Source organism: Pantoea alhagi, from assembly GCF_002101395.1.
Classification (GTDB): domain Bacteria; phylum Pseudomonadota; class Gammaproteobacteria; order Enterobacterales; family Enterobacteriaceae; genus Mixta; species Mixta alhagi.
The window spans coordinates 286,602-399,792 of record NZ_CP019706.1; the positions used below are offsets into that span (position 1 = coordinate 286,602).

113 protein-coding genes, 2 tRNA genes, 1 other RNA gene, 1 pseudogene and 1 other annotated feature (2 of these 118 only partly in view) are annotated in these 113,191 nt (G+C 52.9%); of the genes and pseudogenes, 68 read left to right on the forward strand and 49 right to left on the reverse strand.

From position 1 onward, the window contains the following. From B1H58_RS01330 to B1H58_RS01365, 8 genes are all read left to right on the forward strand, one after another. Nucleotides 1–213, forward strand: partial view of a PhoH family protein gene (locus B1H58_RS01330; protein WP_085067618.1) — the 3' portion only. 840 nt of this gene lie to the left of the window's left edge; 213 of the gene's 1,053 nt are visible here — the last part of the coding sequence; its start codon lies beyond the left edge, outside the window; its stop codon occupies nt 211–213. Then, nucleotides 210–683: an rRNA maturation RNase YbeY gene (ybeY, locus tag B1H58_RS01335; protein ID WP_085067619.1), complete on the forward strand. Its 474-nt coding sequence runs from the start codon at nt 210–212 to the stop codon at nt 681–683. The genes B1H58_RS01330 and ybeY overlap by 4 nt, the downstream gene beginning before the upstream one ends. Before the next feature lie 77 nt (nt 684–760). Further along, complete coding sequence (gene corC, locus B1H58_RS01340; RefSeq protein ID WP_085067620.1) at nt 761–1,639, forward strand: CNNM family magnesium/cobalt transport protein CorC; 879 nt, start codon at nt 761–763, stop codon at nt 1,637–1,639. 44 nt (nt 1,640–1,683) lie between these two features. Then, the gene (gene lnt, locus B1H58_RS01345; protein ID WP_085067621.1) at nt 1,684–3,216 is read left to right on the forward strand and encodes an apolipoprotein N-acyltransferase; all 1,533 of its coding nucleotides are present in this window, start codon (nt 1,684–1,686) and stop codon (nt 3,214–3,216) included. A 384-nt stretch (nt 3,217–3,600) separates the two neighbouring features. Continuing rightward, complete coding sequence (locus tag B1H58_RS01350; protein WP_085067622.1) at nt 3,601–4,497, forward strand: glutamate/aspartate ABC transporter substrate-binding protein; 897 nt, start codon at nt 3,601–3,603, stop codon at nt 4,495–4,497. A gap of 154 nt (nt 4,498–4,651) precedes the next feature. Further along, entirely contained in the window at nt 4,652–5,392 is a 741-nt protein-coding gene (locus tag B1H58_RS01355) for an amino acid ABC transporter permease (RefSeq protein ID WP_085067623.1), read from the forward strand. Then, a complete protein-coding gene (gene gltK, locus B1H58_RS01360) occupies nt 5,392–6,069 on the forward strand; it encodes a glutamate/aspartate ABC transporter permease GltK (protein ID WP_085067624.1) in 678 nt (225 codons plus the stop codon). Before B1H58_RS01355 ends, gltK begins: the two co-directional genes overlap by 1 nt. Next, a complete protein-coding gene (locus B1H58_RS01365; protein ID WP_085067625.1) occupies nt 6,070–6,795 on the forward strand; it encodes an amino acid ABC transporter ATP-binding protein in 726 nt (241 codons plus the stop codon). Nucleotides 6,796–6,842: 47 nt separating this feature from the next. Here the strand turns inward: B1H58_RS01365 and B1H58_RS01370 are convergent, their stop codons facing one another. Continuing rightward, entirely contained in the window at nt 6,843–7,325 is a 483-nt protein-coding gene (locus B1H58_RS01370; protein ID WP_085067626.1) for a zinc ribbon-containing protein, read from the reverse strand. A gap of 288 nt (nt 7,326–7,613) precedes the next feature. On the opposite strand from B1H58_RS01370, the gene leuS reads away from it, so the two are divergent. From leuS to lipA, 13 genes are all read left to right on the forward strand, one after another. Beyond that, entirely contained in the window at nt 7,614–10,196 is a 2,583-nt protein-coding gene (leuS, locus tag B1H58_RS01375) for a leucine--tRNA ligase (protein ID WP_085067627.1), read from the forward strand. A 14-nt stretch (nt 10,197–10,210) separates the two neighbouring features. Beyond that, a complete protein-coding gene (lptE, locus tag B1H58_RS01380; RefSeq protein WP_085067628.1) occupies nt 10,211–10,813 on the forward strand; it encodes an LPS assembly lipoprotein LptE in 603 nt (200 codons plus the stop codon). Further along, complete coding sequence (holA, locus tag B1H58_RS01385) at nt 10,810–11,841, forward strand: DNA polymerase III subunit delta (RefSeq protein ID WP_085067629.1); 1,032 nt, start codon at nt 10,810–10,812, stop codon at nt 11,839–11,841. The genes lptE and holA overlap by 4 nt, the downstream gene beginning before the upstream one ends. Beyond that, nucleotides 11,842–12,486, forward strand: a complete 645-nt coding sequence (gene nadD / locus B1H58_RS01390; protein WP_085067630.1) for a nicotinate-nucleotide adenylyltransferase — start codon at nt 11,842–11,844, stop codon at nt 12,484–12,486. It begins immediately after the preceding gene. A 213-nt stretch (nt 12,487–12,699) separates the two neighbouring features. Then, on the forward strand, nt 12,700–13,017 hold the full coding sequence (gene rsfS, locus B1H58_RS01395) for a ribosome silencing factor (RefSeq protein ID WP_085067631.1): 318 nt from the start codon (nt 12,700–12,702) through the stop codon (nt 13,015–13,017). 3 nt (nt 13,018–13,020) lie between these two features. After that, complete coding sequence (gene rlmH, locus B1H58_RS01400) at nt 13,021–13,491, forward strand: 23S rRNA (pseudouridine(1915)-N(3))-methyltransferase RlmH (RefSeq protein ID WP_085067632.1); 471 nt, start codon at nt 13,021–13,023, stop codon at nt 13,489–13,491. A 34-nt stretch (nt 13,492–13,525) separates the two neighbouring features. Then, nucleotides 13,526–15,430 (forward strand): peptidoglycan DD-transpeptidase MrdA, encoded by a 1,905-nt coding sequence (mrdA, locus tag B1H58_RS01405; RefSeq protein WP_085067633.1) that lies wholly within the window; start codon nt 13,526–13,528, stop codon nt 15,428–15,430. 8 nt (nt 15,431–15,438) lie between these two features. Next, nucleotides 15,439–16,551 carry a peptidoglycan glycosyltransferase MrdB gene (gene mrdB / locus B1H58_RS01410; protein WP_085072206.1) on the forward strand — a complete coding sequence of 371 codons (1,113 nt, stop codon included), beginning with the start codon at nt 15,439–15,441 and terminating at the stop codon, nt 16,549–16,551. 10 nt (nt 16,552–16,561) lie between these two features. Next, nucleotides 16,562–17,656: an endolytic peptidoglycan transglycosylase RlpA gene (gene rlpA, locus B1H58_RS01415; RefSeq protein ID WP_085067634.1), complete on the forward strand. Its 1,095-nt coding sequence runs from the start codon at nt 16,562–16,564 to the stop codon at nt 17,654–17,656. Between the two features lie 148 nt (nt 17,657–17,804). Beyond that, on the forward strand, nt 17,805–19,016 hold the full coding sequence (gene dacA / locus B1H58_RS01420; protein ID WP_085067635.1) for a D-alanyl-D-alanine carboxypeptidase DacA: 1,212 nt from the start codon (nt 17,805–17,807) through the stop codon (nt 19,014–19,016). Between the two features lie 99 nt (nt 19,017–19,115). Further along, the gene (gene ybeD, locus B1H58_RS01425; protein ID WP_085067636.1) at nt 19,116–19,379 is read left to right on the forward strand and encodes a DUF493 family protein YbeD; all 264 of its coding nucleotides are present in this window, start codon (nt 19,116–19,118) and stop codon (nt 19,377–19,379) included. Nucleotides 19,380–19,463: 84 nt separating this feature from the next. Further along, nucleotides 19,464–20,123, forward strand: coding sequence for a lipoyl(octanoyl) transferase LipB (gene lipB, locus B1H58_RS01430; RefSeq protein WP_085067637.1), 660 nt, complete (start codon nt 19,464–19,466; stop codon nt 20,121–20,123). Between the two features lie 172 nt (nt 20,124–20,295). Further along, entirely contained in the window at nt 20,296–21,261 is a 966-nt protein-coding gene (gene lipA, locus B1H58_RS01435; RefSeq protein WP_085067638.1) for a lipoyl synthase, read from the forward strand. Nucleotides 21,262–21,350: 89 nt separating this feature from the next. Here lipA and tatE read toward each other — a convergent pair whose 3' ends face one another. From tatE to B1H58_RS21355, 5 genes are all read right to left on the reverse strand, one after another. Continuing rightward, nucleotides 21,351–21,551, reverse strand: coding sequence for a twin-arginine translocase subunit TatE (gene tatE, locus B1H58_RS01440; RefSeq protein WP_085067639.1), 201 nt, complete (start codon nt 21,549–21,551; stop codon nt 21,351–21,353). Nucleotides 21,552–21,712: 161 nt separating this feature from the next. Continuing rightward, complete coding sequence (locus B1H58_RS01445; RefSeq protein ID WP_085067640.1) at nt 21,713–22,504, reverse strand: deaminated glutathione amidase; 792 nt, start codon at nt 22,502–22,504, stop codon at nt 21,713–21,715. Between the two features lie 45 nt (nt 22,505–22,549). Further along, on the reverse strand, nt 22,550–22,975 hold the full coding sequence (locus B1H58_RS01450) for a GNAT family N-acetyltransferase (RefSeq protein ID WP_085067641.1): 426 nt from the start codon (nt 22,973–22,975) through the stop codon (nt 22,550–22,552). Between the two features lie 340 nt (nt 22,976–23,315). Continuing rightward, nucleotides 23,316–23,525, reverse strand: coding sequence for a transcription antiterminator/RNA stability regulator CspE (gene cspE / locus B1H58_RS01455; RefSeq protein WP_038627478.1), 210 nt, complete (start codon nt 23,523–23,525; stop codon nt 23,316–23,318). A 959-nt stretch (nt 23,526–24,484) separates the two neighbouring features. After that, nucleotides 24,485–24,568 carry a small membrane protein YohP gene (locus B1H58_RS21355; protein ID WP_442897173.1) on the reverse strand — a complete coding sequence of 28 codons (84 nt, stop codon included), beginning with the start codon at nt 24,566–24,568 and terminating at the stop codon, nt 24,485–24,487. Nucleotides 24,569–24,848: 280 nt separating this feature from the next. Here B1H58_RS21355 and B1H58_RS01465 point away from each other — a divergent pair, with 280 nt between their 5' ends. After that, the gene (locus tag B1H58_RS01465) at nt 24,849–25,094 is read left to right on the forward strand and encodes a hypothetical protein (protein ID WP_085067643.1); all 246 of its coding nucleotides are present in this window, start codon (nt 24,849–24,851) and stop codon (nt 25,092–25,094) included. Between the two features lie 85 nt (nt 25,095–25,179). Here B1H58_RS01465 and gntT read toward each other — a convergent pair whose 3' ends face one another. Further along, the gene (gene gntT / locus B1H58_RS01470; RefSeq protein ID WP_085067644.1) at nt 25,180–26,496 is read right to left on the reverse strand and encodes a gluconate transporter; all 1,317 of its coding nucleotides are present in this window, start codon (nt 26,494–26,496) and stop codon (nt 25,180–25,182) included. A gap of 243 nt (nt 26,497–26,739) precedes the next feature. Here gntT and B1H58_RS01475 point away from each other — a divergent pair, with 243 nt between their 5' ends. Further along, nucleotides 26,740–27,930 carry an iron-containing alcohol dehydrogenase gene (locus tag B1H58_RS01475; RefSeq protein WP_418304134.1) on the forward strand — a complete coding sequence of 397 codons (1,191 nt, stop codon included), beginning with the start codon at nt 26,740–26,742 and terminating at the stop codon, nt 27,928–27,930. Here the strand turns inward: B1H58_RS01475 and B1H58_RS01480 are convergent. The 3 genes and pseudogenes from B1H58_RS01480 to B1H58_RS01490 all read right to left on the reverse strand — a co-directional run bounded on the left by B1H58_RS01480 (nt 27,927) and on the right by B1H58_RS01490 (nt 29,431). Continuing rightward, on the reverse strand, nt 27,927–28,748 hold the full coding sequence (locus B1H58_RS01480; protein WP_085067645.1) for a Cof-type HAD-IIB family hydrolase: 822 nt from the start codon (nt 28,746–28,748) through the stop codon (nt 27,927–27,929). The two genes, B1H58_RS01475 and B1H58_RS01480, sit on opposite strands and share 4 nt — an antisense overlap. 112 nt (nt 28,749–28,860) lie before the next feature. Next, nucleotides 28,861–29,004: pseudogene (locus B1H58_RS01485) on the reverse strand (hypothetical protein); the annotation flags it as partial. A 235-nt stretch (nt 29,005–29,239) separates the two neighbouring features. Next, the gene (locus B1H58_RS01490; RefSeq protein ID WP_085067647.1) at nt 29,240–29,431 is read right to left on the reverse strand and encodes a hypothetical protein; all 192 of its coding nucleotides are present in this window, start codon (nt 29,429–29,431) and stop codon (nt 29,240–29,242) included. Nucleotides 29,432–30,128: 697 nt separating this feature from the next. Here B1H58_RS01490 and B1H58_RS01495 point away from each other — a divergent pair. Both B1H58_RS01495 and B1H58_RS01505 read left to right on the forward strand, forming a co-directional pair. Then, complete coding sequence (locus tag B1H58_RS01495) at nt 30,129–31,133, forward strand: hypothetical protein (protein WP_085067648.1); 1,005 nt, start codon at nt 30,129–30,131, stop codon at nt 31,131–31,133. A 629-nt stretch (nt 31,134–31,762) separates the two neighbouring features. Continuing rightward, entirely contained in the window at nt 31,763–32,266 is a 504-nt protein-coding gene (locus B1H58_RS01505; RefSeq protein WP_335671925.1) for a DUF4225 domain-containing protein, read from the forward strand. Here B1H58_RS01505 and B1H58_RS01510 read toward each other — a convergent pair. Both B1H58_RS01510 and B1H58_RS20535 read right to left on the reverse strand, forming a co-directional pair. After that, a complete protein-coding gene (locus B1H58_RS01510) occupies nt 32,263–32,583 on the reverse strand; it encodes a hypothetical protein (protein WP_085067651.1) in 321 nt (106 codons plus the stop codon). The two genes, B1H58_RS01505 and B1H58_RS01510, sit on opposite strands and share 4 nt — an antisense overlap. A gap of 158 nt (nt 32,584–32,741) precedes the next feature. Beyond that, nucleotides 32,742–32,821 (reverse strand) — tRNA-OTHER (locus tag B1H58_RS20535). A gap of 342 nt (nt 32,822–33,163) precedes the next feature. Here B1H58_RS20535 and B1H58_RS01515 point away from each other — a divergent pair. From B1H58_RS01515 to B1H58_RS01525, 3 genes are read left to right on the forward strand one after another with little or no spacing between them, the layout of a single operon-like run. Continuing rightward, on the forward strand, nt 33,164–34,117 hold the full coding sequence (locus B1H58_RS01515) for a glycosyltransferase family 2 protein (protein WP_085067652.1): 954 nt from the start codon (nt 33,164–33,166) through the stop codon (nt 34,115–34,117). Beyond that, a complete protein-coding gene (locus B1H58_RS01520) occupies nt 34,114–34,458 on the forward strand; it encodes an EamA family transporter (protein ID WP_085067653.1) in 345 nt (114 codons plus the stop codon). The genes B1H58_RS01515 and B1H58_RS01520 overlap by 4 nt, the downstream gene beginning before the upstream one ends. Then, complete coding sequence (locus B1H58_RS01525) at nt 34,455–36,281, forward strand: hypothetical protein (RefSeq protein WP_085067654.1); 1,827 nt, start codon at nt 34,455–34,457, stop codon at nt 36,279–36,281. Before B1H58_RS01520 ends, B1H58_RS01525 begins: the two co-directional genes overlap by 4 nt. Before the next feature lie 37 nt (nt 36,282–36,318). On the opposite strand, the gene B1H58_RS01530 is transcribed toward B1H58_RS01525, so the two are convergent. After that, on the reverse strand, nt 36,319–36,990 hold the full coding sequence (locus B1H58_RS01530) for a hypothetical protein (RefSeq protein ID WP_157130131.1): 672 nt from the start codon (nt 36,988–36,990) through the stop codon (nt 36,319–36,321). A 173-nt stretch (nt 36,991–37,163) separates the two neighbouring features. Between B1H58_RS01530 and B1H58_RS01540 the strand changes: the two genes are divergently transcribed. Beyond that, a protein-coding gene (locus B1H58_RS01540) for an IS3 family transposase (RefSeq protein WP_157130132.1) occupies nt 37,164–38,332 on the forward strand; the annotation gives its coding sequence in 2 pieces (ribosomal slippage) (nt 37,164–37,413 and nt 37,413–38,332; 1,170 coding nt in all). A gap of 57 nt (nt 38,333–38,389) precedes the next feature. Then, complete coding sequence (locus B1H58_RS01545; protein WP_085067656.1) at nt 38,390–39,553, forward strand: tyrosine-type recombinase/integrase; 1,164 nt, start codon at nt 38,390–38,392, stop codon at nt 39,551–39,553. A gap of 15 nt (nt 39,554–39,568) precedes the next feature. Here B1H58_RS01545 and B1H58_RS01550 read toward each other — a convergent pair. After that, nucleotides 39,569–39,645: transfer RNA gene (locus B1H58_RS01550), tRNA-Arg, on the reverse strand. Between the two features lie 181 nt (nt 39,646–39,826). On the opposite strand from B1H58_RS01550, the gene folD reads away from it, so the two are divergent. Both folD and ybcJ read left to right on the forward strand, forming a co-directional pair. Beyond that, the gene (folD, locus tag B1H58_RS01555; RefSeq protein WP_085067657.1) at nt 39,827–40,693 is read left to right on the forward strand and encodes a bifunctional methylenetetrahydrofolate dehydrogenase/methenyltetrahydrofolate cyclohydrolase FolD; all 867 of its coding nucleotides are present in this window, start codon (nt 39,827–39,829) and stop codon (nt 40,691–40,693) included. Continuing rightward, on the forward strand, nt 40,693–40,905 hold the full coding sequence (ybcJ, locus tag B1H58_RS01560; RefSeq protein WP_085067658.1) for a ribosome-associated protein YbcJ: 213 nt from the start codon (nt 40,693–40,695) through the stop codon (nt 40,903–40,905). Before folD ends, ybcJ begins: the two co-directional genes overlap by 1 nt. 78 nt (nt 40,906–40,983) lie before the next feature. On the opposite strand, the gene B1H58_RS01565 is transcribed toward ybcJ, so the two are convergent. From B1H58_RS01565 to cysS, 3 genes are all read right to left on the reverse strand, one after another. After that, nucleotides 40,984–42,075 (reverse strand): oxidoreductase, encoded by a 1,092-nt coding sequence (locus B1H58_RS01565; RefSeq protein WP_085067659.1) that lies wholly within the window; start codon nt 42,073–42,075, stop codon nt 40,984–40,986. Next, a complete protein-coding gene (locus tag B1H58_RS01570) occupies nt 42,068–42,826 on the reverse strand; it encodes a DeoR/GlpR family DNA-binding transcription regulator (RefSeq protein WP_085067660.1) in 759 nt (252 codons plus the stop codon). Before B1H58_RS01570 ends, B1H58_RS01565 begins: the two co-directional genes overlap by 8 nt. A gap of 161 nt (nt 42,827–42,987) precedes the next feature. Beyond that, nucleotides 42,988–44,367 (reverse strand): cysteine--tRNA ligase, encoded by a 1,380-nt coding sequence (gene cysS, locus B1H58_RS01575; protein ID WP_085067661.1) that lies wholly within the window; start codon nt 44,365–44,367, stop codon nt 42,988–42,990. 245 nt (nt 44,368–44,612) lie between these two features. Here cysS and ppiB point away from each other — a divergent pair, with 245 nt between their 5' ends. The 4 genes from ppiB to purK all read left to right on the forward strand — a co-directional run bounded on the left by ppiB (nt 44,613) and on the right by purK (nt 47,542). Beyond that, on the forward strand, nt 44,613–45,107 hold the full coding sequence (gene ppiB / locus B1H58_RS01580; protein WP_085067662.1) for a peptidylprolyl isomerase B: 495 nt from the start codon (nt 44,613–44,615) through the stop codon (nt 45,105–45,107). Then, entirely contained in the window at nt 45,107–45,823 is a 717-nt protein-coding gene (gene lpxH / locus B1H58_RS01585; RefSeq protein WP_085067663.1) for a UDP-2,3-diacylglucosamine diphosphatase, read from the forward strand. Before ppiB ends, lpxH begins: the two co-directional genes overlap by 1 nt. Before the next feature lie 145 nt (nt 45,824–45,968). Beyond that, nucleotides 45,969–46,478 carry a 5-(carboxyamino)imidazole ribonucleotide mutase gene (purE, locus tag B1H58_RS01590; protein WP_085067664.1) on the forward strand — a complete coding sequence of 170 codons (510 nt, stop codon included), beginning with the start codon at nt 45,969–45,971 and terminating at the stop codon, nt 46,476–46,478. Continuing rightward, nucleotides 46,475–47,542, forward strand: coding sequence for a 5-(carboxyamino)imidazole ribonucleotide synthase (purK, locus tag B1H58_RS01595; protein ID WP_085067665.1), 1,068 nt, complete (start codon nt 46,475–46,477; stop codon nt 47,540–47,542). The genes purE and purK overlap by 4 nt, the downstream gene beginning before the upstream one ends. Before the next feature lie 36 nt (nt 47,543–47,578). Here the strand turns inward: purK and ybbP are convergent, their stop codons facing one another. Next, nucleotides 47,579–49,987 (reverse strand): putative ABC transporter permease subunit YbbP, encoded by a 2,409-nt coding sequence (gene ybbP / locus B1H58_RS01600; protein WP_085067666.1) that lies wholly within the window; start codon nt 49,985–49,987, stop codon nt 47,579–47,581. After that, nucleotides 49,984–50,670: a putative ABC transporter ATP-binding protein YbbA gene (gene ybbA / locus B1H58_RS01605; protein WP_085067667.1), complete on the reverse strand. Its 687-nt coding sequence runs from the start codon at nt 50,668–50,670 to the stop codon at nt 49,984–49,986. The genes ybbP and ybbA overlap by 4 nt, the downstream gene beginning before the upstream one ends. Here ybbA and tesA point away from each other — a divergent pair. From tesA to B1H58_RS01630, 5 genes are all read left to right on the forward strand, one after another. After that, nucleotides 50,638–51,261, forward strand: a complete 624-nt coding sequence (tesA, locus tag B1H58_RS01610) for a multifunctional acyl-CoA thioesterase I/protease I/lysophospholipase L1 (protein WP_237172441.1) — start codon at nt 50,638–50,640, stop codon at nt 51,259–51,261. The genes ybbA and tesA overlap by 33 nt on opposite strands. Nucleotides 51,262–51,292: 31 nt before the next feature. Beyond that, complete coding sequence (locus tag B1H58_RS01615; RefSeq protein WP_085067668.1) at nt 51,293–52,066, forward strand: SDR family oxidoreductase; 774 nt, start codon at nt 51,293–51,295, stop codon at nt 52,064–52,066. A gap of 80 nt (nt 52,067–52,146) precedes the next feature. Further along, complete coding sequence (locus B1H58_RS01620) at nt 52,147–53,004, forward strand: thioredoxin family protein (protein WP_085067669.1); 858 nt, start codon at nt 52,147–52,149, stop codon at nt 53,002–53,004. 55 nt (nt 53,005–53,059) lie between these two features. Next, complete coding sequence (locus tag B1H58_RS01625) at nt 53,060–53,977, forward strand: SPFH domain-containing protein (protein WP_085067670.1); 918 nt, start codon at nt 53,060–53,062, stop codon at nt 53,975–53,977. Next, nucleotides 53,977–54,441 carry an NfeD family protein gene (locus B1H58_RS01630; RefSeq protein WP_085067671.1) on the forward strand — a complete coding sequence of 155 codons (465 nt, stop codon included), beginning with the start codon at nt 53,977–53,979 and terminating at the stop codon, nt 54,439–54,441. Before B1H58_RS01625 ends, B1H58_RS01630 begins: the two co-directional genes overlap by 1 nt. Before the next feature lie 35 nt (nt 54,442–54,476). Here B1H58_RS01630 and cueR read toward each other — a convergent pair whose 3' ends face one another. Continuing rightward, nucleotides 54,477–54,884 (reverse strand): Cu(I)-responsive transcriptional regulator, encoded by a 408-nt coding sequence (cueR, locus tag B1H58_RS01635; RefSeq protein WP_085067672.1) that lies wholly within the window; start codon nt 54,882–54,884, stop codon nt 54,477–54,479. 174 nt (nt 54,885–55,058) lie between these two features. Between cueR and copA the strand changes: the two genes are divergently transcribed. The 3 genes from copA to ybaK all read left to right on the forward strand — a co-directional run bounded on the left by copA (nt 55,059) and on the right by ybaK (nt 59,211). Further along, nucleotides 55,059–57,644 (forward strand): copper-exporting P-type ATPase CopA, encoded by a 2,586-nt coding sequence (gene copA, locus B1H58_RS01640; protein WP_085067673.1) that lies wholly within the window; start codon nt 55,059–55,061, stop codon nt 57,642–57,644. Nucleotides 57,645–57,760: 116 nt separating this feature from the next. Next, nucleotides 57,761–58,564, forward strand: coding sequence for a TraB/GumN family protein (locus B1H58_RS01645; protein WP_085067674.1), 804 nt, complete (start codon nt 57,761–57,763; stop codon nt 58,562–58,564). 167 nt (nt 58,565–58,731) lie between these two features. Further along, nucleotides 58,732–59,211 (forward strand): Cys-tRNA(Pro)/Cys-tRNA(Cys) deacylase YbaK, encoded by a 480-nt coding sequence (gene ybaK / locus B1H58_RS01650; protein WP_085067675.1) that lies wholly within the window; start codon nt 58,732–58,734, stop codon nt 59,209–59,211. On the opposite strand, the gene B1H58_RS01655 is transcribed toward ybaK, so the two are convergent. Next, nucleotides 59,208–60,074, reverse strand: coding sequence for a LysR family transcriptional regulator (locus B1H58_RS01655; RefSeq protein ID WP_085067676.1), 867 nt, complete (start codon nt 60,072–60,074; stop codon nt 59,208–59,210). The genes ybaK and B1H58_RS01655 overlap by 4 nt on opposite strands. Nucleotides 60,075–60,196: 122 nt before the next feature. Here B1H58_RS01655 and B1H58_RS01660 point away from each other — a divergent pair, with 122 nt between their 5' ends. Beyond that, nucleotides 60,197–60,622 carry a multidrug/biocide efflux PACE transporter gene (locus B1H58_RS01660; RefSeq protein WP_085067677.1) on the forward strand — a complete coding sequence of 142 codons (426 nt, stop codon included), beginning with the start codon at nt 60,197–60,199 and terminating at the stop codon, nt 60,620–60,622. 45 nt (nt 60,623–60,667) lie between these two features. Here the strand turns inward: B1H58_RS01660 and ushA are convergent, their stop codons facing one another. Further along, nucleotides 60,668–62,380, reverse strand: coding sequence for a bifunctional UDP-sugar hydrolase/5'-nucleotidase UshA (ushA, locus tag B1H58_RS01665; protein WP_085072209.1), 1,713 nt, complete (start codon nt 62,378–62,380; stop codon nt 60,668–60,670). A gap of 503 nt (nt 62,381–62,883) precedes the next feature. Between ushA and ybaL the strand changes: the two genes are divergently transcribed. After that, nucleotides 62,884–64,575, forward strand: coding sequence for a YbaL family putative K(+) efflux transporter (ybaL, locus tag B1H58_RS01670; RefSeq protein ID WP_085067678.1), 1,692 nt, complete (start codon nt 62,884–62,886; stop codon nt 64,573–64,575). A 35-nt stretch (nt 64,576–64,610) separates the two neighbouring features. On the opposite strand, the gene B1H58_RS01675 is transcribed toward ybaL, so the two are convergent. The 9 genes from B1H58_RS01675 to B1H58_RS01715 form a co-directional block, all read right to left on the reverse strand. Continuing rightward, nucleotides 64,611–65,915 (reverse strand): inosine/guanosine kinase, encoded by a 1,305-nt coding sequence (locus B1H58_RS01675; RefSeq protein ID WP_085067679.1) that lies wholly within the window; start codon nt 65,913–65,915, stop codon nt 64,611–64,613. Nucleotides 65,916–65,972: 57 nt separating this feature from the next. After that, nucleotides 65,973–66,932 (reverse strand): ferrochelatase, encoded by a 960-nt coding sequence (hemH, locus tag B1H58_RS01680; RefSeq protein WP_085067680.1) that lies wholly within the window; start codon nt 66,930–66,932, stop codon nt 65,973–65,975. Nucleotides 66,933–67,163: 231 nt separating this feature from the next. Further along, complete coding sequence (gene adk / locus B1H58_RS01685; protein WP_085067681.1) at nt 67,164–67,808, reverse strand: adenylate kinase; 645 nt, start codon at nt 67,806–67,808, stop codon at nt 67,164–67,166. A 249-nt stretch (nt 67,809–68,057) separates the two neighbouring features. Further along, nucleotides 68,058–69,926 (reverse strand): molecular chaperone HtpG, encoded by a 1,869-nt coding sequence (htpG, locus tag B1H58_RS01690; protein WP_085067682.1) that lies wholly within the window; start codon nt 69,924–69,926, stop codon nt 68,058–68,060. Nucleotides 69,927–70,029: 103 nt separating this feature from the next. Further along, the gene (gene recR / locus B1H58_RS01695; RefSeq protein WP_085067683.1) at nt 70,030–70,635 is read right to left on the reverse strand and encodes a recombination mediator RecR; all 606 of its coding nucleotides are present in this window, start codon (nt 70,633–70,635) and stop codon (nt 70,030–70,032) included. Beyond that, on the reverse strand, nt 70,635–70,964 hold the full coding sequence (locus B1H58_RS01700; RefSeq protein ID WP_085067684.1) for a YbaB/EbfC family nucleoid-associated protein: 330 nt from the start codon (nt 70,962–70,964) through the stop codon (nt 70,635–70,637). The genes recR and B1H58_RS01700 overlap by 1 nt, the downstream gene beginning before the upstream one ends. 54 nt (nt 70,965–71,018) lie before the next feature. After that, complete coding sequence (gene dnaX, locus B1H58_RS01705; RefSeq protein WP_085067685.1) at nt 71,019–72,962, reverse strand: DNA polymerase III subunit gamma/tau; 1,944 nt, start codon at nt 72,960–72,962, stop codon at nt 71,019–71,021. Continuing rightward, nucleotides 71,616–71,677, reverse strand: a sequence feature (DnaX frameshifting element). (Overlaps the previous gene by 62 nt.) A gap of 79 nt (nt 72,963–73,041) precedes the next feature. Further along, nucleotides 73,042–73,593, reverse strand: coding sequence for an adenine phosphoribosyltransferase (apt, locus tag B1H58_RS01710; protein ID WP_085067686.1), 552 nt, complete (start codon nt 73,591–73,593; stop codon nt 73,042–73,044). Nucleotides 73,594–73,801: 208 nt separating this feature from the next. After that, nucleotides 73,802–74,179: a DUF454 family protein gene (locus tag B1H58_RS01715; RefSeq protein WP_085067687.1), complete on the reverse strand. Its 378-nt coding sequence runs from the start codon at nt 74,177–74,179 to the stop codon at nt 73,802–73,804. Nucleotides 74,180–74,308: 129 nt separating this feature from the next. On the opposite strand from B1H58_RS01715, the gene B1H58_RS01720 reads away from it, so the two are divergent. Together B1H58_RS01720 and rsmS are read left to right on the forward strand one after the other, a co-directional pair. Then, a complete protein-coding gene (locus B1H58_RS01720; protein WP_085067688.1) occupies nt 74,309–74,551 on the forward strand; it encodes a GlsB/YeaQ/YmgE family stress response membrane protein in 243 nt (80 codons plus the stop codon). 10 nt (nt 74,552–74,561) lie between these two features. Next, on the forward strand, nt 74,562–74,717 hold the full coding sequence (rsmS, locus tag B1H58_RS01725; protein ID WP_085067689.1) for a pleiotropic regulatory protein RsmS: 156 nt from the start codon (nt 74,562–74,564) through the stop codon (nt 74,715–74,717). On the opposite strand, the gene acrR is transcribed toward rsmS, so the two are convergent. Beyond that, the gene (gene acrR / locus B1H58_RS01730) at nt 74,704–75,354 is read right to left on the reverse strand and encodes a multidrug efflux transporter transcriptional repressor AcrR (protein WP_085067690.1); all 651 of its coding nucleotides are present in this window, start codon (nt 75,352–75,354) and stop codon (nt 74,704–74,706) included. The genes rsmS and acrR overlap by 14 nt on opposite strands. A 140-nt stretch (nt 75,355–75,494) precedes the next feature. Between acrR and B1H58_RS01735 the strand changes: the two genes are divergently transcribed. The 7 genes from B1H58_RS01735 to B1H58_RS01765 all read left to right on the forward strand — a co-directional run bounded on the left by B1H58_RS01735 (nt 75,495) and on the right by B1H58_RS01765 (nt 81,929). Beyond that, nucleotides 75,495–76,691 carry an efflux RND transporter periplasmic adaptor subunit gene (locus B1H58_RS01735; protein WP_085067691.1) on the forward strand — a complete coding sequence of 399 codons (1,197 nt, stop codon included), beginning with the start codon at nt 75,495–75,497 and terminating at the stop codon, nt 76,689–76,691. Nucleotides 76,692–76,708: 17 nt separating this feature from the next. Beyond that, on the forward strand, nt 76,709–79,858 hold the full coding sequence (locus B1H58_RS01740) for a multidrug efflux RND transporter permease subunit AcrB (protein WP_085067692.1): 3,150 nt from the start codon (nt 76,709–76,711) through the stop codon (nt 79,856–79,858). A 185-nt stretch (nt 79,859–80,043) separates the two neighbouring features. After that, a complete protein-coding gene (locus B1H58_RS01745; protein WP_085067693.1) occupies nt 80,044–80,301 on the forward strand; it encodes a type B 50S ribosomal protein L31 in 258 nt (85 codons plus the stop codon). Nucleotides 80,302–80,316: 15 nt separating this feature from the next. After that, a complete protein-coding gene (ykgO, locus tag B1H58_RS01750) occupies nt 80,317–80,457 on the forward strand; it encodes a type B 50S ribosomal protein L36 (protein ID WP_085067694.1) in 141 nt (46 codons plus the stop codon). Nucleotides 80,458–80,809: 352 nt separating this feature from the next. Then, nucleotides 80,810–81,154: a hypothetical protein gene (locus B1H58_RS01755; protein ID WP_085067695.1), complete on the forward strand. Its 345-nt coding sequence runs from the start codon at nt 80,810–80,812 to the stop codon at nt 81,152–81,154. A gap of 148 nt (nt 81,155–81,302) precedes the next feature. Further along, nucleotides 81,303–81,683, forward strand: a complete 381-nt coding sequence (tomB, locus tag B1H58_RS01760) for an Hha toxicity modulator TomB (protein ID WP_085067696.1) — start codon at nt 81,303–81,305, stop codon at nt 81,681–81,683. A 27-nt stretch (nt 81,684–81,710) separates the two neighbouring features. Beyond that, nucleotides 81,711–81,929, forward strand: coding sequence for an HHA domain-containing protein (locus B1H58_RS01765; protein WP_071883698.1), 219 nt, complete (start codon nt 81,711–81,713; stop codon nt 81,927–81,929). A gap of 39 nt (nt 81,930–81,968) precedes the next feature. Here the strand turns inward: B1H58_RS01765 and ffs are convergent. Next, nucleotides 81,969–82,065, reverse strand: an RNA gene (gene ffs, locus B1H58_RS01770) — signal recognition particle sRNA small type. A 210-nt stretch (nt 82,066–82,275) separates the two neighbouring features. On the opposite strand from ffs, the gene B1H58_RS01775 reads away from it, so the two are divergent. After that, entirely contained in the window at nt 82,276–82,584 is a 309-nt protein-coding gene (locus B1H58_RS01775) for an MGMT family protein (protein ID WP_085067697.1), read from the forward strand. A 31-nt stretch (nt 82,585–82,615) separates the two neighbouring features. Here the strand turns inward: B1H58_RS01775 and B1H58_RS01780 are convergent, their stop codons facing one another. Further along, complete coding sequence (locus B1H58_RS01780; RefSeq protein WP_085067698.1) at nt 82,616–83,170, reverse strand: YbaY family lipoprotein; 555 nt, start codon at nt 83,168–83,170, stop codon at nt 82,616–82,618. Between the two features lie 214 nt (nt 83,171–83,384). Between B1H58_RS01780 and tesB the strand changes: the two genes are divergently transcribed. Next, nucleotides 83,385–84,245 carry an acyl-CoA thioesterase II gene (gene tesB / locus B1H58_RS01785; protein WP_085067699.1) on the forward strand — a complete coding sequence of 287 codons (861 nt, stop codon included), beginning with the start codon at nt 83,385–83,387 and terminating at the stop codon, nt 84,243–84,245. A 54-nt stretch (nt 84,246–84,299) separates the two neighbouring features. Here tesB and amtB read toward each other — a convergent pair whose 3' ends face one another. From amtB to B1H58_RS01810, 5 genes are all read right to left on the reverse strand, one after another. Beyond that, nucleotides 84,300–85,583, reverse strand: coding sequence for an ammonium transporter AmtB (gene amtB, locus B1H58_RS01790; protein ID WP_085067700.1), 1,284 nt, complete (start codon nt 85,581–85,583; stop codon nt 84,300–84,302). A gap of 35 nt (nt 85,584–85,618) precedes the next feature. Continuing rightward, nucleotides 85,619–85,957 carry a P-II family nitrogen regulator gene (glnK, locus tag B1H58_RS01795; protein ID WP_007886947.1) on the reverse strand — a complete coding sequence of 113 codons (339 nt, stop codon included), beginning with the start codon at nt 85,955–85,957 and terminating at the stop codon, nt 85,619–85,621. Between the two features lie 249 nt (nt 85,958–86,206). Continuing rightward, entirely contained in the window at nt 86,207–87,976 is a 1,770-nt protein-coding gene (locus B1H58_RS01800; protein ID WP_085067701.1) for a SmdB family multidrug efflux ABC transporter permease/ATP-binding protein, read from the reverse strand. Next, nucleotides 87,969–89,747: a SmdA family multidrug ABC transporter permease/ATP-binding protein gene (locus B1H58_RS01805; RefSeq protein WP_085067702.1), complete on the reverse strand. Its 1,779-nt coding sequence runs from the start codon at nt 89,745–89,747 to the stop codon at nt 87,969–87,971. The genes B1H58_RS01800 and B1H58_RS01805 overlap by 8 nt, the downstream gene beginning before the upstream one ends. A 51-nt stretch (nt 89,748–89,798) precedes the next feature. Next, nucleotides 89,799–90,260: an Lrp/AsnC family transcriptional regulator gene (locus B1H58_RS01810; protein ID WP_085067703.1), complete on the reverse strand. Its 462-nt coding sequence runs from the start codon at nt 90,258–90,260 to the stop codon at nt 89,799–89,801. A gap of 116 nt (nt 90,261–90,376) precedes the next feature. Here B1H58_RS01810 and B1H58_RS01815 point away from each other — a divergent pair, with 116 nt between their 5' ends. Continuing rightward, nucleotides 90,377–91,414 carry a PLP-dependent cysteine synthase family protein gene (locus tag B1H58_RS01815; protein WP_085067704.1) on the forward strand — a complete coding sequence of 346 codons (1,038 nt, stop codon included), beginning with the start codon at nt 90,377–90,379 and terminating at the stop codon, nt 91,412–91,414. Between the two features lie 115 nt (nt 91,415–91,529). Next, nucleotides 91,530–92,225 (forward strand): 7-cyano-7-deazaguanine synthase QueC, encoded by a 696-nt coding sequence (gene queC / locus B1H58_RS01820; RefSeq protein WP_085067705.1) that lies wholly within the window; start codon nt 91,530–91,532, stop codon nt 92,223–92,225. Between the two features lie 43 nt (nt 92,226–92,268). Here queC and B1H58_RS01825 read toward each other — a convergent pair whose 3' ends face one another. The 9 genes from B1H58_RS01825 to bolA form a co-directional block, all read right to left on the reverse strand. Beyond that, nucleotides 92,269–92,667: a YbgC/FadM family acyl-CoA thioesterase gene (locus B1H58_RS01825; protein ID WP_085067706.1), complete on the reverse strand. Its 399-nt coding sequence runs from the start codon at nt 92,665–92,667 to the stop codon at nt 92,269–92,271. A gap of 108 nt (nt 92,668–92,775) precedes the next feature. After that, the gene (locus B1H58_RS01830; RefSeq protein ID WP_085067707.1) at nt 92,776–93,147 is read right to left on the reverse strand and encodes a ComEA family DNA-binding protein; all 372 of its coding nucleotides are present in this window, start codon (nt 93,145–93,147) and stop codon (nt 92,776–92,778) included. Nucleotides 93,148–93,286: 139 nt separating this feature from the next. Continuing rightward, nucleotides 93,287–95,155, reverse strand: a complete 1,869-nt coding sequence (gene ppiD, locus B1H58_RS01835; RefSeq protein WP_085067708.1) for a peptidylprolyl isomerase — start codon at nt 95,153–95,155, stop codon at nt 93,287–93,289. A gap of 246 nt (nt 95,156–95,401) precedes the next feature. Beyond that, nucleotides 95,402–95,674 carry a nucleoid-associated protein HU-beta gene (gene hupB, locus B1H58_RS01840; RefSeq protein ID WP_038627591.1) on the reverse strand — a complete coding sequence of 91 codons (273 nt, stop codon included), beginning with the start codon at nt 95,672–95,674 and terminating at the stop codon, nt 95,402–95,404. A 213-nt stretch (nt 95,675–95,887) separates the two neighbouring features. Next, nucleotides 95,888–98,242 carry an endopeptidase La gene (gene lon, locus B1H58_RS01845; protein WP_085067709.1) on the reverse strand — a complete coding sequence of 785 codons (2,355 nt, stop codon included), beginning with the start codon at nt 98,240–98,242 and terminating at the stop codon, nt 95,888–95,890. A gap of 188 nt (nt 98,243–98,430) precedes the next feature. Beyond that, complete coding sequence (gene clpX, locus B1H58_RS01850; protein ID WP_085067710.1) at nt 98,431–99,705, reverse strand: ATP-dependent protease ATP-binding subunit ClpX; 1,275 nt, start codon at nt 99,703–99,705, stop codon at nt 98,431–98,433. 129 nt (nt 99,706–99,834) lie between these two features. After that, on the reverse strand, nt 99,835–100,458 hold the full coding sequence (gene clpP, locus B1H58_RS01855; protein WP_085067711.1) for an ATP-dependent Clp endopeptidase proteolytic subunit ClpP: 624 nt from the start codon (nt 100,456–100,458) through the stop codon (nt 99,835–99,837). 340 nt (nt 100,459–100,798) lie between these two features. Next, a complete protein-coding gene (tig, locus tag B1H58_RS01860; protein WP_085067712.1) occupies nt 100,799–102,103 on the reverse strand; it encodes a trigger factor in 1,305 nt (434 codons plus the stop codon). Nucleotides 102,104–102,412: 309 nt separating this feature from the next. Then, complete coding sequence (gene bolA, locus B1H58_RS01865; protein ID WP_085067713.1) at nt 102,413–102,727, reverse strand: transcriptional regulator BolA; 315 nt, start codon at nt 102,725–102,727, stop codon at nt 102,413–102,415. 267 nt (nt 102,728–102,994) lie between these two features. Between bolA and B1H58_RS01870 the strand changes: the two genes are divergently transcribed. The 8 genes from B1H58_RS01870 (at nt 102,995) to B1H58_RS01905 (ending at nt 111,793) form a co-directional block, all read left to right on the forward strand. Continuing rightward, on the forward strand, nt 102,995–103,573 hold the full coding sequence (locus tag B1H58_RS01870) for a lipoprotein (RefSeq protein WP_085067714.1): 579 nt from the start codon (nt 102,995–102,997) through the stop codon (nt 103,571–103,573). 54 nt (nt 103,574–103,627) lie between these two features. Beyond that, nucleotides 103,628–105,103, forward strand: coding sequence for a muropeptide MFS transporter AmpG (gene ampG / locus B1H58_RS01875; RefSeq protein WP_085067715.1), 1,476 nt, complete (start codon nt 103,628–103,630; stop codon nt 105,101–105,103). Nucleotides 105,104–105,544: 441 nt separating this feature from the next. After that, on the forward strand, nt 105,545–106,471 hold the full coding sequence (gene cyoA, locus B1H58_RS01880) for a cytochrome o ubiquinol oxidase subunit II (RefSeq protein WP_085067716.1): 927 nt from the start codon (nt 105,545–105,547) through the stop codon (nt 106,469–106,471). Between the two features lie 4 nt (nt 106,472–106,475). Continuing rightward, nucleotides 106,476–108,458, forward strand: coding sequence for a cytochrome o ubiquinol oxidase subunit I (gene cyoB / locus B1H58_RS01885; protein WP_085067717.1), 1,983 nt, complete (start codon nt 106,476–106,478; stop codon nt 108,456–108,458). After that, nucleotides 108,458–109,069, forward strand: a complete 612-nt coding sequence (locus tag B1H58_RS01890) for a cytochrome o ubiquinol oxidase subunit III (protein ID WP_085067718.1) — start codon at nt 108,458–108,460, stop codon at nt 109,067–109,069. Before cyoB ends, B1H58_RS01890 begins: the two co-directional genes overlap by 1 nt. Beyond that, nucleotides 109,069–109,401: a cytochrome o ubiquinol oxidase subunit IV gene (locus B1H58_RS01895; protein ID WP_085067719.1), complete on the forward strand. Its 333-nt coding sequence runs from the start codon at nt 109,069–109,071 to the stop codon at nt 109,399–109,401. Before B1H58_RS01890 ends, B1H58_RS01895 begins: the two co-directional genes overlap by 1 nt. A gap of 13 nt (nt 109,402–109,414) precedes the next feature. Continuing rightward, nucleotides 109,415–110,302 (forward strand): heme o synthase, encoded by an 888-nt coding sequence (gene cyoE, locus B1H58_RS01900; RefSeq protein WP_085067720.1) that lies wholly within the window; start codon nt 109,415–109,417, stop codon nt 110,300–110,302. A 126-nt stretch (nt 110,303–110,428) separates the two neighbouring features. Then, a complete protein-coding gene (locus B1H58_RS01905) occupies nt 110,429–111,793 on the forward strand; it encodes an MFS transporter (RefSeq protein ID WP_085067721.1) in 1,365 nt (454 codons plus the stop codon). A 301-nt stretch (nt 111,794–112,094) separates the two neighbouring features. Here B1H58_RS01905 and B1H58_RS01910 read toward each other — a convergent pair whose 3' ends face one another. Continuing rightward, entirely contained in the window at nt 112,095–112,586 is a 492-nt protein-coding gene (locus tag B1H58_RS01910; protein WP_085067722.1) for a YajQ family cyclic di-GMP-binding protein, read from the reverse strand. Nucleotides 112,587–112,718: 132 nt separating this feature from the next. Between B1H58_RS01910 and panE the strand changes: the two genes are divergently transcribed. Continuing rightward, nucleotides 112,719–113,191, forward strand: the 5' portion of a protein-coding gene (gene panE / locus B1H58_RS01915) for a 2-dehydropantoate 2-reductase (RefSeq protein ID WP_085067723.1). 448 nt of this gene lie beyond the right edge of the window; 473 of the gene's 921 nt are visible here — the first part of the coding sequence; it begins with the start codon at nt 112,719–112,721; its stop codon lies off the right edge, out of view.

Below are 113,191 nucleotides of genomic sequence, written 5' to 3' on the forward strand. Positions count from 1 at the left end.
AAATCAGGCCTGCGCCATGCGATCGAGGTGCTGTCAAACGTTGAAGAGATCAGCTTTAACTTCTTCCACAGCGAAGACGTGGTACGCCATCCGGTTGTCGCCCGTATCGTAACGGCCTATGAGGCCTGGGAAGAGGCCGATCAGAAGCGTCGTGATAAACTGGCCGAAGAACGTAAGCGCGAAGCGCAGGCAGCAGCACAGGAACAGAAATGAGTCAGGTTATTCTCGATTTACAGCTGGCTTGCGAACAGGCCAGCGGCCTGCCGGGCGAAACGGATTTCCGTCGCTGGCTGGAAGCGGTGCTGCTGCAGTTTCAGCCCGAAAGCGAAGTCACCATTCGTGTGGTGGACGAAGCGGAAAGCCACGATCTTAACCTGACCTGGCGCGGTAAGGATAAGCCGACTAACGTGCTCTCTTTCCCTTTTGAAGCGCCACCCGGTATAGAGTTGCCGCTGCTGGGCGATCTGGTGATTTGCCGTCAGGTTGTCGAGCAGGAAGCCGCCGAGCAAGAGAAAGCGCTGGAGGCGCACTGGGCGCACATGGTTATTCATGGCACCCTGCACTTGCTGGGTTACGATCATATCGAAGATGATGAAGCCGAAGAGATGGAATCGCTGGAGACTGAGATAATGCTTGCTCTTGGTTATCCCGATCCGTACATTTCGGAGAAAGAGGCACCGTAAAGGGTGCCTGTTGTTAAATCCTGCCGGCAAAGGCTGGCAGGCCGATCCTCATAAAGAGAGACCCATACCAGAACGCCATGAGCGACGACCATTCACAAAACAGCGACAGTCCCAGTAGTAAAAAGGGCTTTTTTTCCCTCATTCTCAACCAGCTTTTTCATGGTGAGCCTAAAAACCGTGAAGAACTGTTGGAACTCATTCGTGATTCCGAACAGAACGAACTGATCGATCAGGATACGCGTGACATGCTGGAAGGCGTCATGGATATCGCTGAGCAGCGCGTCCGCGATATCATGATCCCCCGCTCGCAAATGATTACGCTGAAGCGCAATCAAAGCCTGGAAGAGTGTCTGCAGGTCATCGTTGAGTCTGCCCATTCCCGCTTCCCGGTGATTAGCGAAGATAAAGATCATGTCGAAGGGATCCTGATGGCAAAAGATTTACTGCCGTTTATGAGCAGTGGATCAGAGCCGTTCAGCATGGAAAAGGTGCTGCGTCCAGCCGTTGTCGTGCCGGAAAGTAAGCGCGTGGACCGCATGCTGAAAGAGTTTCGTTCTCAGCGCTATCATATGGCGATCGTGATCGATGAGTTTGGCGGTGTTTCCGGCCTGGTGACCATTGAAGATATTCTTGAGCTGATCGTGGGTGAAATTGAAGATGAATATGATGATGAAGAAGATCGTGATATTCGTCAGCTTAGTCGTCACGCCTATACCATTCGTGCGCTGACGCCGATTGAAGACTTCAATGAAGCCTTTGCCACGCAGTTTAGCGATGAAGAGGTCGATACTATTGGCGGTCTGGTGATGCAGGCGTTTGGCCATCTGCCGGCGCGTGGTGAAAGCATCGACATTGAAGGCTATCAGTTTAAAGTCGCGATGGCAGACAGCCGTCGTATCATTCAGGTGCATGTAAGGATACCGGAAAACGCTCCGCTGCCTGTGCTGGATGAATAACGCTTTGTAGGGCTATTGCCTGATTCCGGATGAATAACACATTTATGGCTATTGCCTCTGTTTACGCCCGTCAGCAGGTTCGCCTGCTGCTGGCTTTAGGTGCCGGTGCCGTCGGCACCCTGGCTTTTTCCCCGTATGATTTCTGGCCTGCCGCGCTGCTTTCGCTGATCGGCTTACAGGCGCTGACCTTACAACGTACCACGCCGCAGGCTGCCGCTATCGGCTTCGCCTGGGGCTTTGGCCTGTTCGGCAGCGGCATAAACTGGGTATACGTCAGCATCGCAACTTTTGGCGGCATGCCTGGCCCGGTCAATGTTCTGTTGGTTATTCTGCTGGCTGCTTATCTGGCGCTCTATCCGCTGCTGTTTGCCGCAGTGGTAAATCGTCTTAGTCCACAAGCGAGCCTGTTAAGGCTGGTATTGCTGGCACCGGTTGCCTGGCAGGTCAGTGAGTTCTTGCGCGGCTGGATCCTGACCGGTTTTCCGTGGCTACAGTTCGGCTACAGTCAAATTGACGGTCCGCTAAAAGGGCTGGCTCCGCTGGCGGGCGTAGAAGGCGTCACCTTCCTGCTGATGATTATCGCCGGGCTGGCAGTTTACGCATTAATGCAGCGACGTCTGTGGCCAGCGCTGGCGGCGTTGGCACTGCTGCTGCTGCCCTGGCCGTTGCGTTATATTAGCTGGTACCAGGCGCAGCCAGCGCGAGCGGTAAACGTTGCGCTGGTGCAGGGAAACATACCGCAGTCGCTGAAATGGGATCCGGAACAGCTGCGTAATACGCTGCGCATTTACAGCGACAGCGTGCGTCACTATATGGGCAAAGCGCCGATTATCATCTGGCCGGAATCCGCCGTTTCCGATCTGGAAGTTAACCAGCAACCCTTTTTACACCAGCTTGATGATGCCCTGCAGGCGGGTGGCAGTACGCTGATTACCGGTATTGTGGATTCACGCCTGGAAGGCAACCGCTATCACGATTATAACTCGGTGATCGTGCTGGGCGGGAAAGAGCCCTACAACTATTACGGCGGCAATCGCTACCAGAAAAATCATCTGGTGCCTTTTGGTGAATTTGTGCCGCTGGAGTCGTTGCTGCGTCCGCTGGCTCCCTTCTTTGATTTGCCAATGTCCTCTTTCAGCCGTGGCGACTATCTACAGCCTCAGCTACAGGCGGCGGGCTATAACCTGACCACCGCTATCTGCTATGAAATTGTGCTGGGCCAGCAGGTCAGGGATAACTTCACTGCGCAAACCGATTTTCTGCTAACGGTCTCGAATGATGCCTGGTTTGGTCATTCTATCGGCCCGTGGCAACACTTCCAGATGGCGCGCATGCGCGCGCTGGAGCTTGGTCGTCCGCTATTACGCAGCACCAATAACGGTGTAACTGCCGTTGTCGGCGCTGATGGCGAAGTGCAGCACATTATTCCACAGTTTACTCGCCAGGTTCTGGAAGCGAAGGTCACGCCGACAACCGGTCTGACGCCTTACGCACGCACCGGCAATCTTACCGTCTGGTTGATAACGCTGCTGTTTACTCTGGCTGCAATTTTTACGGCGCGCCGCTCTCGCCGCTAACTTTCCAGGCGAAGCCCATGCTTCGCCTGTTTTCCCCTCTGCTCTTCTTTCATCAAAACGACATCTATTTTTCCTACCCTCACTGGCACAGGCTTTGCATTAGTTTGATAGCGAAATCGTGCTTTCTGCTCTCACGCCTACGGGCCGTCAGCTTTTGCACCATGCAGGGTCAGCCAGCGCTCCCCTTTGGCGCAGAGAAGCAGAAATGCATTAATTTGGTGCGGCGGACTTCGCAAAAAACAAACTTTTCTGTTTCATTACGTTAACATTCCGCTATGTTAAGAATTATTCAGAACCCGTTCTGGAACCAAAAGAAAAGCGGCAGGCATTAATAACCTATCTCGGTCCCTGAATTAGGTGCCAAAAACATGAAGGAGTTGGAACATGCAGATGCGCAAAGTGGCACTGTCTCTCCTGTTGCTCAGTGCAGCAGCAGGCGCAGCCCAGGCCGAAGAACTCACCGGCACGCTGAAAAAAATTAATGATAACGGCGTGATTGTTGTCGGGCATCGTGAGTCTTCCGTTCCCTTTTCATATTACGATAACCAACAGAAAGTGGTTGGTTACTCTCAGGCTTATTCTAACGCCATCGTCGATGCCATTAAGACCAAACTGAATAAGCCCGATCTGCAGGTCAAAATGTTGCCGGTGACGTCGCAAAACCGTATTCCTCTGCTGCAAAACGGCACCTACGATTTCGAGTGCGGCTCCACCACTAATAACCTGGAGCGCCAGAAACAGGCCGCCTTCTCCAATACGGTCTTTATTATCGGTACGCGCCTGCTGGTTAAAAAAGGCAGCCCGATTAAAGATTTCACCGATCTGAAAGGCAAAACCGTGGTTGTGACATCGGGCACCACTTCAGAGGTGTTGCTGCATAAGCTCAACGATGAGAAAAAACTGGAGATGCGCATTATTAGCGCCAAAGATCACGGTGACTCCTTCCGCACGCTGGAAACCGGCCGCGCCGTGGCCTTTATGATGGATGACGCACTGCTGGCGGGTGAACGCGCCAAAGCCAAAAAGCCGGATAACTGGGAAATTGTCGGCACGCCGCAGTCGAAAGAGGCTTACGGCTGTATGCTGCGCAAAGACGATCCGGCGTTTAAAGCGCTGGTCGATGAAACCATTGCGAAGGCGCAAACCTCCGGTCAGGCGGAAAAGTGGTTTGATACCTGGTTTAAACAGCCTATCCCACCGAAAAATCTCAATATGAACTTTGCGCTTTCTGAAGATATGAAAACGCTGTTTAAAACGCCAAACGACAAGGCGTTGAATTAATTACAATGAAAACAGGGTGATGCGTCGCCCATTCGATTGCTGAAAACAGGCTCGGACAGACAGCGTGAATCGGTCGTTCCCCGGCTCACGTTCCACAGAAGCCTCTCATCAATCTTCAGGGTAGCTTAGCTACCCTTTTTTACCGGAGTTTGTTATGGGTATTGACTGGAACTGGGGCATTTTCTTTGAACAGGCCCCGTTTGGAAACACCACCTATCTCGGCTGGCTGTGGTCAGGATTGCAAACCACGGTCACCGTTTCGTTATGCGCCTGGATTATCGCCTTTTTCGTTGGCTCTTTTTTTGGCATTTTGCGTACGGCCCCCAACCGTCTGCTGTCAGCAATTGGCACCTGCTATGTTGAGCTGTTCCGTAATATTCCTTTAATCGTTCAGTTCTTTTTTTGGTATCTAGTGGCACCGGAACTGGTGGGTGAAGATTTAGGGATGTGGTTTAAGGCCGAACTCGATCCTAACCTGCAGTTTTTTCTCTCCTCAACGATTTGTCTTGGGCTTTTTACTGCCGCACGCGTTTGTGAACAGGTGCGCGCAGCGATTCAGTCGCTGCCGCGTGGGCAACAGAGCGCTGGCCTGGCGATGGGATTAACGCTGCCGCAAACCTATCGTTATGTGCTGCTGCCTAACGCTTATCGCGTGATCGTACCGCCGATGACCTCTGAAATGCTGAACCTGGTAAAAAACTCCGCTATCGCCTCCACTATTGGCCTGGTGGACATGGCAGCGCAGGCGGGCAAGCTGCTGGACTATTCCGCCCACGCCTATGAATCTTTTACCGCCATCACGCTCGCCTACATCGGCATTAATCTGGTGATCATGCTGTTAATGGGCCTTGTAGAGCGCAAGGTGCGTTTGCCCGGCAATATGGGGAGTAAATGATGTACGAATTTGACTGGGCTTCGATTATCCCCAGCCTGCCTTACCTGATTAACGGCCTGGTCATTACCCTGAAAATCACCGTGACGGCAGTGGTATTTGGCATTCTCTGGGGCACTCTGCTGGCGGTAATGCGCCTCTCTACTTTTAAACCGATCAGCTGGTTTGCCAACCTGTATGTGAACCTGTTCCGCTCCGTGCCGCTGGTAATGGTACTGCTGTGGTTTTATCTGGTGGTGCCCAGCTTTTTACAGCAGGTCCTGGGGCTCTCGCCCAAAACCGATATTCGCCTGATTTCAGCTATGGTGGCCTTTTCGCTGTTTGAAGCGGCCTACTATTCAGAAATCATCCGCGCCGGTATTCAAAGTATTTCTCGCGGTCAGTCCAGCGCAGGGCTGGCGCTCGGCATGACGCCGCTTCAGACCATGCGGCTAATTATTCTGCCGCAGGCGTTTCGCGCCATGGTGCCACTGCTGCTGACGCAGGGCATTGTACTGTTTCAGGACACCTCGCTGGTTTATGTGTTAAGTCTGGCTGACTTTTTCCGCACCGCCACGTCGATTGGCGAGCGTGACGGTACTCAGGTAGAGATGATCCTGTTTGCCGGTCTGGTTTATTTCGTTATCAGTATTAGCGCGTCAATGCTGGTCAGCTATCTAAAAAGAAAAAGGACGGTTTAAATGATTACCCTGAAAAACGTTTCGAAGTGGTATGGTCACTTTCAGGTGCTGACCGATTGTTCAACCCAGGTTAATAAAGGCGAAGTGGTGGTAGTGTGCGGCCCTTCCGGCTCCGGCAAATCGACGCTGATCAAAACCGTAAACGGGCTGGAACCCATTCAGCAGGGCACCATTGAGGTCAATGGCATCCAGCTGAACAATAAAAAAACCAATCTGGCCCAGCTGCGTTCTAAAGTCGGGATGGTATTCCAGCACTTTGAGCTCTTTCCTCATCTCAGCATTCTGGAAAACCTGACGCTGGCGCAGATTAAAGTACTAAAGCGCAACAAAGAAGAGGCGCGCGACAAAGGCCAGAAACTGCTGGCGCGCGTAGGGCTCTCCGCGCATGCCAATAAATTCCCTGCTCAGCTCTCCGGCGGGCAGCAGCAGCGCGTAGCCATTGCGCGCGCGCTCTGTATGGATCCGGTCGCCATGCTGTTTGACGAGCCCACCTCGGCGCTCGATCCTGAAATGATTAACGAAGTGCTGGATGTGATGGTGGAGCTGGCCCATGAAGGCATGACGATGATGGTGGTGACCCATGAAATGGGCTTCGCCCGTAAAGTGGCGCACCGGGTCATCTTTATGGATGAGGGCAAAATTATTGAGGATACTCAGAAAGAGGCCTTTTTTGCCGATCCGCGCTCCGATCGCGCTAAAGACTTTCTGGCAAAAATCCTGCATTGATCTTCAGGGCAGCCTGCTGGCTACCCTGCTGCGCAAAAGCATCAGGTTCAGGGCGTAAAAGGCTGGCGCTGGAAATGGTCATGCCCGCACTCAGGGCAAAGCGTCAGCGTCTCTGGCGTATAGATCGCCCGGGTAAAGTGGCACTTTTCACAAACCAGATTACCCAGCCCCACTACTTCGCCGCTCTGATAAACGCCATGGTGATTCAAATCCTGGAAAATCTCACGCCACTCCAGCTGGCTTTTATCGGTGATATCAGCCAGCTCTTTCCATACGCTTTCACGAATGACACGCATAAAAACGCTGTCTGTCGGGTCACTTTCATTTTCATGATAGCTGCGGGCAAACTCCTCCAGGTCTCGCCGTACCGCTCGCGTGACTTCGTTTACCTCGTTACGTGACAGATCGCTGTTCATCATAAGCTGCTGCCTGGCACGCTCTACCATTCCATCGATATCGCGTTCCCCCTGGGTTAAACGTTCGCTGAGCGAAGAGATCAATTGCTGATAATGCTGCGCCACCTTATTCATATATTCTCCTGTTATCGCGATTGATGACTACGAGCCTGCGCCCTCCGCGCATTGGGTTGGTCAGCACTCTGTGTAGCGGGGTTGTCATTAATTCTAGCGCTTATCGCGGATTTACTCCGCCTGTGCCGCGATTCGCAGCAAATTCTGCAGGCATGCTTCCAGCTTGTAGAGAAATGGCCTGCCGGTTGCCGTCAGGTGTTGTTGCAGCAAAGCCTTATCGGCTATGCTATGCGGATCTTATCTACACAGTTCAGGCTTCGCGCTATTCATAAAGGACCACAGGCTGCCATGCAAGAGCAATACCGCCCGGAAGAGATCGAATCCCATGTTCAACAACACTGGGATCAACAACAGACCTTCAAAGTGACCGAAGAAGAAGGCAAAGAGAAATATTACTGCCTCTCAATGCTGCCCTATCCTTCTGGTCGCCTTCATATGGGCCATGTGCGCAACTACACCATTGGCGATGTGATTGCCCGTTACCAGCGTATGCTGGGTAAAAACGTACTGCAGCCGATCGGCTGGGATGCTTTCGGTCTGCCTGCGGAAGGCGCCGCGGTAAAAAACAAAACCGCGCCGGCGCCCTGGACCTATTCCAATATCGAATATATGAAAAACCAGCTGAAACTGCTGGGCTTTGGCTATGACTGGAGCCGTGAACTGGCTACCTGTCAGCCAGAATATTATCGCTGGGAACAGTGGTTTTTCACCAGGCTGTATGAAAAAGGCCTGGTTTATAAAAAAACTTCAGCGGTTAACTGGTGCCCCAACGACCAAACCGTGCTGGCAAATGAGCAGGTTATTGATGGCTGCTGCTGGCGCTGCGATACCAAAGTTGAGCGTAAAGAGATCCCACAGTGGTTTATTAAAATCACTGACTATGCCGACGAGTTGCTGAACGACCTGGACAAGCTGGAAGACTGGCCGGAACAGGTTAAAACCATGCAGCGTAACTGGATCGGGCGTTCTGAAGGAGTGGAAATCACCTTCGATGTGGACGGCAGCGAAGAGAAAGTCACCGTGTATACCACGCGTCCCGATACCTTTATGGGCGCAACCTATGTGGCGGTAGCCGCAGGTCATCCACTGGCCACTCAGGCGGCGGTGAATAATCCGGCGCTGGCTGATTTCATTGCCGAGTGCCGTAATACCAAGGTAGCGGAAGCTGAAATGGCTACCATGGAGAAAAAAGGCATGGCGACCGGCCTGTTCGCGATTCATCCGCTGAGCGGTGAAAAAGTGCCGGTTTGGGTCGCTAACTTCGTACTGATGGAGTATGGCACCGGTGCGGTAATGGCTGTTCCCGCTCACGATCAGCGCGACTGGGAATTCGCCACAAAATATGACCTGCCGATTAAACCGGTGGTGCTGAATCTCGACGGCAGCGAGCCAGACGTCAGTGCAGCCGCCATGACCGACAAAGGCACGCTGTTTAATTCGGCTGAGTTTGACGGTCTTAGCCATGAAGCGGGATTCAACGCCATCGCTGACCGCCTCGCAGAAAAAGGCGTGGGCGTACGTAAAGTTAACTATCGTCTGCGCGACTGGGGCGTTTCTCGTCAACGTTACTGGGGCGCGCCGATCCCGATGGTCACCCTAGAAGATGGCACGGTAATGCCAACGCCAGAAGATCAGCTGCCGGTTATCCTGCCGGAAGATGTGGTTATGGATGGCATTACCAGCCCGATTAAGGCAGACCCGGAGTGGGCAAAAACCACCGTTAACGGCCAGCCAGCGCTGCGTGAAACTGACACCTTCGATACCTTTATGGAATCTTCCTGGTATTACGCGCGTTACACCTGTCCCGACTACGATCAGGGCATGCTCGATCCTGCTGCGGCTAACTACTGGCTGCCGGTGGATCAATATATCGGCGGCATTGAACACGCAATCATGCATCTGATGTATTTCCGCTTCTTCCATAAGCTGCTGCGTGATGCGGGCATGGTCACCTCTGACGAACCGGCCAAACGCCTGCTGTGCCAGGGCATGGTGTTAGCGGACGCCTTCTATTATCTGGGCGAAAACGGCGAGCGTAACTGGGTTTCTCCGGTAGAGGTCACCGTTGAACGCGATGAGAAAGGGCGTATTGTTAAGGCGACCGACGCCTCAGGCCGCGAAGTGATCTACGCGGGCATGAGCAAAATGTCAAAATCGAAAAATAACGGTATTGACCCGCAGCTGATGGTAGAACGTTACGGCGCTGATACTGTTCGCCTGTTTATGATGTTCGCTTCACCGGCAGAGATGACACTGGAGTGGCAGGAATCAGGCGTTGAAGGCGCTAACCGTTTCCTGAAACGCGTATGGAAGCTGGCTTACGAACACAGCCAGAAAGGGGCTACCGTAGCGCTGGATATCAACAGCCTTAACGATGACCAGAAAGCGCTGCGTCGCGATCTGCATAAAACCATCGCTAAAGTTTCTGATGATATTGGCCGCCGTCAGACCTTCAACACCGCCATTGCGGCGATTATGGAACTGATGAACAAACTGGCGCGCGCACCGCAGGAAAGCGATCAGGATCGCGCCCTGCTGCAGGAAGCGCTGCTGGCCGTAGTGCGTATGCTCTATCCTTTCACTCCGCACGCCAGCTTCACACTGTGGCAGGCGCTGGGTGGCGAAGGCGAAATTGACAATGCGCCGTGGCCGGTAGCCGATGAAGCCGCTATGGTGGAAGATTCAGTGCTGGTAGTGGTACAGGTTAATGGCAAAGTGCGCGGTAAAATTACCGTGCCGGCGGATGCGACTCAGGAGCAGGTTCAGGCGCTGGCTGCGCAGGAGCATCTGGTAGCGAAATACCTGGACGGCGTCACCATTCGTAAAGTGATTTACGTCCCGGGCAAACTGCTTAACCTGGTGGTAGGTTAAGTTCAGGAGGAACTGTGCGACATCCGATTTTTACCTTTTTACTTGGCCTGGCGGTACTGGTTACCGCCGGCTGCGGCTTCCATCTGCGCAGCACTACTCAGGTGCCGCATGAGCTGCGTACCCTGGTATTGCAAAGCAGCGATCCCTATGGTCCGTTAGCGCGCACGGTGCGTCAGCAGCTACGCCTGAATAACATTACGATTGTAGAAGCAGAGAACGCGGGCACCCGCACCGATCTGCCTACCCTGCGCCTGGCAGCAGAACGTCAGGGTCAGGATACGGCATCGGTGTTCCAGAACGGCGTCACGGCGGAGTATTCCATGGTAATGACCGTCAGCGCTCAGGTGGTTATTCCTGGCAAGGGGATCTACCCGATCAGCGCAACGACTTATCGCTCATTCGTGGATAACCCGCTGGCAGCGCTGGCGAAAGATGCCGAGCAAATCATCATCCGTGATGAGATGCGTCAGCGTGTCGCGGAGCAACTGGTCCGTAAGCTGCTGACAGTACACACTGCCCAGCTAAATGATAAAGAGACGCTGCCGTCACCCGATGTGCTGGCACCGGGTGAAGATTCACCGGAAGTCTCCTCCTCTTCGGCTACCAGCCTGCAATGATCAGGATTTACCCTGAGCAACTCCGCACGCAGCTCCATGAGGGGCTGCGTGCCTGTTATCTGCTAATGGGCAATGAACCGCTGCTGCTGCAGGAGAGCCATGATGTCATCAAGGCCAGTGCGCAGCAGCAGGGGTTTATTGAACATTTCAGCGTGGTGCTGGATAACCAGACCGACTGGGACAGCGTATTTAGCAACTGTCAGGCGATGAGCCTGTTTGCCAGTCGCCAGACGCTGACCTTAACGCTGCCGGAAAATGGTCCCAACGCAGCGATGGCCAGCCAGCTGGAAAAGTTAAGTACGCTGCTGCATGACGATATTCTGCCCATTATTATCGGCAACAGGCTGACCAAAGCGCAGGAAAACAGCGCCTGGTTTAAATCACTCAGCGCCCAGGCGGTGCTGGTGCCCTGCGCAACGCCTGAGCATGCCCAGCTTCCGCGCTGGGTTGCCGCGCGTGCCAAAAGCATGCAGCTGGATTTGGATGAAGCTGCCTGTCAGCTGCTGTGCTACTGCTATGAAGGGAATCTGCTGGCGCTGGCGCAGGCTCTGGAACGTTTATCACTGCTCTGGCCGGACGGCAAACTCACGCTGCCGCGTGTGGAGCAGGCGGTCAGCGATGCGGCGCACTTTACGCCTTTTCACTGGGTTGATGCATTGCTGGCGGGGAAAAGTAAACGCGCCCTGCATATTCTTCGGCAGCTTGCCGCCGAAGAAAGTGAACCGGTGATTTTAATTCGTACCTTGCAGCGTGAATTGCTGCTGCTGTTGACGCTACAGCGCCAGCAGAGCAATGTTCCGCTGCGAACCCTGTTCGATCAGCATCGCGTATGGCAAAATCGTCGCGCTCTGTTCAGCGAAGCGCTGCAACGCCTGACGTTAGTGCAGATCCGTCAGGCTATTCAGCTGTTAACGCGCCTGGAAATCACTCTTAAACAGGATTACGGCCAGCGGCTGTGGCCGGAGATAGAAACCCTCTCGCTGCTGCTGTGTAATAAAGCCCTTCCTGCGGAATTAGGCGAATTTTAAATGGCTTCTCTGCATGCGCTCTTTGGCGGCACCTTTGATCCAATCCATTACGGCCATCTGAAAACCGTTCAGGCACTGGCGCAGGAGGTCAGTTTACATCAGGTTACGCTGCTGCCGAATAATGTCCCGCCGCATCGCCCTCAGCCTGAAGCCAGCGCCGCGCAACGCGTTGCAATGGTCAGGCTGGCGATTGCCGATCGTCCGTTGTTTAACCTTGATACGCGCGAGCTGGAACGTCAGACCCCTTCCTATACGGTGGAAACGCTGGAGCAGCTACGCGCTGAACGCGGGACGCATCAGCCGCTGGCCTTTATCATTGGTCAGGACTCACTGCTTAGCCTGCATAAATGGCATCGCTGGCAACAGCTAATGGATCTTTGTCATCTGCTGGTTTGCCAGCGCCCAGGCTACGCTCGCGCGATGCCGACGCCAGCGCTTCAGGAGTGGCTTGAGCAGCATCAGACAGCAGACGCCTCAGCTTTACATCAGCAGCCTGCCGGCCTGATTTGGCTGGCGGATACGCCGCTGGTGCCGGTTTCCGCTACCGATATTCGTCGCCGTCGTCATCAGGGGCTCTCCTGTGAAGATTTGCTTCCGCCCGCGGTTATCGACTATATCAATCATCAGGGCTTATACACTAAATAATTCGAGTTGCAGGAAGGCAGCGACGCAGGAAGCCCCCGGGAGCTTACACCAGTAAGTGACTGGGGTGAGCGAGTCATGCCAACGCGCATGCAACTTGAAGTATGACGAGTATATATCGCCCTTGATAAGCGCATGTTATACTGCGCCGCTCAATTTTTCAGGCGCCGCAAAGCGCGTTTGACAGACAACAGAAACGCTTAAAAGGTGAACCTTTTGCAAGGTAAAGAACTCCAAGATTTCGTTATTGATAAGATTGATGATCTGAAAGGTCAGGACATTATTGCTATCAACGTGCAGGGCAAATCCAGCATTACCGATTGTATGATCATCTGTACCGGCACCTCTTCCCGTCACGTGATGTCTATTGCCGATCACGTTATGGAAGAGTCCCGCGCTGCGGGCCTGATCCCGCTTGGCGTGGAAGGGAAAAACGTTGCCGACTGGGTGGTAGTCGACCTCGGTGAAATTATTGTTCACGTCATGCAGGAAGAGAGTCGTCACCTGTATGAGCTGGAAAAGCTCTGGAGTTAAGTCGTGAAGTTGCAGCTTGTTGCCGTAGGCACCAAAATGCCGGACTGGGTTCAAACCGGCTTTATGGAATACCTGCGTCGCTTTCCAAAAGATATGCCGCTGGAGTTGACCGAAGTCACTGCCGGCAAGCGCGGTAAAAACGCGGATATCAAACGCATTCTTGAAAAAGAAGGGGAAGCGATGCTGGCTGCCGTCGGCAAGGGTAACCGTATTGTGACGCTGGATATTCCCGGACAGCCCTGGGAAACGCCACAGCTTGCCCAACAGCTGGAGCGCTGGAAGCAGGATGGCCGCGATGTCAGCCTGCTGATTGGCGGCCCGGAAGGGTTGTCGCCAGCCTGCAAAGCTGCAGCGGAACAGAGCTGGTCTCTTTCAGCGCTTACGCTGCCTCATCCGCTGGTACGCGTGTTGGTTGCAGAAAGCCTGTATCGTGCATGGAGCATTACTGCGAATCATCCTTATCATCGTGAATAATCCGATAAGGCCAAACGGACATCTCAAACAGCGGATGAAATCTCAACGTAACGCTTTTCGTGACTATACTGCCGAGCAAACCCTGTTTGTACGGCGGGCGCTGCTGGCGTTCGTCGGCATTTTATTGCTCTCAGGTATTCTGGTCTTCAACCTGTATCATCTGCAGATCTTACGCTTCGAAGATTACAGCACCCGTTCTAACCAAAACCGCATCAAGCTGGTGCCAGTTGCGCCCAGCCGCGGCATTATCTATGACCGCAACGGCACGCCGCTGGCGCTGAACCGCACCATTTATCAGGCGGAGCTGGTGCCGGAAAAAGTCGATAACCTCAAGGAGACGCTACAGGCACTGCGGCCGGTACTCGATCTCACCGATGATGATATTGAAAATTTTGAGAAAGAGCGTAAGCGGTCGCGTCGCTTTACCTCAATCCCCTTAAAAACTGCGCTGAATGATGTGCAGGTCGCCCGTTTCGCCGTGAACCAGTATCGCTTTCCCGGCGTTGAGGTAAAAGGTTACCAGCGGCGCTACTACCCTTACGGTCAAACGCTGACCCATGTGGTGGGCTACGTCTCTAAAATTAACGATCGTGACGTGGCGCGCCTGGATAAAGAGGGTAAATGGCCTAACTATGCGGCAACGCACGATATCGGCAAGCTGGGCATCGAGAACTATTACGAAGATGTGCTGCACGGCAAAACCGGCTATGAAGAAGTTGAGGTCAACAACCGTGGCCGTGTGATCCGTCAGCTGCATGAGCAGTCGCCGCAGGCCGGGCGTGATATCTGGCTGACCATCGATCTTAAGCTGCAACAATATATTGAGACGCTGCTGGTCGGCAGCCGTGCGGCGGTGGTAGTGAGCGATCCGCGTACCGGCGAGATTCTGGCGATGGTTTCCACGCCAAGCTACGATCCGAACCTGTTTGTTGATGGCATTTCCAGCAAGGATTATAAGGCGCTGCTGCAGGATGAAAACCGCCCGCTTTATAACCGCGCTATTCAGGCCGCGTATCCGCCGGCATCAACAGTGAAGCCCTATGTCGCCGTTTCCGCGCTAAGCGCCGGGGTTATCAATCGTAACACCAGCCTGTTCGACCCTGGCTGGTGGCAGCTGCCTGGCTCTGAAAAACGTTACCGTGACTGGAAAAAGTGGGGACACGGTCGGCTGAATGTGACCAAATCCCTTGAAGAGTCAGCGGATACCTTCTTCTATCAGGTTGCCTATGATATGGGTATCGATCGCCTGTCAGAGTGGATGAATAAATTTGGCTACGGCCAGCGCACCGGTATCGATTTGCCGCAGGAAAATCCCGGCAATATGCCGACGCGCGAATGGAAAATGAAGCGCTTTAAAAAGCCGTGGTATCAGGGCGATACCATTCCGGTGGGCATCGGTCAGGGCTACTGGACGGCAACGCCGCTGCAGATGAACAAAGCGTTGATGATTTTAATCAACGACGGCGTAATCAAAACGCCGCATTTGCTGCGCGCTACGCGGGAAAACAATGTGCTGGTGCCTTATCGTCAGCCGCCGTCTGCCCCGATTGGCGATATTCACTCCGGCTATTGGGAGATTGCCAAAGATGGCATGTACGGCGTAGCTAACCGGCCTAATGGCACCGCGCATAAAAGTTTTGATAACGCACCCTATAAAATTGCCGCAAAATCCGGTACGGCACAGGTGTTCGGCCTGAAAGAGAATGAAACCTATAATGCGCACAAAATTGCCGAGCGGCTGCGCGACCATAAGTTAATGACTGCGTTTGCACCTTACGATAAGCCGCGCGTCGCGGTAACCATCATCCTGGAGAATGGCGGTGCAGGTCCGGCTGTGGGCACGGTGATGCGCCAGATCCTCGACCACATTATGTTAGGCGATAATAATACGGTGCTGCCGGATGCCGCACCGACCCCGCCCGGTTATGAAGGTGAATAACAATGTCCATGAACGATAATCCGCAAAAAAAATCGATCTGGACCAAGATTCATATCGATCCCCTGTTCCTGATTATTATCTCCTGCCTGCTGATCTACAGCGCCTTTGTTATGTGGAGCGCCAGCGGCCAGGATCCCGGTATGATGGAGCGTAAAATCGGCCAGATTTTTATGGGCCTGGCGGTAATGGTGGCGATGGCGCAGGTGCCGCCACGCGTCTATGAAGGCTGGGCGCCCTACCTCTACCTGGTTTGCGTGGTGCTGTTGATTGCGGTAGATGCCTTCGGGCATATCAGTAAAGGCGCGCAGCGCTGGCTGGATCTTGGCATAGTTCGCTTTCAGCCTTCGGAGATTGCAAAAATCGCCGTCCCGCTGATGGTGGCACGTTTTATTAACCGCGATATTTGCCCGCCGACGTTAAAGAATACTGGTATTGCGCTGGTGCTGATTTTTGTGCCCACGCTGTTGGTAGCCGCTCAGCCCGATCTCGGCACATCGATTCTGGTTGCCACTTCTGGCCTGTTCGTGCTGTTTTTAGCCGGTATGAACTGGAAACTGATCGGCGTAGCCGTCCTGCTGGTTGCCGCCTTTATTCCGATACTGTGGTTTTTCCTGATGCACGATTATCAGCGTGACCGCGTGATGATGCTGCTGGATCCGGAAAGCGATCCGCTGGGTGCCGGCTATCATATTATTCAGTCTAAGATCGCTATCGGCTCTGGTGGCCTGCGCGGTAAAGGCTGGCTGCATGGCACCCAGTCACAGCTGGAGTTTCTGCCGGAGCGTCATACCGACTTTATCTTTGCAGTGCTGGCTGAAGAGCTGGGGCTGGTAGGCGTCCTGATCCTGCTGGCCCTTTATCTGATGCTGATCATGCGCGGCCTGGTTATCGCTGCGCGCGCTCAAACCACTTTTGGCCGGGTAATGGCAGGCAGCCTGATGCTGATTTTGTTTGTCTACGTTTTCGTTAATATTGGCATGGTTAGTGGTATCTTACCGGTGGTTGGCGTTCCTTTGCCGCTGGTAAGCTATGGTGGCTCAGCGCTGATTGTACTGATGGCTGGATTTGGCATCGTTATGTCAATTCACACACACCGAAAATTATTGTCTAAAAGCGTTTAAGAGGCTCTCGATGCGTAAGGACTGGCTTTGGGTGGGTGCAGCTTCGCTGCTGCTCGCCGCCTGTACGACTCCCACAGAACAGCAGGCGCCCGCTCCGCAGCAGCCTGTTTATAACGGCCCGGTTGTCGAGATCGGCGGCGTCGAGCCGCGCTATGAGCCGATAAATCCGGCTACCAGCCAGGACTACAGTGTCAATGGCAAAACCTGGCGGATTATTAAAGATCCCTCTAACTATAGCGAAACCGGACTGGCCAGCTGGTATAGCGAGCAGGCTAACGGTACGCGTACCGCTACCGGTGAAACCTTTGATCAGGAAGGGTTAACCGCAGCTCACCCTACCCTGCCCCTGCCCAGCTATGTGCGGGTAACCAACCTTGCCAACGGCAGGCAACTGGTGGTGCGCGTTAACGATCGCGGCCCTTACACGCCAGGCCGCATTATTGACCTTTCGCGCGCGGCCGGGGATCGACTGAACATATCCAATAACACGCGCGTACGTGTTGATTACATCAAGGTTGCGCCGGACGGCTCGCTTTCCGGTCCCGGCACCATTGGCACCGTGGTCGCCAAACAGAGCTACGCCTTACCGTCGCCTCCCGATATCGGTGGCGGAACGATGATGATGGGCGGCTCCGCTGCGGCGGCACAGCCAGCAGCGACTGAACAGCCGCAAAATATACATCCGGTGGATAACAGTACGCTTACCAGCGATAGCTCAATGGGCGCACCGGTACGCAGCAGCGGCTTCCTTGGTGCGCCAACGCCGCTCCATGCGGGCGTACTGGAAGGCAGCGAACCAGAAACGCCAGCGGCCTCGCCATCACCTGCGGCAGGCAGCGTGCCTGCGGCGGCGGCACCCTCTGCGGCAGCGGGAAATTATGTCGTCCAGGTTGGTGCGCTCAGCGATGCCGATCGGGCGCAACAGTGGGCGGAGAAGCTGAAATCGCAGTTTGGCGTTCCCGGTACGGTAGCCAGCAGCGGTAAACTTTATCGCGTACAGCTGGGGCCGTTTGCTTCCCGTCAACAGGCGGCGGCGCTGCAGCAGCGGCTGATTAGTGAAGCCAGTCAGCAATCCTTTATTACCGTGATTCAAAGCGGCATGTAAAAACCAACGGCAGCCACTTTGCGTTAAGACAACAAAAAACAGGCTGGCTGTTTATTTTGTCAACGCAAAGTTGGATGCCTGTAAAAACGCCTTTTGCTATAGTAAGGCACTTTTTTCACTAACCTCCACGGATGATGTTGTCCTTAACATGAATACGCTGAAAACCTGTCACTATTTTAAGCGCCTGGCGGCGGGCACCGTGATTGCCCTGAGCCTGAGCCAGGCCGCGCTGGCTGAAGATATTAATCTTAAAACCATGATCCCTGGCGTACCGGATATTGACGCAGAAGCGTATATCCTGATCGACTATAACTCCGGGAAAGTCCTTGCTGAAAAGAATGCCGACGCACGTCGCGACCCGGCCAGCCTGACCAAAATGATGACCAGTTATGTTATTGGTCAGGCGGTGAAGGCAGGCAAAATTCATCAGGATGATATGGTTACCGTGGGCCAGGATGCCTGGGCGACCGGAAATCCGGTGTTCCGTGGCTCTTCGCTGATGTTCCTGAAGCCGGGCGATCGCGTGCCGGTTTCCCAGCTAACGCGCGGTATTGTGCTGCAGTCCGGCAATGACGCCTGCGTCGCTATGGCGGACTATGTGGCAGGCAGTCAGGATGCGTTTGTCGGTCTGATGAACAACTATGTCAAAGCGCTGGGCTTGCAAAACACTCACTTCCAGACGGTGCATGGTCTGGATGCGGATGGCCAGTATAGTTCCGCGCGCGATATGGCGCTGATTGGTCAGGCGCTGATCCGTGATGTGCCGGAAGAGTATGCGGTTTATAAAGAGAAAGAGTTCACTTTCAACAATATTCGTCAGATGAACCGTAACGGCCTGCTGTGGGATACCAGCCTGAACGTTGACGGCATCAAAACGGGCCATACCTCCGCAGCCGGTTATAACCTGGTCGCTTCTGCGACTGAAGGCCAGATGCGTCTGATCTCGGCGGTACTGGGCGGCCATACTTATAAAGGCCGCGAAGTTGAAAGTAAAAAGCTGTTGACCTGGGGCTTCCGTTTCTTTGAAACCGTTGCGCCGCTGAAGGCTGGAAAAGAGTTCGCCTCTGAACCAGTATGGTTTGGCAACAGCGATCGCGTTCAGCTTGGTGTCAGTAAGGATATGTATCTGACCATTCCACGCGGACGGATGAAAGATCTGAAAGCCAGCTACGTGCTGAGCAATACCGAACTGCATGCGCCGCTGCAGAAAAATCAGGTGGTCGGTACCATCAACTTCCAGCTGGATGGCAAAACGATTGAGCAGCGCCCGTTAGTGGTACTGAATGAAGTGCCGGAAGGGGGTTTCTTTAGCCGCATCGTGGATTATATTAAGCTGATGTTTCACCACTGGTTCGGTTAAGGCGCGAGGCGGTTGATATTCGCCCTGTTCGCCCTTATATCCTGATTATGTGTAAGCTCCCGCTGCGGCGGGAGTCTTTTTTTTAGCACCGGAGTCTCTATGAAAACCAAACTGAACGAACTGCTCGAATTTCCCTGTTCTTTTACCTATAAAGTCATGGGACTGGCACAGCCGGAGCTGGTTGATCACGTGGTGGAAGTGGTGCAGCGTCATGCGCCAGGCGATTATACGCCAGATGTAAAACCCAGCAGCAAAGGCAACTATCACTCCGTCTCGATTACCATCACCGCGACGCATATTGAGCAGGTTGAAACGCTGTATGAAGAGCTGGGCAAAATCGAAATTGTGCGTATGGTGCTGTAATTCCATGCGCGTTAGCCTGGGCGGGTAGAGCTCGTCCAGGAGCAGCGTTATACTTCCCTCTTTATCTGGAACGGAAAGCACGTTTTGCAGCAGCCTCCTCTTATTGTTCGCCCGTTGGGTCTGCGCCCCTGGGAATCTGTCTCTCTTGCCATGCATCAGTTTACTGATAGCCGTACTGCCGATACGCCGGATGAGCTGTGGCTGGTAGAGCATCCTCCGGTTTTTACACAGGGTCAGGCGGGTAAGGCAGAACATGTGCTGATGCCCGGCGATATTCCCGTGGTGCAAAGCGATCGCGGCGGCCAGGTAACCTATCACGGCCCGGGACAGCAGGTAATGTACGTATTAATCGATCTGAAACGCCGCAAGCTGGGTGTACGTCAGTTGGTTACCGCTATCGAACAAACGGTGGTTGAGACGCTGGCGCATTATGATGTGGCAGCCTGTGCGCGCCCCGATGCTCCCGGCGTCTATGTGGATGGTAAAAAAATCTGTTCGCTCGGGCTACGTATTCGTCAGGGCTGCTCTTTTCATGGGCTGGCGTTGAATATCGCTATGGACCTTGCGCCTTTTCAGCGCATTAATCCCTGCGGCTACGCCGGACTGGAGATGACGCAGCTAAGTGCGTTTCGTGCCGGTATTACGCCGCAAGACGTGCAGCCCGTGCTGATTGAAAAGTTTTTGCAGCAGGTGGCGATCCCATCGGCCAGCTGGCAGCCAGCGGAGCGCTCTGCTTTTTTGTAAAGGTGCAGGCTGCTTTACAAATTTGCAACTTTTTAGCACGCCGTCAGGCTGTTTGTCAGGCGCTGAAATGATATAATTTTTGCACTTTTTTCAAATAAAGTTGAAAAAGCAGCCGGCTCGTTGAGTTACCGCCTCTTTTCAAACTGCAATCCAACCTGGAAACTGCAAGCTTATGAGTAAACCGATTCAGATGGAACGCGGCGTCAAATATCGCGACGCAGACAAAATGGCGTTAATCCCGGTGAAAACCGTGGTAACCGAGCGCCAGGAATTGTTGCGCAAGCCGGAATGGATGAAGATCAAACTGCCCGCCGACTCCAGCCGTATTCAGGGCATTAAAGCGGCGATGCGTAAAAACGGTCTGCACTCTGTCTGTGAAGAGGCCTCCTGCCCTAACCTTGCAGAATGTTTTAATCACGGTACGGCCACCTTTATGATCCTGGGTGCCATCTGTACTCGTCGCTGCCCATTCTGCGACGTAGCGCATGGTCGCCCGCTTACGCCAGACAGCAACGAACCAGCCAAACTGGCACAAACTATTGCTGATATGGGCCTGCGCTATGTGGTCGTGACCTCAGTGGATCGCGACGATCTGCGTGACGGCGGCGCACAGCATTTTGCTGATTGCATCACCGCAATTCGTGAAAAAAATCCAACGATTAAAATCGAAACGCTGGTACCAGATTTCCGTGGCCGTATGGATCGTGCGCTGGAGATCCTGACCGCAACGCCGCCGGATGTGTTTAACCACAACCTGGAAAACGTGCCGCGTATCTATCGTCAGGTGCGTCCCGGCGCTAACTATGAGTGGTCGCTAAAGCTGCTGGAACGTTTCAAAGAAGCACATCCGGATATCCCGACCAAATCGGGCCTGATGGTGGGTCTGGGTGAAACCAATGCGGAAATTATCGAAGTGATGCGCGATCTGCGTCGTCATGGCGTAACCATGCTTACGCTGGGTCAGTACCTGCAGCCAAGCCGTCATCACCTGCCGGTTCAGCGCTATGTCAGCCCGGCAGAATTTGATGAAATGAAAGAGGAAGCGTTGGCGATGGGCTTTACTCACGCCGCCTGCGGTCCTTTTGTACGCTCTTCCTATCACGCCGATCTGCAGGCGAAAGGGCTGGAAGTTAAATAAGCGCTTTATTGCAAAAAAACGCAGCCATGAGCTGCGTTTTTTATTACCGCTGCGAAGTTACAATTTGTAACTTAACGCTGCCGCAGGGTTTACTCTTTATGGGTAACGCGCTCAGCAGGCATTTCTTCTGCTTTCGCAGCCGGTGCCGCATCTTCATCCTTCATCGCTTTTTTAAAGCCTTTAATGGCGGCACCTAAATCACCACCCAGCGAACGGAGTTTATTCGTGCCGAACAGCAGTACGATCAACGCACCAATAACCAGTAACTTGGCAATGCTGATACCTTCCATAACACCTTCTTACCTTAAACGAGAAGCCAATGCCGGCTATTAACGCGCAGAACGTTACCTAATACAACTGCCACTTGTAACAGATTACAAATTTTTTTTGAAGCGCAACGCAGGCGTGTGGTTGCTTATCCCGCTCCCGCTCACCTGAAGGATACCAAGCGTCAGGCATCCAGTTCGGGGCGGCTAAAGCGACGATTGGCTAAAACCGGCAGCCTTTCACGGGCGCTTTTAACGCGCTGCGCATCCAGTTCGGCAAATACCAGAGCCGGGCTTTCCGCAGCGCGGGCAATGGCGACGCCCAGCGGATCGACAATCAGGCTGCTGCCAATATTACGTGGCCCGCATTCGCCTACCGCAATCACATAACAGGTATTTTCCAGCGCTCTTGCGGTAACCAGCACGTCCCAGTGCATCTCTTTTAGCGGCCCTCTGACCCACGCCGACGGCAGCACCAGCACATCGGCACCATCCAGCGCCAGGCGACGTGCCAGCTCCGGGAAACGGATATCGTAACAGGTCATCATGCCAACTTTCATTTCGCCCACCTCCAGCAAAGGCGGAACAGCCAGGCCAGCGGTGACGCGCTGTGATTCCTGCATCGCAAATGCATCGTAAAGATGCAGCTTATCGTAGCGTGCAATAATTTCCCCGCCGCGCAGAGCCACCTGTGCGTTAATCGCCCGCTGTGAGCCATCAGGAACATAAAGGGTCAATATCGTCGTTAGCGTGCTTTCCCGGCTGGCAGCCAGCAACTGAGTAAGAAAAGGGCCATCCAGCGGCTGCGCCTCTCTTACTGCCAGCCCTGGGTCCTGGATATCGGTCGCTAATACCGCTTCAGGCAGCACCAGCAATGCAGCGCCTGCCTGCTGCGCCTGCTGCATCAGCTCAATACAGGTATGTGCATTTTTCTGCCATTCACGCGCGACAGCAAACTGCCCCATAGCGACTTTCATCTTCTTCCCTCCCTTACGCTGACCCGCTGTCCGGACCATGATCTCTTACGCCAGCAGTTTGATGCGATAGCAGGGCGATTCGCTATAGCCTTCACGCGTATAAAACTGGTTAGCTTTGATACGCGCCTCATGGCAATGCACCTCCATGCGATCGCAGCCCCGTTCACGCGCCAGCTGTTCAGCATGCTGTAGCAAATGCTGCCCGACGCCCTTGCTACGCTCGCCGTCGGCAATACAGAAATAGCTGATACGAGCAAAATCACCGGCCAGCGCCAGCTGTGGAATAAAATGCAGTGATAAAAAGCCCAGCACAGTTTGCCTGTCCTCGGCCACCATCAACATCTCATCGGGATGGTCAATCAGCTGCTGTAAGCGGTGATCCATCAGGCCTTCGGTGCCACCGTAGCCTAATTCATGCAGTAAAGCGATTAAGGCGAAACTGTCTTTAGTTTGAGCTGGCCTGATGTTCATTGCGCCTCCTTCAGATACGCTTACCGCGTTGGGTTACCTGTTTATAACTGTAGTTAAGGCAGGGAAGCAAGCGGATACCGGAGGTAAAACATAACTCCCGCTTTTTATGTGCGGTCAGGCAATAATTAATGTTTCCTTAATCTTACGACGGCACACTGAGGGAAAATTTTACGGGAAGGAGTAATAATGAAAAATTTGATGCCGCGTAGCCTGTCTGAACTCTTTGCTCTGACGTTAAGCTGCGTTTCGCTGATTGGTTTTATCGGTTTATATCTCTACCGCTGAATTAGGCAAAAAAAAACCCGCCAGCAGGCGGGTTTTTAAAATTCTGACTGTTAACTTACAGAGCGATAACGTTAGCAGCAGATGGGCCTTTTGCGCCGTCAGTGATTTCAAACTCAACGCGCTGACCTTCGGCCAGGGTTTTGAAACCATTGCTCTGGATAGCAGAGAAGTGTACGAATACGTCTTTGCTGCCATCTTCCGGAGTAATGAAGCCGAATCCTTTGGACTCATTAAACCACTTAACGTTACCTTTAATCTTGGACATCTATATTACCTTTACATGAAAAATGGACACTAAACTGTGTCGGGGTTAAGTACAGCAATTGCCGCGCCTTTTGTCCAGTGCGTCGTGAAGAAAAAGTGATAAATATCGCTTTTTTTTCGTATGTGACCACTTTGTAGAAGTCATTAAATGTCACAGAGAAGCGTCATTCAAGGGCAACTGCCTTCATCCCCTCATCTTAAAAAATCATAACTCAATGATTTAACTAATATAATTTTTGTTATTGTCTTGCTATCTAAAAAAACGCGGTAAAAAACGGTTTTTACCAGCGCCTCAACCTTTGCGGCGAAAAATTATCACGCCAGGCGATAATGCCATTGAGCAAAAGATAAACAGCATTTTTTATCGCCGTAAAGTTATCTGATCCCCCTCTCATTCAGCCGGGCTTCAGCTTTTAACAACAAGCCACTTGTGCATTAAAGCAACAGTAGAGATAACACGCATCAGAAGCTTTCCTTTTTCTAATGAGAAAGAAATACCCACCGATTAACAATTGCTCTATTATTGAGAAAAATCATTGAAAACAGCTTTTTCTTATCTTTACAGCGTAGACCAGTAAAAACATTCATTAAATTTACTTATTTTTCATTGATTTATCAGGTGATCATAACAACCTTGAACAGATTAAGTAAATTTATAGATCTTTCATATGTTTTTGCTAAGATATTTCACGCCGCGAAATCAGCAATAAGGAAGATAAGGATGGTCATGAAAGTACGATGTACCGCCTGTGGCAGCAAAAGGTTTCGTTATACTACCGGGGACCAAAAAGGAAAATTTCACCACGGCGCGGTATGTGCTTATTGCTTTAAACCTTTTACCGTACAGGATGTATTACCCCATACAGAAATAGACCCTATTGCCCACTGCCTTATCAGGCAGCGCAATAGCCGGCTCAGACCTTAGAAAAGCGGCACCCGTCTGAGGTGCCGCCAGTTAAATTAAAACAGAATCTTGAATACACCGGTAAGCGTCAGTAACCCAACGATAAAGATAATTGCAATAATCCAAAGTATAATTTTCATTCCATTCTCCCTGTAGACAACTATGCCGATAAGCCGATAAGTAAAATGCGCTGCGGTCAGTTTTCAATAAAATCTGAGCGCCAGTTGGTCAACAACCGCAACGTTATCTGTCGCTTAAGTATAGTTCAGGATAGAGATTTTGCATTTTGCGAACCCGATCGCGCCCTTCACCTTTCCCCTGCCCCACCGCTTCGCTCTGTGAAATAAAGAACGCTAAACTTAATGCGGGTATCAACCCGGTGTCTTAGTGACTTTTTGTCAGCCTGTAAAAGGAGGCCTTATGAGTACGATTGATACCAATATGGGCAGATATTGTCTGAAGGCGAACCATGCCGGTAATCATATCAAGGGGACAATTGCCATCAACAATGAGGGTGGCGACCAGCTCTCTTTACAGGAGTTTGACGAGCATTATCTGGATGATGTGGTTAATAACGTTATCTATCCGGTCACCGGCGGCAATCGTGAAATTACGCGGGCGCTGCGTGAGCAAATGATAAAAGCGGGTTTTAATCAGCCGCATTAAATGACCTGGGCCCCCACAGGATGCCCTGTCTTGATGCTTCGGGCAGCAGCGCAACCGGGAATATCAGCGTCGCTGCTGCCTTAGCTTAGATAAGAGCAGAGAGCAGCAAACACCCCACCAGCCCGCAAACCGAAATAATGGTCTCCAGCGCCGACCATGAGCGCATGGTTTCACCAATGGTCAGGTTAAAATACTCCTTGAACAGCCAGAAGCCAGGATCGTTAACGTGCGAGAAAATGACGCTGCCTGCTCCCACGGCGATCACCATCAGCTCCGGGCTGGCACCGGAAGTGGCAATCAGCGGCGCAACAATACCACCAGCAGTAATGGCGGCAACGGTTGCCGATCCCAGCGCAATACGCAGTACGGCGGCAATCGACCAGGCCATAAAAATAGGTGACAGGTTAGTAGCATGCATCAGACCGGCAATATATTTGTCCACGCCGCTGTCCACCAGTACCTGCTTAAAGGCGCCGCCGCCGCCGATAATCAGTAGCATCATGGCGATAATCTTGATGGAATCAGTCAGCGTATCCATCACCTCTTCCATACTGCGGCCGCGATTAAGACCAAAGGTAAAAATACCAATCAGTACCGCTATCAGGGTTGCCATTACCGGATCGCCAAAGAACTCCGCCCAGGGCAGCAACGGGTTATCTTTAGGCAGGACCATTTCCGCTACGGCACGTAAAGCCATCAACACAACTGGTACCAGCGCGGTCCATACGCTGACGCCAAAGCCAGGCATCTCCTCTTCGCTAAAGGTTTTCGGGTTGTAAAGCCCTTCCGGGATAGGCTTATCAATGTTTTTCAGAAAGCGCGCATAAACCGGACCCGCCAGAATTACCGTCGGGATCGCCAACAGCGTGCCGAACAACAGCGTTTTTCCCATATCGGCGTTAAACAGCGTGGCAATTGCGGTCGGTCCCGGGTGCGGCGGCAGGAAACCATGCGTTACAGATAAAGCGGTGGCCATCGGCACGCCAACGTAGAGCAGCGGCACGCGCGCCGAGGCAGCAATGCTGAACACCAGCGGCAGCATCAACACAAACCCCACTTCATAAAACAGAGCGAAGCCCACGGTAAAGCCGGTTAATACCACGGCCCACTGAATATGACGGTGGCCAAATTTAGCAATCAGCGTAGTGGCGATCCGCTGCGCCCCGCCACAGTCCGCCAGAAGTTTTCCCAGCATCGCGCCGAATCCCATGATCAGCGCCAGGCTGCCAAGCGTACTGCCAACGCCAGCTTTAATGGAGGCGATCACTTTATCGACCGGCATCCCCTGCATTATTCCCACCACCAGCGCAACCAAAATCAGCGCAATAAATCCATTAAGCTTGAAGCGAATCATTAGCAGGAGCAGCAACGCGACTCCAACCGCAACGATAACTAATGGCATAATTTTTCTCCGGTGAATGGCCGCCAGGAATAACGGCCGACTTTATCATTGTGGGTCACGACAGAAATAAACTGAGTGACATGCTTAGCAGCAAGTAGAAGCGTTGCCATATTGTTACCGATAACATGGTAGCGGTAACAAATTGTCACTGGAATCAGAGCAGCAGGTAGAATTATTGATTTGCGAAGATGATCAACTTTTTACCGCCATGTTAACACTCATGAGCTATCCATAGCGGAGCGGTTGACTGTTAAACTCACCTCTCCTTACCAAACCGTGGCGGGAATAAACGTGTTGACCAGCCAGACGATCGCTAACCGACAAACCTTTTTTGGCCGGGGCAGCCTGCAACAGTTGCTACCGCTACTTCAGCAAACACCGCAAGCGACACTCCTGTTTTGCAGCCGCTCTTTCCTTAACAGCTCGCACTATGCCGCTATCAGTCCGGCGCTTAAGCCGTTGCTTATCGGCTATGAAGTTGTTACTCATGAAGCCTCGCCAGATAATATTGACCACTGGGTCGCACGCTGGCGCGGCAAGGTTGAACGCGTGGTGGCAATTGGCGGCGGCAGCGTTCTGGATGCTGCCAAAGCCTTTGCCGCCATGAGCCAGCACCCGCTTAACACTTTGCGCTATCTGGAAAAAACAGGCGATACGCCGGTCAGCGGCGTGACGCTGCCGTTAATTGCCGTTCCTGCTACGGCGGGCACCGGAAGCGAAGTGACGCAAAATGCGGTAGTCACCGACCAGCGTGATAACAAGGTTAAGGCTTCATTACGTCACGCTAATTTTGTGCCGCAGGTTGCCATTCTTGATGCTGATTTACTCGACGGCGCGCCCGATAAGGTACTCGCCTGCTGCGCTATCGATGCCTTTACCCATCTGTTTGAAGCCTGGCTTTCAGCCAAAGGGAATATGTTTACCCGGCAAACCGCGCTTAACGGCCTGCGTCAGTTTATTAAGGGCTGGCCCGATCTTAATCGTCAGGATGAACGCGGGGCTGAAGCGCGTGAGGCGATGTTGATGGCGTCGTGGCTGGGAGGATTAAGCCTGAGCATGGCCGGGTTAGGCGTTATCCACGGTATTGCGGGCGAGCTGGGCGCTATCAAAGCCTGGCATCACGGTGAAGTCTGTGGCCGCCTGCTGTTCCCCTTTCTGGCGCTACTGGACAACAGCGAGCATCCGCAGCAACAGGCATTAATGGCTGAACTACAGCTGGCGCTGTTTGGCGCAGCGCACCCGACACCGGCAAGCTATCTGGCACAGTGGCTACAGCAGCACGCGGTGTTTCCTTTCTGGCAGCAAAAGCTTGAGCTTAGCGCCAGCGAGGTCGGGTGGATAGTGGCACGCGCCAACAGTAAAAATTCGCTGGTCAATTACAGCCCTGCGCAACGGCGCTGGATGCTGGAACAGGCTTACCACTGTACCGATTAATCAAAGGGGGGGCGGCCCTCCAGCAGTTGCTGGATAACGTGCAGTACGCCCTCCTGATTATTTGACGGTGCCAGATACTTTGCTGCCGCCTTCACTCGTTCGGGCGCGTTAGCCATAGCGTAACCGAAACCTGCCTGGCTAAGCATCTCCAGATCGTTGCCGCCATCACCAAACGCCAGCACCTGTTGATGAGTGATCCCCCAGCGTTGCTGCAACAACGCCAGCCCGTGCGCTTTATGCAAACCAGGAATAATCAGATCAACAGAGCCATGACCGCTGGTCACGGCGGTCGCAACACCGGCATGATGTCGCTCGATATCCGCCATTAATATCGGAACATACTCATCCGGGAGATTCAGCGCGAATTTAAACAGACGATCGTGAATCGCATCCAGCCGCTCTACTGGCTGAAGGCGGTAACAGTAGCGGCGCATTTTTTCAATGTAGGCAGCGGGCGTTGAGGAAAAATACCAGGCGCTGTGGTAGCCACACAGCACATAATTGAGCTCAGGGTAGTTGCCGCGTGCCAGCGTATCAATAATCTTCTCCACGTCGTCGTGGGGAAACTCGCCCACGAAGCGATCTTCGCCCGCCTCGATGATATAAGCGCCGTTTTCCGCCACAAAGGCGATCTCATGTGCAATTTCAGGAAAAAAGGTGCGCAGCTGATAATACTGGTTGCCGCTGGCAACCACGAACCGAATACCGCGTGCCTTAAGCTCTGCATACTGTTCGGCAAAGCGCGCACGGTTATAATTTTTTCGGTCATCAAGAAAGGTGCCATCCATATCAACAGCAATAAGTTTGATATCCGCCATTATTTTGCCTCTGCTTACGCTAACTGAGGGTGATCTTAGCTGACGATCCCGTTTGCTGCTCTTCTGCCCCGTCTTAGTACTGACCTCTCTTTTAACGGCTGGCTGACGCATTTCACTTCGCCTTGATGCCTAATTTTTTCATTCCCGACAGCAGCGTAGTGCGTTTTAATCCTAAACGGCAGGCCGCACCGCGAGGACCGGCATCCACCCCGTTAGTCTCTTTCAGCACCTCAACAATACGTTCGCGCTCATCGGCAACATTCATTACCGGAGACGTTTTTTCCGGCATGTCAGTATGGATAATGGATAAGGGCCGACACATTGTAACGGAGGCTCGGTAAAAAGGAGAAGATGATGAAATATCAAGAATTGTTTAATTTCTGGTTCGAAGCAGCGTATAAAAATCAACGGTGTTAACCAGAGAATGTCTTAATTTGGGCAGATTAATGATGCTCACCAGACGCTTTCTTACGAGAGCACCTGGTGATATATCAGGAGGAAAGTATATCGCTGATATGGGCAGATAAATCTTCTTTTTTAATTCCAGTGAGTTCAGACAGACTGGAAGATAATTCTTCAATACTCTTGCCTGTTGATGACGGGCCAGACGTGGCATGAGCAAAGTAAAGCCCATTATCGAAACCAATATCGAAAGTAATATGATTAAGCTGAACACGTTGCATAAACGATCCTTTTAATAACATGAAATTCAGGCTTAACGATAATTTGATAATTCATCAAAGCATCGTTTGTTCCTGATAATGCTTCGTCAGGCAGTAACCGTACGGCCTCGCTAACGACGCACCAGCAAAAAGCCTTCTGAGCAAAAAAACGCACAACGGTAATAGTGTAAGTCTTATCTGCCATAAAGGCCAAATTAAATGCCCTGGTTCGGATGCTTTATGAGCCCGATTTCAAAACATGATTCTGATGCCAGTTGCCTTGTTAGCCGGAAAAAAGACGGATTTACTGAGAGCCTTAACGGACGCTGTCGTAATAAATAAGTTGATAATAAAGGAGTTACCGGCATCAACCACATCAGAGCAATCATGAATGACTAACGGCGGGTTTATAACGAATGCAGGCCCCATTTAGCACTGAATGACCAGATGCCATTAGAATCTGCAGCAGACTGGCGAAGCAGAAAATTTGAAGATAAACGAACCGACATAACTCACTGACGGTGGTATCTAATACAGGGGCTGGTCACTCAGACAAGTCAATTGCAGAATAATCCAGGATTTTTCTCAGCCAGAAATACCAACGCCTTTTGCCTAAGTCATTATTTTTATTTACAATACTTGGCAGTTTTGATTAAAGTATCTCTAAAAAACAGGTTCTAATTCTTTAACTAAGTGACTGTTCATTGGAGCAAATGGAATGCCACGCAATCTTGCACCTGCGTACTGTATAGTCCAACAACCTGGGAGCCTTGATTTCCAGGCGAGGATGCTTTTCCGTGACAGCAACTCAGAAGCCGCCCGCCTTTTTATTCAAAACAATGCAGACACTCCCTGGCTGAATCCAGGACAGATAGTGATCGTAGCAGATCCAGCATATTCACCAACCATGCAAATGCTCAGCGCTCTACGACAGGCGAAACAAAAAACCAACCGTGCGTTTGTTGGCGTAAGCTCTGAAGAAGCCAGTTTTATGCAGCAACACTACGGTTTGATTGCAGCCCTTACCACTGCGGGAGATAAAATTTTTGGCACGATTGGTGACGTTGGGGAAAGATATTTTTCAGAGATAGAAAATACTCTCAAAAAGATAGAAGTCAGTTACCAAAACCAATTCCGCACCCAGGGAACACTGATAAGCCAGCAATTCTTTGTAGAACGTAATCAGCTTTTCAACCAGTTAAAAGAACTTGTTAACAAGCCTTTACTGAAATCTTTAATCCGCTATGCGGTAAAGTTTAAACCTTACGAGGACATGCGTAGAGCGTTGAATCTTTCAAGCCGTTCTATAGTACATGAATGGTCAACCGTGGGGCTTGGCGGGTTACCCGGATATTCAAGCTATGTAGGAAATGCAGCAAAAGCGGCAAAATTCTTAAAATCAGGTGGATATATAGGGATAGGGTTTGCTTTTGCGGGGACAACTAACGATGTGGCCAGTGCTTGTGTCAAGGGACGTGAGAGTGAATGCAAAAGAACAGCATTCAAAGAGTACGGTAAGTTCGGCACTTCAACATTAACAGGTGTCGGAGCTGGTGCAGTTGGTTCCGTTGCTGGATTAGGTGTATGCGCAGCAATAGGAATCGCCACAGCAGGAACCGGCGCGGTAGTATGCGCAGCTATTGGCTCCATAGCTGCTGGTTATGTTGGTGCCAAAGCAAGTGACTCTGTAATGGATACAATTTATGAATACATGGGAATTTGAAGAGTGAAACCAGTAATCATGTTCTTAATCATACTTCCTTCTGTTTGCCTAATGGTAAGCGTTCTCCTCTATCTTTCCAATAGGGGCAGGTATAGTAAACTTATTTCTGATTTCCAAAAAAATCATATTCTACCCGCTCCTTATTTATTGCATTGCAATATGGGTTATTTAGGTTCACCACTAATGACCTATTTTTTCATACGTTTAAAAGAAAAAAAGAAGATATTTTTTTTAGCTAAGGATAGCCAAGCCTATAGCTTTGCTGTTGAAAGTGAAAATTACGATAGAATAAATATGCTCAAACCACTTTACTATACATTTTTATTAGGTTTTTTGAGCTGTAGCTTACTGATGCTGATTGCTTTATTTTTTAAGTTAAAAACATTATATTTAAATTATGTGTAACCCCCAATAATTTTATAATTAACCATTAATTTGAAATGTACTGGCTAAACTAATACAGGGAAAAGAAATATATTATATATCTGCCCTGTAGTTTCTTAAAATTTAGTTATCAATGGCAACTTTGCATCAAAGATTTATATTCTGTGACCCGCTCCCCGTTGATTAATACACCACGATGTTAATAATGTCTTCATATTGACCCGCTCCCCGTATGTGATCCATTCATTGACCATGAAAAAATCGTCGGATACATAATAGACGGTATCGGTGTAGTGCTTAGTGGTTTTCAGATTGTAGCCGGTGCCGGTTTACTGGCTGGCTCTGTTGCTACTGGAAATGTCATAGGAATCGTAGCTGGCTCAAGTTTGATAGTGAATGGCGCTGGCTCTGCTATTGAAGGGATTGATAAGCTAAGAGGCGTTCCTGACCCTTCTAACCCCGTAAGGGAAGCTTATGAAGACACAGCTGAATTTTTTGGTTTTGACCAGCGATTAGGGCTGCTTGCTTATCAGGTGGTTGATCTAACCACTTCATACTACCGGGTTTTAAAACTATCCTTGAAACCCGAAGCATGGAGGTTGTTCAAATATCTCCCAACTGATTACTACCGAAAGGTTCAAGTAATGAGTAAACCCGCTCTTGCTTTGAAAGGCGCAGGAGCAGCAGCTAAAGGAGCAGGTATAGGTATGAATCTTTACCAAATGCACGATGCTCAGGTAAAAAATTAATCGCTTGTTTTTTTAAATTTGTGACACTTCCACGCCAGATTCAGGGGCGTAACAAAATAAATTACCACTATACCAAAAGCGAGAACGATAAAATAAGAAAAGGCACTGGATTTATCAGCAGTGAACAGACCATATAAACCCACCAGTGCTAATAAAGCCAAACCTATAACTCCTCCCCAAAACCTTTTATTCAGGTCAATAACTAAACTTTGCAGAGTATCTGTCTGGCTTTGATCCTTTTTGATAATACCTTTTAATTTACCGATATCTTTACCAGAAAAACCATTATCAAGCAGCTTTTTTTCATAATCGTTCATCTAAATCTCATCCCAAATAATTTACGATATTGAGCCAATATATCATGATTAAGTGAGAGGTTTTGCTTGCTTTAGAATCCACCTGGCTACGATACCGTCAGCGGTGAAAAGGAGGAAATCAGATAGGTTTGCGAATTGCGTAACTAATTGATATTTAATGGCACGCCCTACAGGATTCGAACCTGTGACCTACGGCTTAGAAGATAATAGACCGTCATTTAACACACTGATTTAACGCCTGAAATCCATGTTCGCGCTTTGGTTTGTGTCGTTCTGTGTCGTTAATCGCGGTCCACGGTAATCTTCCAGCATAGAGCGACGCCACAATTACGACACAACGCGACACAGTGCATGCAAAGCTTTGGCAAAGGTCACAAAGCCCTGCATGTCCCAAATTTGTCTCACCTCTACCAAGCGCAAGAAGAATCGACCCCTTCCGAGGTTTTGAGTTGTTTTGCGCTAATTTTTTGCCCCATCCATGTCCCAGGGCTGACCCGCACCGACCTGGCGACAGAGTGATCAGTTCTGGTCAAGATGTTACAATCCGAAAACGCTATCGATTCCATTGAAAGGAAACAAAATGAGAGTTGCAGTGGTAATCCCTTCGTACAAGGTGAAAAAACACATACTGAATGTGATAGGAAAGATTGGCTCAACGGTTCAAAAAATCTACGTGATAGACGATTGCTGCCCGGAAGGAACTGGTGATTTTGTTTTAGAGCATAACACTGACGAAAGGGTATCAGTTATCAAGCATGAGGTTAACCAGGGGGTTGGCGGTGCGGTGATGACAGGATACAAGGCAGCGGTCAATGACGGCGTAGACATCGTTGTCAAGATTGATGGCGATGACCAGATGGAGCCGGCTCTGATACCAGACTTCACGGCGCCTATCATAGCCGGAGAAGCTGATTACACAAAAGGGAACCGATTTTTCAATCTGGACAATATTAGCGCCATGCCGAAGATCAGGATTTTTGGTAACGCTGTGTTGTCGTTCATGACGAAATTCTCATCAGGATATTGGGATATCTTTGATCCAACTAATGGGTACACGGCAATTCATACAGACGCGATTAAGCATCTCCCTCTGAGTAAGATATCAACGCGATATTTTTTTGAGTCTGACATATTATTTAGGCTGAACACTCTGAGAGCCGTTGTGGTTGATGTGCCGATGGACGCCAAGTATGAGGATGAAGAAAGTAACCTTAAGATTTCAAAAATAATCGGCGACTTTCTGTACAAGCATGGAAGAAACTTCTTCAAACGCGTTTTTTATAACTACTATCTGCGAGACATGTCAATCGCCTCAATAGAACTGCCCCTTGGGATTTTAATGTTCATATTTGGCGTTGTTGTTGGAGCAGTAAACTGGGCTGATGCTATCAGAACCGACATCCCAAACACATCAGGTACGGTCATGCTCGCGGCCTTGCCGGTTATTATTGGGTTACAGTTGATATTAGCATTCTTCGGCCACGACATAGCTAACACCCCGAGAAGAACATTTCATAACAGGTATAAAAAATGATTTACCTTATTACTATAGCCTGCGTCATTGGTATAGCTGTAGGCCAGATACTATTTAAGTTGTCATCTTCTGCATTAAGCAAGAGCGGAAGCTTATTCTCATTTGACACGCTTGTAATTCTGGTGCCTGCCCTTGCTTTGTATGGCGTTACAACACTGGCATGGATATGGGTTCTTCAGAAGATAGAGCTCGGCAAAGCATATCCTTTTATGGCACTTGCGTTTGTGCTTGTTCCAGTAGGTAGTCATTTCTTACTTGGGGAGAAGTTTAACCTTTCATACTTTCTGGGTGTCGCTTTAATCATGGTTGGCATCATCATAACATTAAGGTCTGCGTCATGATGTATTGGGCTTTGGTGTCAGTTTTTGGATATTTTCTCTACCTGGTATTTGTTGCTAAGCTTAAGTGGCAGCAAGCCCCGTTCATTGCTCTTAGCATTTGCACTTGCGTTTTGTATGCTAGTGGAATACTTGGTTTCCTTGAACAAGGCTGGGGCTTGGCGGTTTCGCTTGGATTCGTCCTTGGTGCTTATGCGATTTACAAAGAAAAGCCTGTTATTCCTGTGACATGGAATGGCATTCTTGCGACGTTGGTCAGTGTAGCACCTTTTGTATTTTCATTTCTTGCAGTTAAAAGCGATTATTTATTCACAGATTGGGATGAATTTTCTTTTTGGGGTGCGAGTATAAAAATAATGACTGTGACTAACGCTATCTACGATGGTGGTTCGTCATTGTCTAATACATTTAAGGCTTACCCACCGGTCCAGCAGCTTGCTCAATATCTATTTGTATATCCGGCAGGATGGAGCGAATCGGCTGTACTCAAGGCTCATAATGTTTACATATATTCGGCAATGTTGTTTGCTTCAGCCACGGTCATAAGAAAAGACGCATTACTGGCCGCCATAGCATTTGCAGCATCATCAACATTCATATACTTTTTCAAGTATGACATAGGGCATGTACTTGTAGATCAGCTCTTGGGTGTTGTTTTTCTGTCTGCGCTCTGCGTGGCGGTTTCTGCACAAGATAATGACAGAAAATACCTGTTACCATTGATTATTTTCATTCTGCCATTGATTAAGCAGATCGGATTGGTATTTGGATTGTTCGCGATAGCATGCGCTTTCGTCCATATTGCGCTAGGAAAAGGTGACGGCTTTAAGAGCAGGCTTGCAAATGCTTTTAAACTATCAGCGTTATATCTTGCTGTTCTGCTGGTATCTTTTAAATCATGGTCTTTATATCTAAGCAGTGTTGATGTAACTCCAGCTTTTAGCGCTTCGGGTCCAATAAATTGGGCATCTGCTGCTATGCAGAACAAGATATCGGTGACCCTTGCCGAGCTTAATACGCGTATCTTAAACCCGCTCTATTTTAGTTATGCTACTTTTCACTTCCGTCCTTTAACCATTTTCATGATTGGGGTAGCACTGATTGCACCTATCTCAATTATGAGTAAAGGGCGCAGGCTTCAGGAAACGGCTATAGCAGCAATCCTGCCATTGATGTGCGCAGCTTATATAGCGTTCCTTGTATACTGCTATATTGCGTACTTTTCAGAGTTCGAGTCTAAAAGGCTTGCTTCCTTTGAAAGATATGCTGGCACCTTCTTGATAGCTTGGGCATCTTTTTTGCTATACAAGATTGTCGATCTGAGCTGGAGAGTTTTCAGGAGCGCATACTCGCTAGTTGCCATCTTGGCTGTTGCTCTTCCAGTGTATGGCGTTACTGGATATTACCGGTTGGACCTTCAGAAGATTCGCCCAGAACAGAAAAAAGCAGTCCTCAGGAAGGATGTTTCGCGCTTGTCTGACATGATCTGGAAGAAACTCAAGCCAGGCGATTCAGTTTACTTCATCGCCCAAAACACCAAAGGCCTTGAAAAGCTAGCTTTCACCTATGAAATGCAGCCGTTTAAGGCAAATAACTGGTGCTGGACTTTAGGTAAAAAATACTATGACAGCGATGTATGGACCTGCGACAAGACCCTTTCGGAAGTCATGAAGGGTTACAAGTATCTTGCAATTTACAAAGCGGATCAGCAGTTCTGGGATTTATTTTCTTCTCACTTTAAAGATGGGGAGAGAAAGGACGAGCTTGCTATATACAAAGCTGATTATGATAAAGATGGGATGTTGCGTTTAACTGAGGTTAAATAGAAAAACACAACTAAAGGCCCCTGACGGGGCCTTTAGTTTAACCTTCAGTGTGAGTCCTTCTGGACACTGAAGGTCCAGGTCCGCTAGATGACCAAGTCAGGGTTAATGTGTCACCGGCCTCTAGCCTGACGGCCTGTACAGGCGATGTAGGTATATTAACCGCGTCAGCCCCGCGAGATACCGTAGCCTGTGTGATTGAAGCAGTGCCTTGTATATACACTGTGCAAGGAAGCCTCGTATCATTAAGCCAAGTTCCACGCGTTCCGCCAGTGACAGAGGTGAGGCTCATAGTAGCTGCAGTTCTAACGTCAGTGGTATTAATAAAAATGGATGCATCGATATCATAAATACTCCGCTTCCTTGTGCCTGAGCCAGCATCAGTGAATCCACCTGCCCCCGTGTTCCAGTTATTAACCGCAGCATTTTTAACTTCGTATCCTATCGCAACCGACTGCACCTCTATCAATTCAAAGTAACCGCCATCGATCAGCCCGTTAAATCCTTGAGCTACAAATCTCTGGCTTGAATAGCAGTTCAGGAATTTGGAATACCTTCCTCTATCTACAAAATCTCCTGTAGATGCGTTCAGGTTTTCATTCCCCATACCTATGAAGGTGTTGAAACGGCAGTTTGAACTGATGTTGGTGCCGTACTCGCTATTTGCCTCGCATGACCCACCTAAAAACTGATTCCCATCCCCCCAAGTCATACTGAGTCCGCGAGCCATCCCTTCCATATATAAACTAATGAAATTGTTATTTGTTGGACTTCCTTCTCCGCCGCCCGCTCGCGTGCCTACAGTCATGAGCATGTAGTGGCACACTGAATTTGGCCACCTGAACAGAGGTGATATGCTCGCCTCAGAACAATACAGGTGCCCCAATGAAAAAAAGAAATTTCAGTGCAGAGTTCAAACGCGAATCAGCCCAGCTTGTCGTCGATCAGAATTACACCGTTGCTGAAGCGGCTGAAGCGATGGATATAGGGCTTTCTACCATGACGCGCTGGGTTAAACAGTTGCGTGATGAACGTCAGGGCAAAACGCCAAAAGCCTCGCCGATAACGCCGGAACAAATTGAAATTCGTGAGCTGAAGAAAAAACTTCAACGTATTGAAATGGAAAATGACATATTAAAAAAGGCTACCGCGCTCTTGATGTCAGACTCCCTGAACAGTTCTCGTTAATCGGGAAGCTCAGAGCGCGTTATCCCGTGGCGATACTGTGCCATGTGTTTGGGGTTCACCGTAGCAGCTACAAATACTGGAAAAGTCGTCCTGATGAACCGGATATCAGGCGGACAGCGTTGCGTAGCCAGGTGCAGGAGTTACACAGCATCAGTCATGGCTCAGCGGGCGCAAGAAGCATTGCCACTATGGCAACACTTAAAGGCTTCCGTATGGGGCGCTGGCTTGCTGGCAAACTCATGAAAGAGCTGGGACTTGTAAGCTGCCAGCAGCCAACACACCGGTATAAGCGCGGTGGACAGGAACACATCGCTATACCGAACCACCTTGATCGTCAGTTCGCGGTCATCGAGCCCAACCAGGTATGGTGCGGCGACGTGACTTATATCTGGACAGGAAAACGTTGGGCATATCTTGCTGTTGTTCTCGACCTGTTCGCCAGAAAACCCGTGGGCTGGGCAATGTCATTCTCACCGGACAGCAAACTCACTATGAAAGCGCTGGAAATGGCCTGGGAGCGTCGGGGAAAGCCAGGCGGAGTGATGTTCCATAGCGATCAGGGTAGCCACTACACAAGCCGGCAGTTCAGGCAGTTACTGTGGCGTTGCAGGATAAAGCAGAGCATGAGTCGGCGGGGAAATTGCTGGGATAACAGCCCAATGGAGCGGTTCTTCCGGAGCCTGAAAAATGAATGGGTTCCCGTGATGGGATACATGAACTTCAGTGAAGCCTCTCATGCGATCACAGATTACATCGTGGGTTACTACAGCACGCTCAGGCCGCATGAATATAACAGTGGATTACCACCAAACGAATCGGAAAGTCGATACTGGAAAAACTCTAAAGCGGTGGCCAGTTTTTGTTGACCACTACACCCAGAATCGCCCGGCGAGCATGGGTGATGGCACAACAGGAGGACCATCATGTCAATCACCCTCAGAGGCGGTGTATGGCACTGTCATTTCTTTACCCCAAATGGCAAAAGGGTTAGGCGATCGCTTGGGACAGCGGACAAGAAGCAAGCGCAGGAGCTGCATGACCGGCTGAAGGCTGAAGCATGGCGCGTCGAAGAGTTGGGCGACTTACCGGCGCGCTCATTTGAAGAAGCCTGCATGCGCTGGCTTGATGAAAAGGAGCATAAACGCAGCCTGGACGATGACAAAGTGAAGATAGAGTTCTTCCTTGGTCACTTTGCCGGGCGCGATATATCAACCATTACCGGCGAGGAAGTGCAGAAGATTGTGGGAAGGATGGTAAACCGCAATCATCGTCGGAAATGGGAGATTCAGCGGGATGCGGCCATCAGGGATAACAAGCCCGTTCCGCCATATAAGGACAAGGCAGTCAGCGCAGGCACAAAGAGCCATTATCTTTCTTTCATGCGATCGCTTCTTCGGGCAGCAGCAAATGAATGGGGATGGATAAAGACGGCACCGGTTATCAAAACCAAGAAGCCTGTCAGCAAGCGCATTCGGTGGCTGACCCGGGAAGAAGCAAACCGGCTGATTGAGTGCATGCCGGAAAGCATGAAACCAGTAGTGACTTTTGCACTGGCTACCGGGCTACGGCGCAGCAACATCCTCGACCTTGAATGGACGCAGGTCGATATGCAAAGGAAGGTGGCGTGGATAAATCCCGAGAACGCCAAAGCGGGCAAGGCTATTGGCGTGGCTCTGAATGATACGGCATGCAGGGTGTTAAAGGAGCAAATCGGGAAACATTCACGATGGGTATTTGTTCACACCAAAGAGGCAACCCGGCCTGACGGTACCAAGACCCCGGCGGTCAGGAAGATGCGGTGTGATGATAACACAGCGTGGCGGATCGGACTCAAGCGGGCAGGCATTGAGGACTTCCGGTTTCACGACTTGCGACACACCTGGGCAAGCTGGCTCATTCAGTCAGGAGTTCCATTGTCGGCGCTGCAGGAAATGGGTGGATGGGAAAGCATAGAAATGGTGCGTCGATATGCTCACCTCGCCCCTAACCATTTAACGGAGCATGCGCGCAAAATTGACTCACTTTTAGGTGACAACGACACAAATACGACACAAGGAGGAAATCAGGTAGGTTTGCGAATTGCGTAACTAATTGATATTTAATGGCACGCCCTACAGGATTCGAACCTGTGACCTACGGCTTAGAAGGCCGGTGCTCTATCCAGCTGAGCTAAGGGCGCATTGATGCGTTGCGTCGAATTATACGGCGCAAAGACAACGAGTCAACGTTTTTGCAGCCGTGCCGTTCCCATCGCCGAAGTTGTAACCAGCCAGCGTGATTCAGGGACTGACAGCAGCCTGTGCTTCTGACAAAATATGTCCCATTCCCCGATTCACTCAAACTGATGGATTTCTTCACTGATGGCAGCAAAAATTATTGACGGTAAAACGATTGCGCAGCAGGTGCGCCTTGAGGTTGCCGAAAAAGTGAAACAGCGTCTGGCGGACGGAAAACGCGCGCCGGGTCTGGCCGTGGTATTGGTGGGAGAAGATCCCGCCTCCCGGATCTATGTGGGCAGCAAGCGCCGCGCCTGCGAAGAAGTCGGTTTTATCTCTCGCTCTTACGATCTGCCCGTCACCACCAGCGAAACTGAACTGCTGGCGCTGATTGACGCCCTGAATAATGACCACGAGATCGACGGTATTCTGGTGCAGCTGCCGCTGCCTGCGGGCATTGATAACGTCAAGGTGCTGGAACGCATCGCCCCGGATAAAGACGTTGATGGTTTTCATCCGTATAATGTAGGCCGCCTGTGCCAGCGCGCCCCGCTGCTGCGCCCCTGCACGCCGCGCGGCATTATCACGTTGCTGGAGCGTTATAATATTGAAACCAATGGCCTGAACGCAGTAGTGGTTGGCGCATCGAATATCGTTGGACGTCCGATGAGCCTTGAACTGCTGCTGGCAGGCTGCACTACCACCGTTACGCATCGCTTTACCAAAGATCTGCGTCATCATATTCAATACGCCGATCTACTGGTAGTCGCCGTCGGTAAGCCAGGCTTTATTCCTGGTGAATGGATTAAGCCGGGCGCCATTGTGATTGATGTGGGCATTAACCGTTTAGAAAGCGGCAAAGTGGTGGGCGATGTCGATTTCGAAGGCGCTGCCGAACGTGCATCCTGGATTACCCCGGTGCCAGGCGGCGTTGGACCGATGACGGTGGCAACGCTGATCCAAAATACGCTGCAGGCGTGCGAAGACTATCACGATAAAGGAGCCGTATAATGGCGACATTTTCCCTGGGTAAACATGCGCATGTGGATTTATGCGATCTACTGAAGCTTGAAGGCTGGGTAGAGAGCGGCGCTGTGGCCAAAAACCTGATTGCCGACGGGCTGGTTACCGTGGATGGCCAGGTTGAAACCCGTAAACGCTGTAAGATTGTCGCGGGACAAACCGTTGAATTCAGCGGTCAGCGCGTGACGGTAACGGCCTGAAGCCGCTGAGGCGATAAGAGCACCGTATGTGAATGCGAAACAGCCGGCTAAGCCGGCTGTTTTTTTATTATTGCACCGTTACTGCACCTGAGGAAAACGCAGTGCGCTCTTTTCTTCGGCGCTGAGCGCTGGCGACTGGGCCTGACCGCTTTCTGATGCTTTTACCGCTGCCTCCAGTACTGCCATTACTGCCAGCGCCTGCTCAGGCGGTACCGGATTCTGCTGCGCACCGTTCAGCGCATTGGCGATCTGAATATAATACTGACGCTGATCGCCCGCTGGCGTAGGCAGCTGCGTTTGCGCTTCGCCGCTATACAGCACCATCGCTTCATCATCCTCGCCCCACCCTGCGCTGCCAGGTGTAACCCCAGCCAGCAGCTGGCTTTCCTGGCGATCGGCCCGTCCTTTAATCAGGCTGCCTTTGGTGCCGTGTACGCTAAAGCGCGCTACACCACCGGCCACCAGCATGCTGCAATGCAGGATCACGCGATGCGACGGATAATTTAAGACCGCATGCGCCCAGTCATTCACTTCCGCATTATCACGCAGCGTGGCGATATTGCCCTGAACGCTTTCTGGCAAGCCAAACAGCTGAAGCGCCTGATCAATCAGATGTGGACCGATATCAAACCACAGGCCGCTGCCCGGCACGTTCTGCTCGCGCCAGCGCACGCGAACCTGCGGACGGAAACGATCAATATGCGATTCAAACTGCACCACATGTCCCACCTGCCCCTGCTCTATTGCCTGACGCACGCCGAGATAGTCGCTGTCCCAGCGGCGATTGTGGAATACCGACAGCAGTAGCCCTTTCTCCTGCGCCAGCGCGATCAGCTCACGTGCTTCCTGCATATCCAGCGTAAAGGGTTTATCAACCACCACATGCTTGCCCGCTTCCAGCGCCTGACGCGCCAGCGGGGCGTGCGTGGTATTCGGCGAGGCGATCACCACCAGATCGATATCGGGATGCGTGATCGCCTGCTGTGGCTCGGCGATCACACGCATGCCAGGAAAATCGGCATGGACTTTGGCGGCATCGCTGGAGGCGATAGCATACAAGTTCAGGCCCGCCGTAGCGGAGAGCAGCGGTGCATGAAAGGTTTTACCGGCAAAACCATAGCCAATCAGCACAACGTTAAGCATCTTTGCAGGCGTAGCGGTGTTACTCATGTTGTTCTCCTTCAGCGATAACAGAGATGTCGGTAGAGGATAAAGCAGGCAGCTCATCCCAGCGACGATCGATAAACAGGCGTTGTATCTCGGCTAAATCCGCGACCCGATGAGGCTGGCAACGATTCAGCTTTAAATGATCGGCTACCAGCCAGCGCTGGGCGCTGAACGCCAGCATGGCGCGTTTGATTTCTGCGTCCGCCTCATGGCTGGCGCTAAGCCCCAGCGTGGGATGCACCGCGCAGGCACCCAGTATGGCAATATCGGCACGATAGCGCTGCAGCATCGCCAGCGTGGCAGCACCAGCGAACAGGCGTTGCTGATTGTCCCACTGCCCGCCCAGCAAAATAAGCTCAATGCCAGGGCGATCGTTGAGCGCCCAGGCAATATCCAGCGAGGCGGTAACCACCCGCGCCGGAACGGTCAGCGCGGCGGCTACCGCCAGCACCGTGCTACCTGCATCCAGCATCAGCGTACTGCCCGGCGGGATCTGCGCCGCAACCGCTTCTCCCAGCTGCTGTTTGGTTGTGTTGAGTAGCGCGCTGCGCGCCCGACGCGTCATGGCTGGTAGATCCAGCGCAATCGCCCCGCCATGATTTTTCTGCGCCAGCCCCTGCTGTTGCAGATCGTTCAGATCGCGACGCACGGTATCAACCGATACCTGCAATATCTGAGCAAGCTGCGTCACGCTGGATTGTCCCTGCTCGCTGAGCAGCGTTAATAAGGCTTTTTGCCGTGCAGCTTTATGCATAAATATCCTCCATGAAAGCAATATACAGCAGAAAACAGCATAAAACAGCAGAACGCCGCAAGATAAAGCAAGCGTATCAGAAAGGGCTCGCTAAAGGATAGCGTTACCAGGAAGTAAAGAGGGCAAAAAAAAAGGCCAGTGAGTACCGGCCTTACAGAGGTTTATTTACGACGCCAGGTGGTGCCCTGAGGCCCATCCTCCAGCACAATGCCAAGCGCATTCAGCTTGTCACGCGCGATATCCGCCTGCGCCCAGTCTTTGGCCTGGCGCGCATCGTTACGCATCTTGATCAGCGCTTCGATCTCCGCGACATCGTCATCCTGCGCCCCGCCCTGCAGGAACAGCTCAGGATCCTGGCCCAGCAGGCCCAGCACGCCCGCCAGCTCGCGCAGGCGTGCGGCCAGCCCGTTTGCGGCAGTCATATCTTCCGCTTTCAGGCGGTTGACCTCACGCGCCAGATCGAACAGCACCGAATAAGCTTCCGGCGTATTGAAGTCATCATCCATTGCCTCACGGAAACGGGCCACGAATGCTTCTCCGCCTGCAGCCTCAGCGCTGGCATCGGTGTGGCGCAGCGCGGTATACAAGCGCTCCAGCGCCGCGCGTGCCTGTTTCAGATTCTCTTCGCCATAGTTAAGCTGGCTACGATAGTGACCGGACATCAGGAAGTAACGCACCGTTTCCGCATCAAAGTGCTGCAGCACATCGCGAATGGTAAAGAAGTTGCCAAGAGATTTAGACATCTTCTCGCGATCCACCATCACCATGCCGGAGTGCATCCAGTAATTAACGTACGGGCCGTCATGCGCACAGGTAGATTGCGCAATTTCATTTTCATGGTGCGGGAACATCAGGTCAGATCCGCCGCCGTGAATATCGAAATGCTCGCCCAGCTGTTTGCAGTTCATTGCTGAACACTCAATATGCCAGCCAGGACGTCCGGCGCCCCACGGTGACGGCCAGCTTGGCTCGTCCGCCTTCGACATTTTCCATAAAACGAAATCCATCGGATTGCGTTTCACATCCGCCACTTCCACACGGGCGCCCGCCTGAAGCTGCTCCAGGTCCTGACGGGAAAGGCAGCCATAATCCGCATCGCTGTCCACGGCAAACATTACGTCGCCATTGCTGGCGACATAAGCATGACCACGAGCAATCAGCTTTTCCACCAGCTCAATAATTTCGCTGATGTGGCGCGTGGCGCGCGGTTCCAGATCGGGCGGCAGAATATTCAGCGCACGGAAATCAGCATGCATTTCCGCGATCATGCGGTTGGTAAGCTCTTCTACCGTTTCCCGGTTTTCATTGGCGCGCTTGATAATTTTGTCATCAATATCGGTGATATTGCGCACATATTTCAGCTGATAGCCGCTGTAGCGTAGGTAGCGCGCCACAATATCGAACGCCACGAAAGTACGGCCATGGCCGATGTGGCTGAGGTCATAAACGGTAATGCCGCACACGTACATGCCCACTTCTCCGGCATGAATCGGTTTAAATTCCTCTTTTTGTCGCGTCAGGGTATTAAAAATTTTAAGCATTGAACTTTCCGTATAAGCGTGTGCGGATAAACGAAACCAGAAGGTCTATTTTTCACGTAAGCGTCGCGCAATGCAAGAAAGTACACCGCGCAGCGCACTTGCGGCAGGCAGAAAAGGCCTATTGCGCTTACTGACGCCAGCGCGCGAATTATGTTATAAGAGGCGTCTGTTAAAACTGGCCCGGCACCCTGCTTCAGCGTGCGGGTACAGTATCTTGAAAACACCAACCTTTACAGGATGAGATTATGGTTACTTTCCAGACTAATCATGGCGATATCGTGATCAAAACGTTTGATGACAAAGCGCCTGCAACCGTGCAGAACTTCCTGGACTACTGTCGTGAAGGTTTTTACGACAACACCATTTTCCACCGTGTGATCAATGGCTTTATGATCCAGGGCGGCGGCTTTGAGCCGGGCATGCAGCAGAAAGCCACCAAAGCGGAAATCCGCAACGAGGCCAACAACGGCCTGAAAAACACCCGCGGCACGCTGGCGATGGCGCGTACTTCCGCACCGCACTCCGCTACCGCGCAGTTCTTTATCAACGTAGCAGACAACGACTTCCTGAACTTCCGTGACGAAAGCCTGCAGGGCTGGGGTTACTGCGTGTTCGCCGAAGTGGTAGATGGCATGGACGTGGTTGATAAAATCAAAGGTGTGGCTACCGGCCGCAGCGGCATGCATCAGGACGTACCGAAAGAAGACGTGATCATTCAGAAAGTCACCGTTAGCGAGTAATGTCACGCACGCTATTCATCGCAGATTTGCATCTGAGTCAGCAAGAACCGGCAATTACTGCCGGTTTTCTGCGTTTTTTACAGCGCGAAACGCAAGATGCTGATGCGTTGTACATTCTGGGCGATCTGTTTGAGGCCTGGATCGGCGATGACGATCCCAATCCACTGCATCAGCAGATTGCCGCTGCGCTGCAGGCGCTGCCGCTGCCGGTTTACTTCATCCATGGCAATCGCGATTTCCTGCTGGGCAAACGCTATGCCCGCGCCAGTGGCATGCAGCTGCTGCCGGAAGAGCAGGTACTGAATCTGTATGGCCGCCCGGTGCTGATTATGCATGGCGATACGCTCTGTACCGATGATGAAGGCTATCAGCGTTTTCGTCGTAAAGTGCATCAGCGCTGGCTGCAAAAGCTGTTTCTCGCCCTGCCGCTGCGGCTGCGTCAGCGTATTGCGCTGCGTATGCGCGACAGCAGTAAAGATGCTAATCAGCATAAATCGGTTGAGATTATGGATGTGAATCCTCAGGCGGTGATGGAGACCATGGCACGCCATCAGGTGCAGTGGCTGATCCACGGCCATACGCATCGTCCAGCGGTACATACGCTGACAGTCAATGGCCAGCCAGCGGAACGTCTGGTGCTGGGCGCCTGGCACAGCGAAGGGTCAATGATTGAAGTTACCCCGCAGGGCCTGTCGCTGATCCACTTCCCCTTTTAAAAGCGGTAAGCACGCCGCTTTTACTCAGGTAAACCCGCTACGCAACCGTTTTCCTTCCGATTGAGTCATGTTATTCTCTGTGCCCTTCCCGACCGCGTGAAAACCACGCCGGTGACCTTTGGATAATCACAGGAGTCACATCCGCATGTCTCTTAACGCCGCCCCGACCCGCATCGCCATTGTCATGGGTTCAAAAAGTGACTGGGCCACTATGCAGTTCGCTGCGGAAATCCTTACCGTTCTGGACGTTCCTTTCCATGTTGAAATCGTTTCTGCGCATCGCACGCCCGATAAGCTGTTCAGCTTTGCCGAAAGCGCGGCGGATAACGGTTTTCAGGTGATTATCGCCGGTGCCGGCGGCGCGGCGCATCTGCCTGGCATGCTGGCGGCAAAAACGCTGGTGCCGGTGCTGGGTGTACCGGTACAGAGCGCGGCGCTGAGCGGCGTTGATAGCCTCTATTCTATTGTGCAGATGCCGCGTGGTATTCCGGTTGGTACGCTGGCGATTGGTAAAGCGGGCGCGGCCAATGCCGCACTGCTGGCGACGCAAATTCTGGCGACGCACGATCGTGAGTTAGCGACCCGTCTTGCCGCCTGGCGACAGGCACAGACCGATGAGGTGCTGAATAACCCCGATCCGCGGGAGGAAGCATGAAGCCGGTTTGCGTACTGGGAAATGGCCAGTTGGGAAGAATGCTGCGTCAGGCGGGTGAACCGCTGGGTATCGCAGTTTATCCGGTCGGTCTGGATGCTGAGCCGGAAGCGTTGCCGATTCAGCAGAGTGTGGTCACCGCTGAAGTTGAGCGCTGGCCAGAAACGGCGCTGACGCGTGAACTGGCGCGCCATTCAGCCTTTGTGAACCGCGATATTTTTCCGCTGCTTGCCGACCGTTTAACGCAAAAGCAGCTGCTCGATCGGCTGGGGCTGGCAACCGCACCCTGGCAGTTACTCTCTTCTGCTGAACAGTGGCCGCAGGTGTTCGCGCAGCTGGGCGAACTGGCGATTGTTAAGCGTCGTACCGGCGGCTATGACGGCCGCGGTCAGTGGCGTTTGCGCGCCGGAGAAACCGATGCGCTGCCCGGGGACTGCTACGGCGAATGCATCGTTGAGCAGGGCATCAACTTTTCTGGCGAAGTCTCGCTGGTGGGGGCGCGTGGACATGACGGCAGGACGGTGTTTTATCCGCTGACGCATAACCTGCATCAGGATGGGATCCTGCGCACCAGTGTTGCCTTGCCGCAGCCTGTCCCTGCCCAGCAGCAGCAGGCGGAGCAGATGCTGAGCGCGATTATGCATGAGCTTAACTACGTTGGCGTCATGGCGATGGAATGTTTTGTGGTGCCGCAAGGGCTGCTGATCAACGAGCTGGCGCCACGCGTACATAACAGCGGTCACTGGACACAAAACGGCGCGTCCATCAGCCAGTTTGAACTGCATCTGCGTGCGATTCTTGATCTGCCGCTGCCGCTGCCGGTAGTGAGTACGCCATCGGTGATGGTGAACCTGATCGGCACGGCGCTCAATCAGCAGTGGCTCAGCGAGCCGCTGGTGCATCTGCACTGGTATGAAAAAGAGGTGCGGCCCGGTCGTAAAGTAGGCCACCTGAATCTGAGCGATCCCGACGGGCAACGCCTTGCAGCTGCGCTTCAGGCGCTGGTGCCGATGCTGCCGCCGGAGTATGCCAGCGGCATTGAATGGGCGCAGGCCACGCTGCGCTAAGCGGTATGGCGGTCCGTTTTCGGCGGACCGCCAGCATCAGAAACTGCGGAACAGCGCTTTACCGCGCAGCAACCGGACTCCCAACCAGCCACCGCACAATGAAAGCAGCAGCGCCCCGCTTAACGGCAGCGCAATCCAGAGCCGGTAGTCAGGCTCCCAGGGAAAATCGAACACCTTACGCTGCAATCCCCATAACGCCGCCTCAGCGCCCAGCGCCGCCGCCGCACCCGCCACAATGCCTAACAGCGTAAACTCATACCACAGCGTTGAACGCAGCAGCTTTTTCCCGGCGCCCAGCGTGCGATAAACCACCAGCTCTTGTCGTCGCTGCCGCATCCCTACCTGCACCTGAGCCAGCAGCAGCAGCAGGCCACAGGCGGTAACCAGCACCACCATAATTTCCAGCGCCTGGCTCACCTGCGTTAGTACCTGCCCTATCTGGCGCATCATCGCCCCGATATCCAGCAGGCTGAGCGTCGGAAAAGCACGGTTCAGCTGGGCCAGCGTCCCGGTACCACCATCATAACGGAAGCTGGTAAGCCAGGTTTGCGGCTGTTCATCCAGCGCTCCCGGCGGGAAAATAAAGAAAAAGTTAGGCCGCAGGCTCTCCCAGTCAACTTTACGCAGGCTGCTAATTTTAGCGCTAAACTGCTGCGTATCGCCGGTAAAGGTCAGGGTATCGCCGAGCTTCACGCCTAAACGATCGGCCAGCTCCGCTTCCATCGATACCTCTCCGGCGCGCGGCGGCCACTGTCCGGCGACAATCGGGTTGTGTTCCGGGCGGCGCGATAACGATGTCAGATTAAGCTCGCGGTTTAGCGCGTTGTCACGGCGTGGATCCACAGCCTGCTGATTAATTTCCGTCAGACGCACACGGGCAACGGGATAAAAAGTGCCGGGCTCAATCTGATGCTGCGTCAGGAAACGCTGCACGTCTGCTACCTGTTCACGACTGATATTCAGCAAGAAATAGTTAGGGCTGTCGGCAGGCAACTGCTGCTGCCAACGATCGAGCAGATCGCCGCGCAGCACCAGCAGCAGGGCCAGCAGCATAAAAGAGAGCGAAAAGGCCGCCAGCTGACTTAAAGTTACCCACGGCTGGCGCAGCAGACGATTTATTGCCAGGCGCAGCGCCAGTCGACGTACGGTCAGTCGGCTCAGCAGCCAGAGCGCTCCCCATCCCAACCCCGCCAACAGCGCCGCCAGCAATACCACCCCGCCCAGCAATGCCCAGAGCAGCTTGCTATTGCCCACCAGCAGCACCAGCAGCGCAATCACCACCAGCGCCATGATTGGCAGATAATAGCGTAACGGCCAGACGGCGGTGATGACGTCCTGTCTCAGCACACGCAACGGCTGCGTCGCCAACAGCAGCCGATAAGGACGCAGACCCACCAGCAGGGAAATGGTAAACAGCGCGCCCAGCGCCCAGATCCACGGCCAGAGTCCGGCGGCAGGCAGTTCGCCAGGGAGGACCGGACGCAGCAGCGTTAACAGCAGCCGCTCGAAGCCCATCCCCAGCACGCTACCGGCCAGCGCCGCCAGCAGCAGCACCGCCAGCCACTGGCCGACAATCAGTTTGCGTAAGGCGCTGCGTCCGGCGCCCAGCGTTTTCAGTACCGCGACCAAATCGTAGCGGCTGCGGCAATAGTGGCTCATCGCTACCGCCACCGCCGCCACCGCCAGCAGCAGCGTCAACAGGGCAGACAGCAGTAAAAACTGCTGCGCGCGCTGCATCGATCGCCCCAGCGCATCTTCTGAGTTTTCCACGCTCAGCCAGCGCTGATCGCTTTTTAACTGCGGCGTGATCCAGCGATCGTAGCGGCTTAACGCTTCTCCAGCGCCAGCCACTTTATAGCGCCAGGTCAGGCGGCTTCCCGGCTGCACCGCGCCGGTTTTTTCAACGTCGGCGAGGTTCATAAGCAGACGCGGCGCGGTCTGAAAAGGATTAAAACCCGCGTCCGGCTCCTGTAAAACCGTTCCGGCGATATGCAACCGGGTATCGCCGATGTCCAGTTCATCGCCCGGTTTAACGCCCAGCAGCGTCATCAGCCGTGGAGCCAGAAGCACGCTGCCGGGCTGCGGTTTCAGCCCCGGTGGTTCGGTGCGTAGTTCGCCAAACATTGGATAAGACTGGTCGACCGCCTTTACCGCCGCCAGCTGCGGCGCTTCGCCCGCAAAGGTCATGGTCATAAAGGTAAGCTGGGCGGAAATGTTCAGGCCCAGCTGCTGCGCCCGATCCAGCCACGGCTGCGGCACCGGATGCGCACTGCTTAATGTACGGTCGCCCGCCATAAACTCGCGGCTTTGCTGCGTCAGCCCTTTTTCCATGCGGTCGCCCAGCGTGCCCAACGCCAGTACGCAGGCGACAGACAAGGTGAGCGCCAGCCAGACGATCAGCAACGAAGGCGAGCGCCATTCGCGCCAGAACCAGCGCCAGATCATGCTTCCTCCCACAGCTTGCCATCACGCACGCGCAGCCGCCGATCACAACGCGCCGCCAACTGCACATCGTGGGTGACAAGAATCAGCGTAGTGGCGTTGTCGCGGTTCATTGAGAACAGCAGATCGGCAATGCGATCGCCGGTCTGCCGATCGAGATTACCGGTCGGCTCATCGGCAAACAACACGTCAGGACGACCATTAAAGGCGCGCGCCAGCGCCACGCGCTGCTGTTCGCCACCGGAAAGCTGCGACGGCAAATGATGCAGCCGCTTGCCCAGTCCCAGCTGCTCTAACAGCGCCTGCGCCTGATCGCGACTTTGTCGCTCAGGATCGCCGCGCAGTAACGCAGGTAACTGTACGTTTTCCAGTGCGTTCAGGGTGGGAACCAGCATAAAAGACTGAAATACGAAGCCGACATGACGCGCCCGCAACTGCGCGCGCTGCTCTTCGTCCATTTTTTGCAGCGGTTCGCCGCACAGCCAGACCTCTCCGCTACTGCCATCATCCAGCCCGGCGAGAATGCCCAGCAGAGTAGACTTGCCCGATCCTGATTCCCCAATCAGGGCGATGCTCTGCCCCGGTTTGACAACCAGGTCAACTCCGGTAAGGATGAACAGCTGATGCTCCCCTTCACCGACGGATTTAGTAAGATGATGAACTTCAACAATGTTTTCCGCTGGCATTATCCCTTCCTGTTGTTATTACTGTTACTTACGCGTGTGGCGTCCGCAGAATCACTGTTGGTTCTCGGCGACAGCCTGAGTGCGGGCTACCGCATGTCGGCCAGTCAGGCCTGGCCAGCCCTGCTGGATAAAAAATGGCAGCAGCAGCCAGAGGTGATCAACGGCAGCATCAGTGGCGATACCGCTGCGCAAGGATTAGCGCGTCTGCCTGCACTGCTACAACAGCATCATCCTCGCTGGGTATTGATCGAGCTGGGCGCTAATGATGGTCTGCGCGGTTTTCCACCGCAAAATATCGAGCAGGACTTAAATAAAATCATCACGACGATTCAGGCGGCCAATGCGAAACCCTTACTGATGCAGATCCGTCTGCCGGCGAACTATGGTCGTCGGTATAACGATGCTTTTAATAACATTTATGTCAAACTGGCCCAACAACACAATATTCCGCTGGTGCCCTTCTTTATGGAGCAGGTTTACCTTAAATCACAGTGGATGCAGCCAGACGGCCTTCACCCCACGCCGGATGCGCAGGCTTTTATTACCGAACTGATGGACAAAGAACTGGCTCCCCTAGTTAAGCATGAGTAACAAACGGCACAGAAGCCACGGACGTAAAGTTATGCAAAAAAACGTATTAATCACCGGCTGCTCCAGCGGTATTGGGCTGGTTGCGGCCAACGATCTCTTGATGCGCGGCTATCGCGTGCTGGCTGCCTGTCGCAAGCCAGAAGATGTGGCGCGCATGAATGCGTTGGGGTTTACCGGAATTCAACTCGATCTCAACGATGCGCAGAGCGTGATCCAGGCAGCGGAACAGGTTATCTCTTTGACCGACGGTCAGCTGTATGGGCTGTTTAATAATGCTGGCTATGGCGTTTATGGCCCGCTGGAAACCCTGTCGCGTCAGCAGCTGGAGCAGCAATTTGCCAGCAATCTGTTCGGCACCCACCAGTTAACGATGCTGCTGTTGCCCGCTTTACGCACCAGCGGCGATGCGCGCATTATTAATACCAGTTCAGTCATGGGTTTGATCTCTACGCCAGGACGCGGCGCTTATGCCGCCAGTAAATATGCGCTGGAGGCCTGGGCCGATGCCCTGCGTATGGAGCTGCACGGCAGCGGCGTTCGCGTCAGCCTGATAGAGCCAGGCCCTATCCGTACGCGCTTTACTGACAATGTGAATCAGACTCAACGGGAAAAGCCGGTTAAAAATCCCGGTATTGCGGCACGCTTTACGTTGCCACCGGAGGCGATACTGCCCAAGCTGCGTCATGCGCTGGAAAGCCGCCATCCGCGCCTGCGCTACCCTGTGACGCTGGTCGCGCATGCGATGAGTTGGCTGCGGCGCTTGCTGCCAGGCTGGATACTGGATCGCATTTTACGCGGCAACTAACGCGGCAGCGCAAATTTGGCTTGAAGCCGAAGGCAACGCCCCAATATCGTACTAAAGTCATCAGACAAAGAGACGCCTACATGTCATTACACGCTTCGATTATTAATATCAACGAATCTAACCTGCAGCAGACGCTGGAACAGTCCATGACGCTGCCAGTGCTGTTCTATTTCTGGTCTGAACGCAGCCAGCATTGCCAGCAGCTTACGCCGGTGCTGGAGCGTCTGGCACAGGAGTATGCCGGGCAGTTCGTGCTGGCGAAGCTGGACTGTGATAATGAGCCGATGGTTGCTTCCCAGTTCGGCCTGCGCGCCATTCCTACGGTTTATCTGTTCCAGAATGGTCAGCCGGTCGATGGCTTCCAGGGACCGCAGCCGGAAGAGGCTATTCGCGCCCTGCTGCAGAAAGTGCTGCCGCGTGAAGAAGAGCTAAAGGCGCAGCAGGCGCTTGAGCTGGTACAGCAGGGGAAACCGCTGGACGCGCTGCCGCTGCTGAAAGAGGCCTGGCAGCTCAGTAATCAATCCAGCGAAATCGGCTTTCTGCTGGCTGAAGTCTTGATCTCGCTTAACCGCAGCGATGAGGCGGAAGGCGTGCTGAAAGTGGTTCCGCTGCAGGATCAGGATACCCGTTATCAGGGGCTGATGGCGCAGATCGACCTGCTGAAGCAGGCGGCGGATACTCCGGAAATCCAGCAGCTTCAGCAGCAGCTGGAAAACGAGCCGCAGAATGCCGAGCTGGCAAGCAAACTGGCGCTGCAGCTGCATCAGGTTGGCCGTAACGAAGAGGCGCTGGAGCTGCTTTACCGCTTTTTGAAAACCGATCTCAACGCCGCCGACGGTCAAACGCGTAAAATGCTGCAGGAGATCCTGGCGGCGCTCGGCACCGGCGATGCGCTGGCGGCTAAATATCGTCGCCTGTTATACTCCCTGCTCTACTAATCTCTGCCGACAACGGGCCAGGGTTTGGCCCGTTATAAAACAGTCTGGAGGTTTTATGTTTGCTGTGATCCCCGTTCTTATTGTCGTTGCGTTAATTATCGTCTGGTCAGGCATAAAAATTGTGCCACAAGGCTACCAGTGGACCGTGGAACGCTTTGGTCGTTATACCAAAACGCTGCAGCCCGGTTTAAATCTTTTAGTACCCTTTATGGATCGTATTGGTCGCAAGATTAATATGATGGAGCAGGTGCTGGATGTCCCTTCTCAGGAAGTCATCTCCAAAGATAACGCCAATGTCACCATTGACGCCGTCTGCTTTATTCAGGTAGTGGATCCGGCGCGCGCCGCCTATGAGGTCAGCAATCTTGACCAGGCGATCATTAATTTAACCATGACCAATATCCGTACCGTCCTTGGCTCTATGGAGCTGGATGAGATGCTGTCGCAGCGTGACAGTATTAATACCCGCCTGTTGCATATTGTGGATGAGGCAACCAACCCGTGGGGCATCAAGGTGACACGTATAGAGATTCGCGATGTGCGCCCGCCGCAGGAGCTGATCGCCGCCATGAACGCCCAGATGAAAGCAGAGCGCACCAAGCGCGCCGATATTCTGGCGGCAGAGGGTATTCGTCAGGCGGCGATTTTACGCGCCGAAGGGGAAAAACAGTCGGAAATATTAAAAGCGGAAGGCGATCGTCAGGCCGCTTTTCTGCAGGCGGAAGCGCGTGAACGTGCTGCGGAAGCCGAAGCGCGCGCCACAAAAATGGTGTCGGAAGCAATTGCCGCTGGAGATATCCAGGCAGTGAACTACTTTGTCGCACAAAAATATACCGATGCACTGCAAAAAATTGGCTCTGCCGATAACAGCAAAGTGGTGCTGATGCCGTTAGATGCTACCAGCATTATGGGTTCCATTGCCGGGATCAGCGAGCTGCTGAACGAAAGCAGGCAGTCGCGGAGTAATAAATAATGTTGGCGGCCGTCATTAATCATCCTCACTGGTTCTGGTTGACGTTGGGCGGCCTGCTGTTGATTGCGGAAATGCTGGGCACCAGCGGCTATCTGCTCTGGAGCGGTCTGGCTGCGCTGGCGGTGGGCATCATCCGCTGGCTGCTGCCCTTTTCATGGGGAACCCAGGGGGTGCTGTTCGCGCTGCTGACGCTACTCGCCGCCTTTCTCTGGTATCGCTGGCTGGCGCTGCGCCAAAAACAGCCCGGCATGTTGCTTAACCAGCGTGGCATGCAGATGACCGGCATACATCTGACATTAGATGAAGCTTTGGTTAACGGACTGGGCCATGTTCGCGTTGGCGACAGCAGCTGGCGCGTGCAGGCTGACAGCGATCTCCCCGCCGGCACGCGTGTAGTGGTGATTTGCGTGGAAGGCGTTACCTTACGCATCCGGCCGCTGGCGGCTGAAAATCCAGGCCGCTGACCTTTCGCAGCGATAAACCGCCTCTGGTCAGGCCGCTATTTTTCGTTGCGATGACAGCAGCCGGTCAGGTTATCAATAATCGGGCAATCTGCACTCTCATCGCCGGGGCACGCCTCCGCCAACGCCAGCAGCCGCTCACGCATTGCCTTAAGCTGATCGATATGCGCTTCAATTTCCTTAACTTTCAGCAGGGTGCGCTGTTTGACATCTGCGCTGTGACGCCCCGGGTCATTAAACAGATGCACCAGTTCACGGCACTCATCCAGCGTAAAACCTACCTGCCGCGCCTGTCGCAGCAGCGTCAGTTCGTCCAGATGACGTGCCGTATAGCTGCGGTAGCCGTTTTCGCTGCGCAACGGCGGCGTTACCAGCCCTTTTTCTTCATAAAAGCGGATTGCCTTACTGGTTAAGCCGGTTCTTTTAGCCACATCGCTAATGTTCATTCTGTTCCCCTTCAGACCATTGCAGGCAGGATAACGCTGATCCGCCGCCTGTGCTTTACAAAAATGACGATCATGGCAAAGCGTTCACCTGCTAAAAACTTGACCTTCCCCTTAATGGAAGGTTTAAGCTTACAGCTCTGATAATCTTTCATGCCTGAAAAGAGGGAAAAGCTTATGTCACATACCACTCTGTTAGCGCTTGATGGTCTTACCTGCGGCCACTGTGTTAAACGCGTAAAAGAGGCGCTGGAGCAGCGTCAGGACGTACAGCAAGCCGAGGTTTCGCTGAACGAGGCGCGGGTGACCGGCGATGCCGCGCCAGAAGTGCTGATCGCTACCGTTGAGCAGGCGGGCTACCAGGCGAGTCTGCAGGACAATGCGCACCCAAAGCCTGAACCGCTGTCAGCATCAGAAAGCCAGCTGGCAGCGGATAAGGTATCAATTCCCGCTCAGGCCGAGCCCGTAGCGGGTCATGCACACTTTTCAACTAAAGCCGACGCCGCAGCGCATAGCGCGGCGCTTTCAACGCAGGCTGATGAAGCCGCAGAGAACTATCAGCTGTTAATCGACGGCATGAGCTGTGCCAGTTGCGTGAGCCGGGTTGAAAAAGCGTTAGCCCAGGTTGAAGGCGTACAGCGGGCACGCGTTAACCTTGCCGAGCGCAGCGCTCTGGTAATGGGCTCCGTGCAGCCAGATGCGCTGGTTGCCGCCGTAACGGCTGCGGGCTACAGCGCTGAAGTGATTAGCGATGAGAGCGAGCGGCGCGAAAAACAACAGGTCAGCGCGCGCCAGGCGATGCGGCGTTTTAGCTGGCAGTCAGCGCTGGCGCTGGCGCTTGGCGTACCGCTGATGATTTATGGCATGTTCGGCGACAATATGATGCTGACCGCCAGCAACCGTAGTGGCTGGCTGGTGGTCGGCGTCCTGACACTGCTGGTGATGGTGGTCGCAGGCGGCCATTTTTATCGCAGCGCGTGGCGCAGCCTACTGAACCGCTCCGCCACAATGGATACGCTGGTTGCGCTGGGTACGCTCGCGGCCTGGATCTATTCCATCAGCGTTAATCTGTGGCCAGAATTTTTCCCGGCCGCCGCACGTCATCTCTATTACGAAGCCAGCGCCATGATTATCGGCCTGATTAATTTGGGTCATGCGCTGGAGCAGCGGGCGCGTCAGCGTTCGTCAAAAGCACTGGAGCGGCTGCTGGATTTAACCCCAGCCACGGCACGTGTCGTCACCCCTGATGGCGAGCAAGCCGTTGCGTTAAGCGACGTTCAGCCGGGAATGGTTTTACGGCTGGCTACAGGCGATCGCGTTCCGGTTGACGGCATTATCACCGAAGGTGAGGCCTGGCTGGATGAGTCGATGCTGACCGGCGAGCCGCTGCCGCAGCAAAAATCGACAGGCGAAGCCTTACATGCTGGTACGCTGGTACAGGACGGCAGCGTGCTATTCCGCGCCAGCGCCGTCGGTAAGAATACCACGCTGTCGCGCATCATCCAGCTGGTGCGTCAGGCACAGAGCAGTAAACCGGCAATCGGACAGCTGGCCGATCGTATTTCCGCCGTCTTTGTACCGGTGGTGGTTACAATCGCGCTGTTCAGCGCCGCCGTCTGGTATTTCTTCGGCCCGCAGCCTTCAATGGTCTATATGCTGGTGATTGCCACTACCGTGCTGATTATCGCCTGTCCCTGTGCCTTAGGATTGGCGACACCGATGTCGATTATTGCAGGCGTTGGGCGAGCGGCGGAGTTTGGTGTGCTGGTGCGCGATGCCGATGCGCTACAGCGCGCCAGCGAACTGGATACGCTGGTATTTGATAAAACCGGGACGCTAACGCAGGGCGCGCCTCAGGTTACGCAGATCATTACTTTTAACGGCTTTAGCGAAGAGCAGGTCTTGCGCTGGGCAGCGGCGCTGGAGCAAGGATCCAACCATCCGTTGGCGAAAGCAATTCGCGATCGCGCCGGGGACATGGCCCTGCCGGAAAACAGCCAGTTTCGCACTTTGCGCGGTATGGGCGTTAGCGCCCAGCTGGAAGGCAAGCCGATGCTGCTGGGCAATGCTGCCCTGCTGACGCAACAGCAGATTGGGGCGGAACAGGCCGCATCGCTTGCCAGTGAACAGGCGGCTAAAGGCGCGACGCCGGTATTTCTGGCGGTGGAAGGTCAGCTGGCTGGCCTGCTGGCAATCCGCGACCCGCTGCGTAAAGAGAGCGTTAGCGCGCTGCAGCGCCTGCATGGGCTGGGCTATCAGCTGATTATGCTGACCGGGGATAATGAAATCACTGCCAATGCCATTGCGCGCGAGGCCGGGCTGGATCGGGTGATTGCGGGTGTGTTGCCGGACGGCAAAGCGGCGGCAATTGTTCAGTTGCAGCAGGCGGGTCATAAAGTGGCGATGATTGGTGATGGAATTAATGATGCGCCCGCGCTGGCTCAGGCCGATGTCGGAATTGCCATGGGCGGCGGCAGCGACGTCGCGATCGAAACCGCTGCCATTACGCTGATGCGTCACGATCTTCACAGCGTGGTCGATGCGCTGGCGATTGCCAAAGCCACGCTGCGTAATATGAAGCAGAACCTGCTGGGCGCTTTTATCTACAATTCCCTGGCGATACCTGTCGCAGCTGGCGTGCTCTGGCCCCTGACCGGCACGCTGCTCAGTCCGGTTATTGCCGGTGCGGCGATGGCGCTCTCCTCGATCACCGTGGTGAGCAACGCTAACCGGCTGTTGCGCTTTCAGCCCCCCGGACAGTAACACGATTTTCCCTGCTCCTGGTGCTGGCTTCCTGAACGGAAGTCAGCGCTTTCACCTGTTCATCGGTAAGTGAAACCGCTAGCATGAGGAGTTTACTGGCAGCAAAGGGTGAAAGAATGGATAGATGGCGGCACAACCTGACAATGCTGTTTCGCATGCTGGTTCCAGAGCATTACCGTTGGCCAGCCACGGATATCTGGCTGCCTGGCAAGCGCGAACTGCACCTTGTCGGCAGTATTCATATGGGCACCCGCAATATGATGCCGCTGCCCCCGCAACTGCTGGAGCGTCTGGAAAAAGCGGATGCTTTGATTGTTGAAGCGGATATCACCGGCAGCGCCTCTCCCTTTACCTACAGCGAGGCACAGCCCCCGCTGGCAGAAAGAGTGGATGACGCCACTCTGCAGCAGCTGAGCCGCCTGTGTGATGAAATGAATCTTAATCTGGCACAGCTCGAGGCGCTGCCTTTATGGCAAATCGCGCTGATGCTTCAGGCGCAACAGGCACAGCGGCTGGGACTCCGTCCCGATTACGGTATCGATTATCAATTGTTGCAGGCAGCGCAGGCGCAGGGGCGACGCATCATCGAACTGGAAGGTGCCAGCGAGCAGCTCGATATTCTTAAAACCCTGCCGGAAAATGGTCAGTCGTTGCTGGCGGATACGCTGGAACACTGGCATACCAATGCCCGTCTGCTGCAAACCATGATTAGCTGGTGGCTGGAAAAGCCGCCGCAGCAGAGCCGGACCGCCTTGCCGACCACCTTCAGCACTGAGCTAAACGATCTGCTGATGCGCCAGCGCAACCAGCGCTGGAATAGTCTGTTGCGCGCACTGCCGCCGGGGCGTTATGTTGTGGCGGTTGGCGCGCTGCATCTCTACGGCGAGAATAATTTGCCTGAACTGTTAAGACGCAGATAAAAAAAAGGCCAATATTGCTATCGGCCCGTCAAAGAGGAATTTGTTTATGATTTTGGTTATTCATCAGCAACTGAATTACTGACGCAAGGCAATTTTCTCTCAAAGCCGATGATTTCACCAGCGCTATTTTTCACCAGATTGTAATTTTTCACTGTCAGGAAAAAGCAATGACGCCCGCAATTAAACTGCTGGAAAAGAAAAAGATCTCCTTTACGCTGCATCCCTATGAGCATGACAGCAACGAAACGCACTTCGGCGATGAGGCGGTGCGTAAGCTTAACCTGAATCCGCAGCAGGTATATAAAACGCTGCTGGTGGCGCTGAACGGCGACGACAAACAGCTGGCCGTCGCGGTAACGCCGGTCGCCAGCCAGCTTGATTTGAAAAAAGTGGCGAAAGCTCTGGGCGCGAAAAAAGCGGAGATGGCCGATCCGCAGCAGGCTCAGCGCGTTACCGGCTACCTGATTGGCGGCATCAGCCCGCTGGGGCAAAAGAAACGTCTGCCAACGGTTATCGACAGTCAGGCTGCGACATTTCCCACTATCTTTATTTCGGGCGGCAAGCGCGGTCTGGATATAGAACTGGCCGCCAGCGATCTAGCTGCGCTGTTAGAGGCAATATTGGTAGATATCGCGCGTCAGGATTAGGCACGCTGCGCGCAAAGCTGATCGATCATCCAGCGCCCTGCCGGTCCCGGCGGGGTACGCGTTGACCAGACGGCATCCACCGCAATATTTTGCGGCCAGCCCGCAACCGGCAGCATATGCAATACGCCGTGACCAAACTGCTCCACCAGCCAGCGCGGCAGAATTGACCAGCCAAACCCCTGCTCCGCCATCTCCAGCAGCAGCAAATATGAAGGTGCCGACCAGACCTGGCCGCATGAAATATTTTCCCTTACGCCAGCCCAGGTATTGAGCTTTAGCTGCCTGACCTGCGCCAGCTCCGCCTGACTTACCTGACTCTGTGCGCTAAGCGGATGGTCGCGATGAATAAATACCGCCATTTGCGCCTGGACCTGCAAACGCGAGGCGGCGATGGTCACAGGTAACGCTGTCTGCACGCGAATAACGCCAAGATGAATACGATTGCTTTGCAGAAGATCGATAACATCTTCATCCTCAGCGATCATGCATTCGAACTCTATATGCGGATAGCGTGCAGCAAAACGCTTCAGCAGTTGCTCATGATGATCCGCCTGCCAGAAATCGGAAATCGCCATACTCAGACGCGGCTCAATATTATCTGACAGCCGCACGGCCAGTTCATCAAGTCGCTGGCTGGCTGACAAAATCTCCTGTACCTGACGCAGCGCATGCTCCCCTGCTTCGGTCAGTACCGGTTCACGCCCGGCGCGATGAAACAGTTTAAACCCCAGGTCCGCTTCCAGATTGGCAATTGCGGCGCTAACGGTAGACTGACTTTTTCCCAGTGCGCGCGCCGCCGCAGAAAAAGATCCTTTTTCCACCGTCTGGACAAAAGCCTGCAATGATTCCGGTGAGTAACGCATAGTTCTATCGCTTTTTTCGATGGGAGATAACTTCATTCTAACCCAGAGCGCGGCGAAAATAAGGGCCGGCTTACTAAGAGCCTGTGCAGTAAAGGCCATGGCCTGGCTCTGAAGGAGATATTATGCAGTCCCGTTCGTTTAAAGAACGCGTATTACACGCGGTAGGTTTTGAGGCGCTGGCTATCCTGATCGTGTCGCCGCTGGCGGCGGCGGTGATGAACAAACCGCTGTTTCAGATAGGCGCACTGGCGCTGGCGCTTTCAACCATCGCTATGGTGTGGAATATTATTTATAACGCCGTGTTTGACCGGCTCTTTCCACGCGACCGGATCAAGCGCGGACTGTGGCTGCGCATAATGCATGCCCTCTGCTTTGAAGGCGGTTTTATTCTTATTGGCCTGCCGGTTGCGTCGATGATGCTGGGCATTGGGTTGCTTCAGGCATTTATGCTGGAAGTTGGCTTCTTCCTGTTCTTTCTGCCCTACACGGTGGTTTATAACTGGATATGGGACAAACTGCGGGAAAAATGGCGCGCCCCCCTGCCATAGCGGTTAAATTCAGGCCCGTCGCGTAAACCCACGGGCCTGACAACACTATTTACCGCTGAGCCAGGCCAGAATCATCTGGGGATAACTACGGCGGCGGCTCTCCTGCTTTTCCAGTTCCTGCTTTTCCGCCGCGCTACGATAAATAATTTCGCCTTTCGGCGCATACGCCTCCGCCTTCAGCGGTGAATGCTGTTCGATATACTGCTTCAGCACTTCCGCATCCACGAAACCAGTATTCACAAAGCCCGGCAGCGTATTGATAATCGGATAACCATCACCGCCGTTGGCGTTAAAGCTCAGCGTTGCCATGCGGTAGGTTTTCTCCGCCTGCAGCGGCTCGCCGTTGATTTTTACCTCACTCACGCCCTGCCCGTCTGCGATCAGACTGACATTAGCAAACTGCGCATACGCACCGGAATCCACCTGCTTATTCGCCACCACCGCCAGATATTTCTCTACTTCGCTGCCTTTCATCTCAACCCAGCACAGCGTATTGCCGAACGGCTGGACTTTGAGCACATCTTTATAGCTGATGGGGCCAGCCTCAATCGAATCGCGCACTCCGCCGCCGCTCATCACGGCAAAGTCCGCTTTGGTGCGGGCAATCTGCGAAGCAAGAAGCAGGCGCGCCAGATTGGTCTGCACAAAACGCACCTTGCTGCGATCGCCTTCCAGCCGCGCGTCAACGCTGCCGACTTTCACATTCAGCTGCGCCTCGCCTTTTTTCTGGAAGGGCGTCAGCAGCTTCATCATGGCGCTGTTCGGCACGATCTCCTGCTGGTAGTTAATCCACTCATCTTTGCCTTCGCTGTTCTTCACCTTGTGCTTCAGGTTAACCGGGATCAGCTGATAATTTTCCAGCGTCAACACGCCGTCACGGAAAGTAAAGTCGGCCCGGCCAACATATTTGCCCCACTCATGCGCCTGTACAATCCAGGTGCCGTTCTGACGATCGGGCACGCAGGGCGAGCCGGGAACATAATCGACCTGCTTCAGGTTATCCTGCGCCATGCATACCGGATCCTGAGAATGGCCGCCTACAATCAGATCGAGATAGCCCTGCGGCAAGGCGCGCGCCATTTCCACATCACCCGGCGCGTTAGAACCATGCTTACCGTCGTCGTAGTGCCCCATATGGGTGGCGGCAATAATCACGTCCGGCTTTTCACTGGCGCGCAGCGCTTCCACTACCTGCTTCGCTTCGCTGGCCGGAGGACGGAATTCGATATCCGTCAGGTATTCGGGATTGCCGATTTTGGCGGTGTCATCGGTGGTCAGGCCGATAACCGCTATTTTCAACCCCATCCGGTTAAATAACGCCCAGGGCTGGAAAAGACGCTGGCCGCTGCTTTTTTGATAAATGTTGGCCGAGAGCAGAGGAAATTTGGCCCATTTTTGCTGCTGACGCAGGACGGAAAGCGGATTATCAAACTCATGATTGCCGATCGCCATCGCATCATAACCAACCAGATTCATACCGCGAAAATCGGGCTCCGCATCCTGCAGATCCGATTCCGGCACGCCGGTATTGATATCGCCGCCGGAGAGGATCAGTACCGCGCCGCCGTGCGCCTGCACGTCATAGCGAATGGCGTCCATTAGCGTTTTTTGCGCCGCCAGACCATATTCGCCCTGTTCGTTATGCCAGAAGCGTCCATGGTGATCGTTGGTATGCAGTACGGTAAATTTATAGACGCGCCCCTTTTCCCAGGCCTGCGCCTGCGATGAAAGCATGCTCAGGGAGAGTATCCCGCCCATGATAAGAGTATTGATAAAACGCAACGTTATTCTCCTTGTCGACAAGCTTTCTGACCGGGTCAGTCGGTAGCAGACTGGCATTTGCTGCCATAATAGTAAGGCAAGCCTGCGGATTTGTAACGCAGACGCTATGCGAAGGCTAGTTATGCCTGAAGTGCGCCAGCCCCGCAATGCTGCCAGCTACTCTACGACACTAATTTTGTCACGGCAGAAAATTAACAGTGAAACAGTAGTCTCTTCATCTTTATGGTCTTTTACTGCCATTTCATTAATCTAATATGACAAATTAGCTCTTATTACTTCACCTTTTTTGCAACCCAGGCAATAACAGAACACCCTCTTTATCAAGCCTTATAGGCCATAAGCAAAACAAATCGCGCTCAATCCCCTTTTTTTAGCCAACCTTCCTGTTTTTAAGTTTTTATCCATTTATTTTCAAGCCGATGAGCCAATATTGTTTTACACTATTTACAACCGGACACAGTTACACAGAAGGAGAAAGCATGCACCACAGCACCCCGCTGATTACCACCATCGTTGGAGGCCTTGTCCTCGCCTTTCTTTTAGGAATGCTCGCCAGCAGGCTACGCATTTCTCCTCTGGTGGGCTATCTGCTGGCGGGCGTTCTGTCAGGTCCCTTTACGCCGGGTTTCGTTGCAGATATGGGTCTGGCGCAGGAGCTGGCGGAGCTGGGCGTTATTCTGCTGATGTTTGGTGTCGGGCTGCATTTCTCGCTGAAAGATCTTATGGCGGTCAAAGCGATCGCCATTCCGGGCGCTGTTGCGCAAATTACCGTTGCCACGCTGTTGGGAATGGGGCTGAGCATGGCGCTGGGCTGGGAATGGATGACCGGACTGGTGTTTGGTCTCTGTCTCTCTACCGCCAGTACCGTTGTGCTGCTGCGGGCGCTGGAAGAGCGCCAGCTGATCGATACACAGCGCGGTCAGATTGCGATAGGCTGGCTGATTGTTGAAGATTTAGTTATGGTCCTCACGCTGGTACTGCTACCAGCGATTGCCGGTATGATGGAAAAAGGCAATGCCAGCTTTGCGCTGCTGGCATGGGATCTGCTGTTTACCATCGGTAAGGTCGCCGCCTTTATGGTGCTGATGATGGTGGTAGGCCGTCGGGTCGTCCCCTGGATTTTGGCACACAGCGCCGCCACCGGCTCACGCGAGCTGTTTACGCTGTCGGTGCTGGCGCTGGCGCTCGGCATCGCCTTTGGTGCCGTGGAATTTTTTGATGTTTCCTTTGCGCTGGGCGCCTTCTTCGCTGGCATGGTGCTGAATGAGTCGGAGTTAAGCCATCGCGCCGCGCACGACACCCTGCCGTTACGCGATGCCTTTGCCGTACTCTTTTTCGTTTCCGTGGGCATGCTGTTCGATCCGATGATACTTATTCAGCAGCCGCTGGCGGTGCTGGGCGTGTTGGCTATTATCGTTTTCGGTAAGTCGCTGGCGGCCTGGCTGTTGGTGACTCTGCTGGGCCATTCGCGGCGCACCGCGCTGACTATCTCTGTCAGCCTCGCGCAAATCGGTGAGTTCGCCTTTATTCTTGCCGGTCTGGGTATTTCACTGAATATACTCAGCGATGAAGGGCGTAACCTGGTGCTGGCTGGCGCGATTCTGTCGATTATGCTCAACCCGATTCTGTTTACTCTGCTCGAACGCTATCTGGATAAAAATGAGAATTTCGAAGAGCAGAGTCTGGAAGAGGCCACGGAAGAAGAAAAACAGATCCCGGTCAATATCTGTAACCATGCGGTGATTGTTGGTTATGGTCGTGTGGGCAGCCTGGTGGGCCAGTTGCTAACAGAGGCTGAAATCCCAATTGTGGTGATAGAGCATTCACGCCCGCGCGTTGAAGCGCTGCGTGAGCAAGGCATCCGGGTTATTTTAGGTAATGCGGCGCGTGCTGAAACCATGGAGCTGGCGCGTCTGGATTGCGCACGCTGGCTGTTAATGAGCATTCCCAACGGCTATGAGGCAGGTGAAATTATCGCGGCAGCACGTGAAAAACATCCGCATCTGGAGATTATCGCCCGCGCACATTATGACGATGAAGTGCATTACATTCTGGAGCGCGGCGCTGATAACGTCATTATGGGCGAACGGGAGATCGCCAACAGTATGCTGGCGATGCTGAAATCCGGGCTGGAAACGCGGCCCATCGTCTCGCCACCTAACCCTTCATAAACAGAGCGCGTGGCGTTACGCCGCGCTCTTGTGGATTAACGCTCCCAGTACGCCTCTTCCAGGCTATCTTCCCGCTCCGGCAGGCCGCGTGTCAGGCGCGGCGAATGCTGATTCAGTACCTGATAACTCACCCGGTTAGCATATTTACAGACCTGAGCCAAAGAAGAATAAGTCAGGTAGTTACGCACATGTTTGCTGGAGTTAGGCACATTATTACGGTGATAGCTGTTAGCGGTAATATCATGCAGCAGCGCTGCCAGCGCGCCATCGCCTGCGCCATTGGTGTTCATGATCTTTTCCGGCCCGCCCATATAGGGAGCGATATGCGAATAGATGCGCAGCGGCTGCTGACAATCCTGATAGCGCATTGCACGGCTGAACTCATACTGGTTAAATTCTGCAATCGCACCAGGCAATAGCGGCAGATTGGTTTGTCGCTTCGCGCTTTCTTCGGTGTAGCCCGCCATGTAAAGCCCGTTTGGACCAGCGGTGCACAGCACCAGATCTACCCACTCCAGCGCTTTATCCGCCGCCAGAAGCGGATCGGCATGACCGGTCAGCTCCAGCCCTTCCTCTTCGTTCATCGCCAAAATAGCGACATGCTCGCGCAGGAAGTCACGCCAGAACTGCGGATTTTCGGCAATCACATGTTTGGTTCCCAGCGTCAGCACCACCGGCACGTTATATTGCTTTGCCCAGGCCACCGCCTGCATGGTGGCTTCCGGCATCGGTTCTCCTGCTTTGCAGCGCACCAGGTAGGATGTCAGCACCAGCGCTGAAGCGCCGGCAATCACCTGCTCAGGAATACTCTCCGGTCGCAGCTGATTCATCATGCCAGGGCTGATGGCAAAAGTCCGTTCGCCGTTATCGCTGATGAGCGTAAAGCAGCGGCCAATAGCGCCATCCACACCCTGCAGATAGTTAAGGTCGGTCCGGCTGGAGGTATTACAAAGATAGCGATAGGCGTAACCGCCAATCTGCACGTTATTACACATCACGCCCAGCAGCACCGAGCGGTCATCGGCCAGCACCGAGTAGTTATGCATGGTGTTGCCGATGGTGCCCCCGGCAAACTGATGGGTGATCAGATTTTCACGCATCAGCTCGGCATAGAGCGCATCCGCCACATCATCTTCAATGACCAGCGAGTGGCCAACGCTGAGTCCGTAACGCGCCACAAAAGCGTTATCCACTTTTGCTTCAATGTCTACCAGCGTCTGGTCGATACCGACGACCCAACTGGTGCCGGTTTCACTTTCAGGCTGGACAGGCTGTAACAGCGGATCGCGGGCGTTGACGGGAAAATAGTGTTTGGATTTGCGTTGGCCGGGAAATTTCATGGGTTGATAGCTTCAGAATAAACAGGCGGAGAATGATATCACACTCCCCGCCGTTACTCAGCGATGCGCATTCACCAGCGCCAGCATCATATCAATGTGCTCAGCGTCGTCATTCAGTGCCGGGATATATTCAAACTTTTCACCGCCGGCATGCATAAAGAACTCACGGTTCTGTTCGCTGATCTCTTCCAGCGTCTCCAGACAGTCAGAAGAAAAGCCTGGGCTCATAATCTGAATATGGCGCACACCTTTCGCCGGTAAGCCACGCATGGTTTCATCGGTATAAGGCGTCAGCCAGGGTTCTCGGCCAAAACGTGACTGAAAGGTCATCATCACTTCGCTATCGCTCAGTCCAAGCGCACGCGTCAGCGCCTCGGTTGTATCGCGGCAGCGCTGCGGGTAGTCATCGCCTTCGTTGGCGAAACGCTGTGGAATACCGTGATAAGACATTACCAGCAGATCGGGCTTTCCATGTTGCGCGAAGGAGCGTTCAACGGACGCTTTCAACGCGGCAATATAGGCCGGATGCTCAGCATAGTCGCGAATAAAATGCACGTCTGGCATCGAACGATAGCCGGCGAAAACGCTGCTCAATCCATCCCATACTGCCGCCACCGTTGAACAGGAGAACTGCGGATAGAGCGGCAGCACAATCAGGCGCGTTACGCCCTGCGCCATCAGACTGTCGACCGCGCTTTTCAGGCTGGGATTGCCGTAACTCATGCCCAGCTCGACGGGAATATCCAGCTTCGCGGCCAGCGCATGACGCTGACGCTGACTGAATACCATCAGCGGCGAGCCCTCTTTCATCCATACCGACGCATACAGCTTTGATACGCGCGGAGAGCGGATCGGCAGAATGACGCCGTTCAGAATCGGCCACCAGAGCCAGCGCGGCGTATCAACCACGCGCTTATCGCTGAGAAACTGTTTCAGATAGCGTTTAACCGCTGGCGTGGTTGGCGCATCGGGCGTACCCAGGTTGACCAGCAAGACGCCGGGTTTATCTTGCCTCATCGTATATCCCTGTTTTTTCAAATGGATTAATTCGTTTTACGCACTGATTTTACCCTGGCTGAGACAGATAAGCTCGCCGGAAAAACCTTTCCTTACAAGAGATGAAAACGCTTAGCGGCAAAGTATAGAGGATAGTGCGAAACAGGGAGAAAGAATGGGAAACACGGGCAGAAAGAGGAGGAATCAGGAATATCCAGCGGATATTCCTGACAATGGAACCAACGCGGCGCGTTAGCCCAGAATTTTCGCCAGCTCAGCGCTGACTTCGGTCACTTTACGCGTACCGTCGATTTTATGGTACTGAGTATTACCCGCCTGCGCTTCCTGCTGATAATAAGCCACCAGCGGCTCGGTCATTTCATGGTATTCCACCAGGCGCTTACGAACAGTCTCTTCCTGATCGTCTTTACGCGTGGTCAGCTCTTCGCCGGTGATGTCGTCTTTGCCTTCCACCTTCGGCGGATTAAAGGTAACGTGATACACGCGGCCAGAAGGCGCATGAACGCGACGACCAACGATACGCTCAACGATCAGTTCGTCCGGCACATCAAATTCCAGTACGCAGTCAATCTTGATGCCAGCGTCTTTCATCGCATCGGCCTGCGGAATAGTGCGCGGGAAACCGTCCAGCAGGAAACCGTTACGGCAATCATCCTGGGCAATACGCTCTTTTACCAGCGCGATAACCAGATCGTCGGTAACCAGTTTGCCTTCATCCATAATGGCTTTCGCCTGTTTGCCCAGCTCCGTACCGGCTTTTACCGCCGCACGTAACATGTCGCCCGTGGAGATTTGCGGAATACCGTATTTCTCCATAATGAACTGAGCCTGTGTACCCTTACCTGCGCCCGGAGCGCCGAGCAGAATAATACGCATTGCGTAAATCCCCTTGCGAATCGCTTTGATCTAACTGAGAAGGCCAAGAACATACCATTAAGCCCCGATCATCACAAGGAAACGGGTCTGGAAGCGGCTCTGGCGATAATGGGTGCGTTACCTGCGGCTATCATTAACCGATTTATCCATAGGATCCAGCCTGACGGCAAGGGACCGCTGTTTTTCAGAATCCATGCCGAGGTAAAAAAGCCGGCGCACTGGCCGGCTTAACGCTTACGTTGATGATATTCAGGCCAGCAGCAGCTGGTTCATGCGACGAATAAACTGGTTCGGATCTTCCAGCGTACCGCGCTCAGCAAACAGCGCCTGATCGAGCAGCAGCTCAACCCATTCAGCAAAGCGCGCTTCATCCTGCGTATCCGCCGCGCGTTTCACCAGCGCGTGATCCGGGTTCAGCTCAAAGATGTATTTCACATCCGGCACCGCCTGTCCGGCCGCTGCAAACAGCTTGGCCATCTGGGTGCTCATTTCATTAGCGTCGGTGGTCACGATAGCAGGCGTATCGGTCAGACGGTGCGTCAGACGTACCTCTTTCACCCGCTCGCCCAGCAGCGTTTTCACGCGATCAACAAACGGCTCCAGCGCCTTTTCCGCTTCTTTATGCGCTTCGTTCTCTTCGTCAGCCAGCTTATCCAGCGTTTCGTCCGCTTTGCTCACTGACTGGAAGGCTTTGCCATCGAACTCGGTCAGGTAGCTCATCATCCACTCGTCGATACGATCGGAGAGCAGCAGAACCTCAATGCCTTTCTTACGGAACAGCTCCAGATGCGGGCTGCTTTTCGCTGCGGCATAGCTGTCGGCGGTGATGTAATAGATCTTCTCCTGCCCTTCCACCATGCGGCTGACATACTCTTCCAGCGAGACGGTTTGCGCCGCGCCTTCGCTGCTGGTGGTGGCAAAGCGCAGCAGTTTCGCGATCGCCTGCTGGTTCGCGTGATCTTCAGCCGGGCCTTCTTTCAGCACCAGGCCAAACTCACTCCAGAACTGCTGATATTTTTCAGCATCATCTTTGGCCAGTTTATCCAGCATCTGCAAAACGCGTTTGGTTAGCGCGCTGCGCAGGTTTTGCGTAATGCGGTTATCCTGCAGAATTTCACGCGAGACGTTCAGCGGCAGATCGTTGGAATCGATCAGGCCGCGCACAAAGCGCAGATAGTTCGGCATAAACTGCTCAGCGTCATCCATGATAAAGACGCGCTGAACATAAAGTTTCAGGCCATGTTTATGGTCGCGGTTCCACATATCCCATGGCGCGCGCGCCGGAATATAGAGCAGGCTGGTATATTCCTGTTTGCCCTCTACACGGTTGTGGCTCCAGGTCAGCGGATCGCTAAAGTCATGAGCGATATGCTTATAGAATTCGTTGTACTCTTCATCGCTGACTTCCGCTTTGTTGCGGGTCCACAGCGCCTGCGCCTTGTTGATTTTTTCCCAGCTGGTGGTGTCGTTTTCTTCATCTTTGGTTTCGATCTCAACCGGCAGCGCGATGTGATCGGAATATTTACTGATGATATTGCGTACGCGCCAGCTGTCGAGGAACTCATCTTCGCCTTCACGCAGATGCAAAGTGATTTCAGTGCCGCGATCCGCCTTGGTCAGGTCATCAATGGTGTATTCGCCTTCGCCGGCAGATTCCCAGAACACGCCCTCTTCCGGCGTCGCGCCCGCCGCGCGGGTACGTACGGTGACTTTATCGGCAACGATAAACGCAGAATAAAAGCCGACGCCGAACTGACCAATCAGCTGGCTGTCTTTTGCCTGATCGGAGCCAAGCGACTCGAGGAAAGCTTTGGTGCCCGATTTAGCGATGGTGCCGAGGTTCTCGATTACCTCATCGCGACGCATACCGATGCCGTTATCGCTCAGCGTCAGCGTGCGGTTTTCCTTATCGACAGAAACCCGAACGCGCAGCTCGCCATCGCCTTCATACAGATCCGGCGTGGAAAGTGCGCGAAAGCGCAACTTATCCGCCGCATCTGAAGCGTTGGAAATCAGCTCGCGCAGAAAGATCTCTTTATTCGAATAGAGGGAATGGATCATCAGGTGCAGAAGCTGTTTAACTTCTGACTGGAAACCACGCGTCTCTTGTCCTTTCATGGTTTTGCTACCTCAACTGAAACAGGTTTATCGAACGTTGAGGAAGAGATGGGGATGGGAAAACTATTTTCAAGCTGGCACATGAGAATGTGCCAGCAAGTGGTCAGTATTTAATCTTATGGCGTCCGGCAAGCGAATGCGACAGTGTGGTGCCGTCAACCATTTCCAGCTCGCCGCCAACCGGCACGCCATGCGCGATACGGCTGGCATCCACGCCGTACTGCGCGCAAAGTCCGGCGATGTAGTTCGCTGTGGCTTCGCCTTCCACCGTGGGGTTGGTCGCCAGGATCACTTCCTGAATGGTCTCTTTTTCCAGCCGCTGTTCCAGCCTGTCCAGCCCAATATCATGCGGGCCAATGCCGTCCAGCGGTGAAAGATGCCCCATCAGCACAAAGTAACGTCCGGCAAACTGCCCGGTTTGCTCGATGGCATGAATATCTGCCGGACTTTCTACCACGCAAATTTGCCCGTTTTGCTGGCGACGCGGGTTCGCGCAGATGGTGCAAATTTCCTGTTCGGTAAAGGTGTGGCAGTCCGTACAGTGACCAATCTCTGACATAGCGCGCGTCAGCGCCTGAGCCAGGCGCATGCCTCCGCTGCGATCGCGCTGCAATAGCTGAAACGCCATGCGCTGTGCTGATTTCGGACCAACGCCCGGCAAACAGCGCAGCGCTTCCATTAGCGATTCCAGCAAAGGGCTGGTTTGCATCAGAACGGCATCTTAAAGCCCGGCGGCAGCTGCATGCCGGCGGAAACGGATGACATTTTTTCCTGCTGCGCTTCGGCGATACGGCGCGCCGCATCGTTGAAAGCCGCAGCGACCAGATCTTCCAGCATATCTTTGTCATCTTCCAGCAGGCTTGGATCCACCTCTACACGACGGCAGTTGTGCGCACCGTTAATGGTGACTTTAACCAGGCCAGCGCCAGATTCGCCGGTGACTTCCATTTCAGCAATTTCTTGCTGTACCTGCTGCATTTTGTCTTGCATCTGCTGGGCCTGTTTCATCAGGTTACCCAAACCGCCTTTACCAAACATAGCGTTCTCTCTTTTTGCTCGGGCCGCGTAAGCCGTTACCGGTTATGCGGCGATTCAAACGGGGCGAATACTCTCCTCATCCAGATCGGCGTCAAAAAAACGACGCAGCGTCTGAATATGGCTATCCGCAATGATGGCCTGACGCGCCTGCGCCAGTTTTTCTTCATAAATCTTCTGACGCCACTCCAGAGGCGTCAATATCGCAGGATTATCATCTTCAATGATAGTCAATTCAACCGACTTACCGCTGGCATTGCTTAATGCTTCGGTTAATACCTGCTGTGCTGAAGTGGAGTTAAGATGACGCTGGCTGCTGCGTAAATGCAGGCAAATCCCCTGCGCCGTCTCCTCTTTCCAGGCGTTGAGCGCCAGCTGCTGCACCAGTTTCGGCAATGTCAGCGTGGCGATCTCAGCGGCCCAGGCGTCGCGCTCCAGAGCTTCCTCAGCCAGTCTGGCGGCCAGCTCCGGCGTTTTTTCATGCTCCAGCGCGGAACGCAGCGCCTTCGGCGTCGCTACCTGCGGCGCTTCGCTTTCGGCCACCGTATTCTGCGCTTTCCAGCGGTAGGCCTCTTTTTTCGCTGGCGCTGCCGGTTCTGCCGCTGGTCGTCTGGCGGCGCGCTCCGTTACCTGAGCGAGACGTTCCAGCGCCGAGCCTGCCGGCCGCGCACTTAGCGCTGCCGGCTCACTCTTTTTTGTTTTGGTTGCTCCCTGCTGGCGCAACAGCTGAGTACGCGCCTGCAGTAGCTGGCTGGTTGTGTCGGGCAGAGGCGCCTCCGGCGCGCCAGAGGCAGGTGCCGGCTGCGGTTGCGCCGCTTCCGGAGCGGAAAACGCGGCGGCGGCGGCGGAAGGCGGCGTTTGTACATTAGGCTGCGGCGTCATCACCGGTCGCGTGACCGGCTCGGCGATCTCTACCTGCGGGTGAAAAGCCAACGCGCGCAGCAGCGTCATTTCTACGCCCATGCGACGATCGGGCGCCAGCGGCAGCTCTTTACGCCCCATCAGAATGGTTTGGTAATAGAGTTGCACATCGGCAGGCGGAACCACGCGCGCCAGTTCACGCAGACGCTGCTCCACTGCCGCATACTCCTCGCTAAGCGCTGAAGGCAGCAGCTGGATCATGGCGATACGATGCAGCAGACGCAACATCTCCACCAGCAGCGCTTCCCATTCAACGCCACGGCTGGCCGCCTGTTGCAGCAGCGACATGGTTTGCTGACCATCGGCGGCGGCTAGTGCCTCGATTAAAGCCAGCGGCTGCTCGTCATCCAGCGTGCCCAGCATCGCGGCGACGCTTTCAGTAGTGACTTGCCCTTCGCCGCTGGCAATCGCCTGATCGGCCAGACTCAGCGCATCACGCATACTGCCGTCCGCCGCACGCGCCAGCAGCTGCAAGGCACGCAGCTCCGCAGTAATATTTTCCTGCTCCAGCACATATTCCAGCTGCTGTCGGATTTGATCGACATCCAGCGCTTTAAGATGGAATTGCAGGCAGCGGGAAAGTATGGTCACCGGCAGCTTTTGCGGATCGGTGGTGGCCAGCAGGAATTTAACGTGCGCTGGCGGCTCCTCAAGGGTTTTCAGCAGTGCGTTAAAGCTGTGACGCGACAGCATATGCACTTCATCGATCAAGTAGACCTTAAAGCGACCACGCGCGGGGGCGTACTGCACGTTGTCCAGCAGATCGCGGGTGTCTTCAACTTTAGTTCGCGAGGCGGCATCGATTTCAATCAGATCGACAAAGCGACCCTGTTCAATTTCGCGGCAGTTATCGCAAACGCCGCAGGGCGTGGCAGTAATACCGGTTTCGCAGTTGAGCCCTTTGGCCAGCAAACGCGCAATGGTAGTTTTCCCGACGCCTCGGGTGCCGGAAAAAAGATAAGCGTGGTGGATTCGTCCCAGCGACAAACCGTTCGCCAGCGCAGTCAATACATGCTCCTGACCAACGACATCGGAAAACGCTTGTGGACGCCACTTGCGGGCAAGGACCTGATAACTCATTCGTTCACAAGATGTGTTGAAAACCAGTGGGACATGCTAACACAGCCCCGCCGCTACGGCGAGGCTGAAGGCGGGAAACTCAGTGGCCCGGGAAAGCGACCAGGCTGTAGCAATCAATACCCAGCGCGTTAAGGCGGGCTTCGCCGTTCAAATCGAACAGGTTGATCACAAAGGCGGCGTCTTTCACTTCACCACCGGCGCGACGGATAAGCTTAGCGGTCGCTTCAATGGTGCCGCCGGTAGCCAGCAGATCGTCCACCACCAGCACCACATCGCCTGGCTTAATCGCATCGCGATGCAGCTCAAGCTGGTCGCTGCCATATTCCAGATCGTAGGTTTCGCTATAGGTTTCCCGCGGCAGTTTGCCCGGCTTACGCACCGGCACGAAGCCAACGCCCAGACCCAGCGCTACCGGCGCGCCAAACAGGAAGCCACGCGCCTCGGTACCCACTACTTTGGTAATTCCCCGATCGCGGAAGCGTTCAATGAACAGATCAATCGTTGTGGCGAAAGCGCGCGGATCTTCCAGCAGACTGGTAACATCACGAAACAGGATACCCGGTTTCGGATAGTCCGGAACGCTTTTAATACTGTCTTTAAGAAATTCAAGCTGCTGTGCAGTCGCGGTCATAATGTTATGCCTGGTGAATACTAAACTGACTCGCGCAGCCTCGCCTTACGCTGACGGATAATTCCGCAGACGAAAAATAAGGAAATCAGGGAAGCCACGCACGAAAACGAACAAATCTAAGCAAACCGCAGGACAAATGCAACTCTGTTTGCCATGCTGGCAGTTTAAGTGTTTGAAAATCGATGAGGTAAAAAAGTCAATTTATGCCTTAACCCTCGGTTTTATCCCCTGCGACCACCGGCATCCGCCACATAAACAGCAGCAGCGCCGCTAACATACAGAGCAGCATAATCCGCAGCCAGAAGATTTTCACCAGCCAGATTGACATGGCAAAGGTACAGATAATAAGCAATATGGCGCGCGGTTTTACGCCCGGTGGCAGCGCACGGTATTGCTGCCAGTGACGCAGATACACGCCAAACCAGGAGCGGTACAACAGCCATTGATGAAAGCGCGGAGAAGAACGGGCAAAACACCAGGCAGCCAGTAAAATAAACGGCGTGGTCGGCAGCAGCGGTAAAACCACACCCAGCGTGCCCAGCACGATCGCCAACCAGCCAATAATCAGTAAGATGATACGCTGCATGCCCTGTCCCGTGAAAAAACTACCGGGATCACTTTATCACAGCCCGCAGGCTGTGCTGCAGCCGCTGACAGGCTATTTTATCTATTGTTATTTACTGGTTTAAAATTGGCGCTTAATAAGGACATCACTATGGGACTGTTATCCTGGCTGGTTGTGGGTCTCTTGGTTGGTCTGACGGCAAGCAAACTGATACCAGGGCGCGGCAGCTGGCTGCCAACGTTGGTTTTAGCGACCATCGGCGCCCTGGTCGGCGGCTATGTTAGCGTGTATTTTAACTGGGGTACGCTGGCCAGCCTGCATCCGCGCGCGCTGTTGCTGGCACTGGCGGGCGCATTACTGTTGACGGCGGTTGCACGTATTATACGACGTTAAGGAGCACAACATGTCGCTGGAAAGCGCCTCTGATGAGATAAAACTGGCGGTGGATCTGATTATGCTGCTGGAACAAAACGAGATCCCGCCAGAAACCGTACTGGCTGCGCTGGAAATTGTGCGCCGCGATTTTGAAAAAAAACAGCAGTCCTCTATATCTGGCTGAAGGCAGGCTGGCTGAGACTGGGACTGGTTTTTAGCATATCAATCAGCGTTTCCACCAGGATCGGCGCATCCTGTTCAATATCGAAGCTGTCTGGCATAAACAGCCAGTTTTCGACAATGCCGGTAACATAGCCACGGATCACAATCGCCGCCCGCCGCATATTAAGCTCGGCTGGCAATTGTCCGGCCTTGATGCAATGGCTCAGGGACTGTTCTATCTTTTCGTAACATTCCAGATAGAGGTTCTGCTGCATAATCTGTAACGGCAGCATTTCACCCACAAATTCACATTTATGAAAAATAATTTCCAGCAGTGAGCGCCGCCGTTGGTCGCGTGCTGGCGCTTCAAAAACATAACGCAGCATGGCGCGCATCACAGAAAGTGGATCGTCTGGGTATTTTGCCTGATACTCTTGCTCAACGTCCTCCAGGCCAGACTCAGACTGCGCCCAGATCTCATTCAACAGATCGGTCTTGTTTTTAAAATGCCAGTAGATAGCGCCACGCGTTACGCCAGCCGCGGTGGCAATATCAGCAAGCGAGGTCGCTGAAACACCGAATTCCGAAAAGCGTGCGATGGCGGCGTCAAGAATTTGATGCCGTGTTTCAAGGGCTTGCTGTTTGGTTTTTCGTGCCATAGTGAGTGCTTTTACCAAGCGGCAGATTTACATACATTTGCGAATGTATGTACCATAGCATGACCATAATTTAAACGCAGCAATGGCTCAACAGTTTGTGATCCATTGACCAATCGATATCGAACACTCGAGGTTGATTTATGAAAAATAACAGAGGGTTAACGCCTCTGGCGGCCGCCCTGATGCTTTCAGGCAGCTTTTTGCTAACAGGATGTGATGATAAGTCCGAGCAGGCGGGCCAACAACAGCAGGCGCCTGAGGTTGGCGTAGTAACATTAAAAAGCGAACCGTTGAAAATTACGACTGAGCTACCGGGCAGAACCTCCGCTTATCGCGTGGCTGAAGTGCGTCCGCAGGTGTCAGGCATTATTTTGAAACGCAACTTTGTGGAAGGCACTGACATTAAGGCTGGCGAATCGCTGTACCAGATCGATCCGGCGCCTTATCAGGCCACTTACAACAGCGCGAAAGGCGATCTGGCGCAGGCTGAGGCCAACGCGCAAATCGCCGCAGTAACGGTAAAACGTTATCAGCCGCTGCTGGGCACCAAATATATCAGCCAGCAGGATTACGATCAGGCGATGGCCACGCAGAGCCAGACGGCTGCCGCAGTAGCCGTCGCCAAAGCCAACGTGGAGACGGCGCGCATCAATCTGGCCTACACCAGGGTCACCTCTCCTATTAGCGGCCGTATCGGCAAATCGTCCGTGACCGAAGGCGCGCTGGTGCAAACCGGGCAAACCGATGCGCTGGCGACCGTACAGCAGCTCGATCCGATGTATGTCGATGTGACCCAGTCCAGCGACGAATATCTGCGCTTGCGTAACGAGCTGGAGTCGGGCCAGTTAAAGCAAACCGACGGCAAAGCCAACGTAACGCTAATGATGCCTGATGGTACCGAATATCAGCATCCGGGTACCCTGGAATTCTCTGATGTTACCGTTGATGAGACAACCGGCTCGATTACGCTGCGTGCGGTGTTCCCGAATCCGGATCATCGTCTGCTGCCGGGTATGTTTGTTCGTGCGCGTCTGGAAGAAGGCACCAATCCAAACGCTATCCTGGTTCCGCAACAGGCGGTAACCCGCACGCCAACCGGTCAGGCAACGGTAATGGTGGTGGGTCAGGATAATAAAGTGGCCATGCGTAACGTGACCGCTCAGCAGGCGATTGGTGATAAATGGCTGGTAACCCAGGGCGTACAGGCTGGCGATCGCGTGATTTCGGTCGGCATTCAACGTGCAAAACCTGGCGCACAGGTCACGCCACAGGAAGTAACAGATGATGCGAAAGCGAAGCAGCAGTCGCAACAGCAATCTGAAAAACCTCAGTCTTAAACAGGAGCCACTGATACATGGCTAAGTTCTTTATCGATCGCCCCATATTTGCGTGGGTAATCGCCATCATTATCATGCTGGCGGGTGCGCTATCGATTCTTAAGCTGCCGATTGAGCAATATCCAAACGTTGCTCCCGTAGCGGTACAGATCAACGCAAACTACCCAGGCGCGGATGCTAAAACGCTGCAGGACTCAGTAACCCAGGTTATTGAACAAAATATGAACGGTATTGATGGACTGATGTATATGTCCTCCAATAGCGATTCATCCGGTGCGTTGCAGCTTACCCTCTCTTTCCAGTCTGGTACTGACGCGGATATCGCTCAGGTGCAGGTGCAGAACAAACTGCAGCTGGCAATGCCGCTTCTGCCGCAGGAAGTTCAGCAGCAGGGTATCCAGGTTCGAAAATCCTCCAGCAGCTTCCTGATGGTGGCAGGCTTTGTAAGTGAAGATGGCAGCATGACGCAGAATGATATTGCGGACTTTGTCTCTTCAAACATCAAAGACCCTATCAGCCGTACCACCGGCGTGGGCGATACCCAGCTGTTTGGTGCGCAGTACGCCATGCGTATCTGGATGGACCCGCATAAGCTGAATAACTACCAGCTAACGCCGGTTGACGTGGTGAATGCGATTTCTACGCAGAACGCCCAGGTAGCAGCCGGTCAGCTCGGCGGTACGCCGCCGGTGAAAGGCCAGCAGCTTAATGCTTCGATTATTGCACAAACGCGTCTGACCTCCACGGAAGAGTTCGGTAAGATCTTACTGAAAGTGAATGCTGATGGATCGCAGGTTCGTCTGCGTGATGTGGCAACAATTGAACTGGGCGGTGAGAACTATGAAATCATCGCGCGCTTTAACGGACAGCCTGCTGCCGGTCTCGGTATTAAACTGGCAACCGGCGCTAACGCGCTGGATACTGCCGAAGCGGTAAAAGCTGAGCTGGCGCGTCTTTCCCCCACTTTCCCTGCCGGGCTGAAAGTGGTTTACCCGTATGACACCACGCCGTTTATTAAAATCTCGATTTTCGAGGTGGTAAAAACGCTGTTTGAAGCCATTGTGCTGGTGTTCCTGGTGATGTACCTGTTCCTGCAAAACTTCCGCGCAACGCTCATTCCGACCATTGCGGTACCGGTTGTTCTGTTAGGGACCTTCGCCATTATTAATGCGTTCGGCTACTCGATAAACACCCTGACGATGTTCGGGATGGTATTGGCTATCGGCCTGTTGGTGGATGACGCCATCGTGGTGGTAGAGAACGTCGAGCGCGTTATGGCCGAAGAAGGGCTGTCGCCAAAAGAAGCGACGCGTAAATCGATGGGGCAGATTCAGGGCGCGCTGGTAGGTATTGCGCTGGTTCTCTCCGCCGTATTTGTTCCTATGGCCTTCTTTGGTGGCTCGACCGGGGTTATCTATCGTCAGTTCTCCATTACGATTGTTTCCGCAATGGTGCTGTCGGTGATTGTGGCATTGATCCTGACTCCTGCGCTCTGCGCCACCATGCTGAAGCCGATCAAAAAAGGCGATCACGGCAAAACCACCGGCTTCTTCGGCTGGTTTAACCGCCTGTTTGATAAGAGCACTAACCACTATGTAGATAGCGTTGGGCATATCGTACGCAGTACCGGTCGTTATCTGCTGCTTTATCTGCTGATCGTAATCGGCATGGCCGTGCTGTTTATGCGTCTGCCTACCTCGTTCCTGCCGGAAGAGGACCAGGGTCTGCTGTTAGCCCAGGCTCAGTTACCCGCAGGCGCAACGCAGGAGCGTACGCAGAAGGTGCTGGATGAGGTCACTCACTACTTCCTGACCAAAGAGAAAGCCAGCGTTAAGTCGGTGTTTACCGTTAACGGCTTCGGCTTTGCCGGTCGCGGACAAAACACCGGTATCGCCTTCGTTAGCCTTAAGCCGTGGGAAGAGCGTGGCGGCGCAGAAAACAAGGTGCCAGCTATTGCAGGTCGCGCCATGCAGGCGCTCAGCTCAATTAAAGATGCCATGGTTATTCCATTTAACCTGCCGGCAATTATCGAGCTGGGTAACGCCACCGGTTTCGACTTTGAACTGATCGATCAGGGTAACCTGGGCCATGACAAGCTTATGCAGGCGCGTAATCAGTTGCTGGGCATGGTGGCACAGCATCCTGATACGTTAGTGGGCGTACGCCCCAACGGTCTGGAAGATACGCCGCAGTACAAGCTGACAGTGGATCAGGAAAAGGCACAGGCGCTGGGTGTCTCCATTTCTGATATCAACACCACGCTGGGCGCTGCCTGGGGTGGCTCGTACGTTAACGACTTTATCGATCGCGGCCGCGTGAAAAAAGTTTATGTGATGGGTAAAGCCGATTCACGTATGCTGCCGGACGATATCAATAAGTGGTACGTGCGCGCGTCTAACGGTGACATGGTGCCCTTCTCTGCCTTTTCTTCAGCGCAGTGGCAGTATGGTTCGCCGCGTCTGGAACGCTATAACGGACTGCCCTCTATGGAGATCCTGGGCCAGGCCGCGCCAGGCCGCAGCTCGGGTGATGCCATGGCATTGATGGAGCAGTTGGCTTCACAGCTGCCGCAGGGTATAGGCTATGACTGGACCGGTATGTCCTATCAGGAACGCCTTTCCGGCAACCAGGCACCTGCGCTCTACGCCATTTCACTGATTGTGGTGTTCCTGTGTCTGGCAGCGCTCTATGAGAGTTGGTCAATTCCGTTCGCCGTTATGCTGGTAGTGCCGTTAGGGGTGATTGGTGCCCTGATCTTCACTACGCTGCGCGGTCTGAGTAACGACGTCTACTTTGTGGTAGGCCTGTTAACTACCGTGGGGCTGTCAGCGAAGAACGCGATATTGATTGTGGAATTCGCCAAAGATCTAATGGAAAAAGAAGGGAAAGGACTGGTGGAAGCTACGCTGGAAGCAACCCGTATGCGTCTGCGTCCTATCCTGATGACCTCCCTGGCATTCATCCTCGGCGTATTGCCGCTGGCTATCAGTACTGGCGCAGGTTCTGGCGCGCAGAACGCGGTAGGTACCGGTGTCATGGGCGGCATGGTAACGGCGACTGTGCTGGCTATCTTCTTTGTTCCTGTGTTCTTTGTGGTGGTGCGCCGCCGCTTCAGTAAACATAAGGAAGAGCTGGAACAGGGCCATCCTGTAGAGCATCAGCATTAATAATGCGTTAACCAGAGGCCACTTTATGTGGCCTCTTTTTTTTACCTGTTTCATCCCCCTGTCCTGGCTGTTATCCCTCGCGGTTCACTTCATCTTCCGTACGGCAGTATCGACCCGTTGCATAACGCAAATGAAAGGCGCATAATTCATTTATGTTATGATATAACATATCAAAAGGAGCCGCTATGAAACCGGGTATTCATCCCCATTACCGTACCGTCGTTTTTCACGACACCAGCGTCGATCACTACTTTAAAACAGGTTCGACGATTAAAACCGACCGGACAATTGAAATCGACGGTGAAACTTTCCCCTATGTTGCGCTGGATGTATCTTCTGCCTCGCATCCACATTATACGGGCAAGCAAAAAGACTACAGCCGTGAAGGAAGCTCAGCGCGCTTTAATCAACGTTATGGCCGTTTTTTCGGCAAAAATGATTAAGGAGAAAAAGGAGTTATGAAAGTTTTAAGCTCGCTACGCGCGGCTAAACAGCGTCACAAAGACTGCAAGATAGTTCGCCGGCATGGTCGCGTATATGTCATTTGCAAAAGTAATCCGCGCTTCAAAGCCGTTCAGGGCGGAAAGAAAAAACGTTAAAAAGGTAGCAGGCTGGCGATTACGCTGGCCTGCTCTTTTTTTGCTCAACCGCTTTTTATTGACTGCATTTCATCACGCTAAACAGCAACCAACCGCTGTGGCTTAAACCTTAGTGTAAGAAAATTGTATCCTTTTATGTCAATAAAATAACTTGATTGGGCTATCGCTTTGCCCTAAATTTATAAAATTCAATGAAGTAAGTTTACCTCATTTAAACATTAGCCTGTGAAAGCATGACATTTACTGGCATAAATTTAGGCTCAATATTAATTAACCCTGCTTGTGTTCTGGCATACTTAATCTCATTCTTATCCTAAGTGTGGATACACTCAGCGGAGGTAAAGTGAGAAAAATGATCCCGTGCGATATTTTGCAAGATGAGAGAAACCCGCTAAAATTAAAAAGTATAATTCTACAGAATATTCCCAAAATAGAAAAAATGCTGATCGGTGATCTGCAATGGTATTCGCAGAATGCGCTTTTTGTTCCGGAATCGGTTAAGATTATTTCTGTAGATCCAATAAATGATGACAGATATAAACTGTACTATCAGTTCGACTGGAATGTATTCAATGCTTGTCTTGACATTAATCAGACAGAATCCCAACGGGAAAGTGTTGAGTTTGAGGTAATTCCTGGCGCACTGGCCTTTAATTTTATTGATGATACGCGCCCTTCCACCGCCGATGAACTTTAAATTTACTCATACCTTATCTGAAAAGAGCAAGCTTACATTATATTTACCTTGTCTGATCAACTAACGAATCTTAATATTAACCCTATAGTACGGTGCTTTTTTCACTGTTTCGCATGCAGACAATGGTCGATGTATGGAGGGAAAAAAGATGGACGAATACTCACCGAAACGGCATGATATTGCCCAGTTGAATTTCTTGTGTGAGAATCTGTACGACGAAAGTATGGCAACGTTAGGTGACAGCCATCATGGCTGGGTTAATGATCCTACGTCCGCTTCTAATTTACAACTGAATGATCTGATTGAACATATTGCTTCATTCACGATGAATTATAAAATTAAGCATGCTGAGGATGAGGATCTCATTGTTCAAATTGATGATTACCTCGATGATACCTTTATGCTTTTCAGTAATTACGGCATCAATGTTCAGGACCTACAGCGCTGGCAGCGTTCCGCCCGACGTTTGTTTAACCTTTTCGCAGAAGAGTGCGCTCAGCTTCCTTTACAGCCAAGCCATTCATTTTAGTAACCGTTAATTTATTATGGTTTAACCATGACAGAAAAAATTATGACCAAGACTGACTATCTGATGCGCTTAAGACGTTGCCGATCCATTGATACACTTGAGCGTGTTATTGAAAAGAATAAATATGAATTACCTGATGATGAACTGGCTGTTTTTTATTCCGCAGCGGATCATCGTCTGGCTGAATTAACAATGAATAAGCTGTACGATAAAGTCCCAGTATCAGTATGGAAATATGTACGCTAACCAGATGAGAAATAACGGGATGGGTAAAAATGGTGGGGGCCCTGCCAGCTACATCCCGGCACACGCGTCACCTGCTGCGGCTGCTTCCTTCCGGACCTGACCGAGTTCACAAGTTAGCGTTGCGGGAGAACCAACAGGGCCCCCATTGACGTGCTCCGTTACAGAGCGGAGGCATTATCAATGATGCCTGGGGTAAATGCAAGCCGCAGGCCCACAACCGTTGTTTTATTAAACAACCCTCCGCTTTTCTTGAGTATTTTCTCTCACGGCAGTGTTACCGCTTTGGCATATTTCTTTACATACTGCTTTTTGCGAGGATAAGCACAAACCTAAAGCAGGAGCCGCTATGGACAATGACTCTTTCTCTCAGCGTGTGATACAGGTTATCGCCGCTATTCCCTTTGGCACCGTTGCTACCTATGGCGACGTGGCGCGTCTGGCTGGCTCGCCGCGTGCAGCGCGTCAGGTTGGCGGATTATTAAAGCGTCTGCCTGCCGATAGTCGCCTGCCCTGGTACCGGATTATTAACCGCCACGGACAGATATCTCTTCAGGGGGATGATTTGCTGCGGCAGCGTGATGCGCTGGAAGCGGAAGGAATTGAAATCAGCGATGCCGGAGAAGTTGATCTGGCGCGTTACCGATGGCAATGGTAAGGCCAGCAACGCTGGCCCCCCATAAACATCTTCAGAAGCTGGTTGGTGCAGGTATTGATGAGGATGGCGTAACCTGAGTCGGCGACGTAGACGGAACGGTCGTCGCTGCGCCACTGCGGGTCGGCATAGCAACCGATGTAGCCGGAACCAGGGTTAAGTCGATTTTTGTTCCGCCACTATTGATTGCCGGTTTAACCGATTCGGTCATAAAAATAACCTTATTATCCTGAGTGATCGCTGCGCTTAAGAGAATGCGCGCGTCAGGCTGAATATCGGCCGGGTTAAAGGGCAAGGTAAAACGGAAAGGCGCCTGTTTGCCCTCGGTAAGAACCACGCGCTGCGCCAGCACTTTGGCCGGAGCATTCGCCAGGGATGCGTCTGAAAGAGTTACCGTTAATGCTGCGTCCGGCGGTAACGCCACATTTTGCCGGATATAGATGGAACCGCTCACGTTTGGTTGGGCAATAACGGGTTGTCCAGCTAACTCTGCGCCCGGCGTGGGAACGGGAATATTTGCACTTTTATCTGCACAACCTGCAAGGGCAACGGCCAGCGTTGCTCCGCTCATTACATGCCAGAATTTCATTGATAACCTCTCCTTCTGATCAATGTCGTGTCGGCGACAAATTGGCCGAAACAGCTATAAGACGCTGTATGTGCTTAATTCTGGCACAGGATCCGCTTTTTTGCCTGGCGACTGCCGGGTTCCTCTTTATTAACTGAAACATTAGCGTCTGCACAGTTGCAGGAGCTGGTCGGATCTCGCAAACTAAAGCGGTAATGTTATTGAGGAACATCTGATGAGCCAGGCATTAAAAAATCTCCTTAACCTGTTGCAGCTGGAAAAACTTGAGGAAGGTCTGTTTCGCGGCCAAAGCGAGGATTTAGGTCTGCGCCAGGTCTTTGGCGGGCAGGTTGTGGGGCAGGCGCTGCATGCCGCCAAGCACACCGTGCCTGTCGAAAGGAATATCCACTCTTTCCACAGCTATTTTCTGCGACCGGGTGATAGCCAGAAAGCGATTATTTATGATGTCGAAACGCTGCGGGATGGCTACAGCTTCAGCGCGCGCCGCGTTGCCGCTATTCAAAATGGCCAACCTATTTTTTACATGACCGCCTCCTTCCAGGCACCGGAAAGCGGCTTTGAGCATCAAAAACCGATGCCTGATGTTCCCGGTCCGGAGGGGCTGCCCAGCGAAACGGAGATCGCCCAACGGCTGGCCGCCATGATCCCGGAAAAGGTGCGCGCAAAGTTCCTTGCCGAAAAGCCATTAGATATCCGCCCGGTGACCTTCCACAATCCGTTAAAAGGTCATGTCGATGCGCCAACGCGCCAGGTGTGGCTACGCGCTAACGGTGCAATGCCTGACGACGCGCGTATCCATCAATATTTGCTGGGCTACGCTTCCGATCTGAACTTTCTTCCGGTTGCGTTACAGCCTCACGGCAAAGGTTTTCTGGAGCCAGGAATGCAGGTTGCCACCATCGATCACTCTATGTGGTTTCACCGTGCGGTGGATTTGAATCAGTGGCTGTTATACAGCGTAGAAAGCACGTCGGCTTCCGGGGCGCGCGGCTTTGTACGTGGAGAGTTTTATACCCGGGAAGGCGTGTTAGTTGCTTCCACGGTGCAGGAAGGCGTAATGCGTCAGCGCAGTTGATACCATGAAAAAGGACGATGCCGGGCATCGTCCTTTTCTTTTATTTAATGTCGATTACTGATTATAAGCATTCTCGCCGTGGCTGTTAACATCAAGCCCTTCACGCTCCTGCTCTTCCGGCACACGCAGTCCTACCAGCATATCTGCGACTTTGAAACCTATAAAGGCCACCACGCCGGTCCAGATGATTGTTAAAATCACACTAAACAGCTGTACCCAAATCTGATGGCCCATGGTGACGCCCTCAGCGTAACCAACGCCGCCCAGTGAAGAGGAGGCGAATACGCCGGTGAGGATGCAGCCAATAATGCCGCAAACGCCGTGTACGCCGAACACATCGCACGGGTCATCCACGCGCAGCCATTTTTTCAGGACCGTGACGCCCCACAGGCCGCCAAGGCCGCCAATCAGACCAATCAGCAGCGCACCGCCAACGCCAACGTAGCCACAGGCAGGCGTAATCGCCACCAGTCCTGCAATAAAGCCAGAACTGGCACCAAGCAGCGAAGGCTTTCCACGCAGCGCCCATTCGCCAAAGGTCCAGGAGAGTACGGCACCTGCTGTGGCTACCACGGTGTTCAGGAAGGCCAGCGCAGCAATCTCGTTGGCCGCCGCCGCTGAGCCTGCGTTAAAACCAAACCAGCCAACATAGAGGATCGCCGTGCCGGTGAATACCATCGGCAGGTTATGCGGTTTGAATGCCTCTTTGCCAAAGCCCGCGCGTTTACCTACCAGATAAGCACCCACCAGGCCGGCAACGGCGGCGTTGATATGAACCACGGTTCCGCCAGCAAAATCGAGCGCGCCATCCTGCGCCAGGAAACCGCCCGCCCAGACCATGTGAGCAATAGGCAGGTAAGCCAGCGTCAGCCAGATAACCACAAAGATCAGTACGGCTGAGAAGCGAATGCGCTCGGCAATAGAGCCGACAATCAGTCCAACGGTAATACAGGCGAAAGAGGCCTGAAAGACCACATGAATGTACTGATAAATGGTACCGCTTAATGCTGTCAGGCTGATATTTTTTAGCATCAGCCAGTCCAGGCCGCCGAAAAAGGCGTTACCTTCGCTAAATGCCAGGGAGTAGCCATACAGCACCCAGATTACGCACACCATGGCGAAGGTCACAGAGACCTGCGTCAGCAGTGACAGAACGTTTTTAGCGCGGATCAGGCCACCATAAAAGAGCGCTATCCCGGGAATTGTCATAAACAGCACCAGCGCGGTGCAAATCATCATAAAGGCGTTATCCGCCTTATCCGCAACGGCAGGAGCCGCCATCGCCAGCGATGGTAACAGCGCCAGGCCAGCGAGGCCTTTGGTCATTAATTTATTCATTTTATTCCATCCCATCACAAGTTACCGAAGCCGGCTTAAAGAGCGGCTTCGTCAGTTTCACCGGTGCGAATACGGATAACGCGTTGCAGCTCCGCAACAAAGATTTTGCCGTCGCCAATTTTGCCGGTATAGGCCGCCTTACTGATCACATCGACCACCTCATCCAGTTGATCGTCAGCAATGGCGATATCGATTTTGACTTTCGGCAGAAAATTCACGCTATATTCAGCGCCACGATAGAGTTCAGCGTGGCCTTTTTGACGACCAAATCCCTTGACCTCTGTGACGGTCAATCCCTGGATGCCGATAGAAGAGAGCGCTTCGCGCACATCCTCCAGTTTGAACGGCTTGATGACAACGGTAACCAGCTTCATACGCTCCCCTTGCTTAATCATATTGGTCAGGCATCTGATACAGGGAGAGTAAAGCAAAGGTTGTGCCAGCTATGGGAAGAGAGTGAAAGTCGGGCAGGAAGCGGCGTAATCGGCACAAGCGCGTCTGTGACAGGAAAAATGGCCGCATACAGCAGAAAAAAACGCACCATAAAGGTGCGTTATGACAACCTGGTGCGCATTTCCAGGGAACATTCTGATAATCGCGCCTGAAAAAGGTGCAAGAAGGACTCAGGCTCCTTCGGTAATGCCCATTGTCAGCTCACTGCCTACCTGCTGCAGCTGATACATTTGCCAGTAGCGCCCCTGCTGCGCCAGTAGTTCAGTATGCGTGCCGCGCTCAACGGCCTGTCCCCGATGTAACACCAGAATCGTATCCGCTTCGGTAATGGTAGAAAGGCGGTGCGCAATGACGACCAGCGTGGTTTTCTTTCTGACTTGCTGCAGGGCACGCTGAATTGCCTGCTCGGTGCCGGAATCGATATTGGCTGTCGCCTCATCCAGAATAAGGATCTGCGGTTCGGCAACCAGGACACGCGCCAGCGCCAGCAGCTGCTTCTGCCCTACCGACAGATTATTACCCTGTTCATTAAGGCGCGTATGGATGCCGTCAGAGAGGCCGCGTGCCAGCTCTGCCAGCTGAACCGCTTCCAGCGCCTCCCATACCGCCTGTTCGCTGATATCACGCCCCAGCGTCACATTGGCGAAGAAGCTATCGGCCAGCACCACTGGATCCTGTTGAACCATTGCCACCCCCTGACGCAGCGCCTGATGGCTGAACTGCTCCAGCGGACGCCCATCCAGACAAATGCGTCCCTGCTTCACTGGATAGTAGCCCATCATCAGGCTGGCAAGCGTACTCTTACCGCTGCCGGTATGGCCGACAAGGGCGACAAAGCTGCGTGAAGGAACCTGAAGTGAAATGTCCTCCAGCACATTGCGCCCGTCACGATAGGCAAAACTGAGATGTTCAATATCGATGCGGCCACTTTGCAAAGGCCGATCTTCCTGACCGTAATGCTGCCGCGGCGCATCCATTAGCTCAAAAATACGCTCGCCAGCAACAATCGCCTGCTGCAGCATCGACTGCTGTGTGGTCAATTCAATTAGCGGTTCATTTAGCCGTCCCAGGTAGCTGATGAAGGCATACAGCACGCCAACCTCAAATACGCCAACCGACGAGAAACTAAACAGCATCAGCAAACCGCACAAAATGGCCGCTGAAAACAGGCTGAGCAAGGGACGCAACAGAAAGCCGTCCAGCCTTAACGTCTCCATGCGCGCCAGATAGTGCGATCGACTGGCCTCCCCTATCCGCTCACCAAATCGTGCCTGTTGACGAAACTGCTGAATAACGCTCATGCCGTTGATGACTTCATTAAAGCCATTATTGATGTCGGCCAGATAGCTGCGAACCCGCCGAACAATCGGCGTACTGTAGCGTTGATAGATCAGCATCACAGTGAACACCAGCGGGAAAATGACCACCGCTACCAGCGCCATGCGCCAGTCCAGGCTAAACATGGCGATCAGCATTGCGCCAACCAGCGCCGCGCTGCGCAACACGGTCGCGACAACCGTAACCCAGAGATCTTTTATGACTTCAGTATCATTGGTCACGCGTGAAATAATCTGGCCCACCGGCTGCTGGTCAAAGGCGCTGAGCGGCTGACGCAAAGCCGCATCCATCACATCAGATCGCAGGCGCTGAACAACCCCTACTGCCGCCTGGTTAAACAATAACGCCTGCCAGTAATGCAGCAGCGCCGCCAGCCCCTGCAGCAAAATAAACGCACAGGCCAGGCCAATTGCCAGCCCAATGGGCATCTGATGCTGCGCAATAAAATGATCGATAAAATAGCCAATCAGCACCGGGCCCAGCACTTCGGCAGCGGCAGCGATCCATAGCATCAATACCGCCAGCGAGAGCGCTTTACGCCAGGGTTTGCCGTAGGCGAGCAGCCTTTTCAGCGTCGGCCAAAGTTTTCTGGTATCAGCCATGCTGTTTCTCCTCACTGCTGCGGCTATCTTCATCCTCACTCAACGCGGCTTCCAGCTGCTGATAACGATACATATCGCTATACCAGCCCTTCTGCTGTAACAGTGCGTTATGCTTGCCACGCTGCGCCACAACGCCGTGCTGCATAACCAGAATTTCACTGGCTTCGGTAAGCGCCGACAGGCGATGAGCGCTGATGATCACCGTTCGCCCCTGTCCCCAGCGACGCAGGTTATGCAAAATTTGATGCTCGGTACGCCCATCCACTGCCGAAAGCGCATCATCCAGTATCAGAATTTCGGCATTCAACAGCAGGGCGCGCGCGATAGAGATACGCTGCTTCTGACCGCCGGAAAGCATCACGCCGCGTTCGCCCACTTCGGTTTCATATCCCTGCGGCAGGCGCAGAATATCTTCATGAACGCTTGCCAGCTTAGCGGCGCGTTCAATCTCATCGCGACTGGCACCGGGACGCCCCAGCGCAATATTGTTCGCTACCGTATCGGAAAACAGAAACGGCGTTTGATTCACCACCGCCAGCCGCCCGCGCCAGCTATCAATCCGCAGCTGCGTCAGCGGGATACCGTGATAGCGAATATCGCCCTGAGAGATATCGAAATGGCGCTGAATCAGACTCAGCAGCGTGCTTTTTCCCGCCCCGGTTGGGCCGCACAGGCCCAGCATCTGTCCAGGCCTGAGATTAAAATTCAGGTTGCGCAGCGCAGGCTGCGCGTTGCCTGGATAGCTGAATTCGCGGATTGCCACCTGCAGCACGCCGCGTCCTTCCGGCAATATCTTACTGCCGTCTGCCACCGCCGGCGCTTCTGACAGCAGCGAACGAATACGGCTCCACGCCGCGCTGCCGCGCTCAACAATGTTAAACATCCACGCCAGCGCCAGCATTGGCCAGATCATCAGGCCCAGATACATAACAAAACTGGTTAACTGGCCCAGCGTCATCTGCTGATGCCAGACCAACCAGCTGCCACCGCCAACCGCCAGCAAATTAGATAAGCCAATCGCGATATAGATCGTAGGATCAAAGCGGGCGTCCACCCGCGCCACGCGCAGGTTTTTCTCACCGGCGTCCGCCGCTATCGCCGCAAACTGCCGGGACTGATGATCCTCAAGGCCGAAGGCTTTCACCATGCGGATGCTGGTCAGGCTTTCCTGCGCCTGATCGTTGAGGGAGGAAAATGCCCCCTGCGCCAGCTTGAAACGCTGATGCAGCTGCGTGCCGTAACGCTTGATCATCAGCGCCATAACCGGCATCGGCACCAGCGCCAGCAGCGTGAGCTGCCAGCTGATTTGCGTGCTCATCACAATTAGTACCGCGCAGCCCATCACCAGCGAGTCCACCAGCGTCAGTACCCCTTCACCGGCAGCAAAAACAACGCGGTCAACATCATTGGTCGCCCGCGCGATAAGATCGCCGGTACGGTGACGCAGGTAGAACTCCGGATGCTGACGACTTAGCTGACGGTAAAAATCTTCCCGCAGCTCTACCGCTAGCTGATAGGAGGCGCCAAACAAGAGTACACGCCAGACGTAGCGCAGCAGATAGACCACCAGCGCGGTTACCAGCATGATGCCAATCCACATCATGATTGAGCCAGCGCTCAGGCGATGTAGCGTTACGCCATCCACAATAATGCCCACGATTTTAGGCGGCAGTAGCTGCAAAATCGCAATGACGATCAACAGAGAAACTGCGCCAAGATAGCGCCGCCACTCACGAAGAAAATACCAACTTAACTGGCTAAACAATCGCACAAAAAATTGTCCCGCAGGGTTAAATGATCAGCCAAAAGGCTGCAGAAAAAATCAGGGTTCAACAGGTAATGCCGTGGTGTATTTTATCTCTTCCATGGCAAAACTGGAGGTCACATCAATCAGGCCGCTAACGCCGTTGACCAGACGCTTATAGAGCGCATCATACTGTTTCATATCGGCCACCTGAATGCGTAACAGATAATCATATTCGCCTGCCATGCGATAAAACGCCATGACTTCGGGCTGGCCCTGTACCACGCTAACAAACTCCTGATACCACTCCCGGTTATGCTGTTGTGTTTTAATCAGCATAAAGGCCGTTAATCCCAGCCCTAGCTTTTCACTATCCAGCAGCGCGACGCGCCCGCGAATGATGCCCTCATCCTCCAGCTTCTTAAGCCGTTTCCAGCAGGGCGTGGTAGTGAGATTAACGGCATCGGCTAGCGCCTGTAGCGACAGTGTGCAGTCTTTCTGCAGCAACGCCAGCAGCTTGCGATCGATTTTATCTAACACCGGCGTCTCCGGAGAAAGTTTTGCTATGGATACCCGATTATACAGTAAATAAGGCAAACATTTTTTCCGCTGAATGCCTTACGATAATTGCCTTTATTACCGGGGGAAACAGGATCATGAGCAGCCAGTGGGTTAAATACGCGATTAATGAAATCAATGCGGATTTTCAGCGCTCCGCCGAAACACATCTGATTCGGTTTACGCTACCCCAGTTTCCGGGCATCTGGTTTTATCTTAAAGATGAAAGCACGCATCCAACCGGCAGTTTAAAGCACCGCCTGGCCCGCTCCCTGTTTCTCTATGGCCTGTGTAACGGCTGGATTAAACCCGGTACCACGATTGTCGAAGCCTCATCTGGCAGCACTGCCGTTTCCGAAGCTTATTTTTCACGTCTGCTTGGCCTGCCGTTTATTGCCGTGATGCCTGCCAGCACTGCGCGCCGTAAAGTTGAACAGATTACCTTTTATGGCGGTCAGTGCCACTTTGTTAACGATCCCTGCGCCATTTATGAAGAATCTGAAAGGCTGGCGCGCGATCTTAACGGTCATTTTATGGATCAGTTTACCTACGCCGAACGCGCTACCGACTGGCGCGGCAATAATAATATTGCAGAAAGCATCTTTCGACAGATGGCCAGCGAACCTTTTCCTGTGCCGGATACGATTGTTATGTCTGCCGGCACCGGCGGCACCTCAGCCACGATTGGACGCTATTTACGTTATCAGGGACATGCTACGCATTTACTGGTGGTGGACCCGGAAAACTCTGTGTTCCATGATTACTGGCATACGCGCGATAAAGCCTTGCGTAACATCAGCGGCAGTCGTATCGAGGGAATTGGTCGTCCACGCGTCGAGCCCTCTTTTATACCTGATGTTATTGACGAGATGCTACGCGTTCCCGATGCAGCTTCCGCCGCCGCAATGCACTATCTGGCCCAGATCCTTGGACGTAAACCGGGCGCCTCTACCGGCACCAACTTCTGGGGTGCGATTCAGGTTGCACAGCGGATGCGCCAGCAGCAGCGAGAAGGCGCTATTGTGACGCTACTCTGCGACAGCGGCGAGCGCTATCTGGATACCTGGTATGATCCGCACTGGGTTGAAAATCGGGTGGGCAACCTGACGCCATGGCTGGAGCAAATGCGTAGTTAATCAAAAGCCATGCGTTTAAGACGCTTTAGCCATTCTGCCCCGTACAGCGAGTGGACTACCTTTCTTGTGTTTCAGGCATTACCATAAGTGTGAACAAGTTCAGTAAGGCTAAAAAATGAAACGAGCAGTGGTAGTTTTCAGCGGCGGGCAGGATTCCACAACCTGCCTGATTCAGGCATTAGCGCAATATGACGAAGTTCACTGCGTTACCTTCGATTATGGTCAGCGCCATCGTCAGGAGATCGATGTTGCGCGCGAACTGGCAATGCGGCTTGGCGCTCGCGCTCATAAGGTGCTGGACGTTACGTTGCTGAACGAGCTGGCGATCAGCAGCCTGACACGCGATAACATTCCGGTACCGCAATATGACGCCAGCGCCAGCGGTTTGCCCAGCACCTTTGTGCCGGGACGCAATATTCTTTTTCTTACTCTGGCTTCAATTTATGCTTATCAGGTTGAGGCTGAGGCAGTGATTACCGGCGTTTGCGAGACGGATTTCTCTGGCTATCCGGACTGTCGCGATGAGTTTGTCAAAGCGTTAAATCACGCCGTCGAACTGGGTATGGCGCGCGCCGTACGATTTGAAACGCCGCTGATGTGGCTGAATAAAGCAGAGACCTGGGCGCTGGCGGACTACTGGCAGCAGTTGCCTTTGGTTCGTCAGGATACGCTGACCTGTTATAACGGTATCAAGGGTGACGGCTGCGGTGAGTGCGCTGCCTGTCATTTGCGGGCAAACGGGCTAAAAAGCTATCAGGACGATCCCGCCGCCGTAATGCTCAGCATGCAGCAGAAAACCGGATTAGGTTAAACAGTTGGGTTAAAAGCAGCCGGGCCCTTCCCGGCTGTTATCGTTAACTAAGTAGCGCCTCCATTCGCGCAAGCAATTCTCCCTCCAGCGGCAACGCTTTTTGCGTTTTCAGATCAATACAGACAAAGGTCAAAGTTGCATCGGCAATCGCAGAACCATCCTCTTCCAGCGTCACCTCCTGACCTATCACTCCGCTTTTGCTGTTTAGCTGCAGTAGCCGACTATTAATACAGAGCACATGGCCCAGCAACGCCGGGCGGCGGTAATTAATATTGATATTTACCACTACAAAGGCCAGCTTGTTTTCCATGAGCCAGTGGAATGCGTTTAGCTTCTCCAGCCATTCCCAGCGCGCCTCTTCCAGAAACTCCAGGTAGCGCGCATTATTAACATGTTGATAAACATCCAGATGATAGCCACGTACTTTTATCAGAGTCTGCATAGCGCCTTGCCTTATCAATGTTAAAGGTCATACGATCTGGTATGACCTCTTCAGATTAGCAGCGGCGCGCGGCGGCTGAAAAAGTTGTCCTTCGCGCTGGGAACAGGATCACAATTTAAGCCGTGACAGGTTACGCTCCACCAGCGTGCTGCCCATCCCCGGCACCTCTTTTAGCTGCTCCAGTTCCGTAAAGGGTCCAAACTGCTGGCGATAGCTCACGATCGCTTCCGCTTTTTTTAACCCGACCCCGTTCATTACCGCAGCCAGCTCCTGTGCCGATGCGCTGTTGATGCTCACCGTGGTTTCTGCTGCCTGTGGTTTGTCGGCGCTTTCCGTCCGGGATGAGTTAACCGTGCTGGCCGCTGCTGGAATAGCGCTATCGCTCTCCCTGACTGCCAGCGCGCCCGGAACCGTCAATGTCCAGCAGAAGGCGCTCATGGTTAATGATAAGCAGAGCGCTGAAAGAAAATTCTTATGCATGCTGATATCTCCTTGTGTGTAACAGCAGGAGAGACAGTAAAGACAACGGGGCTTCAGTACAAAAGGCAAAGATAAGATATGGAAAAGGCCGCGAAAGCGGCCTTTTTATTTGCAACGGATTGCATTTTTTATGCGGGAGTTACTGCATTTCTACCGCAGCGCCGTACTTGATTTTCGCATCCTTACGCAGATTGCTTAACAACGCATCAAAGACGATCTGCGCATTATTCTGGGTTACTCCCTGCGCCAGTGCTTTTTTCTGCGCGTCAGGCAGGCTTCCGGCTTTTACCTCATCCAGCGCCAGCAGCACAATGTTGCCCTGCATATCTTCGCTGCTGCCATAAACAGGTTTACCCGCCTGTGGCTGTGGCAATGCAAACACGGACTGGACAATGGCATCACGATCGTTACGCGTGAAGGTTTTCGCCTCCCCAAACGCCAGACCCGCTGCTTTTAATGCATCCTGTTTGCCCGCTTTCAGATCGGCCAGGATTTTTTCCGCCTGCGCTTTAGCCTGTTTTTCCGCCTTGTCATGCTTCAGCGTTTCAGCGATCTGCGTTTTCACTTCCTCAAGCGCTTTGACCGCTTCCGGCTTATGGTCGTTCACGCGCAGGATGAAAGCGCGATCGCCATCAACGGTGATCATATCGGAGTTGCTGCCCGGCGTGCCGTTTTCGCCCTGCAGGTTACCGTTGAAAATCGCCTCGACAACCGGCTTGAAGTTCAGCGCTTCCGGAATATTGTCACGGCCAAACCACTCGGTTTCCACCGCCTTCACGCCTGCCGCCTGCTCTGCGCTGGCTAACGATTCATTATCGTTGCTTGCCGCATCGCTGACTTTTTGCTGCAGCTTATAGTAAGCATCCAGCGCTTTTTCCTGCTTCACTTTATCCGCAATCGCATCATGCACTTCCGCCAGCGGTTTGATCTGCTCTGGCTGAATATCATCCAGACGCACAATCAGGAAACCAACGGAGGATTTCACCACGCCTGACAGCTGTCCTTTGCTGGTCAGGTTAGCCTCTTTCAGTTCATCCGGTGTGGTGGATGGCTCCAGCCAGCCCATATCGCCGCCCTTACGTGCGGAGATCGGATCGGCAGATTTTTCTTTCGCCAGCGCGGCAAAATCAGCGCCCTTATTCAGTTGCTCCAGAATAGCTTGTGCATCAGCTTCGCTCCTGGTCTGAATAATGCTGTAGCGGTTACGCTGAGGCTGGGCATACTCAGCCTTGTGCTGCTCGTACCAGCTCTGGATATCCGCTTCGCTGGCGCTTTCCTGCATGCTGGCTGCATCAAGCTTGATATAGCTTACGCGGAACTGCTCCGGCGCCAGGAAACTGCTCTTGTGCTGAGCGTAGTAATTCTTGATTTCGTCATCGCTAACCTGCTGCTGCGCTGCCAGCGCATCCACATTCAGCGTGGCCTGACGCACAACGCGCTGCTGGGAAACCAGCGCCGCCAGCGCATCGGTTTCACCGCTCAGCATGAAGTCGGTACCGGCGATGGCTGAAATAAGCTGCTGGGTGGTTAACTGTTTGCGCAGCGCTTCAGCATACTGGTCGGCGGTAAAGCCCATGTTGTTAATCAGGCTCAGATATTTGGCGTTATCAAACTTACCGTTGGTCTGAAACGCTGGCTGATTAAAGATGGCCTGTTTGATCTGCTCATCGCTGATAGCCAGCTTTAATTCTTTGGCGTACTGATCCAACAGCATTTCATCTACCAGCTGAGCCAGCGCCTGCTGACGCATCTGCTGCATATAGCCTGCGTTGCCTGCCAGCTGCGAGAACTGCTCGCCCAGCATCTGCTGTTGGCGGCTACGCTCGTTGTTAAATGCGCGATCCAGCTGGGCGCGGCTGATCTCCTGGCCATTGACTTTGGCTGCGTAATCGCCGTTACCGCCAATCAGATAGTTGCCAACGCCGGTCAGCACGAATGACAGGATAATCAGTCCCAGAATAATCTTGAGCACGACATGATTCGACGCCGCGCGTAAATTGTCCATCATGGTATGACAACACTCCGCTGTAATGTGAATGTAAACCTCACGCAGGCACCCCATCCTTGCAGGCGTGCGCGTTGCTGCTTTCAGGCCGACTGTGCCTGGCCATGCTCTGACATCCGCTGCTGACGTTTGTCACCTGTCAGAATAAAAAAGGCACATCAATTGTCTGATGTGCCCGTATGTTACATGAGAACGCAATATCCGTCCTCTCTCCACCAAAGAAATTGCTCTAATGGCGTTAACCGTAAATCAGTTCACCGCGTCTTTCAGCGCTTTACCGGCACGGAAGCCAGGTACTTTGCTTGCTGGAATGGTAATTTCTTTACCTGTCTGCGGGTTACGGCCAGTGCGTTCAGAACGCTCACGTACGGAAAACGTACCAAAGCCAACCAGAGCCACTTCTTCGCCTGATTTCAGGGAATCAGAAACTGAACCAATAAAAGCATCTAAAACACGTCCTGCTGCCGCTTTAGAAATATCAGCGTCTGCGGCAATTTTGTCGATCAATTGTGACTTATTCACTCTGTTCATCCCCTCTTTTATTATTCACTATCGCAGCCGACTTCCAGCCAGACGCGAACGCGCAGCCAGTTATATCAAGGTTGTTGAGCCGAAACAACGGGAATTCTCTGGGTCGTTGTTTCAACAGCCCTCTAAATTAGCGGCACAAAAAAAAGCTGGCAAGTCCCATTTGACTTGCCAGCTACGCTTTTTAACTGATTTTGTCTTTAGTCACTATTTCGCCGTAGCAACCTGCATCCCGTAGGGCGCATTTTGCAGGGCCAGTGTCAGAACATCCTCAATGCGTTTAACCGGATGGATATCCAGATCGGCCAGCACGTTTTCCGGGATCTCTTCCAGATCGCGCTTGTTATCATCCGGGATCAACACTGTTTTAATCCCGCCACGATGCGCTGCCAGCAGCTTCTCTTTCAGGCCGCCAATAGGCAGCACCTGACCACGCAGCGTGATCTCGCCGGTCATCGCCACATCAGCGCGTACCGGATTGCCTGTCAGACAGGAAACCAGCGCGGTGCACATCGCAATACCGGCGCTCGGTCCATCTTTCGGCGTGGCGCCTTCCGGCACGTGAACATGAATATCACGCTTCTCGTAGAAATCCCCGTTGATGCCGAGTTTCTCTGCGCGCGCGCGTACCACGGTTAATGCTGCCTGAATTGACTCCTGCATAACTTCGCCCAGCGAGCCGGTATAGGTCAGCTTGCCTTTGCCCGGCACGCAGGCGGTTTCGATAGTCAACAGATCGCCACCCACTTCCGTCCACGCCAGACCCGTTACCTGCCCAACGCGGTTTTCGTTGTCGGCGCGACCGTAATCGAAGCGCTGTACACCAAGGAAATCTTTCAGGTTATCGCCGTTGATCTCGATATGCTTCAGATTTTTATCCAGCAGCAGCGCTTTCACCGCTTTACGGCACAGCTTGGAGAGCTCACGCTCAAGGCTACGCACGCCCGCTTCGCGCGTGTAATAACGAATAATGCCGATGATCGCGCTGTCATCTACGGTAATTTCGCTGGATTTCAGCGCATTACGTTCGATCTGTTTCGGCAGCAGGTGCTGTTTGGCAATATTGAGTTTTTCATCTTCGGTATAGCCGGAAAGACGAATCACTTCCATACGGTCCAGCAGCGGAGCCGGGATATTCATTGAGTTAGAGGTCGCAACGAACATCACATCGGAGAGATCGTAATCCACTTCCAGATAGTGATCGTTAAAAGCGACGTTCTGCTCAGGATCCAGCACCTCAAGCAGCGCTGAAGCCGGGTCACCGCGCATGTCAGATGACATTTTGTCGATCTCATCCAACAGGAACAGCGGGTTTTTCACGCCAACCTTCGCCATTTTCTGGATAAGTTTGCCAGGCATAGAGCCGATATAAGTACGACGATGCCCGCGAATTTCCGCCTCATCACGCACGCCGCCCAGCGCCATACGCACATACTTACGTCCGGTCGCTTTAGCGATAGATTGCCCCAGTGAGGTTTTACCCACGCCCGGCGGCCCCACCAGACACAGAATCGGCCCTTTAATTTTGTTAACGCGGCTCTGTACCGCCAGGTATTCCAGAATGCGGTCTTTCACACGCTCAAGGCCGTAATGATCGGTATCCAGCGTTTCCTGAGCTTTACGCAGGTCTTTTTTCACCTTGCTGCGCTCATTCCACGGAACCTGAACCATCCATTCGATATAGCCGCGTACCACGGTCGCTTCTGCTGACATTGGCGACATCATTTTCAGCTTCTGCAGTTCGGCTTCGGCTTTTTCGCGCGCCTCTTTCGGCATTTTGGATGCGTCGATTTTACGCTTCAGCGCTTCATATTCATCCGGCGCATCGTCCATTTCGCCCAGTTCTTTCTGAATGGCCTTCATCTGCTCGTTCAGATAGTACTCGCGCTGGCTTTTTTCCATCTGTTTTTTGACGCGATTACGAATACGTTTTTCTACCTGCAGCAGGTCGATCTCCGATTCCATCATCGCCATCAGATATTCCAGACGTTCGTTGACGTCGGACATTTCCAGCACGGACTGTTTATCAGCCAGCTTCAACGGCATATGCGCCGCCACGGTATCGGCCAGGCGCGCGGCATCGTCGATGCTGTTCAGCGAGGTCAGTACTTCAGGCGGAATCTTTTTGTTGAGCTTGATATAGCCTTCAAACTGGTTGATGGCGGTGCGCACCAGCACTTCTTGCTCACGCTCTTCAATCTCAGGAGAAGCCAGGTATTCCGCCTGGGCGGTAAAATGCTCACCGTTATCGGCAAGCTGGGTAATACGTGCCCGCTGTAACCCCTCAACCAGCACTTTTACGGTGCCGTCCGGCAGTTTCAGCATTTGCAAAATAGAAGAAACGGTCCCTACAGAGAAGAGATCGTTAATGCCAGGTTCATCCGTTGAAGCCTCTTTCTGTGCTACCAGCATGATCTTTTTATCATGATCCATTGCGGCTTCGAGGCACCGAATCGATTTTTCCCGACCAACAAACAACGGAATTACCATGTGCGGATAAACCACTACGTCGCGCAAAGGCAACACAGGGATTTCAATGCGTTCAGAACGCTCAGGATTCATAGAGCTCTCTCTTAGTTTAAAGTCCGCCAGGTGATGGGTACCGCATAGTGCAGGCTATGTGCCAGGGAACCCACAGGTAATTGAGTATATGGGGATGTTTGCCAGACATTCAATGTCCGGGACGTGAGAAAAGCAAAAGGGGGACAAATTCCCCCTTTTATAACTAACTTGCTGGTTGTGTTGACGAATTATTCGCCAGATGCCTGCTGCGCTTCGTGAGTGCCGTAGATAAGCATGGGTTTTGACTGTCCTTCAATCACAGACTCATCAATCACCACTTTTTCCACATCATCCATCGAAGGCAGATCGTACATCGTATCCAGCAGAGCGGCTTCTACGATAGAACGCAGGCCACGGGCGCCGGTTTTACGCGACATCGCTTTCTGCGCAATGGCCGTCAACGCTTCGTCACGGAACTCCAGCTCAACGCCTTCCAGGTTAAACAGCGCCTGGTACTGTTTTGTCAGTGCGTTTTTCGGCTCACGCAGAATCTGAATTAACGCTTCTTCGCTCAGCTCATTGAGCGTCGCCACCACCGGCAAACGACCAATAAACTCAGGAATCAGACCAAATTTGATCAGATCTTCCGGCTCAACCTGCTCCAGCAGTTGCCCTTCCGATGCTTTCTGCGATTTGCCTTTTACCGTCGCGCCAAAACCGATGCCGGAGCCGGTTTCCACACGCTGAGAAATGACTTTATCCAGGCCTGCAAAAGCACCACCGCAGATAAACAGAATCTTAGAGGTATCAACCTGCAAAAATTCCTGCTGCGGGTGTTTGCGTCCGCCCTGCGGCGGTACGGCGGCAACCGTGCCTTCGATCAGTTTCAGCAACGCCTGCTGCACGCCTTCACCGGACACATCACGCGTAATCGACGGGTTGTCTGATTTACGGGAAATTTTATCAATTTCATCGATGTAAACGATACCACGCTGCGCTTTCTGCACGTCGTAGTCACATTTCTGCAGCAATTTCTGGATAATATTCTCAACGTCTTCACCCACATAACCAGCTTCGGTCAATGTGGTGGCATCCGCCATCGTGAAGGGCACATCCAGCAGACGCGCCAGCGTCTCGGCCAACAGCGTTTTACCGCTACCGGTTGGACCAATCAGCAGAATATTACTTTTGCCCAGCTCAATACCGTTGCTGGTATCGCCATTGCGCAGGCGTTTGTAATGGTTATACACCGCCACCGCCAGCACTTTTTTCGCCCTTTCCTGACCGATAACGTAATCGTCAAGATGATGGCGAATTTCGTGCGGAGTCGGTAACGCGCTACGCTCACGATGCGGCGCGACTTCTTTTATCTCTTCGCGAATAATGTCATTACATAAATCGACACATTCGTCGCAGATATACACTGACGGCCCGGCAATCAGCTTGCGCACTTCATGCTGGCTTTTACCGCAAAAAGAGCAGTACAGCAGCTTCCCTGAACCGTCTTTGCGCTTATCTGTCATCAGCTAACCTCTTTATTTATCTCGTCCGCAGTTAAATGCGGCGATGGCAGCCAGACTGGCTGCCCTCATTCGTAGCCACTCTTCACCCATTGTCTGCTGTAACTATAGCGTATGCAGCGGGATGGAGTCTTATTGGCGATGCGTAAGGATAGAATCAACTAAACCATACTCTACCGCCTCACTCGCTGAGAGGAAACGGTCACGCTCGGTGTCACGTTCGATTTGCTCAAGCGATTTGCCGGTATGTTCCGCCATCAGTTCGTTCATGCGCTGTTTAACTTTAAGGATCTCACGGGCATGAATTTCGATATCCGTCGCCTGGCCCTGATAGCCGCCCAGCGGCTGATGGATCATCACCCGGGAGTTAGGCAGACAGTAACGCTTGCCTTTAGTGCCAGCGGTCAACAGGAAAGCCCCCATTGAGCAAGCCTGCCCCATACAAATGGTGCTGACATCCGGCTTGATAAACTTCATGGTATCGTAAATCGACATACCGGCGGTAATCACGCCGCCCGGTGAATTGATATACAGGTAAATATCTTTTTCTGGGTTTTCCGCTTCCAGAAACAGCATCTGGGCCACGATCAGGTTCGCCATATGATCTTCAACCTGACCGGTAAGGAAAATGACGCGCTCTTTTAACAGGCGGGAATAAATGTCGTAAGAACGCTCGCCGCGCGAGGTTTGTTCGACCACCATGGGCACCAGCGCCATGTTAGGTGCGGAAAATTCACGTTCGCCATTGTATGACATTACCGTCTCCTGGATAAATTTCATTGGCAACATTCTGTACCGATTCTACTTAAGTGAGAACATGAAAACCATGCTTCACGTTGCCACTCTCCGACGCCATCCGGACGGTCAATCAGCCAGCCTTTCACTTTTCACGATATTCGGAAAACTATCTTGGGGCGTGTGCCCGTTGTTTCAAGCATAACAACGTTTTCTTCAATCGCTAACCTGGAATAGCATCATACCGAATAACCTGACGCTTAATTAGTCAAAAAGGTACACAAAAAGCGTTTTCTGAAAGGGATAAATAAAAAGCCCGCTCCTTGCGGTAGCGGGCTTTTTACATTTAACGCATGAAAAATCAAGCCATTGAGGTCTGATTCATCAGATCCTGGAACTTAGTGGCTTTCTCAGTCACTTTCGCTTTTTCCAGAACCGCTTCAACCGCCTGCTCTTCCAGAGCAACGTTGCGCATGTTGTTCATCAGCTCATTGTTTTTGCTGTAGAACTCGATCACTTCCTGCGGATCTTCATAGGCAGAAGCCATTTCCTCGATCAGCGTTTTCACGCGATCTTCATCTGCTTTCAGATCGTTGGTGCGGATCACTTCGCCCAGCAGCAGACCCACTACTACGCGACGCTTAGCCTGCTCTTCGAACAGTTCACGTGGCAGTTCCAGAGCCTGTTTCTCATTGCCACCAAAGCGCTGTGCAGCCTGACGACGCAGTACGTCGATTTCGCTGTCGATCAGTGCAGCCGGCACTTCGATATCGTTGGCTTTTACCAGGCCGTCAATCGCCTGAGTTTTAACACGGTTACGCACGGCGCCTTTCAGCTCGCGCTCCATGTTTTTACGCACTTCCGCACGCAGGCCAGCAACAGAACCATCTTCCACGCCGAAACGTTTGATGAATTCTTCAGTCAGTTCCGGCAGCTCGCGCTCTTCAACTTTTTTCAGCACGATAGCGAACTTCGCATCTTTCCCTTTCAGGTTTTCCGCGTGGTAATCTTCCGGGAATTTCACGTCGATAGTGAATTCTTCGCCAGCTTTATGGCCCACAACGCCTTCTTCGAAGCCCGGGATCATGCGACCCTGGCCCATAGCCAGTACGAAGTCAGAAGCTTTACCGCCTTCAAACTCTTCGCCGTCTACGGAGCCGGAGAAATCAACGGTAACGCGATCTTCAGCGGCCGCTTCACCTTCTTTCTCTTTCCAGGTCGCCTGCTGTTTGCGCAGGGTGTCCAGCATCGCGTCCACGTCTTCGTCGGTCACTTCTACAATCGGTTTTTCAACTTCGATTGCGTCCAGACCCTGCAGCTCAACTTCCGGATACACTTCAAATTCTACAGAGTAAGTAAAATCTTCACCCTGTTTGTATTCGCCCGGTACGTAATTCGGCGCGCCGGCCGGATTGATTTTCTCTTTGATGATGGCGTCAACAAAGTTGCGCTGCATCAGGTCGCCCAGCACATCCTGACGAACAGAGGCGCCGTAACGCTGCGCCACAACGCTCATCGGCACTTTGCCTTTACGGAAACCGTCGATACGGACTTTCTTCGCTACATCGACCAGCTCTTTTTTCACAGCGTTCTCGATGCTGTCAGCAGCGACAGTAATCGTAACGCGACGGCCCAGGCCCTGAGTGGTTTCTACTGAAACTTGCATCTTGTTACCTCAAAAAATCACGAGCTCGGTCAACTTCAGATAGCGCAGATAAAAGTCCGCGCTATCCAACAACCGGGACGGCCTCTGATGAAGAACCCATTCCCTGTTACCAGAAGCGTCCCGAAGCAATTCCGGAAAAATAGACGCAGCATTATAGCGGCATCGTTTTACCGCGTCGAGAACGCAAACCGGGCACCGGTTCGCAGTTTGGTGGAAAATAAGTGAAAAACATCTTTATTCAGGCGCTGAACTGGGCGAAATTCAGACAAAAGAAAACGGCCCTCAGGCCGTTTTGGTTAATTCCTCGTTTCAGGCCAACATCCCTGCTCCGCGACAGTTAGGCGAAGGGAGCACGGTATCCTGCAACCCTTCCCACTCTTTCAGCGTATAGGTATGCAACGCCAGCGCGTGAACGCTGCCGGCCAGCTCTTCGCTCAGAGTGCTATAAATAGCACGGTGGCGCATTAAAAAGCGCTGGTCGGTAAAACTATCGCTGACGATCACCACTTTGAAGTGGCTCTCCGATCCCGCAGGGACATTATGACGATAACTCTCATCATGAACTTCCAGGTGGGCCGGTTGAAAGGCGGTTCTTAACTTTTCTTCTATTTGTTCGCGAATCATGACATCCACTCCTCTACGGCAGAGAGCTACGCCCCATCCCTTTAAATATTAGTCGGTTTTAGCCCGTTTCCGCAGCTAATGTGAAAAAAACTGTCCCGCTTGTTACGGTGACTGCGCGCCTGCTCACAGTAAATCGCCTTACGCCATGTTGAAAAAACAAGCAGAGTGATGAATTTACACGCCGTCGGGGCTTTCTTCACAGAAACGCAATGATATGATGCCCGCTGTTTTGTCAGCAATATCATTCAGACTTACGAGAAAATAAGCATGCTAAAAAAACTTTTCTTCCCTCTGCTGGCTGCCTTTATCCTGGCTGGCTGTGCGAACAACAGCAATACGATCGATGTCCAACCCACTATCCAGCTGCCTCAGCAAGATCCGAGCCTGATGGGCGTTACGGTTAGCATTAACGGTGCCGATCAACGTTCCGACCAGGCGCTGGCCAAAGTTACTCGCGATGCTCAGCTGGTGACGCTGACGCCAAGCCGCGATCTGCGTTTCCTGCTGCAGGAAGTGCTTGAGAAGCAGATGACCGCTCGCGGTTATATGGTTGGCCCTAACGGCGCGGTAGATTTGCAGATCGTGGTGAACAACCTGTATGCCGATGTCACTCAGGGCAACCTGCGCTATAGCATCACCACCAAAGCGGACATTTCCATTATTGCCAACGCCAAAAACGGCAATAAGCAGGTGAAAAATTATCGCCAGACCTACAGCGTAGAAGGCGCATTTAACGCCACCAATGAAAAAATCACCAAGGCCGTTAACTCTACCCTGAGCGATGTCATTTCCGATATGGCACAGGACACCAGTGTTAGTAGCTTTATCAAGCAGAACGCGCGTTAATGATTTTCGGTAGCCCGGCAGGATGCCGGGCATGCCTACAGGAAAAGAGTCGTTATGGATAATCAGTTTCTGCGTATGTTTACCCAGCGCAATGCAGCCATCCTGCTCCTGCTGGGCTTCGCCTCCGGCCTTCCTCTTGCCCTGACTTCCGGTACGCTACAGGCGTGGATGACGGTAGAGGGTGTGGATCTTAAAACCATCGGCTTTTTTTCGCTGGTTGGACAAGCCTATGTTTTTAAGTTTCTCTGGTCGCCGCTGATGGATCGCTTTACGCCGCCTTTTTTGGGACGGCGTCGCGGCTGGCTGGTGATCACGCAACTTTTGCTAATCGGCGGCATTGCGCTGATGGGCAGCATGGAGCCTTCGCGTCATCTGACCCTACTGGCCGCGCTGGCGGTGCTGGTCGCCTTCTGTTCCGCCTCGCAGGATATTGTATTCGATGCCTGGAAAACCGATGTTTTGCCGCCGGAAGAACGCGGCAGCGGCGCAGCGATCACCGTATTAGGCTATCGCCTGGCGATGCTGGTTTCGGGCGGGCTGGCACTGTGGCTGGCGGATCGCTATTTAGGCTGGCAGGCAACCTACTGGCTGATGGCGTTAATGATGCTGCCCGGTTTGATTGCTACCCTGCTGGCAAAGGAGCCGACCGATGTGGTTGCCCGGCCCCGTACGCTGGAAGAAGCCGTGATGGCGCCGCTGCGCGACTTCTTCAACCGCAACAACGCCTGGCTGATGCTGTCGCTGATTGTGCTTTATAAGCTGGGAGATGCTTTTGCCGCCAGCCTGACCACCACTTTTCTCATTCGCGGCGTCGGCTTTTCCGCTGGCGACGTCGGGCTGGTCAATAAATCGCTCGGGCTGCTGGCGACCATTATCGGCGCGCTCTACGGCGGCGTATTAATGCAGCGTCTGAGTCTGTTTCGTGCGCTAATGCTGTTTGGCGTACTGCAAGCTTTCTCTAACCTGGCCTACTGGCTGCTTTCCGTTACGCCGCCGCATATGTGGAGTATGGCCAGCGCGGTATTCGTGGAAAACCTGTGTGGCGGAATGGGTACGGCCGCGTTTGTCGCACTGCTGATGAGCCTGTGTAATCGTTCATTTTCCGCTACGCAGTTCGCTTTACTCTCGGCGCTCTCGGCGGTCGGGCGGGTTTATGTTGGTCCGGCAGCGGGCTGGCTGGTAGAGCTGTGGGGCTGGCCGACATTTTACGCTTTCTCCGTAATTGCTGCTCTGCCAGGTCTGCTGCTGCTGGCAGCCAGCAAACAGAGCCTGCTGCAGTCGCAGGAGAGCCAGCACTTTAATCCGCGTCAGCGCTGGCCTGTTGGCTATCGCTGGGCGCTGCGTCTGCTGGCGACTGGCAGCGCGCTGCTGGCTTTTTGGCTGTTAGCACTGGCGCTGGAAGCCGCCGGGCTGGTGAGCCTGCCCTCGTTGTTTCCTTTATTTAACCTCGGCTGCGTGCTGATGCTGCTGGGTATATTTACCGGTACGCTGCTGGACTACCTGGCACAGCGCAAAACGATACCCGCTTAATTAAGCCGGACGGTAAAAATAGTTTCCGTCCGGACCTGAGCAAAGTCTTCAGCATTGAATTTTTCTACCGACTAATTTTACGAAAAAAATTATCCGTCGGGTTCAACAAACTACGTCTAATATTAAAAAACGGTGCGTAATTATTTATGTTTAATAATTATCTCGCAAATGATACAGGTTTGTTAAACTATTGAGGCGCGATTACGTTGTTTAGAATCATCCCTTCCTATAATTCATTTGAGACATCCTTTTTCGTTATATTAACTCAACCACCTGTCTACATTAATATTCTGTCACCTTCTGCAACAGATGTGACACCCTTGGCAAAAGGTGTCAACACCCTTCTGACACGTTCTTAAGCTGGTTTACACTGCATAAACCTTCCCGTAAAATGCCGCCACACTTAAACGACAATAGAGCCCTTGTCATTGAGGTCGTTAAATGAGACTCAGGAAATACAATAAAAGTTTGGGGATTTTGTCATTAATTGCAGGCACTTTATTGTTAAGTGGCTGTGATAGTGCGTTGTTAGATCCCAAAGGACAGGTTGCAATGGAGCAACGTTCGCTGATACTGACAGCCTTTGGCTTGATGTTGATCGTTGTTATACCCGCAATTCTGATGGCCGTGGTGTTCGCATGGAAATATCGTGCGTCCAACACTAATGCAAAATATAGCCCTAACTGGTCCCACTCCAATAAAGTGGAAGCAGTGGTCTGGACCGTTCCGATCCTGATCATCCTCTTCCTTGGCGTGCTGACCTGGAAATCAACCCACGCGCTGGAACCTGGCAAACCGCTGGCTTCTGACGTGAAACCGGTTGAGATCGATGTTATCGCACTGGACTGGAAATGGTTGTTTATCTATCCGGAACAGGGCATTGCCACGGTTAATGAGATTGCGTTCCCGGCGAATACTCCGGTGAGCTTCAAAATCACCTCAAACTCCGTAATGAACTCCTTCTTCATTCCGACCCTCGGCAGCCAGATCTACGCGATGGCGGGGATGCAGACCAAGCTGCATCTGATTGCTAACGAGCCGGGTACCTTTAAGGGCATCTCGTCTAACTTTAGCGGCCGTGGTTTCTCAGGAATGAAGTTTAACGCTATCGCTACTCCCGATCAGGCAAGCTTCGAGCAATGGGTAGCCAAAGCGAAACAGGCACCGAATACCTTAACCACCATGGATGAATTCGAAAAACTGGCAGCGCCAAGCGAAAACCATCCGGTTGAGTACTTCTCCAGTGCGGATCCTGAATTGTTCAAGCAGGTTATTGAAAAATTCAAGATGAACCACGGGACGATGGACATGTCAGGTCATGAAGGCATGGACATGAGTGAAGCCTCTCACGCGGGAGCCGAGGAATAATACGATGTTCGGAAAATTAACACTGGATGCAGTGCCGTACCATGAGCCTATTATCATGATTACGGTGGCCGCCATCATTCTTGGTGGTCTGGCCCTTGTCGCTGCGCTGACTTACTTCGGTAAGTGGAAATACTTGTGGACCGAATGGCTGACGTCAGTCGACCACAAAAAACTGGGTATCATGTATGTGATCCTGGCATTTGTCATGCTGCTGCGTGGCTTTGCCGATGCTATCATGATGCGTGGTCAACAGATGTTGGCCTCTGCCGGGGAAGCGGGCTTCCTGCCTCCTCATCACTACGATCAGATCTTTACCGCCCACGGCGTAATTATGATCTTCTTCGTAGCGATGCCGTTCGTTGTTGGTCTGATGAACATCGCTGTTCCTCTGCAGATCGGCGCGCGCGACGTGGCGTTCCCTTTCCTTAATAACCTGAGTTTCTGGTTCACCGCTGTCGGCGTGATTCTGGTTAACCTCTCTCTGGCCGTGGGCGAGTTTGCTCAGACCGGTTGGCTGGCCTATCCCCCGCTGTCAGGCGCGGAATACAGCCCAGGCGTTGGGGTGGATTACTGGATCTGGAGTCTGCAGCTTTCCGGTATCGGTACGACATTAACAGGTATTAACTTCTTCGTTACTATCCTGAAAATGCGTGCCCCGGGCATGACCATGTTCAAAATGCCGGTGTTCACCTGGGCATCGCTGTGTACTAACGTGCTGATCATCGTCTCGTTCCCGGTTCTGACCGTGACGCTGGCGCTGTTGACCCTTGACCGTTATCTGGGCTTCCATTTCTTTACCAATGATATGGGTGGCAACATGATGATGTATGTCAACCTGATCTGGGTATGGGGCCATCCGGAAGTTTATATTCTGGTTCTGCCGGTGTTCGGTGTGTTCTCAGAAGTTGTTGCCACGTTCTCGAAAAAGCGCCTGTTTGGTTATACCTCGCTGGTGTGGGCAACCGTGGTTATTACCGTTCTGTCCTTTATCGTTTGGCTGCACCACTTCTTCACCATGGGTGCGGGTGCGAACGTTAACGCCTTCTTCGGCATTATGACGATGATTATCGCCATCCCGACCGGCGTTAAGATCTTTAACTGGCTGTTCACCATGTACCAGGGCCGCATTCAGATGCACTCTGCCATGCTGTGGACCGTAGGCTTCCTGGTCACCTTCTCTGTGGGTGGTATGACCGGTGTTCTGCTGGCGGTTCCGGGTGCTGACTTCGTGCTGCACAACAGTCTGTTCCTGATCGCGCACTTCCATAACGTGATTATCGGTGGTGTGGTATTCGGTTGTATGGCCGGTGTGACCTACTGGTTCCCGAAAGCATTCGGTTTCACCCTGAACGAAACCTGGGGTAAACGCGCTTTCTGGTTCTGGATTATCGGTTTCTTCGTTGCCTTTATGCCGCTGTACGCGCTGGGCTTTATGGGCATGACCCGTCGTCTGAGCCAGGATATCGATCCGCAGTTCCATACGCTGCTGGTTGTTGCTGCCGTAGGTGTTGGCCTGATTGCGCTGGGTATCCTCTCTCAGCTGATCATGTTCTGGGTTTCTGTACGCGACCGTCACCTGAACCGCGATCTGACCGGTGACCCGTGGGGTGGCCGTACGCTGGAGTGGTCAACTTCCTCTCCGCCGCCGTTCTATAACTTCGCAGTGGTTCCGCACATCAATGAGCGTGATGCCTTCTGGGAAATGAAAGAAAAAGGTGAAGCGTATAAGCAGCCTGCTCATTACGAAGAGATCCATATGCCGAAAAACAGCGGCGCGGGCCTGATTATCGCCCTGTTCGCAACGGTCTTTGGTTTCGCTGCCATCTGGCATATCTGGTGGCTGATGGGTCTGTCCTTCGTGGCGATGATTGTTAGCTGGATCGTTAAAAGCTTCGATGAAGACGTTGATTACTATGTTCCGGTCAAAGAGGTCGAAGCAATTGAAAATCAGCACTTCAAAGATATCAGCAAAGCAGGTCTGAAATAATGGCACAAACACTGTCTAAACAGCACGACGCCCATGCGGAGCATGGGCATCACGATGCGGGAGCCAATAAGATTTTTGGCTTCTGGATCTACCTGATGAGTGACTGCATTATCTTCGCAACGCTGTTTGCGACCTATGCAGTTATGGTCAACAACACTGCCGGTGGTCCGGCAGGTAAAGACATTTTCGAACTGCCGTTCGTACTGGTCGAAACCGCCTTGCTGCTGTTGAGCTCCATTACTTACGGTATGGCCGTTATCGGCATGAACAACGGCAAAAAAGGCGCGGTTAACCGCTGGCTGGCGCTGACGTTCCTGTTCGGTCTTGGCTTTATCGCGATGGAAATCTATGAGTTCCATCATCTGATCGCAGAAGGCTTCGGCCCGGATCGCAGCGGCTTCCTGTCAGCCTTCTTTACGCTGGTTGGTACGCACGGTCTGCACGTAACCTCTGGTCTGATCTGGATGCTGGTTCTGATGTTCCAGATTGCTAAAAATGGTCTGAATGCCACCAACCGCGCGCGTATCATGTGTCTGAGCCTGTTCTGGCACTTCCTCGACGTGGTATGGATCTGCGTATTTACCGTTGTCTATCTGATGGGGGCCATGTAATGAGTCATTCTGTTAACGAACATGGCGCATCTCACGGCAGCGTGAAATCGTACATGATTGGCTTCATCCTCTCTATCATCCTGACGGCTATCCCGTTCTGGATGGTAATGGATGGCGGCGCTTCGCATGGCACAATTCTCAGCGTGGTTCTGGTGTGTGCGGTAGTTCAGGTGCTTGTTCACCTGGTCTTCTTCTTGCACCTTGATACCAAATCTGAAGGCGGCTGGAACTTTGTGGCGATTGTCTTCTCCGCCATAATTATCCTGATTGTTGTCGTCGGCTCGCTGTGGATCATGTGGAACCTCAACTACAACATGATGATGTCCCACTAAAGAGTCGCTCGTGATGATTAAGCAATACCTGCAAGTAACAAAACCAGGAATTATTTTCGGGAATTTAATTTCTGTTATCGGGGGTTTTCTGCTGGCTTCGAAAGGCAGTATTGATTACACCCTGTTTCTCACCGCCCTGGTTGGTGTCTCACTGGTGGTCGCATCAGGTTGTGTTTATAACAACTTTATCGACCGCGACATCGACAGAAAAATGGAGAGAACCAAGAATCGAGTGCTGGTAAAAGGCCTCATCTCTCCGAAAGTAACCCTGGTTTATGCAACCGCATTAGGTATTGCTGGCTTTGCGTTGCTGTATTTCGGAGCAAACCCGCTGGCCATGTGGCTGGCGGTCATGGGCTTCGTGGTATACGTCGGCATTTACAGCCTCTATATGAAGCGTAAATCAGTCTACGGTACGCTGATTGGTAGTCTTTCCGGCGCTGCGCCGCCGGTTATTGGCTACTGCGCAGTGACTAACGAGTTTGATGCTGGCGCGCTGATCCTGCTGGCGATCTTTAGCCTGTGGCAGATGCCGCATTCCTATGCGATTGCTATCTTCCGCTTTAAAGATTACCAGGCAGCAAATATTCCGGTTCTGCCGGTAGTGAAAGGGATCTCCGTGGCAAAAAATCATATTACGCTCTACATCCTGGCGTTTATGATTGCCACGCTGATGCTGACGCTGGGCGGCTACGCTGGCTACAAATATCTGGTGGTTGCGGCGGCAGTTAGCGTTTGGTGGCTGGGGATGGCACTTTCAGGTTACAAAACCTCAAACGATCGCGTTTGGGCTCGTAAGCTGTTTGTATTCTCCATTGTCGCTATTACGGCGCTAAGCGTGATGATGTCGGTTGACTTTATGGCACCGGTGTCAGAAAACCTGCTGACTTACGTACGCTAATCGTAAGCCACATCACTAAGGGCGCTTCTTGCGCCCTTTCTTTTTGTTACGACTGCTTAAAAACTTCCGTTTTACCCGCCCTGCCCTGCTCCTTAAAATAGTGTCAGTAATAATATTGAGGTTGCAATGAACGATAACAAAATGACACCGGTTGAGCTGCGCGCAACCTGGGGTTTAGGCACCGTATTCTCTTTACGTATGTTGGGCATGTTTATGGTTTTGCCCGTTCTTACTACATACGGCATGGCTTTGCAGGGCGCAAGCGAAGCGCTGATTGGCCTGGCGATTGGCATTTATGGACTGACCCAGGCTATTTTCCAGATCCCCTTTGGGCTGCTTTCCGATCGTATTGGTCGTAAACCGCTTATTGTCGGCGGCCTGCTGGTTTTTGTGCTCGGCAGCGTTATCGCAGCCAGCACCACCTCGATTTGGGGAGTCATTCTTGGTCGCGCCCTGCAGGGCTCCGGGGCGATTGCCGCCGCCGTTATGGCCCTGCTTTCCGATCTTACGCGTGAGCAGAACCGTACCAAAGCGATGGCATTTATCGGCATCAGCTTTGGCGTGACCTTTGCCATTGCGATGGTGCTGGGTCCGATCATTACGCATTCCTTCGGCCTGCATGCGCTGTTCTGGATGATCGCGATTCTGGCCAGCTGCGGTATTGTGATTACATTGCTGGTGGTGCCTAACGCGCCGCATCATGTTTTGAACCGCGAATCGGGAATGGTCAAAGGCAGTATTCGCGAAGTGCTGATGCAGCCGCGCCTGTTGAAATTGAATATCGGCATTTTCTGCCTGCATATTCTGCTGATGTCGAGTTTTGTTGCCCTGCCTGGTCAGTTTGAGCTGGCTGGCTTTCCGGCTGAGCAGCACTGGAAGGTTTATCTGATCACCATGCTGGTGGCGTTTGTTGGCGTGGTGCCTTTTATTATCTATGCCGAAGTAAAACGCCGCATGAAGCGGGTTTTTATCTGCTGTGTCGCATTGATCCTTATCGCCGAAATTGTACTTTGGGGAGCAGGAAATCATTTCTGGACGCTGGTGATTGGCGTGCAGCTTTTTTTCCTCGCCTTTAATCTGATGGAAGCCATTCTGCCTTCATTAATCAGTAAAGAATCACCGGCCGGTTATAAAGGCACCGCTATGGGAATTTATTCCACCAGCCAGTTTCTGGGCGTGGCGATAGGCGGCAGCATGGGCGGCTGGGTTTTCGATCGGTTTGACGCGCAAACGGTGTTTTTGCTGGGCTCGATTGTCGCTACGCTGTGGCTGCTGCTTAGCAGTACCATGCAAGAGCCACCTTATGTCAGTAGCCTGCGTATCGTGCTGAGTGAGAATGCGCTTAACGATCCACGCCTTGAGCAAAAACTTAAAGCGCAGCGCGGCGTCTCTTCGGTGTTTATCGTGCCGGAAGAGCGTAGCGCCTATATTAAAATCGACAGTAAGGTAACCAGCCGGGTTGAGCTGGAAGCGCTGATTGCCAGCGCCTGACGCGTTGTCCTTCTCCGCTGGCAGCATCGATATAATAAAGGCAGTATGGCACGGCCCTATCACCGCGGCCTGATACCAGAAAGGCAGTATGGCGCAGCCTTCAAATAAGGGCCGGTGCCTGCACAGGCAGGCCGGTCCGATCGTAAAGACGCAAAAAACGTCATCCCTGACAGCTCGGCCCGCGGCGTCCCTGCCGCGGGACGCTTTACTCTTCTGCCCGGCCTGCCTGTGCCGCAGACGCCGGTGATGTCTGTCAGTACATTAAGCGCCCCGCTTATCGATACGGTGCTATCACATTTAATTAATCGCGGAAGTTTTTAAACTGAAACGGCTGGCCCAGGTTTCCGCCGCGCACCAGCGCAATGGCGCTTTGCAGATCGTCACGCGACTTACCGTTAACGCGCACCTCTTCACCCTGAATCTGCGCCTGCACCTTAATCTTGCTGTCTTTGATAAGCTTAACGATCTTCTTCGCCATATCGGTCTCGATACCCTGCCTGAGTTTGGCATCCAGACTCCAGCTCTTCCCGCTATGCTCGATCTGCTCCGGCACCTCCAGCGCCGCGCCTTCAATTCCGCGTTTAAGCAGCTTCTCACGCAGAATATCCACCAGCTGTTTCACCTGAAAATCGGACTCGGTGGTGACTTTAATGGTCTGCGCTTTTTCATTCAGCTCAATGCTGGCAGTGACATTACGAAAATCAAAGCGGGTTGACAGTTCACGGTTGGCGTTTTCTACCGCGTTTCGTACTTCCTGCATGTCGATTTCAGAAACGATATCGAAAGATGGCATAATTTTTTTCTCCAGACTCCAAAGTGACAGGCATAATACCTGCTTGTGCATGGCAAGGAAAATAGCCCTTAGGCATAGCTATACTCAATTAACTCGCCGGTAAGGCTCTGAAAACCGCCTGCGGGAGGACGCATGAAAATTACGGTACTTGGCTGCGGCGCGCTTGGTCAGCTCTGGCTGGCGGCACTCGATCGACAGGGGCATGAGGTACAGGGCTGGCTACGGGTTCCACAGCCCTGGTGTTCGGTGAACGTTATTGATACCGACGGTTCAGTGGTAAATAAAACCTTTATTGCCAACGATCCGCTGTTTCTTAGCCAGTGCGATCTTCTGCTGGTGACGGTTAAAGCCTGGCAAGTTTCTGGCGCGGTAAAAAATCTGCAAAGTCTGCTGCCGCCAGACTGCCCAATATTGCTGTTGCATAACGGTATGGGCACGCTGGAAGAGCTGAAAAGCCTGACGCAGCCGTTACTGCGTGGCGTTACTACCCATGCAGCTAAACATGACGGTACGGTTATCCTGCACGTTGCCAGCGGCACCACACATATTGGGCCGGGCTCCGCTGATAGCGCGGCGTTAAGCGATCTGGCCGAAATGCTGCATAA

What these genes read in the sequence shown, in the direction of transcription:
- ybeY (WP_085067619.1), top strand. Translation starts at nt 210, where the DNA reads ATGAGTCAGGTTATTCTCGATTTACAGCTGGCTTGCGAACAGGCCAGC.
- corC (WP_085067620.1), top strand. Translation starts at nt 761, where the DNA reads ATGAGCGACGACCATTCACAAAACAGCGACAGTCCCAGTAGTAAAAAG.
- lnt (WP_085067621.1), top strand. Translation starts at nt 1,684, where the DNA reads ATGGCTATTGCCTCTGTTTACGCCCGTCAGCAGGTTCGCCTGCTGCTG.
- B1H58_RS01350 (WP_085067622.1), top strand. Translation starts at nt 3,601, where the DNA reads ATGCAGATGCGCAAAGTGGCACTGTCTCTCCTGTTGCTCAGTGCAGCA.
- B1H58_RS01355 (WP_085067623.1), top strand. Translation starts at nt 4,652, where the DNA reads ATGGGTATTGACTGGAACTGGGGCATTTTCTTTGAACAGGCCCCGTTT.
- gltK (WP_085067624.1), top strand. Translation starts at nt 5,392, where the DNA reads ATGTACGAATTTGACTGGGCTTCGATTATCCCCAGCCTGCCTTACCTG.
- B1H58_RS01365 (WP_085067625.1), top strand. Translation starts at nt 6,070, where the DNA reads ATGATTACCCTGAAAAACGTTTCGAAGTGGTATGGTCACTTTCAGGTG.
- B1H58_RS01370 (WP_085067626.1), bottom strand. Translation starts at nt 7,325, where the DNA reads ATGAATAAGGTGGCGCAGCATTATCAGCAATTGATCTCTTCGCTCAGC.
- leuS (WP_085067627.1), top strand. Translation starts at nt 7,614, where the DNA reads ATGCAAGAGCAATACCGCCCGGAAGAGATCGAATCCCATGTTCAACAA.
- holA (WP_085067629.1), top strand. Translation starts at nt 10,810, where the DNA reads ATGATCAGGATTTACCCTGAGCAACTCCGCACGCAGCTCCATGAGGGG.
- nadD (WP_085067630.1), top strand. Translation starts at nt 11,842, where the DNA reads ATGGCTTCTCTGCATGCGCTCTTTGGCGGCACCTTTGATCCAATCCAT.
- mrdA (WP_085067633.1), top strand. Translation starts at nt 13,526, where the DNA reads ATGAAATCTCAACGTAACGCTTTTCGTGACTATACTGCCGAGCAAACC.
- mrdB (WP_085072206.1), top strand. Translation starts at nt 15,439, where the DNA reads ATGAACGATAATCCGCAAAAAAAATCGATCTGGACCAAGATTCATATC.
- rlpA (WP_085067634.1), top strand. Translation starts at nt 16,562, where the DNA reads ATGCGTAAGGACTGGCTTTGGGTGGGTGCAGCTTCGCTGCTGCTCGCC.
- dacA (WP_085067635.1), top strand. Translation starts at nt 17,805, where the DNA reads ATGAATACGCTGAAAACCTGTCACTATTTTAAGCGCCTGGCGGCGGGC.
- ybeD (WP_085067636.1), top strand. Translation starts at nt 19,116, where the DNA reads ATGAAAACCAAACTGAACGAACTGCTCGAATTTCCCTGTTCTTTTACC.
- lipA (WP_085067638.1), top strand. Translation starts at nt 20,296, where the DNA reads ATGAGTAAACCGATTCAGATGGAACGCGGCGTCAAATATCGCGACGCA.
- tatE (WP_085067639.1), bottom strand. Translation starts at nt 21,551, where the DNA reads ATGGAAGGTATCAGCATTGCCAAGTTACTGGTTATTGGTGCGTTGATC.
- B1H58_RS01445 (WP_085067640.1), bottom strand. Translation starts at nt 22,504, where the DNA reads ATGAAAGTCGCTATGGGGCAGTTTGCTGTCGCGCGTGAATGGCAGAAA.
- B1H58_RS01450 (WP_085067641.1), bottom strand. Translation starts at nt 22,975, where the DNA reads ATGAACATCAGGCCAGCTCAAACTAAAGACAGTTTCGCCTTAATCGCT.
- cspE (WP_038627478.1), bottom strand. Translation starts at nt 23,525, where the DNA reads ATGTCCAAGATTAAAGGTAACGTTAAGTGGTTTAATGAGTCCAAAGGA.
- B1H58_RS21355 (WP_442897173.1), bottom strand. Translation starts at nt 24,568, where the DNA reads ATGAAAATTATACTTTGGATTATTGCAATTATCTTTATCGTTGGGTTA.
- B1H58_RS01465 (WP_085067643.1), top strand. Translation starts at nt 24,849, where the DNA reads ATGAGTACGATTGATACCAATATGGGCAGATATTGTCTGAAGGCGAAC.
- gntT (WP_085067644.1), bottom strand. Translation starts at nt 26,496, where the DNA reads ATGCCATTAGTTATCGTTGCGGTTGGAGTCGCGTTGCTGCTCCTGCTA.
- B1H58_RS01480 (WP_085067645.1), bottom strand. Translation starts at nt 28,748, where the DNA reads ATGGCGGATATCAAACTTATTGCTGTTGATATGGATGGCACCTTTCTT.
- B1H58_RS01490 (WP_085067647.1), bottom strand. Translation starts at nt 29,431, where the DNA reads ATGCAACGTGTTCAGCTTAATCATATTACTTTCGATATTGGTTTCGAT.
- B1H58_RS01495 (WP_085067648.1), top strand. Translation starts at nt 30,129, where the DNA reads ATGCCACGCAATCTTGCACCTGCGTACTGTATAGTCCAACAACCTGGG.
- B1H58_RS01510 (WP_085067651.1), bottom strand. Translation starts at nt 32,583, where the DNA reads ATGAACGATTATGAAAAAAAGCTGCTTGATAATGGTTTTTCTGGTAAA.
- B1H58_RS01515 (WP_085067652.1), top strand. Translation starts at nt 33,164, where the DNA reads ATGAGAGTTGCAGTGGTAATCCCTTCGTACAAGGTGAAAAAACACATA.
- B1H58_RS01520 (WP_085067653.1), top strand. Translation starts at nt 34,114, where the DNA reads ATGATTTACCTTATTACTATAGCCTGCGTCATTGGTATAGCTGTAGGC.
- B1H58_RS01525 (WP_085067654.1), top strand. Translation starts at nt 34,455, where the DNA reads ATGATGTATTGGGCTTTGGTGTCAGTTTTTGGATATTTTCTCTACCTG.
- B1H58_RS01530 (WP_157130131.1), bottom strand. Translation starts at nt 36,990, where the DNA reads ATGACTTGGGGGGATGGGAATCAGTTTTTAGGTGGGTCATGCGAGGCA.
- B1H58_RS01545 (WP_085067656.1), top strand. Translation starts at nt 38,390, where the DNA reads ATGTCAATCACCCTCAGAGGCGGTGTATGGCACTGTCATTTCTTTACC.
- folD (WP_085067657.1), top strand. Translation starts at nt 39,827, where the DNA reads ATGGCAGCAAAAATTATTGACGGTAAAACGATTGCGCAGCAGGTGCGC.
- ybcJ (WP_085067658.1), top strand. Translation starts at nt 40,693, where the DNA reads ATGGCGACATTTTCCCTGGGTAAACATGCGCATGTGGATTTATGCGAT.
- B1H58_RS01565 (WP_085067659.1), bottom strand. Translation starts at nt 42,075, where the DNA reads ATGAGTAACACCGCTACGCCTGCAAAGATGCTTAACGTTGTGCTGATT.
- B1H58_RS01570 (WP_085067660.1), bottom strand. Translation starts at nt 42,826, where the DNA reads ATGCATAAAGCTGCACGGCAAAAAGCCTTATTAACGCTGCTCAGCGAG.
- cysS (WP_085067661.1), bottom strand. Translation starts at nt 44,367, where the DNA reads ATGCTTAAAATTTTTAATACCCTGACGCGACAAAAAGAGGAATTTAAA.
- ppiB (WP_085067662.1), top strand. Translation starts at nt 44,613, where the DNA reads ATGGTTACTTTCCAGACTAATCATGGCGATATCGTGATCAAAACGTTT.
- lpxH (WP_085067663.1), top strand. Translation starts at nt 45,107, where the DNA reads ATGTCACGCACGCTATTCATCGCAGATTTGCATCTGAGTCAGCAAGAA.
- purE (WP_085067664.1), top strand. Translation starts at nt 45,969, where the DNA reads ATGTCTCTTAACGCCGCCCCGACCCGCATCGCCATTGTCATGGGTTCA.
- purK (WP_085067665.1), top strand. Translation starts at nt 46,475, where the DNA reads ATGAAGCCGGTTTGCGTACTGGGAAATGGCCAGTTGGGAAGAATGCTG.
- ybbP (WP_085067666.1), bottom strand. Translation starts at nt 49,987, where the DNA reads ATGATCTGGCGCTGGTTCTGGCGCGAATGGCGCTCGCCTTCGTTGCTG.
- tesA (WP_237172441.1), top strand. Translation starts at nt 50,638, where the DNA reads ATGATGAACTTCAACAATGTTTTCCGCTGGCATTATCCCTTCCTGTTG.
- ybbA (WP_085067667.1), bottom strand. Translation starts at nt 50,670, where the DNA reads ATGCCAGCGGAAAACATTGTTGAAGTTCATCATCTTACTAAATCCGTC.
- B1H58_RS01615 (WP_085067668.1), top strand. Translation starts at nt 51,293, where the DNA reads ATGCAAAAAAACGTATTAATCACCGGCTGCTCCAGCGGTATTGGGCTG.
- B1H58_RS01620 (WP_085067669.1), top strand. Translation starts at nt 52,147, where the DNA reads ATGTCATTACACGCTTCGATTATTAATATCAACGAATCTAACCTGCAG.
- B1H58_RS01625 (WP_085067670.1), top strand. Translation starts at nt 53,060, where the DNA reads ATGTTTGCTGTGATCCCCGTTCTTATTGTCGTTGCGTTAATTATCGTC.
- B1H58_RS01630 (WP_085067671.1), top strand. Translation starts at nt 53,977, where the DNA reads ATGTTGGCGGCCGTCATTAATCATCCTCACTGGTTCTGGTTGACGTTG.
- cueR (WP_085067672.1), bottom strand. Translation starts at nt 54,884, where the DNA reads ATGAACATTAGCGATGTGGCTAAAAGAACCGGCTTAACCAGTAAGGCA.
- copA (WP_085067673.1), top strand. Translation starts at nt 55,059, where the DNA reads ATGTCACATACCACTCTGTTAGCGCTTGATGGTCTTACCTGCGGCCAC.
- B1H58_RS01645 (WP_085067674.1), top strand. Translation starts at nt 57,761, where the DNA reads ATGGATAGATGGCGGCACAACCTGACAATGCTGTTTCGCATGCTGGTT.
- ybaK (WP_085067675.1), top strand. Translation starts at nt 58,732, where the DNA reads ATGACGCCCGCAATTAAACTGCTGGAAAAGAAAAAGATCTCCTTTACG.
- B1H58_RS01655 (WP_085067676.1), bottom strand. Translation starts at nt 60,074, where the DNA reads ATGCGTTACTCACCGGAATCATTGCAGGCTTTTGTCCAGACGGTGGAA.
- B1H58_RS01660 (WP_085067677.1), top strand. Translation starts at nt 60,197, where the DNA reads ATGCAGTCCCGTTCGTTTAAAGAACGCGTATTACACGCGGTAGGTTTT.
- ushA (WP_085072209.1), bottom strand. Translation starts at nt 62,380, where the DNA reads ATGGGCGGGATACTCTCCCTGAGCATGCTTTCATCGCAGGCGCAGGCC.
- ybaL (WP_085067678.1), top strand. Translation starts at nt 62,884, where the DNA reads ATGCACCACAGCACCCCGCTGATTACCACCATCGTTGGAGGCCTTGTC.
- B1H58_RS01675 (WP_085067679.1), bottom strand. Translation starts at nt 65,915, where the DNA reads ATGAAATTTCCCGGCCAACGCAAATCCAAACACTATTTTCCCGTCAAC.
- hemH (WP_085067680.1), bottom strand. Translation starts at nt 66,932, where the DNA reads ATGAGGCAAGATAAACCCGGCGTCTTGCTGGTCAACCTGGGTACGCCC.
- adk (WP_085067681.1), bottom strand. Translation starts at nt 67,808, where the DNA reads ATGCGTATTATTCTGCTCGGCGCTCCGGGCGCAGGTAAGGGTACACAG.
- htpG (WP_085067682.1), bottom strand. Translation starts at nt 69,926, where the DNA reads ATGAAAGGACAAGAGACGCGTGGTTTCCAGTCAGAAGTTAAACAGCTT.
- recR (WP_085067683.1), bottom strand. Translation starts at nt 70,635, where the DNA reads ATGCAAACCAGCCCTTTGCTGGAATCGCTAATGGAAGCGCTGCGCTGT.
- B1H58_RS01700 (WP_085067684.1), bottom strand. Translation starts at nt 70,964, where the DNA reads ATGTTTGGTAAAGGCGGTTTGGGTAACCTGATGAAACAGGCCCAGCAG.
- dnaX (WP_085067685.1), bottom strand. Translation starts at nt 72,962, where the DNA reads ATGAGTTATCAGGTCCTTGCCCGCAAGTGGCGTCCACAAGCGTTTTCC.
- apt (WP_085067686.1), bottom strand. Translation starts at nt 73,593, where the DNA reads ATGACCGCGACTGCACAGCAGCTTGAATTTCTTAAAGACAGTATTAAA.
- B1H58_RS01715 (WP_085067687.1), bottom strand. Translation starts at nt 74,179, where the DNA reads ATGCAGCGTATCATCTTACTGATTATTGGCTGGTTGGCGATCGTGCTG.
- B1H58_RS01720 (WP_085067688.1), top strand. Translation starts at nt 74,309, where the DNA reads ATGGGACTGTTATCCTGGCTGGTTGTGGGTCTCTTGGTTGGTCTGACG.
- rsmS (WP_085067689.1), top strand. Translation starts at nt 74,562, where the DNA reads ATGTCGCTGGAAAGCGCCTCTGATGAGATAAAACTGGCGGTGGATCTG.
- acrR (WP_085067690.1), bottom strand. Translation starts at nt 75,354, where the DNA reads ATGGCACGAAAAACCAAACAGCAAGCCCTTGAAACACGGCATCAAATT.
- B1H58_RS01735 (WP_085067691.1), top strand. Translation starts at nt 75,495, where the DNA reads ATGAAAAATAACAGAGGGTTAACGCCTCTGGCGGCCGCCCTGATGCTT.
- B1H58_RS01740 (WP_085067692.1), top strand. Translation starts at nt 76,709, where the DNA reads ATGGCTAAGTTCTTTATCGATCGCCCCATATTTGCGTGGGTAATCGCC.
- B1H58_RS01745 (WP_085067693.1), top strand. Translation starts at nt 80,044, where the DNA reads ATGAAACCGGGTATTCATCCCCATTACCGTACCGTCGTTTTTCACGAC.
- ykgO (WP_085067694.1), top strand. Translation starts at nt 80,317, where the DNA reads ATGAAAGTTTTAAGCTCGCTACGCGCGGCTAAACAGCGTCACAAAGAC.
- B1H58_RS01755 (WP_085067695.1), top strand. Translation starts at nt 80,810, where the DNA reads ATGATCCCGTGCGATATTTTGCAAGATGAGAGAAACCCGCTAAAATTA.
- tomB (WP_085067696.1), top strand. Translation starts at nt 81,303, where the DNA reads ATGGACGAATACTCACCGAAACGGCATGATATTGCCCAGTTGAATTTC.
- B1H58_RS01765 (WP_071883698.1), top strand. Translation starts at nt 81,711, where the DNA reads ATGACAGAAAAAATTATGACCAAGACTGACTATCTGATGCGCTTAAGA.
- B1H58_RS01775 (WP_085067697.1), top strand. Translation starts at nt 82,276, where the DNA reads ATGGACAATGACTCTTTCTCTCAGCGTGTGATACAGGTTATCGCCGCT.
- B1H58_RS01780 (WP_085067698.1), bottom strand. Translation starts at nt 83,170, where the DNA reads ATGAAATTCTGGCATGTAATGAGCGGAGCAACGCTGGCCGTTGCCCTT.
- tesB (WP_085067699.1), top strand. Translation starts at nt 83,385, where the DNA reads ATGAGCCAGGCATTAAAAAATCTCCTTAACCTGTTGCAGCTGGAAAAA.
- amtB (WP_085067700.1), bottom strand. Translation starts at nt 85,583, where the DNA reads ATGAATAAATTAATGACCAAAGGCCTCGCTGGCCTGGCGCTGTTACCA.
- glnK (WP_007886947.1), bottom strand. Translation starts at nt 85,957, where the DNA reads ATGAAGCTGGTTACCGTTGTCATCAAGCCGTTCAAACTGGAGGATGTG.
- B1H58_RS01800 (WP_085067701.1), bottom strand. Translation starts at nt 87,976, where the DNA reads ATGGCTGATACCAGAAAACTTTGGCCGACGCTGAAAAGGCTGCTCGCC.
- B1H58_RS01815 (WP_085067704.1), top strand. Translation starts at nt 90,377, where the DNA reads ATGAGCAGCCAGTGGGTTAAATACGCGATTAATGAAATCAATGCGGAT.
- queC (WP_085067705.1), top strand. Translation starts at nt 91,530, where the DNA reads ATGAAACGAGCAGTGGTAGTTTTCAGCGGCGGGCAGGATTCCACAACC.
- B1H58_RS01825 (WP_085067706.1), bottom strand. Translation starts at nt 92,667, where the DNA reads ATGCAGACTCTGATAAAAGTACGTGGCTATCATCTGGATGTTTATCAA.
- B1H58_RS01830 (WP_085067707.1), bottom strand. Translation starts at nt 93,147, where the DNA reads ATGCATAAGAATTTTCTTTCAGCGCTCTGCTTATCATTAACCATGAGC.
- ppiD (WP_085067708.1), bottom strand. Translation starts at nt 95,155, where the DNA reads ATGATGGACAATTTACGCGCGGCGTCGAATCATGTCGTGCTCAAGATT.
- lon (WP_085067709.1), bottom strand. Translation starts at nt 98,242, where the DNA reads ATGAATCCTGAGCGTTCTGAACGCATTGAAATCCCTGTGTTGCCTTTG.
- clpX (WP_085067710.1), bottom strand. Translation starts at nt 99,705, where the DNA reads ATGACAGATAAGCGCAAAGACGGTTCAGGGAAGCTGCTGTACTGCTCT.
- clpP (WP_085067711.1), bottom strand. Translation starts at nt 100,458, where the DNA reads ATGTCATACAATGGCGAACGTGAATTTTCCGCACCTAACATGGCGCTG.
- tig (WP_085067712.1), bottom strand. Translation starts at nt 102,103, where the DNA reads ATGCAAGTTTCAGTAGAAACCACTCAGGGCCTGGGCCGTCGCGTTACG.
- bolA (WP_085067713.1), bottom strand. Translation starts at nt 102,727, where the DNA reads ATGATTCGCGAACAAATAGAAGAAAAGTTAAGAACCGCCTTTCAACCG.
- B1H58_RS01870 (WP_085067714.1), top strand. Translation starts at nt 102,995, where the DNA reads ATGCTAAAAAAACTTTTCTTCCCTCTGCTGGCTGCCTTTATCCTGGCT.
- ampG (WP_085067715.1), top strand. Translation starts at nt 103,628, where the DNA reads ATGGATAATCAGTTTCTGCGTATGTTTACCCAGCGCAATGCAGCCATC.
- cyoA (WP_085067716.1), top strand. Translation starts at nt 105,545, where the DNA reads ATGAGACTCAGGAAATACAATAAAAGTTTGGGGATTTTGTCATTAATT.
- cyoB (WP_085067717.1), top strand. Translation starts at nt 106,476, where the DNA reads ATGTTCGGAAAATTAACACTGGATGCAGTGCCGTACCATGAGCCTATT.
- B1H58_RS01890 (WP_085067718.1), top strand. Translation starts at nt 108,458, where the DNA reads ATGGCACAAACACTGTCTAAACAGCACGACGCCCATGCGGAGCATGGG.
- B1H58_RS01895 (WP_085067719.1), top strand. Translation starts at nt 109,069, where the DNA reads ATGAGTCATTCTGTTAACGAACATGGCGCATCTCACGGCAGCGTGAAA.
- cyoE (WP_085067720.1), top strand. Translation starts at nt 109,415, where the DNA reads ATGATTAAGCAATACCTGCAAGTAACAAAACCAGGAATTATTTTCGGG.
- B1H58_RS01905 (WP_085067721.1), top strand. Translation starts at nt 110,429, where the DNA reads ATGAACGATAACAAAATGACACCGGTTGAGCTGCGCGCAACCTGGGGT.
- B1H58_RS01910 (WP_085067722.1), bottom strand. Translation starts at nt 112,586, where the DNA reads ATGCCATCTTTCGATATCGTTTCTGAAATCGACATGCAGGAAGTACGA.